The following is a 115343-nucleotide window of genomic DNA, read 5'->3' as shown; positions in this document are numbered from 1 at the left end:
TGCCCTCGCTCACGGCGCCGGAATTTGCGATTCCGCGACGACTCGCACAACTCGTCGAATGGTGCCTGGCCAAGGAACCATCGGAACGACCGGCCTCCGCCGATGTCGTGGCCACGCACCTGGGCAAGCTACTCGAGCAACGACGGGAATTGCCGGTGGTCCTGCGCACGTTTGCACGGCGCACTGGACGCATGGACAGCGGAGGGACGCTGCTCGCGCTCGTGGGAGGACTTGGCGGAAGCCTGGTTGTCACGGCCGTGGCCGGGGCGACGGCGGGCGTCGCCACGTTGGTGAGCACGATGCTGTTGGCGCCCATCGCCTTTGGTGTGAGCGCTGCGCGTCATCTGCTGCGCGAAGGCTTCCAACAGGCAGACGTCGCCCGTGCGTTCGATGCGGAACTGGACGCCGTGCGCGAGGAATCGACCGTCGAATCGCAGGGATTCCGGCGACTGATGCAACGGGCACTCCGTTCGGTCGTCCGCATCGGCGCCACGACGACCGCAGCGTTGGGTGTGGTGTCGATGTCAGGGCTTGTCGCCACCCTGTCGGTATCACCCGCGGTATTACCTGTGGTATCGCTGATGCCACTGCTCGCGGTCGTGGCGGGCGCTACGGCCGCGTCCCTGGTGTTGTGGGGCGTCGCGATACTCGGTCGACGTGAACTCGATGTGCGCTTCTGGCATGCCGTGTGGACGGGACGTTGCGGCATGATGGCATTTCGCCTGGCGCGGCGTTTCGGGCGCGCCGTGCCGCATCGGATCGCGGCCACGCATCGCGCGACGGAGTTGTCCATCGGGCTTGCCGCGGAATCGTTGTTCGAAGGCCTGCCGCGTCAAACACGCCGGATGTTGCGCGATGTGCCGGCGACTCTGGAAGCCCTGCGGCATCGCGCGCGCCTGCTGCGGGAGCGCATCGATCAGATAGGCGACCTGCGTGACGAGGCAGGCGGTGCCCTCCGAGCGGCCACAGTGTCCACGGTCGATGCGTTGCGTGCCGAGCGGGCTGCGCTGCAGGAGCAGTTCAGCGCCACCGTCGCGTCGCTGGAGACGCTGCGTCTGGGCTTGCTGCGGTTGCATGCGGGTGCGACCACGTCGGTGGGATTGCAGACGGATCTGCGTGCGGCTTCCGCTCTGGCAGAGGAACTGTCCCGTCTGGTCGAGGCCCATCATGAAGTGGATGCCCTCCTGGCGCCTGACGAGGCAACACATCACGGGCGTCATCGGCTTGGTGGCGGTCTTCATGACACCGGCCGCGACATCCGCGGTGATATCGCCAACGAAATCCGCAACGACATAGGCCACGGCATCGCCCTTTCTCCCGCCTGATCATGCATTCCCCCTCTGTGGCAACGGCCGAACGGCTCGGTGGTTCATGGCAATCGGCACTGCGCGCGGCCCTGACGCATCGGCGTGCGTCTGCTGACCGACCGGTCGTCGAAGAAACCGCGGGCGTGGGGCCTTCTTCGCAGATCCGTGCGCTGCGAACCGCGATGCGCTTCGTGATGCGAACCGGGCGGGATCTGGCGATCGGCTTTGCGCTCATCGCCGCCATTCCGATCGTGACGATCGTGGTGTCCGGAGACGAGTTGCTCCGGGATCGCACGGGCTATCGGTCCCGCATCGTCGAAATGGAGCGACTGCGCGCGCTCAGAACACCGGTGGATGCCACATTGAGTCCTGAGGCAACTGGAGCGGCCTTCAATCGCGTCCTGCCGTCGGACTATGCGACGGACAACGGGTCGGGAGTGCATGGCGTCGGGATCGAAGCCGGGACCAATGCAGGGCAGGCGGCTTTGCCGGCACTGTTCGCGGAGGCTTCCCACGAGCAATGGATGAATCCCGGTACCTCGAAGATCGTTGCCGCGGCCACCGGGAGGCTTTCCGCCGGGGAGCGGGCCTGGGCAGCGGCCGTGGCGGCGCATCCGATCTGGCGCGACGCCGATCTGGCTGCCCGGGCAGGCCGGGCCGATCTGGTCGGGACACGTTTCCGCGCGGTTCTCGATGGCCAGGTTCCCCTGTCGGGCGTACCGTACCAGTATCCGCGGGCCATGAGCCTGGCCAATGCCGGCGTGGCCCGGGTCGCGCACCATGTGGCGATGGGCGACTACGATCGTGCGGAGTCCGCTGCGCGCACGATTCTCTCCCTGGGCTTCGTGCTGCTCGACAACAGCCTGGGAACCGTTGACGCGGTCATTGCGCAGTCATTCGTCAACATCGGACGCGATGCGCTCCGACAGATCGATGTGGCCCGCGGTCGTCATGAACGCGATGCGCTGACGGCACCGCTTGCTCCCCTCGCGGCGGTGCGCTTCACGCCCGCGTCGCGCGCGACCGCAGCCGCGTTGCAGCGACAGGCCATTGCCGACCTGCTCGACCCTGCCATTCCGAGAGCGGTGCGTGCCGATCGGTACGGAGAGCTGCTGTCTTCGGCCTGCGGCAGTCCCGGCTCGGCGTTGTTCGGAGCACAAGGAGAGGTGGATGCGGCTCTCGCGCAGGCGCGACAGTCACTGGCCCGCACCGACGCAGAGCGTCGGTTGCTGGCGCTCATTGCCGATGAGGCGGCCGAGGGGCCGCGTGTGACGTCCACCGGATTCGTCTTCGAGGTGGTGCAGGGCGCGGCCAGGCTCACCAGCGTGGTGACGGGGCATCCGCGGATCGAAGGATGCACGCGCGCCGCCCTGCGGCGCATCGAGCAGCGCTGACGGCCTCCTGAAGGCGCCCCGCGTTTCCCTGAAAACGACGAAGCCCCGCCGATGAGGCGGGGCTTCGTGCGTTGAGGCATCGGGCAGTCGCGGCGGATACCCGCGGCGATGCTCAGCGGCCGTAGCGCTTCTTGAACTTGTCGACGCGGCCCTGCGTATCGATGAGGCGCTGCGTGCCCGTGTAGAACGGGTGCGAGTCGCTCGTGATTTCGAGCTGGATCATCGGATACTCGTTGCCATCGTCGAGCTTGATCTTGGTCTCGCTCGTCATGGTCGAACGGGTGAGCACCAACGCGCCCGTGGAGGCGTCCTTGAACACCACGGGATGATACGGCGGATGAATGCCTTCTTTGGCCATCGTGACTCCAGCGTGCGCCACCATTGCCGGCGGTGAGCGCGTTCTTGAATGGGGTGACCGGGCGGGCGGCCCATGGGCCACCACCGGCTCGCTCAACAGGCGAGAGCCTTAATAAATGGGGAAAAACGGGGGGAGAGTCAACGGGCTGGGTCCGGGCTCAGATTTTCAGACGGGGTCAGAGGGCAGAGATCAGAGGGTCAGAACTGAGACGGAGATAGGGAGCAGGAAGGAGTGGCCAGAGGTCAGAGGTCCGAGCACTTCGCTTGCGGGTGGGTACTGACGCGAGGGTTCGGCGTTTTTGCGGGGCGCTTCGCGCCCCGGCCAGCGGCGCCCGTGGCGGGCACGATCCCCTCGACCGCCAGTGCTCAGATCTCTGATATCTGACCCCTCCCTCCTGCTTCCTATCTCCGTCTCAGTTCTGACCCTCTGACATCTGACCGCAGAAGCCGCCCCTCTCTCACGGTACAGATCGGCGGATCACGTCTCCGTATCCTCCCAGCGTTCCGCTGGCCGCCGCCTGGACGATCTCGCCGATCGGGCTGGTGAGCTGGGTCATCATGAAGGAAGACCGCGGCACGCCGAAGCCTCCGGTCACGGAGCGGATGAAGCTAGCGGTGGGATCGACCGGCATGGCGCCGACGTTGGCGTAGAAGCGCGCCCATTCGTCGCCCTGCTGGAAGAGGTACTGCTCGACGTTGCTCGTGTAGAACACCTGCACCCGGGCGTCCTGTTCGTGCAGCCAGGCGCCCACCCGACGCAGGGCGTGGGGGCCGGCAAAGTTGCCGACGACGGGGATGATGAGATTGCGCCGCTGCATGTCCCGCACGCGCCGATAGGCGGCTTCGGTGCCGAGGAATCCCAGATTGGTGCCGTGGGGGTCGGTGGCGACGGCCACTTCCGCGAAGCTGGGCATGCGCCGGAATCCGCCACGTCCGAATCCCCCGCCGACTCCGCTGCCGCTGGAGTAGTTGAGATCGGGCCCGCTGTTGGCAAACACCCCGTCGATGTAGTGCAGCGTGGCCCGGTCGGCGGAGTCGAGCGGGATGCCGCGCACCCGCCGGAGATGGGCCTCCACCTCCGTGTAGGTGCGCTGGAAATAGGCCGTGTCCATCGCTGTGCGATCGAGGCGCGCGATGAGCGAGTCGGCGCTCCAGGTGATCGACGGAGCCGCCCCGCTGGCCAGGGGACGGGCAAAGAGCCGCGCCAGGAACTCGGCCCGGGTGGGCGACAGTTCGAAGACCGCCTTGTACCACAGGTGCTGCAGCAGATTCTGTCGACGGATGTCGACGATGAACACGATGCGCGGCTCGAGCGCGGCGATGTACGTGAAGTTCTGTTCGGGGCCGACCCCGAGGTAGACGCTGCCCGGTGGCGCCGACTGCCGGAGGCGCGCCACCACGTGCTGCAGCCCGAGTTCGTTCGACACGAAATTCTCCGACCGGAAGTAGCCTCCCGGCTCGGAGAACTCGCCGATCATGCGCCACCAGGTACTGTCGGCGAGCTGTTCGGGAAGTCGCGCGCCTGTCGCCGAGGCGGGCAGCGGCGTCAGCGGTAGTTCCCCTGGCAGCGATCCCATGAAGGGTGCCTGGGGGACGGCGGCAGCCCCGCCGGACGCGCGGTGGCAGCCCGATGCCAGCAGCAGGCTGGTCGCCAGGCTGGTCACCAGGCGCATCGTCCCCGGCCGGATCGCAGGAATCATCGGGATCATCCTCGTCATGGCGTGTCGAATCGTCGCGCGGCAGGGAATCCGGGGCCTCGCGGTGGAACCCGTTGCCGAAACCGGGGCGAAGGCGGATCGTACGGACACTGCGCCCCCACCGAGTCCGCCTTCCCGACGCTCCGATGCCAGGTTTCCAGCCCGCCCCACCGGTTTTGCCGCAGGTCGCCGAGTTCCCCGTCTCCGTGCAGATGGGGCCCGCGGGCCCGCAGGAGGTCTACGAAGGGATGGTGGCGCAGCGAAAGGAGCTGCGCAATCAGCTCGACCGTCTGGAAGACCAGCGGCGTGACCTGTCGAACAACCTCCGGTCGGACAACATCACCACGGCCGACCGGGCCGGCCTCGAAATCCGGCTCAAGGAGACCGATGCGCGCATCTCGTCGGTCGAGGGGCAGATCGCCCAGGCCGATCTGGCCGTGGCCAAGGCGGCGGCGATTCCGGGCGCCATCGTGGAACGGCCGCCCCTGCAGCGCAATGGGCCGCCGGAAGAGATCATGGCGATCCCCATCGTCTTCATCATCTTCGTGCTGGGGCCGCTGGCCATCGCCTATGCCCGCCGCATCTGGAAGCGCGGGGCGACCGTGGTGACACCGGTACCCCGGGAAGTGCACGACCGGCTCGACCAGATGGCGCAGGCCGTGGAATCGATCGCCATCGAAACCGAGCGCATCGGCGAGGGGCAGCGTTTCCTCACCCGGGTGCTGAGCGACCAGGGGCGCCTCGGCGCCGGCGCCGCCCAACCCGTTCCCGTGCCGGCCGCGGAACCACAACGCGTCGATCGCGCCTGAGCCGGCGTGGGGGCACCGATCCGCCGGAGCCCGCCCCCCCCCCCCCCCGGGACGCGGTGTCGCGAGACCCCCATGCAACCCTTTTGCGGTCGACCCTGTCTTTGAGGCGCACATGCATGCGCACCGATTCGACGACCGCCACTTTCCGCTGACGCGACCGTGACCGACGCCGAGTTGATCGACGGCCTCCGGGCCGGGGATCACGCGGCGGAGCGGACTTTCTACGAACGCCACGTGGACCGGGTATACCGCCTCATCCTCCGGATGAGCGGGCGGCCCGAGCTCGCCCAGGAGTGGACCCAGGACACGTTCCTGCGGGCATTCAGTCGCATCGAGCAGTTCCGGGGAGACTCGGCCCTCTCGAGCTGGCTGCACACGATCGCCGTATCGATCACGCTGAACGGGTTGCGCACCCACAAACGCCGCGAAGCGTTTGCCGCGCCCCTGGAAGAGGCCACGACGGTGCCGCGATGGACCGGCGAGAGTGATCCCGATCTGAAAGCCCGCCTCAAGGCGGCGATCGCAGCACTCCCCGACGGAACACGACGGGTCTTCGTGATGCATGACGTGGAAGGATTCACACACGAGGAGATCAGCGAGGCGCTCGGTGTCGCGGTCGGCACCAGCAAATCCCAGCTCTTCCGTGCCCGCGAAAAACTGCGGGTGGCGCTCGCGGCCTTTGCGCCGACGCCGGCCATGGCACCCCCGCAGCTCGGCAAGGAGTCCGCATGACAGAGACAGGAAACATTCCCGAACCACCCCAGGGCGACGAGGCGACGACGGAGATCGTCGATACGCCGCTCGATCCCTGGATGCTCGATCTCGCGCGGGAGGCCGTCGATGAACTCGACGCCGACGTGGTGGTTCCGCGGGAGATGATGTGGGCGCGCATCGCGAAGGCCCGCCCGGCGGCCACGCTGCCGGCGACACCGGCGCGGATGCCGTCCCGATGGACACGCTGGACGAAGCAGGCCGCTGCGGTGGCCGCGGTGCTGGTGACCGGCGTGGCCATCGGTCGCTACATGGTGCCGGCCACCGAGACCGGAGCGCGCCACGGGGTCGACACCGTGGCGTCCCATGGCATCGGACCGGAGGCGCTGGCCGCGATGCCGCGCAGCACCGATCCGACGTTCGTGGCGATGCAGGAGCATCTGGCGCACACGGTCACGTTGCTGACCACCGTGCGCGACGACGATCCGCCGGTCGTGGCCGAAGCGAACCTCACGCAGCGGGCGCGGGATCTGCTGATCACGACCCGTCTGCTGCTCGATCAACCGCAGTTGCGCGATGAACGGACGCGGCGACTGCTGCAGGATCTCGAACTGGTGTTGTTGCAGGTCATCCAGGCGCGTGGATCCGCGCCGGAAACGCAACTGGCGCCGAAAGAAACGATACGCGAAACCAATCTGCTCACGCGGGTGCGTGCGCTCGTCCCGGCATCGGCGCAGGCCGGTGACGTGATCTACGGAGGAGACTGAACTCATGGTCCAGGATTTGTTCGCCCGCCGCACGACCCGTGCGTGGGGCCTGCGTCTGATGACGCTGATGGTGGTGTATGGCGTGGCCGGCGTGGATGGCGCGGCGGCGCAGGCGGGTGGACGTGCGCCGCGTCCGCCGGTGGCTCAGCCGCCGGTGAGCCCGCCGGTGTCTCCCGCTGCGCCCCGCGCACCGGAAGTACCCAGTGCGCCCTGGGGGGCCTTCATGGACCTCGATATGGCCGTCGAAGCCAGGGCTGCCGCGGCGGCCGGCGTGAGCGCGGCCGTCAGTGCGGCCAGGGAAGCCGCGATGGCGATCGATGTGGAGCGCGCGGTGGCCATGAGTGCCCGCATGGCGGACGTGGGCGCCCGCATCGCTGGAGACGTGGCGCGCAATGCCGTGGCGCCGCTGGCGATGCTGCAGGACTCGTGGGGGTATGCGGGGAGCGCCAGTCGCGGCGGCTATCGTACCGAAGCCCCGGAACCGTGGGCGAAGCAGGATCCGGCCGATTCGCTCTATCGGGAGGGACGCAAGGCGCTCTCCGGCGATGCGTATCGCAAAGCGGCCGATCTCTTCCGCGCCATCCGCGACAAGTACCCGAAGAGCAGCTACGCGCCGGATGCGCCGTATTGGGAAGCGTTCGCGTTGCAGCGGTTGGGCGGCGAGAGCAATCAGCGCGCCGCGCTCGATGCCCTGGCGTTTCAGCAGCGCGAATATCCGCGGGCCGCGACCCGCGGGGATGCCGCCTCGTTGAGTGCGCGCATCGAAGGCATGCTGGGTCGTCGGGACGCCACCCTGGCGAGCACGCTCGTGGGGCGGGCACAGAACGCGGCGGACGGTTGCCCAAACGCCAAGGAAGACGAGCGCGTGGATGCGCTCAACGCGGTGACGCAGATGGATCCCGAACGGGCCATGCCCATTCTGCGCAAGGTGCTGGCCCGTCGTGAGCCGTGCACGCAGCAGTTGCGTCGCAGCGCGGTGTGGCTGGTGGCGTCGCGCAAGCAGCCCGAGTCGGCGAGCATCCTGCTCAACGTGGCCCGCACCGATCCCGATCGCGAAGTCCGGGAACAGGCGGTGTTCTGGATGGCCAACGTGCAGAGCGACGAAGCCACCAACATGCTGGTGGAGCTCTCGAAGGGCGGCGACGATCTCGACCTGCGCAAGCGGGCGGTGTATGCCCTGTCGCGCTCCAAGTCGCCCAAGGCGGCGAGCACACTGCGCGAGATCGTGCTCGATACGAAGGAGCCGGAAGATCTGCGCGCCGATGCCCTCAACTGGTACGTCAGCAGCAGCGCCTTCGGCAGCGGCGACGAGATGGGATTCCTCAAGGACGTCTTCGGTCGTGCCGATGGACAGCGCTTCAGAAGCCGGGTCCTGTCGTCGATCGCCGGTCGTCGCACCGACGAGGCGCGCAACTTCCTGGTGAGCGTGGCGGTGAACGAGCGGGAATCGCTCGACCTGCGTCGCAACGCCGTGGGCATGTTGGGATCGAGCACGAACTGGCGGGTGAGTGTCTCGGGGCAGAACGTGTCGGTGACCACGTCCTCGTCCAACCAGGCTGCGGGCAGTGCGACCGCGCGTGAACAGGGCGCGGCGGCGGCGAGTGCCCTGAGCACCGTCTACGACAAGGCCACCGATCTCGACATCCGTCGCTCGGCGCTCTCTTCGCTGGCCAACGTGCGGGAAGGCGCAGGGGTGGACAAGCTGATCGACGTGGCGCGCAACGAGAAGAATCAGGAATTGCGCCGTGCGGCGGTGAGCATGCTGTCCCGCTCGAAGGATCCGCGCGCCATGGCGCTCCTGCAGGAGATCATCGACCGATGACACACCAGCGATCGCTCACGGTGTCTCGCACGATGTCGTGGGCGCTCGCGGTGAGTTGCCTCGCGAGCGTCGGCGGAAGTGGTACCATGGAGGCGCAGGGCGCGGTGGGATCGCGCATCGATGGGCTGCGTGACGGCACGATCCGTCTGACGTACGCGGCGGCAGCGGGGGTCTGCGGCAATGGCTCGTCGTGGTATCGATCGCGCGATGGCCGGAGCGGGACGTTCTACGGGTCCTGGAACGGATCGTCGGCGAGTCAGCGCGAGATCGAGAACACCTGCGAGCGGGGCCCCGTCCGTGTGGTGATCGTGCGCGAAGACGGCGACACGAAAGCGATCCGCATGTACGTGGGGGGACGCTGGAAGGCGGATACGGGCATCACCGATCTGGGCAACGTGTCCGCGGTGGACGCCGGGGCCTGGTTGCTCAGACAGGCGGAACGCGGTTCGACGAAGATCGCCCGCAGTGCGTTGCAGGCCGCCATTCTCGGGGATTCGATTCCGGCGGGACAGGTGCTCCTGCGCATCGCGCGCGATGAATCGAGACCGCAGGATGTCCGCAACAGCGCGGTGAACTGGCTCGGAGAAATGGTGGGAGAGCGCGTCTCGGCCACACTCGACTCGATCGCGTACGAACCCGGGGATCGTGACATCCGGCGCACGGCCATCTTCTCGCTGTCCCGTCGGCCGAAGGATGAAGCGATTCCGGCGCTGCAGAAGATGGCCGAGACGTTACCCGACCGGGAACTACGTCGTACGGCGATCATGGCGCTGGCGCAGACCCGCGATACGCAGGCGATCGCGTGGTTGGAGAAGCGGTTGGGGCAGGGACGGTAGGAAAGACGTCGCCAATACGACGGGGCAGCGTTCTGCGCGAACGCTGCCCCGTCGTCGTATCGGTCACGTGTCCGTTGCCGGCTCGCTATTCCAGCACCGCATGCGCCGACGCCGATCCGCTGGTCCGTCGCACGAGCAGCAGCAGCGGAATCAGGCTCAGCATGATCACCGCGCTGATCACGTAGATCTTGCTGTACGCGATCACGCTGGCCTGACCCGTCACCTGGCGGTCGAGCAGCGCGAGGGCCTGTTGATGAGCCCGACCCGGATCGGCCCCTTTGGCCATCATGCCATGGGTCAGCATGTCCACACGCGAGAGAGTGGACGGATCCGTGACGTCGAGGTGCTCCACCAGTGTGGCGCGTGTCTGTGCGGTGAAGCGCACCACGAGTGTGGAAATGCCGGCAATGCCGAACGATCCGCCGAGTTGCCGGAAGAAGTTGTAGAGTCCCGTGCCCTGCGGCAGCTCGGTGAGGGACAGTTCGGCCAGCGTGATCGTCGTGAGCGGCACGAACATCATGCCAAGTCCCACACCACGCAGCACCAGCGGCCAGAAGAAGTCGTGCGCGCCGCTCTCGGCGGTGATGAGCGAAAGCTGCCAGGCCGCGCAGGCGAACGTCAGCGCGCCCATCGTGATGAGCAGGCGCGGATCGAATCGTCCGGAGAGACGTCCCACCACCGCCATGGAGACGGCCGTGGCGGCCGCGCCGGGCAACATCACGATACCGGTCTGTTCGGCCGTCATGTGCAGATTGCCCTGCAGAAACACGGGGAGCGCAAACGCCATGGCGTAGAGTCCGACGCCCATGACCACACCGAGCAGGGTGCCCACCCACATCTGGCGGTGTCGGAGCACACGGAAGTCGATGGCCGGATGATCTGTGGTGAGTTCACGCCAGATCAACGCCACACCGCCCAGTCCCCCGATGGTGGCGAGGGCGACCATGAGGCGTGAGGCGAACCAGTCTTCGCGTTCGCCGTGTTCGAGCACGTACTGCAGCGACCCGACACTCACCGCGAGCAGCGCGATGCCGGCATAGTCGATGACGGCGGGCCTCCGTTGGTCTTCGGGGTCATGGACGTAGGTGTAGATCATCCACGCCGCGAGGATGCCCACGGGGATGTTGATGTAGAAGATCCACGGCCAGCCGTACGTGTCGGTGAGCCATCCGCCCAGGGTGGGGCCGATGGTGGGACCGACCATGACCCCGAGTCCGAAGAGGGCCATCGCCACGCCGGCCTCCTCGGGCGGAAACGATTCGAACAGGACGGCCTGGGACACCGTCATGAGGGCGCCACCGCCGATGCCCTGCACGATGCGCCAGAAGACGAGCGCACCGAGTGAGTGGGCGGCGCCGCACATCAGACTGGCGATGGTGAACGTGATGATCGAACCGACGAAGTACTGTTTGCGGCCGAGCAGTTGTCCGAGGAATCCGGTGAGCGGGATGACCACCACGCTGGCCAGGATGTAGCCGGTGGAGACCCACGCGATCTCGTCGAGGGAAGCGCCGAGGTTCCCCATCATGTCGGGGAGCGCGACGTTCACGATGGAACTGTCGATGACCTGCATGAGCGCGGCGAGCACGACGGCAACGGCGATGAGCCATCGGTGCTCCGCGCCACGTCTGGCGGATTGGGGAAGGGCTTGCGTACTCACTGGTATGTAACGGCCCGTGCCAAACGCCCGGCCCGCAGAATGGTGGAAGAATCAGGTGGTGAGCGTGACCGGACGGAGTCCGTGCAGGAGCAGCTCGATGGTGGAATCGACGAGGCGATCCGTATCGATGGCCACGGCGGGGACATCTCCGGTGCGGGCCTGCCAGACGAGCTGGGTGATCAGACCGGAGATCACCAGACGGGCCGCGACCTCGGCGTCGACATCGGGCCGGAATTCCCTGGTCCGGCGTCCCTCGTCGATCAGGCGGGCGAGCAACGTCCACCCCTGAACCGGACCGCCCTGCATCCATTGCCGGTAGGCTTCGGGGACTTCATGCCGCAGGTCCTGCAGCAGCAGGGTGAGCACCCGGCGCCCATCGGCGCGGACCTGGGTGAAGCGGCGCAGCATGGTGCGGATCCGCACGGAGGCCGGCGTGGTCTTCTGCCGGAGCAGGGCACCCATCTCGACGAACGCGGCATCGAGCGAGTGCTCGATGGCGCGACACAGGAGGTCTTCCTTGGTGTCGAAATGGTGGTAGACGGCGCCCTTGGTCACACCGGCCGCTTCGGCGATATCGTCGATGCGGGCGCTGCGATACCCCCGTTCGGCGAACACGGTGAGTGCCGCCTCCAGGATCTCTCCCGGGCGCTCCTCCGGGCGCCGTTCGCGACGATGCGTCCGTCGGCGAAGGGTGCGTGTGGGGCCCGGGGTGGTCGGCATATGTCAGAGATCTATTACATACTTCGTGGTATGTAAAGGGTGCCTCCGTCGTCAGCCCAGCTGCAGCTCCCAACTGATCGGCATGTTCGGGTCCAGCGAATCGCGCACCGAGCAGTACTTGGTGACGGCGAGTTCGATGGCCCGCTCGGCGTGTTCCTTGCCGATGCCCGCGCCGGTGATGTGGTAAACGAGATGAATCTTCGTCACGCGGCCCGGCACGCCCGAGAACCGTTCGCCTTCCACGTCCACGGAGAGCGACTCCACCGGGGTGCGGCGCTTGGCGAGGATGTCCACCACGTCCACGCCCGTGCATCCGGCCAGCGCGCACAGCAGCGCGTCCACGGGGCTGGGGCCGGTCACACCACTGGCGTCCATGCGGATGGCGGGACTTCCCGACTGGCGCGCGCCATCGAACCGATGATCACCGGCCCAGGTGACGGTCACCTTCGAAGGCGGCCTGCCCGGCGCCGGGGTGACGGTGGTGTCTTTCAGCGATTCCGTGCTCATGGTGTCTCTCCCTTGCGAATGGGAGCACGGACGGCATTGCCCCACTCCGTCCATGATCCGTCGTAGTTGCGTACGTTGTCGAAGCCCAGCAGCCAGGTCAGCACGAACCACGTGTGACTCGATCGCTCGCCGATGCGGCAGTAGGTGATCACGGCGTCGTTCGCCGACAGTCCCAGTTCATCCTCGTAGATCGCACGCAGCGCGTCGGCGCTCTTGAACGTGCCGTCGGCGTCGGCCGCTTTGGCCCACGGCATGCTGCGCGCGCCCGGAATGTGTCCACCGCGCAGTGTGCCTTCCTGCGGATAGTCGGGCATGTGCAGCTTCTCGCCGGTGTACTCCTGCGGCGAACGTACATCCACCATCGGCAGCCCGGCGTCCATGTGGGCCCGCGTGTCGGCGAAGTACGCACGGATGCGGGCATCGTCGCGTTCACGGGCCCCGTACTGCGTGGGCGGGAAGACCGGCACCTCGGTGGTGGTCGGCCGTTCCTCGGCGATCCATTTGGCGCGGCCGCCGTCGAGTATCACGGTGTTGTCGAAACCGAACAGCTGGAACACCCAGAAGGCATAGGTGGCCCACCAGTTGTTCTTGTCGCCGTAGAAGACGACCGTGGTGGTGTCGTCGATGCCTTTGCGGCGCAGAAGCTGCTGGAAGGCCTCACGCCCGAGGTAGTCGCGTTCGATCTGATCGTTGAGATCGATGTGCCAGTCGAGTTTCTGCGCGCCGGGAATGTGCTCGACGTCATAGAGCAACACGTCTTCGTTGCATTCGAGCAGACGCAGCGACGGATTGCCGAGGTGGGCAGCGAGCCACGCCGTGCTCACGAGCCGCTCGGGATGGGCGTACCCCTTGGCAACGATGGCCGGATCGGGGAGCCCCGGAAGATTGACGACGGGGGACATATCTGAACGCTAAGGCATGGAAAGCCCGGAACAACCGGCAGAATCCCCGGGAATTCGGGGGAATACCTGAGGGCGGCGGTTTCGGTGAATCGCAGGTGAAGGTAGGTTCAAAGAGGGTTTAGCCTCTCTCCTTTCCGTCGAGTGCACCCAATGGATTTCGATCGCGACACCGTGGCATCGGCTGTTGTCGGCACCGGCGGGGCCTGGCTGCTGGGTTCCGCACTCGTCCATGCGCAGTCGGGGAAGTGGAACAGTGCGCAGATCAAGGGGCTCGCGTACGCGGGGGCGGGCTTCCTCATGACCGCGGCCGCGCAGCGTTGGCTGCAGCATACGGGCAATCGCGGCATCGCGATTTCGCTCATGGGCACCCTGTTCGCGCTGCGTGGCATGTACCTGCTGTTGCGCGAACGGGCCGCGGAGCGGGCGCGGAAGCCGCGCCCGCCCGAGTAAAGCCGGCAAGGCGGCGGGTCTACACCGCCATCGCCTGCAGAGCGGCCACCCGCTCCGCCGTGGGCGGATGGGTCGACATCCACTTGCTGATGCCGCGCATGCTGAATGCGGCAAGCGGGTTCACGATGGCCAGCGTGGCGGCGCTCGGCGAGACCTGCATGGGGATGCGACGCGCACCCGCTTCGAGCTTGAGCAGCGCGTTGGCCAGGGAGAGCGGACGGCCACAGATCTCCGCACCGACGGCGTCGGCTTTGAACTCCCGCTGACGGCTGATCGCGAACTGCATGACCATCGCCACGAGGGGGCCGATGATCAGCATCGCGATGCCGGCGATCGGATGCCCGCCTTCGTCGTCGTGACTGCGTCCGCCGAAAAAGAAGGCGAACTGCGCGAGATTGCCGATCGCACCGGCCATCGTGGCGGCCAGCGTCTGCAGCAGCATGTCGCGGTTCTTGATGTGCGCGAGTTCGTGGGCGAGGACGCCTTCGAGTTCGTCCGTCGAGAGGACACGCAGAATGCCCTGCGTCACGCACACCACCGCATGCTCGGGATTCCGTCCGGTGGCGAACGCATTGGGCTGGTCCTGCGGGGCAATGGCCACCACGGGCATGGGCAGGCCGGCCCGCTGACGCAACCGGTCGACCATTCCGTAGAGCTCAGGGGCCTCCTGCGCGGTCACCACCTGCGCGCCATACGAGCGCAGCACCATGGTGGACGACCCCCAGTACATGAAGAGGTTCATGCCCGCCGACAGCAGCAGGGCGATGATGGCGCCCTGACCCCCGCCGACCGCCTGGCCGATGGCCATGAGCAGGCCGGTGAGGCCGGCCATGAGGACAAACACTTTGACGTTGTTCATGCGGGAATCGGGGCGGAATGGACGGATATGAGGACGCCGCCCGGGGGGCGGCGTGTCTATCGCTCTTCTTCTTCGGTGTCCTGGTCGGACTGCTCCGCCAACAGCTGAGCGATGGCCTCGGAGCTGCGCAGCCTACGGACCCCCTCCACGAGTTCCGATGGGGCATCCACCACGCCCCGGCGCGCGAGCTCCTCGGCCACCGCTCTCAGATGTCGTGGCCATACATACCGCGCCCAGGTGAAGAAGTTCCGCCGCGCGGAAGGCTCCTCGGCCAGGAACGACGCCAGCGAACGCGCCCCTTTTCGCGTGTTGCAGCTCCTGCAGGCGGTCACTACGTTGCCCGGGGAGCCATCGCCGCCGCGCGTCTGCGGTTGCACATGGTCGATGCTCAGATCCTGCGCGTCGTGCACGGTGCCGCAGTACACGCAGCGGTAGCCGTCGCGCGCGAAGATCGCCGAGCGTGTCATCGTGTCCCGTCTCTTTCCGTCATCTGTGAATATCCCCGATCACGGCCGGCGTTACGTGCTGCAGCAGCTGACGAGATTTCTCGACACCGAAGAGAGCGTCGAGACGGCCGATGACGTCCCGCCCCGCCTGACCCTCAAAGCCCTCGAGGCCATTCGTATGTCGCGTTCCCGTGAGCGGATCCTGAACAATCTCGAAGAGATGTACCGCGAAGCCTTCGAGCGCGCCAAGGCATCCGGTGATCCGTCGCAGATGACCGCCCTCGATTTTTCGTATCGGCGGGAACAGTTGTATTTCGAGATTCTGCTGGACGTGCGGGACGCGATGGAGAAGCGCTGAGTCCGGCAGGGACACCGAGGCGTAGTAGCCGTAGTAGGAACGAGGGCGTGGGCTTTGGGGGGCGCCCTGCGGGCGCGATACCGGCAGGATGAACGGCAGGATACCTGCAGGATACCAACAGGACGGCTCCTGATACTCCCGATGCGGTATCCTGCGGTTCATCCTGTGCCGCTGAACGGGGTCGTGATCTCCGGCCGCCTTATTCCTCGCTCCAGGAATCATGGTCCGGAGAGACCAGATCGCTGGCCGACAACAGGGTGCCGGCCAGAAATCCGAAAGCACTCGGCGCCGCACTCTCTCCACGCACCACCCGGGCCGCCGACGCGCCGCGTTTGGTCACGACGATCTCAGGCGACGTGAGGGCGGTCGAAGGCGTGGGTTGTGTGGATTTGCGGGCTGGCGGCACGGCGCTCACTCCGGGGCTTGGATGGCATGGTAAGTATATGGCCGCGCGCGTGAGACCGTGTCCGCGGCCTTCCTCTACTGCAACTGAAACTGGAACGACTGCTGCACCAGTTGCGCCACCCGTCGGCCGCCGATCTCGGCGGGCATGAAGTGCATCCGCGTCAACGCGGCTTTCACGGCGGCAGTGAAGAGCGGATGATCGCTGCGAAGGGCCGAGAACGAGTCGAGGTTGGCGCGTCCGGTGGAGTCGACCACGAACTGCGCCAGCACCGTGCCCTGGGTGCCCGATGAGCGGAGGATCTCCGGGAATACCGGTGCCTTGCTGCCGGGCAGGAGCATGACGGCTTTCTCCACCTGATCCGCCGAGAAGTAGCCGGCCGATGTGGCCGGCCCTTCGCCGGTGCCTCCCGGAATCCCGTTCGGTGAGCCCCGGCGCCCGCCCTGCAGGAAGTCTTCCGCCGTGACGGGAGCGCGGGTGAGGTCGATGGGAGGAATGGTGGTCGGGATGTCGGTGATCGCCGGCAGTTGCGGCACGAGTGGTGCCGCGGCCGATACCGGCGTCATCGCACTGCTCGTGCTGGGCGTCTCCACCACCGCCGGTTTCGGCGGAGTTGGTGTGAACTCGGTCATGCGCAGTCGCTCCGCAGGCGGTTCCTCCACACGGCGTGTGTCCTGCGTGGCCGTGATGACGACGAGCGCACTCACGAGCGCGGCATGCATCCCGATGGAGACCATCGAACTGCCGGCGCGGGTATCGGCGGTGCGTGCAGAGGGCAGGGCCGTGGCGTGCGATTCGGGCAGACGCGTGAACATGTCGTTCTCCTCGGAGTGAGTGGTCTTCCGAGGGTACCCGCGCACGATGAAGGGTCGATGGCGGCATGGTGAACCGCCGATGACCCTTGGATTAACGCTCGCTGAGGTCTGCGTGAGCGGAGGATGAACGCGCGAGGTCGGAATCGGCGTCAGCCTCACGCAGGGCGCGCTGGGTGATGCGGGCGAGCAAGACGCCCAGCAGCACCGTCGCGCCAACGCCGACGGCCAGCACCCACGACGGCAACCCATTGTTGCCCGGCCCCCGCGATCCGGCGCGGCCCAGTGCCGCATACGAGCCGATCACCGGCAGCATGCCGACCATCGCCAGCACGAAATCGCGCAGGCGCACCCGCGTCGCACCCAGCGCATAGTTGGACAGCACGAAGGGAATGGCCGGCGACAATCGCAGCAGGACCATCAGGCGCAGGCCATCCTCTCCCACCACCCGGTCGATGGTCGACAGGGTGGGATGCCGGGCAATGCGCCGGCTCACCCAGTTGCGCAGCACGGTGCGTCCCAGCAGAAACGCCAGCGTGCCCCCGATGGTGGCGCCGAGCAGCACGAGCAGGGAGCCTTCGGCCACGCCGAACACCGCACCACCGGCCATGGTCAGCAGGAAGGCCGGCAGCATGCACACCACCACCGCCACATAGGCCGTCACGAACGCCACCGGCGCCCAGGGCCCCAGCGTATGGACCCAGGCGCTGAATCCCGGCAGGTACGGGGCCGCGAATTTCCCCACGCCGACCCCGAACAGGATCGGTACCGTCATGCCCGCCAGACGGCCGGCGGCGCGAACGAGCGCCATCGGCTCGCGGAAGGGGAGTGCCATGGACACAATATACCATGCCCAATACCACGCCTCTTTCCCTGCCTCGCATCCTGCCCCGCGCGGTCGCCATCGCGATCGCGGCCCTCGGTGTCGCCCTCGCTGGCGCCTGCGCCGACCGCCAACAGGCCCCGGTCACGCTGGCCATCGTGAACGCCCGTGTGTGGACGGGCGACAGCACCGCCCCGTGGGCGGAAGCCGTCGCCGTGTCGGGCGATCGCATCACCGCCGTGGGAACCTCCGACGACATCCGACGCATCGCGAATGACGTGGAAGTCATCGATGCCCAGGGCGGCATGGTCACGCCGGGCTTCATCGATGCACATGTGCACTTTCTCGATGGCGGGCTCGCGCTCGCGTCGGTGTCCCTGCGTGATGCGAAGACCCGCGAGGAGTTCATCGCGCGCATCCGCGACTACGCGAAGTCGATTCCCAAGGGGGAGTGGATCCGCAACGGCGACTGGGATCACACCAACTGGGGCGGCGAACTGCCCACGCACGAATGGATCGATTCGGTCACACCGGACAATCCGGTGTGGATCAACCGGCTCGATGGACACATGCAGTTGGCGAATCGTCTCGCGATGGAAGCGGCGAAGGTCGACCGCAATACCCGCGACATCGCGGGTGGCACCATCGTGCGTGACGCCCGTGGCAATCCCACGGGCATTTTCAAGGACAACGCCATGGGGCTGATCGATGCGGCGCAGCCTCCACGCAGTGCCGCCGAACTCGATCGGGCGCTCGACGCCGCGATGGCCTACGTGGCCGCGCGTGGCGTCACCAGTGTGCACAACATGGGCACGTTCGGGGATCTCGTCGTGTTCGATCGGGCGCGCGGGCAGAATCGCCTGCACACACGCATCGTCTCGCAGGTGCCGCTCGCGCAGTGGCAGGCGTTGCGCGACACGGTGAAGGCGCGCGGGCATGGCGACAGTTGGTTGCGCATTGGCGGACTCAAAGGCTTCGTGGACGGATCACTGGGATCGCATACCGCGGCCATGCTGCAGCCATTCACCGATGTGCCCACCGACACCGGGCTCTTCGTCACGCCGGCCGACAGCCTCTATGCGTGGACACGCGGCGCGGACTCGGCGGGGCTGCAGGTGATGGTGCATGCCATCGGCGATCGGGCCATCCGCACGCAGCTCGATGTGTTCGAACGGGTGGCGCGCGAAAACGGCGCGCGTGACCGGCGTTTCCGCATCGAACATGCCCAGCACATCGCACCGGAGGACATCCCGCGTTTTGGTGCGCTGCCGGTGATCGCCAGCATGCAGCCTTATCACGAAGCGGACGATGGGCGCTGGGCCGAAAAGGTCATCGGCCCCGAGCGGGCGAAGGGCACCTATGCATTCAAGTCATTGCTCGCGTCGCATGCGCGACTGGCGTTCGGTAGCGACTGGTTCGTGGCTCCGCCCACACCGCTCGAAGGCATCAAGGCCGCGGTCACGCGTCAGACCCTCGACGGCGCACATCCCGGCGGCTGGGTTCCGGAAGAGAAGATCACGGTGGAGGATGCGCTGCGGGCGTATACGAGCGGATCCGCGTATGCCGGCTTTCAGGACAAGGACGTTGGTGTGATCGCCAAAGGCCGGCTGGCGGATCTGGTGGTGCTGAGTCGCGATCTCACCACGACACCGCCGGATTCACTGGACAAGGTGCAGGTGAATGCGACGATCGTTGGTGGGGTGGTGCGGTATCGGCGGTGAGGTGAGCATGCAAAACGGGGGAGATGGCCAAGGTGCCATCTCCCCCGTCGTGCATCTCCTGCTGTGAAGCGTATCGACCGCTTACTGCACGGCCTTGTCAGGACGCTTGAAGCCACCGTCCAGCGCGTTCAGGAACAGCTTGTACGTGCCGTGCGGCTGCGAGCGGAAGAGAATCTCCGGTCCGAAGAGCCAGATGGTGCCCTTGCCAAGCTGCGCCTCGGCCATCGCCGTGCCGCCCTTCAGCAGATCCTGACCCCACGCCCAGCCCGACGTGAGTGGCTTGTCGGTGTCGAACGTGGCGATGGCGCGGATGCCACGCGACGCGGCGTCGGCAGGCAGCTTCATCACCGGGCTGTTGTCGAACATCACGCTCGGACGCGGCGCCATGCCGGTCGCGATCGTCATCGACGTGTCGACCTTCACCTCGAGCAGCGAGCCCGGGATGTAGTACTTCTCACCCGGATACGCGCGGCCGTTGGCGTCGACGAGGTAGTTGTCGATGGGCAGGCCCATTGCCTTGCCGAGGCCGATGGAGGACCCGATGGCCACCACGCGGCCGCCGGCTTCGACGAAGGCCTTGATGGACGGCACCGACTGCTCCGTCGACACGCGGCCCAACTGACGGCGATACTCGGCCGGGATGAGCGTGGTGTCGGGCGAACCACCGAAGCCGGCGCCGAAGCCCGGACGATCGGTGAACGAGCCGTCGGTGAAGACGAGCACGTCATACTTGGCCTTGAGGTTGCCCGCATCGAGTTCCTGCGGGAACACCACCGTGTACGGGTATTCGAACTTCTCGAGCACCAGACGCGTCCAGCCGCTCGGCATGCTGCCGCCGTACCGATCGATGAGACCGATGCGCAGCGGCGTCACCGGCTGCGACGCACTGGGCTTGCTGTTGGCTGCCGCGAAGTTCACACCGAGATCCTTCGCCGCCTGCGCGACGACCTTGTCGGCCGCACCACCGGCGGGGATGAACCACGAACCGGCCGGCCACGTCGTGCCACCGTCATTGAACGCGGTGGGGATGCGCTGGGCCTTCACCTTCACCTTGCCCAGACGGTTGGCGACCGTGGCCGCATCGTTCACTTCAGGACGGATGAAGTACCCCGCCTTGCCCTTGGCCACCGTACCGGCCGGCATGGTCGTGATGCCGTTGACCTTCTCGAACGAGCCGCTCGGCGGCGCGTCGAGCACGCGCTCGAACTGCACACCCATCTGGAAGGCGAGCGTCCAGCCGGCGTTGTCGTACGGCGGGACCGGCGGGCCACCCGGATAGCGGAAATCGTTCGGGTGATCCTGCGGTTCGAACATGTCGAGCACATGCGAACGGAAGGCCTGATTGGTCTTGATCACCCACGAACCGGTCGGAAACTGCTTGCCGTTGGCCGAGAAGGGGGCAGTGGCCTTGAGCACGTCGATGCCCGAGTACTGCAGCGCCTGGACGAACTTGGTGGCCGTCGCAAAATCGTTCTGCGCGCTGCTCAGGATGTACGCGCGCGGATCGCGGTTCTCGGGCTTCTTGAGTTCCGCCATGTACCGATCGTTGGCAACCGCGCTGGCGATGTTGGCCGGGCCACCACCACCACGCGGACCACCACCACGGCCCTGTTCCGCGGCGGCACCACCCGCGGAACGGTCGGCGGTGATCTTGGCGATCATCGCATCGACACGCTTGGGCGAGATGGTCCAGTTGTCCTTCGAACCGGCGGTGATCTGGTCGTTGCCCATCACCCAGCGGTTGAACAGGAACGTCTCGCGGTAACGCGACGCCATGTCGAGGAAGGCGTAGTTGGCCGACACCGAGTAGTCGATCGACTGACGGAAGTGCCATTCCTGCGGCGCGATGGGCGCGGGCAGTCCGGCCGACCGGAGCTGGCGTTCCGGCACCAGCGCAATGCGCATGGGCGTCGGGTTGCCGATGGTCTCGGTCAGGATGCCGATCTGGTTGTGGTAGTAGCCGGTGGTGCGCAGACCACCGTTCCACCACGTCGAGTAGTTGGAGCCGGCGCGGAACGTGAGTCCGGGCTTGTGCTCGAGCACGAAGCGGTGGTTGAGCGCCGCGCCCACGAGGTCGAGACCCGTGATGATGGCCGGGTGGAACCAGTAGTTGGCCGGATCCCGGTACGGCGGCGCCGCCATCACCGTGCCGGTCGGACCGGTCTGGTGATGGTTGTACATGATCTGCGGATGCCACTCGATGAACAGCTGCTTCGACATGTTGCGCGTCTCGGCCAGCGCGTTCATGTACGAGTCGCGGTTGTTGTCATGGCCCGCGTACTTCTCGTAGAGACGCGGAATCGTGCCCGTGGTGCGGCGCGCCTTGTCGGGCTCTTTCATGTACCAGTCCGACACGAGCTCCATGCCGTCCGGATTGGCGTGCGTCATCAGGATGACCACGTCGTTCAGGATGCGCATGGTTTCTTCGTCGGTGCGGCTGGAGAGCTGCCAGAGCGTCTCCATGAGCTGCTGAGCACCGAGGACTTCCGTGGCATGGAGTCCACCGTCGATCCAGAAGACGACCTTGCCTTCCTTGGCGAGCGCGGCCGCGGCGGCCGAATCGAGGCCTTCGGCCTTGGCGAGCCTGGTGGAGATTTCCTTGTAGCGCGCCAGGTTGCGGTGGTTGGCCGGGCTGGTGACGATGGCCATGATCTGCGGCCGGCCTTCTTCGGTGAGCCCGATGGTATCGAGCTTCACGCGGTCGCTTTCCTGGGCGACCTTGGCGAAGTACTGGTTCAGCCGGGTGTAGTTGGGGAGCTCGTAGTCGGCTCCGATGTCGTGCCCGAAGAACTGTTTGGGCGACGTGCGCTGCTGAGCCGGGAGCGCGAGCGGAGCCGCGACCGACAACAGAGCCAGCGAAAGCCGGGTGACGCGACGCAGTCGAGTCATGCGTGGGGACGGGTGGAGAGGATGCAGGGACAGGTGGGGCGGGCCACAGGATGCCCCGGAACGACATGGGACATAAGGGTTACGATGGGCGGCCGGGGGGCGTTGGGGCAACCCATCGGCCGCCGGGGATGGCACGGCGCCCCCGAACTGGAGAATTTGCAGTCATGGAGACGCCGACCGCCATATCTGTGTGGCGGTGCGACCCCCTGTCTTTTCCGGAGAATCCCGATGTCGGTTTTGATGATGGCCGGTCGTACTGCAGTCAGGAGCACGGTCGCGACCGCGATGACGATGGCCCTGGTGCTCGCGCCGCTTTTCCTGGTGGGCGCGCAGGAGCAACCGCCGGCCAAGCAGCCCCCGGCGATGGACCACAGCAAGATGGATCACTCGGCCATGCACGGCGCCAAGGCCGAGGCGTGGAAGGAGCTGGATGCCTACCACATGCTGATGATGGCCACCTGGCACCCGGCCAAGCAGAACAACGATATGGCGCCCATCCGGGCCAAGGCCGCCGAGATGGTGGCCGCCGCCAAAGTCGTGGCCGCGTCGAAGGCGCCGGCGAGCTGCCAGAAGCCCGAGCTGGCCAAGGCCCAGGCCGCGCTGCCCGCCGAGACGGAGAAGGTGGCCACCCTGGTGACCAGGAAGGCCTCCGATGTCGACCTCAAGACCGCGCTCGCCACGCTCCACGAGAAGTTCGAGGTGCTCGAAGAGGGGTGTGGCGGCGGCATGAAGCATTAAGGACTCTGGGTTTCATATCAAAAGGGAGCAGGGAGGAGCTGATCAGGGAGGAGATCGATAGGAACCACTATTGATCTCCATCCTGGCCAACTCCCTCCTGCTCCCTTTTGATATAAAACGAAGAATCCTTATTACCGGGCGTAGTACTCCACGATCGCCGCATCATTGACCGCGAAGGGCACGCTTTCCCGGGTCGGCGGCGAGATCATGCGGCCTTCGAGCGGGGTGTCGTCCGTCTTGGCCAGCCAGCCAGGCAGTTTGACCTGCGGGCCGCGCGAAAGCTGCTCGATGATGTGCGGATTCTCGGCCATGCGCGGATCGAGCTTGATCATGTCGCCGGTGCGGAGGCGATAGCCGGGCCGGTCGACGCGGCTGCCGTTCACGTGGATATGGCCGTGCACGACGAGCTGGCGGGCGGCGGGAATGGTGCGCGCGAATCCGAGTCGGAAGACCACGTTGTCGAGCCGCGATTCGAGCATGGCGAGCATCACGTCGCCGGTGCGGCCGGGGCGTGTCTTGGCCATGGAATACGTGCGGCGGAGCTGGTTCTCCGAGATGCCGTAGTGGAAGCGTACCGCCTGTTTGGCCTCGAGACGCTGCCGGTACAGGCTGACCTTGCGGCGGCGGGCCGTGGCCTGCCCGTGCTGTCCCGGCGGGTAGGGGCGGCGTTCCGCGTCCTTGGCCGTAAGGCCAGGGAGTTGGATGCCCAGGCGGCGAATGATCTTCACACGGGGACCAAGACGGCTCATCAGTCTTCCTCCAGGGGGGACCACCGCCGGGCGGCGGTGTCAGTGGGATCGTCGAGAATGGGGGCGTCGTCGGCGGCGATCTCCGCGCCCAGATTGGCGAAGAGACGGGCGCCGGCGAGCAGGCGATGGAGTTCGGCGACCTCTTCGCGACGGAACCGGAAACCGGCGCCATTGTGCCCGAGCCAGATCACGGCATGATCACTGGGGGTGCTACCGGGTCGCATGCGGCCGGTATCGTAGGCGGCGACGGTGTCGGTGAGGGCAGAGAGGTCGGCGGCATTCATGGAGAGGATGGCATTGCCGAACCGCAGCTCGAACGCGCCACATGCGCGACAGCAACGCACGAAACCGCGCCGGGATTCGAACAGCATCTCTTCGTGCACGTGCGGAAACTCTTCCGCCATGCTTGCCTCCGTGTTGGATGAGAACGCCTATCAACTAGTACGTTCGAAGTATTCACGGGGAATAAGGATAAGAACACTCGGAATTATACGTACAGGGGTTTTTAAGGAAGTGGGTTGATATCAAAAGGGAGCAGGGAGGAGCTGGTCAGGGGGGAGATCAATAGCGGTTCCTATCGATCTGCTTCCTGACCAGCTCCTCCCTGCTCCCTTTTGATATCAACCCACTTCCCTATTTCACATGGCTACTTTCTTCGCCTCGAGCTTCTTCTTCTGCTCGCGCAGGTGCTCGTCCATCTTGAGCCGCGGGATGCCATTCTTCAGCCACTCCGGCGCCGGCTGGTTCTTGAGGTACGAGTCCCAGTACTCCATGAGCCGCTGCGAGTAGTCCTTGCGGTTGCGCAGTTGCGCCAGACCGTGATTCTCGCCCACGTACTCCAGCAGGATCACGTCCTTGTTCAGCTGCCGCAGCGTGTTGTAGTACGTGATGCCCTGATTGAAGTCCACCGCGCCATCCTTGTCGTCGTGCAGGATGATGAGCGGCGTCTGCACCTTGTCGGCGAACCGGTTGGGCGAGTTGCGCTCGTAGGCCTCGCGGTTCTCGATGAAGTTGCCCTTGAAACGTCCCTGCGAACTCTGGAAGATCGCCTGGTTCGTTCCGCCGGTGTTCCAGTACACCGAGCTGTACATGCTCACCATGTCGGTGAGCGGCGCGCCGGCCACGGCGCTCTTGAAGATGTTGGTCTGCGTGACCAGGAACGACGTCTGATACCCGCCCCACGAGTGCCCGTGCAGTCCGACGTTGGCCGAGTCGACGATGCCGGTACGGATGGCCGCTTTCACGGCCGGGACCACGCTCCACACGGCACTCATGCCCGGATCGTTGAGCTTGTACACGATGTCGGGCAGGAACACCGCGTAGCCGCGCGACGTGTGCACGCCGATCAGTGCGTTCGGTGAGCTCGAGAACGTGGGCGAGTAGAAGGTGTTGAGATTGTCCGACTGCAATTCGTAGATGAACGTCAGCGTCGGATACTTCTTGCCTTCTTCGTATCCCGCGGGCAGGTACAGCGCGCCCTGCAGCGAATCGCCCTTGTCGGTCACGTAGTTCACCAGGCGCGAACCGGCCGACCACGCCACGCCGTTCATGTTCGGATTGGCATCGGAGAGACGCACCGAGTCGGTGAGCGCGTTGGCGCCGAAGCTCACCCGCCAGTAGTCGGGGAAACGCGTGGAGGTCTGGATGGTGGAAACCCACACCTCCGCATTGCGCGCGCGCATCGGCGCATGCCGGGCATCGCGCCATCCGGTCACGGCCATGACGCCGTTCTTCGCCGGATCGATGCGCACCACGGCTTCCTTCTTCGTGCGCGCCTGCATCGCCACCATGTAGAACGGCTTGGCGAGATCGATCGTGCGATCGGTGGGGTCGGTGTACACGACGCGGCTGTAGCGGATGCGTTCCGCCCGGCCGTTGCCGGTGAGGTTCGCCCAGCTCCTGCCGGCCATGCCCACGCGCCACACATCGTAGTTGTCGCTGATCAGCGCGAAGCGACCGTCGCGGCTCCAGCCGATCACATTGGTGGACGGACGATCGACGTTGTGATCGTCCTCGGTGTCGATAAACGACGTCGGTGCACCGGCCGTGACATTCGTGACGGCCTTCGTCGCGACATCGTACGCGTGGAAGTTGCCGTCGTCCCAGAACAGCACGGTACGACCATCCGGCGACAGCGAGGAGTAACCACGCATCTGCTTCTTCACCGCCACGCGATTGCCGGTGCGCATGTCGGTGAGATACACATCGCGATACTGGATGCCGTCCACGCTGGCCTGACGCTCATACGGCTGGTTCTCGCTGCTCAGCATCCAGCGGTCGTGGGCGGTCACGGTGCCCGTGCGCACCTCGGCGTTGGTGAGCTGCACGACCTGCTGCGTGGCCGGCAGGTACGTGGCCATGAACGAGAAGCCCTTGTCCGCCTGTTCCTGTACCAACTGCATGCTCTGGAGACGCGGATCCTTGTGGTGCCAGAGAATGAGCGTCGGACGCTCGTCGTCTTCGAGCAGCTCGGCGCGCGGCAACGGCGACGTGGCCACACGCAGGCCGATGAGCAGTGCGTCCTGCTGCTCCAACCAGCGCGGCGCACGATCGGGGCTCACTTCCATACCGATAGGCAGTATGGCCTTTCCGCCCAGTCCAACAGTCACCATCTGCTGCGTGGGAGCTCCCACGCGGGACACGCCCATGGCGGCCCATGTCGTGTCGGTGCCGGCGCTATCGGCCGTACCTTTGAGAAATCCGAACGCGGGCAGCGTATCGCTCCAGGTGAGACGGCGATACAGCGCCTTGCCCGCGTCGATGGACTTCACGACACCGGTGGCGAGTTCGCGCAGTTGCACGCCGTTGCCGGCCTGTTCACGCGCATCGATGGTATAGGCGAGCCAGCGGCCTTTGTCGTCGAAGGAGAAGTCGGCAACGTTGCCCACGTTGAAGAGCGTGCCCGCGCCGAGTTCGTACAGCAGCATGTCCGTGCCTTCCACGCGTCCACCGCCACCACCCAGCGGATTGCCGCCCATGCCCGGCGCGCCGGCGGTGGGACCACCACCGCCACCTCCGCCACCCCCGGCCGGGGCGTCAGGTCCGTACGCCTGCATGGCCAGCCACTTCGGGGCGTCCCCGCCAAAGGCGATGCGACGCACCCGATCGAATTCCCGCGTCTCACCGGAGACGAGGTTCACCACCAGCGCCTTGCTCACCACCGGCCGGCGCTGCTGGCGCAGGCGCTTCTGCTCGGCGGCCTTGGGATACACCAGCATGGCCACCCACTTGCCGTCGCCCGAGAGCTGGAGCCCCGGAAGCGAGCCGCCGCCGAACGGACCACCGGCCGCCGCTGGCGCCTCCCCGACGGGGAAGCGCATCTCCTTGCCGCCGGCCGCGGTCTGTCGCACCACCACCTCGGCGTCGCCTTCATTGGGAGCGACGACATAGGCGAACCAGGCACCGTCGTTGGACAACGTGGCACCGCGGAGCGTCTTCCAGGCCGAGATGTCGGCGGCGGTGATGGGATGGGTCGGGCCCTGGGCGGCGATGCGCCCATTGGGGATCACGGGCGCGAGCGTTACCACGGCGGCCAGCGCTGCCGAGCTCGGCAGACGGGTGACCCGAAGCAGAGCGCGCCGGAAAGGCGAGGACATCGGAGCTCCAATCGAAGAAGGGACGTCCGAAGATACGCGCAGGGTCGCTACTCGCGCTGAGAACCGGGATGTGGCTGATGTTGACCAATTTGGTCAATATGAATATTTAGCAGTATGGCAGCGAAAGTCGTTCGTGAATCGGTGGGTCTCTACGAGGCCAAGACGAATCTCTCATCGCTCGTGGATCGCGCGGCGGCGGGAGAGGAAATTCTCATCACCAAGTCTGGCCGTCCGCTGGCCCGTTTGATGCCGCTCGAGGATGAGAAGGCGAAGCGCATACCGGGACAGGGGCGTGGGCAGTGGGGCATCCGTCGCAACTTCGATGCACCACTGCCGCAGGAGTTGCTGGAGGTATTCGAAGGTACGGACGAATGAATCTGCTGCTCGACACCCACGTGCTCATCTGGTGGGATTCGGGTATGCCCCTCTCAAACGAGGCGCAGCGAGCCATTCACGAGGCGGACATGGTATTCGTTTCCGCTGCCACAGCGTGGGAAGTCGAGATCAAACGGGCGCTCGGTCGTGCGGTGGGTTCACGTCGGGTTGACGAAGCGGTGGTTGCGTCGGGCTTTCGGGAGTTGCCCGTGCTCTTCCGACACACGCAGCGACTGCAGGGTCTGCCTCCCGTTCACCGTGACCCTTTCGATCGTCTCCTGATTGCGCAGGCGCAGGACGAGGGGTTGACCATCGTCACGCGTGACGCGCAGTTCCGTGACTACGAAGTCCCGACTATCGCGGCGTGACGGCGGGCCCATGTAGCACAAACACCCCTTTCGTCACACTCCCGGCCCGTTCCTTGCCCCCCGACCCGGGCCGCATAGTTTCAAATGGTTGGTTCGGCGCGTCCACGTTCGTGACCGCTCTTCGACGATGAGGATTCCATGATGACCATGACGTTCCGCGCCACTACCGGGCTGGTGGTGGGTTCGCTGTTGCTGACCGCCGCCAAACCGCTGCCCAGGTCCGCCGTGCCGCCCACGCCCACGCCCGTGGCGTCGGGCGTGACGTTCACCTACCGCATGACCTCCTCCAGCAGCGACAAGCGTACGCGCGAATCGCGCAACATGCTCACCACCGTGCGCATGCAGGATGGCAACATCCGCATGGACTATGTGGAGGGTGTCACGCCGCTCGGGGAGAAGAACGGCTACGTACTCGTGCAGGGCGATGCCGGCAAATTCGTCATCGTGAACCCGAAGGACAAAAAGGCCATGGTCATGAGCGCTGAGGGTTTCGGCAGCGGCTTCGGCGCGCTGATGAACAACCCGATGCTCAAGATGACCATGAGCAACACGTCCTTCCGCTTCAAGGACATGGGCGCGGGCGAAACCATTCTGGGTTACAAGACCCGCAAGGTGCGCACGTGGTACACGAGCACGATGGAGCTCAAGGCCATGATGATGCCCGATCAGAAGATCACCACAGCCGACTCCAGCGATCAGTGGATTGCCCAGGGCATGGATCTGGGCGCCAAGGACATGGAGCGGTGGGCACGGTCGTTCGCGTCGGGTGTGAAAGCCACGAATCCCGAACTCGAAGCGGAGATGAAGAAGTACGCGAACGAGTACGCGAAGTCGGGGATCGCGCTCCGCACCATCACCTGGTCCAAGCAGACCGACAAGAAGGGCAAGGTCACCGCGGACACCATCACTTCCGAAGTGACCGACATCAAGGCCGGCTCCATCGATGCCGCGATGTTCGAAGTCCCCAAGGGATACGAGGTCGTGGACATGAGCAAGATGATGGCGGACATGGCGGCGTCGATGGACAGCGCGAAGGCCGCCGAGGGCAAGGACGGCAAGAAGGCCGAGGAGAAGGGCTCGGCCTCGGACGCGCTCAAGCAGGGGCTCGGCGGTCTGCTCAGAAAGAAGAAGAACTGAACGGCGGATACGAACGACAGAACCCCCGATCCACATCTCGTGGATCGGGGGTTCTTCGCTAGGCGACCACCGTCAATACGCCGCGAGTTCCACGTACGCCTGACGGAACGTCTCCACCTGCGGCAGCGTGGCGTCTTCGAGCTGCGGGGCGTAGCCCACCCACGCGTCCGCACTGGCAATGCGGCGCACGGGGGCGTCGAGCCAGGCGAAACATTCGTCGGCGATCTTCGCGGCGATCTCCGCGCCGTACCCGAACGACAGCGAGTCTTCGGTGGCCACGATGACCCGGCCCGTCTTCTTCACGCTGTTGAACACGGTCTCTTCATCCCACGGCGAGAGCGTGCGCAGGTCGATGACCTCCACGCTCGGGCCCCCTTCGTCGGCGATCTGCTTGGCCGCCACCAGCGCACGCTGCACGGTGGCGCCGTACGTCACGAGCGTGATGTCGGAACCTTCACGCAGGATGGACGCCTTGCCGAACGGGATCATGAAGTTGGGGCCGGGATACTGCCCCTTGTTGTACGTCTGCCGGTACAGGTGCTTGTGCTCGAGGAAGATGACCGGGTCGTCGCCGCGGATGGCGGTGCGCAAGAGACCGTTGGCGTCGAGCGCATTGCTCGGGCACACCACACGCAGGCCGGGGTTGTGCGTGAACAGCGACGCGCCCGTCTGCGAGTGATAGATGGCGCCGCGGATGTAGCCGCCGTACGTGGTGCGCACCACCACCGGTGCGGTGAACGCGTTGTTCGAACGCCAGCGCATGGTGGCGAGTTCACCACGCAACTGCATGAAGGCCGGCCAGATGTAGTCGAAGAACTGGATTTCGACCACCGGCTTGAAGCCGCGGTGCGCGAGTCCGATGGCGCGTCCGATGATGTTGGCTTCGGCGAGCGGCGAGTTGTACACGCGCGCACCGCCGAACTTGCTCTGCAGGCCGTGGGTCACCTTGAACACCCCGCCCTTGCCCTTGACCTTGCCGAGGTACTCTTCGCGCGAGACGTCGGCCACGTCTTCACCGAACACGAGGATGCGTTCGTCGCGGGCCATCTCGTCGCGCATGCAGGCGTTGAGCAGATCCACCATGGTGGTGGGCTCGCCGCTGAACTGCGGATCGTCTTCCGTGTCGAAGCGTTCCGACGTGGGGTCCACATCGGGCGAGTACACGGCATAGGTCACCGTGTCCGGCGCCGGCTGCGGCTGCGCGAGCGCGTCGTCGGTGGCGGCGAGGATCTCTGCGTCGGCCGCATCGCGGATGGCCTGGATCTCGGCTTCGGTGGCATGCCCCTCGGCGATGAGCCAGGCAGGGAACGTCGTGATCGGATCGCGCGCCGCATCGGCTTCCCGCTCCTCGGGCGGACGATAGAACACTTCGTCGTCCGACAGCGAGTGCGAGTACGGGCGGATGACCTTGGCGTGCACGAGCGCCGGTCCCTTGCGCTCGCGGGCGTACTGCACCGCGCGCTGCATGACCTCGTACGACGCCAGCAGATCGCAGCCGTCGACTTCCTGGATGTAGAGGCCCGGGAACGACGCGACGAGCTTGGAGATCGAGCCGCCGGCGGTGTTCACTTCGACCGGCACCGAGATCGCGTAGCCGTTGTCCTCGACGATGTAGACGACCGGCAGCTTGAGGTTGGAGGCCGTGTTGAGCGACTCCCAGAACTCGCCTTCGGAGGTCGTGCCGTCACCGGTGGTGACGATGGTGACTTCGTCGCCATGGAAGCTGTCGTCGGCCAGGTCGGTCTTCGCGGCGCGCAACGTGGCTTCGGCGCTGCCGACGGCCTGCAGGAACTGCGTGCCGGTGGGCGAGGAGACCGAGACGATGTTCAGGTCTTTGTGCCCCCAGTGGCTGGGCATCTGACGGCCGCCCGAATTCGGATCGACGGCCGCGCCGACGGCACTGTAGAGCATCTCGGCCGGCGTCATGCCCAGCTGCAGGCAGAGTGCGCGGTCGCGGTAGTAGAGATAGAACCAGTCGTAGGCCGGCTTGGTGGCCAGGCCCGCGGCGGTCATGATCGCTTCGTGTCCGGCGCCGGAGATCTGGAAGAAGATGCGGTTCTGGCGCTTGAGCTGGATTTCCTTGTCGTCGAGTCGGCGTGAGGTGTACATCACGCGGAACGCATCGAGCAGCTGCTCGCGCGAGAGGGCGGGCGCGCTCGGCGTCGGCTCTGAAGTCGCCGCCTGGCGGGCGCGGCTCGGACGGGTCGAAGTGGCCATCGGTAGGCTCTGGGGGGACGAACGGAAAACGGGCAACAGTTCAACTTAGTGAAACGCGCGGCCCCCTGGAGGGGTTGACGTGGAACGTTCGTCTTGCCTGCGCGCGCACCGGTTGACAGGTTGGCACGAGAGTCCCTCGCCTCATCGCTTCTGCCCCTATCCGCGCCATGCACGCGCCCACCGCCCCACTCAAGCCGTCCACCGGTCATTGCATCTTCTGCGATCTCATCCACGGCGCGGCCGAGGTGTCGATCTGCTACGAGGATGCGACGGCGATGGCCTTCCTCGATATCCAGCCGGTCAACCCGGGGCATGTGCTGGTCGTCCCGCGGGAGCACTACGAAGTGCTGCAGGACATGCCCAAAACGCTGGCCACCCATCTGTTCGAGGTCGCGCTCACGCTCATTCCGGCCATCCAGACGGCCTCCGGGGCGCCGGACATCAATGTGGTGGTGAATTCCGGCGCCGCGGCGGGGCAGGACGTCATGCACTATCACATCCATCTCATCCCGCGCCGGGAAGGGGACGGGTTCGACATCTCGCTGCCGTTCGGTGCCTCGCTCATGCCCAACCGGCAGCAGCTCGACGGCATGGCCGCACGGATCGGGAGCATGTTGCGGGATCCGCTGGCGCGCGGAGGACAGAAAAAGTCGTGACGTGATCGTGAAGTGATCGTGATCGCGCTTCGGCCGTGTCGGGGGCCGGCCGCTCTTGACGGGAGCAGGAACGTGATCCAACATGCGGGCGTCGTCGAACATCGGGCAGTCTCCAGGATCACGTTGTGTGATGTCACCAGGAGGATGATGCGCGCGTCTCGCCGAAATTCTGTGAATCGCCCCGACGTGAGGCTGACCGCCTCCGCCGGGGCGTCGTCGTTTGTGGACCCCCGCCAGTATGGGCGCAAGTGCGGGCGCGGCGGTGGGCACCGCCAATCCCGCTCGGTATGTGCCGGTGTTTCACGGCCGGCACGTCTGGCGTTTCCGCTGTTGTGTCTGAAGCAGGCGCTGCGCAAAGCGGCGCTGCGGGATTGTGGACATCGGTGCGTCTACTGCGCCACTCCGCTCTCGATGGACACGGCCACGCTCGACCATGTCATGCCCCGCGCCCACGGCGGTGCTCACGATCCGGGCAACCTCGTGGCGGCCTGTGGCCCCTGCAACCGGCTCAAGGGCGATCAGTTGCCGTTCGAGTTCTTTGCGCGGCATCCCTGGGCGGGAGAGAACTTCGTGCGTCACGCCCGGGCCGTGCACCGTGCGCTCAAACGCGGGGCCCGTCGCGCCGTCAGCCTGGCCTTTGCCAGGGACGCCGGGTCGATGGCGGCATGAGGCAGGCTGTTGATGGTCGCTGACGGTCGCTGACGGTTATTGGCGGGCGCTGACGGTCTGCCGACGCTCCGCTGACGGCGAACCGGCGGGAGCGGGCCGTCGGCCCTGTCTGCTGACAGCCCACGCGCCGGGGTTATTGTTGGGGATGCAGCTGCTTCAACAGCTCCGGCGCGTCCCGGCGTGCGCGGTGTTCGTGGTATCCATGATGGGGGTGTCCGCGGCATCCATGCGGGCACAGCCGGCGTCGGCATTGCCCGCGGCCCCGTCCGATTCGATCGTGCGACTCGCGTTCGATCCCGCACGGGTGCGTGGCGCACCGTTCGTGGTGTTGCTCGATGAAGGCGTGCTCCGTGTGGAGCGCGATGGCACCTGGCGCAACGAGGTGCGACAGGTGATGCAGGTGCTCGACGCCAACGGCATCCGCGCGCTTGGCGAACGTGCGCTCACGTTCTCGCGCACCCATCAACGGCTGACGATCCGCTGGGTGCGTGTGCTGCGCCCGAACGGTGAGGTGATCAGCGACCGTCCGGCGCAGGAGCAGGATGCCGACGTGCCGGCCGCGATGAATGCGCCGATCTATCAGGATCAGCGGATACGTCGCCTCTCTCTCGCCGGGGTGGGGGTGAACACCATCGTGGACATCGCGTTCACGCTCGAGGAGCAGGCATCGCCGCGGCCCGGTGATTTCCTGCATCGGTGGGCGCTCAATGGCGTGTTCCCGGTGCGTCGCTCGTCTTTCACCCTCGACATGCCGGCGGGAATTCTGCCACACATCGTCGAGCGCAATCTCGTCGCGCGTCGGCAGGAGGATGAACGCGAAGGACGGCACCGCTTTCAATGGACGGCCATCGACCAGATGCCGCTGCGGGCGGAACCCTTCGCCGCCGATTCGAATGGCATCGCCCAGTCGATCACGGTGTCCGCTCCGGGGGACTGGAACGGGATGGCGTCGTGGTACAACACACTGGCACGCGATCGATATGTCGTCTCACCGGCCGTGGGCCGGGTGGCGGATTCGGTGATGGCGGCGAGTCAACCGCGCAGTCGTCTCGATTCCCTGCGCGCATGGCATCGCTGGGTGACGCAGGATGTGCGGTATGTGTCCGTGGCCCTCGGCATCGGCGGTTACCAGCCGCGGACACCCGACGAGGTGCTGCGTACGGGCTTCGGCGACTGCAAGGACAAAGCAACGCTCTTCATCGCGCTGTTGCGTCGCGCGGGTATCGAGGCCGAACCCGTGGTGCTCGCGCTGAACGGTCGTCCCGACGCAGCGGTGCCGAGCATCTTCCAGTTCAATCATGTGATCGCCGCGGTGCGTGAGGGTGAACGCTGGCGTTATACCGATCTCACCGCCGACGTCTTCCCCTACGGGGACATCCCCGAATCGTATCAGGGAGCCTTTGCCGTGCAGGTCTCGACCACCGGCACCGCGCGATCGATCACATTGCCCGCCTCGTCACCCGATTCCAACCGGGCCGTGATACGGTTTCTGTCCGCGGTGGACGGCACTGGCGCTGCCGTGGGCACGGTGACGGAAGAGGCGGACGGCACCCAGGCGCCGCTGCTGCGGGCCATGCTGGTGGCGGCTGGTGATCCCACGCGGCGCGCCACCGCCGTGCGGGGGCTCGCGCAGCGACTCGCCGGTCAGGAAGCGATGACGGCAGTGGTGATCGATTCCCTGCAGGGCAGCTACGGCCGGGATATGGCGACATCTCCCCGCCTGCAGTATCACGCGCGTCTGCCGGAAACCGTCCGGGCGGTGGGTGGCGCGCGCATGCTGCGTCTGCCGTCCGCCGTGCGTGGCCCCGCCCGGCAGACCCGGGCGTTGCTGGCGCAGATCGACACGGTCCGGCCGCGGATGCTTCCCATCGATGCGGCCCGTATCATTCCTCCGGTGTCGACGAGCGTGGAATGGCGCGTCACGTTGCCTGCCGGCTGGACGGTGGATCTGCCGTCCAATGTGAATACGGCGAGCTTCTTCGGACGGTATCGCTCCACGTGGACGCTCGAGGGCCAGGAGTTGCGCCTCGTGCGCGAGCTCGAGGGTGGACGTGGAGTATTCGGACCGGAGCGGATCGCCGAAGTTCGCGTGTGGTTGCGGACGGTCGGCGCGGATGATCCGGAGTTTCTCACCATGAAGGCGGTGCGCGGTCCGTGACGGACCCGTGCACGATGCGGAGGCACGATGCGGTGGAATCCAGGCGGACGCAGTGACAATCTCGAAGATCGGCGTGGTGCGAGTGGCGGCGGTGGCATGCGCGGCCCCGGTGGTGGCATGCGTGTCGGTCTTGGAGGCATGGTGGTGCTGCTCGTGCTCAGCCTCATCTTCAAGCGCGACCTGATCACGCCGCTCACCGGCGGTGGACTGCCCTCGGCTTCGTCGTCCGCGACGGCGCCGGTGCAGGACCCACAGGAAGAGCAGATGGTGCAGTTCGTGTCGTTCGTGCTCGACACGACGCAGTCCACCTGGACGCGCCTGCTGCCGCAGCAGTATCAACCGGCCAAGCTCGTGCTGTTCCGCGATGCGGTGCAGTCGGCGTGCGGTGCGGCCGAGTCGGCGTCGGGGCCGTTCTACTGCCCGGGTGACCAAAAGGTCTACGTCGATCTGTCGTTCTTCGACCAGCTCGACCGTCAGTTCGGCGCACCGGGTGATTTTGCGCAGGCGTATGTGCTCGCGCACGAGATCGGTCATCATGTGCAGAATCTGCTGGGCACCGAGCGGCAGTTGCGTTCCGCACAGCAGCGCAATCCGTCGTCGGCGAACCGTCTCTCGGTGGCGATGGAGTTGCAGGCCGACTGTTATGCGGGCGTCTGGGGACACGAGGCCGCACGGGCGGGTGTGCTGCAGCCGGGTGATCTCGAGGAAGGCTTGCGCGCTGCATCGGCGGTGGGTGATGACCACCTGCAGAAGATGGCCACCGGACGGGTGAGCCCGGAGTCGTTCACGCACGGGTCTTCGGCCGAACGCTCCCGGTGGTTCCGTCGCGGGTTCGACAGTGGCGATCCGCGCCAGTGTGACACGTTCACCGCCATGTCGCGATGAGTGATCGATGAGTGACCACGGAAACGCCGCGCCGCGGCCGGGTGTACTGGCCGAGCAGACCTGGCCGGCCATGCGGGAAGGAGCATGGCCCGTGGCGTTGCTGCCGTTCGGCGCGACGGAGCCGCACAACACCCATCTGCCTTATGGCACCGACACCATGCTTGGTGCCGAGGTCGCGGCGCGTGTGGCGGCACACGCCATCGCGAACGGCACCGGTGTGGTGGCGTTACCACCCATTCCGTTCGGCGTGAACACCACGCAGCTCGATCTGCGTTTCACGATCAACATCATGCCGAGCACCCAGCTGCTGGTGTTGCGTGATGTGATCCGGAGTCTCGAGCCGAATGGCGTGCGGGCGCTCGTACTGCTCAATGCGCATGGCGGCAACGAACTGCGTGCCCTGGTGCGGGAACTGCAGCCGTCTACCTCGATCATTCTGTCCATCGTGAACTGGTGGCAGGCGGCAGATGCCTCGGTGTTCCGTGAGCCGGGTGATCATGCCGGTGAACTGGAAACGGCGGCCATCATGCACATCGCGCCCGGACTCGTGGACGCCGACCGCAGTCGCTGGGGCAACGGCCAGGTGAACCCCAGCATCTTCGATGGCACCCGCGCCGGCTGGGCATGGCTGCCTCGGCGTTGGACGCAACTCACGGCCGATACCGGTGTGGGTGATCCACGCTCGGCCACGCCGGAAGTCGGTGCGCAATTCATGGCGCAGGCCGTGGAGCGTATCAGCGGGTTCTGCGCGCAGTTGGCGGTGGCGGACGCTGACGCGTTGTGGCGGAGCGAGTGAGGACGTTGGTTCAGAACTGATCGTCCTCCCCTTCGCGTGCCCGACGTGCGTGACGGCGCCGGTACTGACGGGCCACACGGAAGCGTTCCACCACGAAGTAGAGCGCCGGCATCACCAGCAACGTCAGCAGCAGGGCCGAGAGCAATCCGCCCACGATCACCGACGCCAGGGGGCGCTGGATGTCGCTGCCGATGCCTTCGGCGCGGGCCGCGGGAATGAGGCCGATCAGTGCCACCGACATCATCATCAGGATCGGACGGAACTGCGTGACCGCCCCCTCCAGGACCGCCTGGTGCAACCGCAGCAACCGTTCCTGTCGCAGCATGTTGATGTAGCTCACCAGCAGGACACCCGACATCACGGCCACGCCGAAGAGGGAAATGAACCCCACGCCGGCGGACACACTGAAGTTGATGTTCCGCAGCAGCAGTGCGGCGACACCACCCACCATGGCGAAGGGGACGTTCATCAGCACCACGCCCGCATCGATCATGCTGTTGTCGAAGAGCACGAACAGCACCACGAAGATCAGCAGAATGGTGATCGGCACGATGAGCAGCAGCCGCTCGCGTGCGCGGGTCAGATTCTCGAATTGTCCACCCCAGCGGATATCGTAACCATCGGGCAGCGACACCGCCTTTGCCACGCGATCCTGCGCTTCGGCCACGAAACTCCCCTGATCCCGGCCGACGATGTTGGTGCGCACGCCGATCTGTCGGACCCCGTTCTCCCGCGCGATGAGCGTCTGTCCCTCCACCAGCTTCACGCGCGCCACCTGCGACAGGGGAATCCGCGCGCCACTGGTGGTGAGGATCTGCAGATTCTCGATGGCGGGAATGCTCGAACGCGCCTCGCGGGTGTACCGGAGCGTGATGGCGAAGCGCCGGTCGCCCTCGTAGACCTCGCTCACGGGACTGCCCGCCACCGCCAGATCGATCACGGTGTTCACATCACTGATGTCGATGCCGTAGCGGGCCAATGCTTCCCGGTCGACATCGACCAGCAACTGGGTCTGCGGTCCTTCCTGTTCGAGACCACTGGCCGATGCGCCGGGAACGCGCCGGACTTCGTCGAGCACCGCCAGCGCCACACGACGCAGGGTGTCCGGATGATTGCCGTTCACCAGTACGGCGAGATCGGCGGCCGACCCGGTGACGGCTTCGCTCACATTGTCGAGAATGGGTTGCGAGAAGCTGAAGCTCGCACCGGGCATCTGCGTTTCCAGCGCCTGCTGCATGGCCCGCTGCAGATCGCTCTTGGTGCGGCCGGTGGTCCAGCTGTCGTAGGGGCGCAACTGCACCAGCGTCTCGATGCGACTCGGTCCATAGGGATCGGTGCCGTCGTCATTGCGCCCGAGTGACGAGATCGCCACGCGCACTTCCGGAAAACGCGCGAGGGCCGCCCGGATCTGCGTGGGATACTGGCGGGCTTCATCGAGCGCGATGCCGGAGGGCAGGATGCAGCGGATGTTGAAACCGCCTTCGTCCAGTTGCGGCAGGAATTCGGTGCCGATGAGCCGGGCGCCGGCCAACGACGATACGATCAGCACGGCGGCGCCGGCCAGCACCGGACCGGGACGGCGCAACACCCACGCCACCGTGCGGCGATATCGTTCGCTCAGCCAGTGCAGCACCGGATTGTGCCGTTCCCGGAAATTCCGGCCAAGCAGCAGCGAACAGGCCACCGGGACGATGGTCAGTGCCAGGACCAGCGACGTGCCGATGGCGAACGAAAGGGTGAACGCCATCGGGCGGAACAACTTGCCTTCCACGCGCTGCAGCGTGAACAGCGGCAGGAACGCCAGGACGATGATCAGCACCGCGAACACGATCTGCCGGCGCACCTCACTGCCCGCTGCGAAGATCGCCCGCCGGTTGCCGAGTCGGCGCTCCTCGTCGCTGGCGTGCGAGAGGGTGCGGGCGATCGCTTCGACCATCACCACCGACGCGTCGACGATGATCCCGAAGTCGATGGCGCCGAGTGACAGGAGATTGGCGGGGATGCCCGTGGCTTTCATCAGCACGAAGGCGCCGCAGAGCGAGAGCGGAATGGTCACCGCCACCGCCGCGGCGAGACGCAGATCGCCCAGAAAGAGCAGCAGCATCAGCGTCACGATGAGGAGCCCTTCGGCGAGAGTGTGTGACACCGTGCGCAGGGTGGCATCGACCAGCTCCGAACGGTCGTAGAGCACCCGGACCCGCGCTCCGTCGGGCAATGCGCCGGCATTCAGTTCGTCGATGCGCGACTTCACGGCCTCCAGCACTTCGGAGGGATTTTCGCCGCGGCGCATGAGCACGATGCCTTCGACGCCATCGTCCACGTCTTCGTTGCGTATGAGATCGGTGAACCCGAGCACACCCGTTGGCGGCAGGGGGCCCATCTCCACACTGGCGATATCACGCAGGAAGAGGGGTACACCGCGCTGGGTCGACACGACCGTGCGTTCGAGATCCTCCCGCCCGATGATGCGGCCCACCACCCGCACGGCGAGCTGCGAGGCACCGCTGCGGATGACATTGCCACCGGTGCTGCCGTTGTTCTCGCGAATGGATTCCGCGAGTTGCTGGATGGTGAGGCCGAACTTCTGCAACCGCTCGGGGTCGATGACCACATTGTACTGCCGGACGAGACCACCGAAGTTCGTGATGTCGGTGACACCCGGCGCCTGCAGCAGGCGCGGGATGACCACCCAGTCCTGCAGCTCCCGCAACTGCATGGAGTTGAAGCGCGCGTCGCCTTCCACCACATACCGCACGATCTCACCCACGGGTGTGGAGAGCGGTGCCAGTTGTGGTTGCGCGCCTGCCGGCAGGTCCACGTCGCGCAGCTTCTCGAGTACCTGCTGGCGCGCGAAGAAATCGTCGGTGCCTTCCTGGAACGTCAGTTTGACGATGGACAGTCCGAAGATCGTCCGTGAGCGCCGGTTGAGCACACGGGGCACACTGTTGACGGCGCGTTCGACGGGGATGGTGATCTGCTGTTCCACCTCCTCGGCGGCGCGTCCGTCGTACTGGGTGATGATCGCGACTTCGGTGTCCGACACATCGGGGTATGCTTCGAGTTTGAGCGCGCGCCAACTCGCCACGCCGGCGATCACGAGCACCACCGAGAGCACGAGGACCAGCAGGCGCTGGCGCAGGGAGAAGCGGGCAATCGCGTCGAGCATGCGTCAATATCCGAACGAGAGGCCTTTGAGCAGCATGACGTTCGACGTCACGACCTGCTCACCCGGCCCGATGCCCCGCAGGACGGCAACCAGAGTGCCATCATCGGGGCCGAGAGTGAGTTCGCGGCGTTCGAAGGTGCCGGCGGCGGTGCGCACGAAGGCGAATGTGCGCGCGTCGGCCTGCACCACCGCCGACCGGGGAATCGCCACGGCCTGCGCCGCCCGCTGCTCCACCAGCACGGATGCGAACATGCCGGGCCGCACCCCACCCGGCTGGCCCACGCTGATCGCCACCCGCGCCGTGCGGGTCTGCGGATCGATGGCATCGCTTACCGACACCACACGGCCGCGCTGCGGTTCATCGGGGAACGACGTGAGGTCGACGAGAGCCACGGCGCCCACCCGTACCAGACCGATGCGGGCTTCGGGCAGATCGGCGCTCACCAGCGCGGCGCCCGGCCCCAGACGCGCGAGAATCGTGGGATCGAGTCCGGCTTCGCGCAGACGGGCTTCACTCTCGCGCACGTGCGACTCGGCCTGCAATGCATCCACTTCGGCATCGTCGACGTCCTTGCCCGCGGCCGCGCCATTGCGCGACAACGCCAGCAGTCGCTCGGCGACACGACGGGTGCGGGCGAGCTCGGTGTGCGCGCGGAGATACTCCGCGTAGGCCTGTGACAGGTCCGGCGTCTCGAAGATCAGCAGTGGCGTGGCCAGATCCCGCACCGCCACGGCGGTGGCAACGACCCGTCCCGGCAGCCGCTGGCTCACCGCGAACGTGTGTCGCCGGGATTCGGCGAGATCGAACCGCTGCGCGCGCGCGGAATCGAGGACGACATGACGCGTGTTCGTGTCGGCCGCGGAACCGGCGGGTGTTTCCTCGGTCGGCGTGACGGCCGGCGGATCGACGAACACACAGGCCGTGTGACTCACCAGGAGCAACGCGAGTGCGCAACGGTAGGAGCGGCGCGCCCACCGCGCCTGAGGAGCAGGGTGCGTGGACGGAAGGCGGATGAACGACATCATGATGGCGGGACGGGAGAGAGGCCGGCGATGAATTGCAGATGGATCAGGCTCTTGTTCAGAGCGGCGATGGCATCGGTGTGCGCGCGGCGGACCTCGTCGTAGCTGCGTTCCGCATCGAGCAGTTCGACGAGTGAGGTTGCGCCGTTGCGGTAGGCGAACTCCGCAGCCGTTCGCGCGGCCAGCGAGCGTTGCAGCATGCCGTCCTCGCCATCGCCGAACCGCGACAGCGCCGCGAGACGGGATTCCACCACGGCGAGTACGCGCCGCAGATCGCCGCGCACTTCGCGTTCGATGCGTTCGAGTTCGTCGCGGGCCTGCGCCAGGCGCACGGCGGCCTTTTCCCGTTCCCCCTGATTGCGGTTGTACCGTGGCAACGGCATGTTCACCGTCGCGCCGTACAAGGGGATGCGCTGCTGCATGCTGTATTCGAAGGCCAGTGACAGATCGGGACGGGCCATCGCCTCCTGCAGACGCTGATCGGCGAGGGCCACCTCGATGTTCTGCCGGGCGGCGCGCACATCGGCGCGCTGCATCAGCGCCAGCGTCACGAGTGAATCGGCGGTGAGCGTCGGTGAGAGCATCGGTGTCAGGGTGTCGACCGGCACCAGCAGACCGCTGATGCCCAGCAGACGGGCGACGAGGGCCCGCGATTCGGTCGTTTCGATCCGCTGATCTTCGAGCGCCACCGCCGCGCGGCCACGTTCCACGGCGATGCGGGCGAATTCGGCAGCGGAGATCTGACGACCTTCGAGACGCACCCGACTCACCTCGACCAGGCGTTGATATCCTTCGAGCGTGGCAGCGGCAATGCGTTCAGCCGCGAGACTGGCCAGCAGGTCCGTCCAGGCCATGTCGACATCGCCGAGCTGCTGCTGGAACACATCGGTGGCGCGCTGCTCGGTGAGCAGGCGCGTGCGCGAGGCCACGTCGGTGCGCAGGGCCCGCTTGTTGCCTCGTTCGATGGGGAAGGCCAGCTGGATGCCGTATTGACGGCTGTTGGGTGAGGTCTCTCCGCCACCGAGCGGCAGCACGTCGGCCATGACTTCGAGCTGCGGATTCTGGCGCAGTCGCGCGGTGGTCACATCACCCGCGGCCAACGCCGTTTCAAAACGCGCGCTGCGCAGGGCCGGGTTGTGGCGCCGCACGAATTCGGGCAGATCACTGCGGCGCAGTCGGATGGTGTCGCCCGTCGGCACGGTCTGTTGTGCGCGCAACGACGAAGGGCCGGCCAACCATACCACGACGGCCAGGCGACCCAGCGGGAGGCCCAGCGCGTTCCGGATACGCCGATGCAGGATCACAGCCGCTGCTCCCGCAGGAACGCGTACGCCTCCACGGCATAGGCGATGATCGCGTGCCGTGGCTGGAGTTCATCGTGCACGACGCGCAGGATGGCTTCGGCATCGGATGGAGACACCAGGGCCTCGATGAGGACCAGCCATTCCCGGAGCGCCGCCTCCGGTGTTTCGGTGTCGGGCGCGCGGGTGACCTGACCGTAGACGCAGGTATGGGCGCCCGTGGCGGCAAGTAGCGCGGCGATCTCGTCGACGACCGTATGGTCGGCGACGATGCGGACGAGACGAAGTGAATGCAGATGCATGGGAAGGGCGCGGAGCCTCGGGAAACGAACCACGTTCGCTTCACATGGTATCCGAATGCCGCGCCACTTCTGTGCGTGTCGCCGCTAATGTTGTGCTATGCCGTGTCGTTCTGCCGCCCCTTTGCGCGGCAGCTGGCCGCGAGACGCCAACCGGAATCCGGAGCGCGCCAAGGTTTTGCTAAGGTCCTGCTAAGGTCGTGTCGTACCACACGCCGCATACGACAGGATGGCGGTCAGGATGTGCGCGGCGTGATGGAATCCTGATCCGCATCCGGCGCGGCATCGGACCAGTCCCGCGCCGGCAGTGACAGCACGAATCGGGTGATGTCGGGATCGTTGTGTTGCAACTCGAGCGTGCCGCCCTGCGCCTCGGTGAGCGCGCGGGCGATCGCCAACCCGAGACCGACGCCCGGAATGCGCGACTGCGTCAGTGCACTGCCCGCGCGGGTGAAGGGCTCGAAGATGCGATCCCGGTCGACGTCGGCAATGGCCGGCCCCTGGTTCTGCACGGTGAATCGCAGCATGTCGGATGCGCGGTCCACGTGCAGTTCGATGGTGGTGTGGGCCGTGCCGTACTTGGCAGCGTTCTCCACCAGATTGACCAGCACGCGTTTGCTCAGCACGAGATCGAACGCGCCCGCCAGCACCGGCCCCGTCATGGGCACGGACGAGTGCAGCGTGTGGGTGCTCAGGCGGTCGGTGCATTCACGCACGACGGCGCCGACCAGATCCTCGGCCGGATAGGTCTCGATGTGAACGGGAAGCGCTCCGCCACGAATGCGGGAATAGTCGAGGAGTTCCCGCACGAGATGCGACAGACGGTCGGTTTCCTGCTGCACCAGCGCCCAGTCGGTGTCGTCCGACACCGAGCGACGACCGGCCAGCGCGCGAATCGTGGTCAGGGGTGTGTGCAGATCGTGGGAGACGGCGGCCAGCAACGCATCCTTCATGCGATTGGCTTCCGCCAGCCCTTCGGCCTGCGCCGCCTGCGTCGCCAGCGCCGTGCGTTCGACGGCCAGGCGTTCGATCTCACGGGCCCGGGTCTCGGCAAGGGTGGCGCGGGCCCGCGCGATGGTGAGCAATCGCGCCGCGACCACGGCCACGATGAGAAACGACGTGAGTTCGATCAGGTCGACACCCTTGGGTACGTCGAGGGTGTCGAGCGGGAATTCGAAGTAGTAACTCAGCAGGGCGAACGCCAGCAGCGCGATGCTCACGCCCGCGGCGAAACCCAGCGTGGCGCTGGCACCGAGCACGATGAGCAGCATCATCAATGCCGCGTGCGTCTGCTCGATCTGCTCGCGTGAGGGAACCAGCAGGGCCACGAGCAGCGCCAGCGCCGCGACCCAGGCCAGCCACAATGCAAAAGCCCGCCCGCGTGATCGCGTCGACCGTTCAGCGCGCATGACCGCCGCTCACGGCGATGTGGTGGACGATGCGGGATCCGGCCATTCGAAGCGATAGCCCACACCGGGATCGGTGACGATGTAGCGGGGTTCGGCCGGATTGGCTTCGATCTTCCGGCGCAGATGGGTGAGATGCACGCGCAGATGGAGACTCGCATCGCCATACTCGCGGTTCCACACCGCCAGGAAGAGCTGGCGGTGAGTCATGGTACGCCCCCGCTGGGTCACGAGAACCCGCAGCAGCGTCCATTCCGTCGGAGTGAGTCGCAGCGGATGCCCGGCGCGCGTGGCCAGGCGTTGCTGCAGATCGAGTTCCACGTCGCCGAGTCGCAATCGTACGGGTGAGGTGCCGTTGCGTCGATCGGTGAAACGACGCACATGGGCCCGGATGCGGGCCACCAGCTCCGGACTGGAGAACGGTTTGGTGATGTAGTCGTCGGCACCCGCATTCAGCAGGGCCACCTTGGTGGGTTCGTCGTGCATCGCGGAGAGCACCAGCACCGGCACCTGGGTGAAAGCCCGCAACGAACGGCACAGATCGAGCCCGGGCATGTCGGGCAATCCGAGATCGAGAATGATGGCATCGAGTGCCTGACGGGAGGCCATGGCGAGGCCTTCCCGCGCCGTGGCCGCCTCACTCACGTCCGCCGCGTACTCCTGCAGCGCTTCGCGCAGAGCCCGACGGACATGCTCGTCGTCCTCGATGATCAGCAGATGCAGCCGGACATCGGTCATGGGACAGGGCGATTGACTAGTAGTCCACCGGTCGCAGATACGACTCGCCGATCCCCGACTGACTGACCAGCGCGGTGGCCGGCGGGCGGCGCTTCCAGTGCGTGCTGTTCAGACGCCGGGACACGATGGCCAACTCCTCGGCGCCGAAACCGCGTGCGTGCATGGCCTCGTCGGAATAGCCGTGCAGCAATCCGTTCAGAATCTCGTCGGCGCGGGGATAGGAAATACCGAGGTCCCCTTCGTCGGTCTGCCCCACGATGAGATCCGCGGTGGGGGCTTTGGTGACCACGATGGACGGCACTCCCAGATGCCGTGCGAGGGCCCACACCTGGGTCTTGTACAGATCGCCGATGGGATTCACCGGTGGGGAATCGTCGGCGTGCCAGGTGAAATACCCGAAGAGCCGCTCGGTCTTGTTGCCCGTGCCCAGGGGAAGGGCGCGATACCGCGCGGACAGATCGAAGAGTGCGATCATGCGCACGCGGGCCATCACGTTGCCGCGGCGTCCACCATCGGCGTCGGGCTCATTGGCGAGATACCCGTCGACAGCCGGCGAGATATCGAGCGTGCGGGATTCGATGCCAAGCGCATCGATCACGAGTTGTGCATGGTCCAGCGATTCGCTGCTCGATGTACGGTAGGGCAATCGCACGCCGATGACATTGGACGCGCCGAGCGCGCGCACGGCGAGTGCGGCCGTCACGGCGGAGTCGACTCCACCGGAGATGCCGACGACGGCTTTGCCGAAACCACGACGCGCCATCTCTTCCCGCAGAAAACCGGTGAGCCACTCCTCGGTGAGTTCGGCATCGATGGTGAGCGGCGGTGGCCCGCCATGATCACGCATGCCATGCCGGATCACCGGAAGCTGCTCCGGCAACGCCCGGATGATGGTGTTGGCCTTCTGCAGGGCTTCGGTGGGGACGGGGAATTCGCCGGTGGTGAATCCGCGTGCCTGCCGCAGGAGATCGGCGGCCTCGGGTTCGGGGCCGTCGTACGCCAGCGTCGCCGGCACGCCTTCGGTCACCCGGCGCACGTTGTCGAGCACATGGGGGAGGGCCACGCGCAGATCGCTGAGCAACGGACTGTCGGCCCGCGCGCGGACGATGTCGTCGAGATCGATCGTGAACGACACAAAACTCTCTTCCCAGACCGGCGCGCGTCCGCGCACATCCCCGCCCGGTCCCACCAGATGCGAGGTCCCGAAGAAGCGCTTGCCACCTTCGGAGCCCACGAGATTCACGAAGCTCGCGTAGACGCCATGCTCCTCGGCGATATCCCGGATGAGGCGTTCCCAGCGGGCGGCGCTGTAGGGACCCGGGACGCCGTCCTCCCGTGGCCATGAACCGCGGGCGGGCGCCGCGGACGACACGAAGACCAGTTGTGCGCCGTCCAGGGCGGCCAGCGTGCCGCTGACGGAATGCCAGGCGTCCTCGCAGACCAGCAGGGCCGCGCGTCCCCATGGGGTCTCGAACGCCCGGATGTCCGTCCCGCGTTCGACAAAACGCTCCTCGTCGAAGAGACCGTAGGTGGGGAGGAAGTTCTTGCGGTGCACGTGACGCAGCACCGGCGGGCCATCGTCGAGTCCGATCGTGATGTAGGCCGCGCTGTTGTGCAGTGTATCGCGCCAGCGCTCGTAGAAGCCGATCACCACGTCCAGGGGGAAGGTGTCGAGTCCGGCGGTCATGCAGGCCGTGCGGTAGGCCTCGTCGAGATCGTACGCCAGCACGCCGGCGGTGACGGCGACCTCGCGCACGCCGCCTTCCACGAAATAGCCGGAGAGCGCGGTTTCGGGAAAATGCACGACCTGCGGTCTGGGCTCGAGCGCGGCGGCCTGCGCACAGAGGCGGCCGATTCTGGCGAGGTTGCCGGCCGTGTCACCCTTGCGGGGCGCGAATTGACACAGGGCGATGGTCAGCGGACGGATCGGGTCACCAAGCATGCTCCAATACTAGCGCGCCTCCGCGGAATCGTCGGCGACCGGGCCGAACCAGGCGAGGGACCGGTGTGTAGAATTGAAGCATGACACGATCTCGCTCCCGCATGCCGGTTGTCGGTGCCATCCTGCCCGGTATGGTGCTGCTCGGCAGTCTCGGGCTGTCGTCGTCACCGGTCGGCGCGCAGGCCGGAGGACAGTCCGGTACGGCTCAGGGGACGACTCCGCCGTCCACCGGTGAGCCCTGGCGCATCATCACGCCGCCACAGGCCACCCTGGTCCTGGCACGTGATGGCGCACTGCTGGGCGAGATGGGACGGGAGCGCCGGGTGAGCGTGGCACTGCGCACGCTGCCGAAGTACGTGGGGCAGGCATTCATCGCCGTGGAAGACAAACGGTTCTATCAGCACGACGGCGTGGATCTGGTGGGCGTGGCCGGCGCACTCAAGGACGCGGTGACCAAGGGGAGCCTGCGCGGTGCCAGCACCATCACGCAGCTCCTGGTGGGCAACATGCACCCCGACGTGATCGACCGGCGCGATCTTTCGCCCACGCGCAAGCTGCGCGAACAGCAGGCCGCGCGCGAAATGGAACGCCACTATTCCAAGGAGCAGATCCTCGAGGCGTTCCTCAATCAGATCTCGTTCGGGCGTGGCGCGTATGGCATCGAGATGGCCGCGCGCCAGTATTTTGGCAAAGGTGCGGCCGATCTGACGCTCGCCGAAGCGGCATCGTTGGCGTCGATGCCCAAGAGTCCGGTGTTGTACGATCCCGTGCGGTACGCCGATCGCAACCGGGAGCGGCGCAATACGGTGCTCGCGCTCATGGCCGATCAGGGATACATCACGGCGGCGCAGGCCGCCGCGGCGCAGAAGGAACCGGTGCGCACCGTCTCCACCAACCGTCAGCCGGCTCCGTGGGTGGTGGACGTGGTGCGGGTGCAGGCGGAACGCGCGGGCGTGCCGGTGATGCAGGGCGGCTATCGCATTCACACCACCATCGATCTCGCGTTGCAGCGCGCGACCCAGGCTGCGCTCACCAGCGGTATCGAGGAGATCGAGAGTCGTCCGGGGTTCCGTGGTCAGCGCTGCCGGGCCGGCGCCGATACCGCGAAGAGCGGAAGCAAGGCGCCCCGGGTGGCTGCCTGTCTCGAAGGCGCGGCCGTGGTGCTCGATCCGGCCACGGGTGACGTACGTGCCCTGGTGGGCGGACGCGACTATGCACGTTCGTCTTTCAATCGGGCGGTCGACGGCAATCGTCAGCCGGGCTCGAGCTTCAAGGCGTTCGTGTATGCGCAGGCGGTGGCCCAGGGTCTCACGGCCAATGCCACCGTGGCCGACACCGCGCTCCGGCTCCGTCTCGAGAATGGACAGATCTATTCGCCCGACAACGCCGACAACACGTTTCTCGGGCCGCTCACCCTTCGCGAAGCCCTGACCAAATCCCGCAATCCGGTCGCGGTGCAGCTGGCGCAGTCCGTGGGCATGGACTCGGTGACCGCGCTGGCGCGGCGTGCCGGGCTGCGCTCTCCCATCGCGCCATATCCATCGAGCGCGCTGGGCGCGAGCGTGGTGCAGCCGCTGGACTTCGTGGCCGCCTATGCGGCCTTCGACAACGGCGGGGTGGGCGTCGAGCCGCGCTTCATGGTACGCGTGGAAGATCGCACGGGGCGCACCATCCTCGCGCCACAGAGCGCGGCCCCCCGTCCCGCCATGGACCCGCGGGTGGCATTCATCGTGCGCGACATGATGCAGGATGTGGTGACACGGGGCACGGCAACCGCACTGCGTCGTATCGTTCCGGCGCGGGTTCCGGTGGCCGGCAAGACCGGCACCACCAATGACAACACCGATGTCTGGTTCGTGGGGATGACCCCCGAACTGGTGACCGGTGTCTGGTTGGGTTTCGACAAGCCCGCCATGATCGCACCGGGTGCCGCGGGTGGAACGCTGGCGGCTCCCATTGCCGGTCACATTCTCGCCTCGGCATACGATTCGCGCGGCAGCAATGTGTGGACTCCGCCGCCGGGTATCGTGGCGGTGGAACTCGATCGCACATCAGGGCAGCTTGCCACCGGCGCCACCCCCGCGGATCGGCGCTACACCGAGTGGTTCCTCGAAGGCACCGAACCCGGCGCATTGGCCTGGCCCTGGAGTCTTTTCCGGCTCGGTCCAATCGGGAATTGATTTGTAGAAATTCCGACGTGTGCGGAATGCGGTGTACGTCGTGAAGCGGCTAGGTAAGACTACGGAGCGGCGCCCGTAGAGAAACGGAATGGAAGGTCGGTGCGCAGCGGTTGATGCTTCGACATGACTTCATCAGACGTATTGTCACGGCGAGCGTCGTCGCCGGTCGATGGACCGATCCCCGTCGCACCGCAGGCGTCGCGTGGGGGCACCGGCATCGTCATGATGAATCTTGGTGGACCCGCCACACTGGATGACGTCGAACCGTTTCTGGTGCGGCTGTTCGCCGATCGGGAGATCATCCAGCTGCCATGGCAGGATGTCCTCGGGAAGTTCATCGCCACACGGCGCGCGCCAAAAGTGCGGAAACTGTACGAGGCCATCGGCGGGGGGTCGCCCATCAAGGCGTGGACGGAAGCGCAGGGCGAGGCGATGTGTCGCCGGCTCGACGAGATGTCTCCTGAAACGGCGCCGCACCGGTTCTACATCGCCTTTCGCTACACCACGCCGTTTGCCGACGACGCACTGCGGGCCATGAAGGCCGATGGCATCACGCGCGCCATCGCGTTCACGCAGTATCCGCAGTGGTCCTGCGCCACCACGGGATCGAGTCTCAACGATCTGTGGCGTGCGCTCGATCGCACCGGGCTGCGCGACGCGTTCGAGTGGAGCATCATCGATCGCTGGGGAGAGCATCCGGGTTTCATCGAAGCGATGGCCGGCGCGGTCGAGGATGGGCTCGAAGACTTTCCCGCGGCGGAACGCGACGATGTCCTGGTGCTCTTCAGTGCGCATTCGCTGCCACTCTCCGTGATCGATCGCGGTGACGCCTATCCCGCCGAGATCGGCGGCTCGGTGAGTCGTGTCGTGGAAGCCATCGGATTGCGGAATCCGCATCTGGTGTCCTACCAGTCCGAGGTAGGGCCGGTCCGATGGCAGGGACCCAGCACGGAGTCGGTGATCACGCAGTTCGCGAAGAGCGGTCGCAAGAATCTGCTGGTGGTGCCGATCGCGTTCACCAGCGATCACATCGAAACACTCTCCGAACTCGACATCGAGTACGCGGAACTGGCCCACTCTCTGGGCATGACGGGATTCCGTCGCGCGCCAGCGCTCAACGTGCGCACCGAGTTTCTCGATGCGCTCGCGGACATCGTGTCGCAGCATCTCGCGGCGCGCACGCCGTGGAGTTCGCAGTACATCACGCGTTGCCCCGGGTGCACCAACAGCGAATGCCGCGGCGCGCCTTCGCGTGTTGTGTCGCCTGGAGAGTCGGGAGCGCCGGCCTGTCGGTCCAGCACGGCCACCGCCGCACGCCTGCCCCAGGCGACCGATGTCGTCGCTCATGTTTCCGCCGCGGCGCACTGACGTGTTTCTGCTCCCCTTCCATGTCATCGGCGTGTCGCACGCGGCCAATCCAGCCGATCGGGTGGGGCGTCTCCGGCTCTCGGCCGAACGGGCCGACGCACTGCTGGCGTCGTTGCGGGCGCAGCAGTCGTCCGCGGTGCTGCTCAGCACCTGCCATCGCACCGAGTTGTACTGGTGGGGCGAGGAAGAACTGGGTGAGTGGTATGTGCGGGAAGTGATTGGTGAGACGCCCGACGGGTCGGCGAATATCCGCATCGATCGCGCCGATGCCGACCTCGCGGTGCGTCATCTCTTTTCGGTGGCCTCCGGCATGCAGTCGGTGCGGTACGGCGAACCGGAAATCCTCGGACAGGTGCGTCGCGCCTGGATGGCATCGCGCGAAGCGGGCACGGCGTGCGGGCCCATCGACGCGCTCTTCCGTCAATCCATCGATGCCGCACGCCACATCCGCTCGGCGATGGGGTCGGACAGCGATCCCACCCTGGGTGACCGCGTGGTCGATCGTATCGTGCAGTACGCGGCCGTGGAGCCGGAGGCGACACGGGCGGAAGCCCTGCGGGTACTCGTCGTGGGTGCGGGTGATGCCGCACGCAGTACCCTCGAGGCGCTGCATCACCGCGCGACGGAAGTCGCCCGACCGATGCAGATCGCGATCACCAGCCGCACCGACGTCCGTGCCGAGACGCTGGCGGAACGATTCACCGTGCACCCGTTTCCCTGGGATTCGCGCGATGTGGCGATGTTCCGCGCAGACATCGTGGTCTTCGCCGTACATGTGACCACGCCGTTGGTGACCCCAGCGTATGCGGTCGTGGCACCGCCGCGCACCCGCAAGGCCTTGTGGATCGATCTCGGGGTGCCCGGGACCGTGGCGACCGATTTTGCCGCGTCATCGATCGACGTGTTGCCGCTCAAGGCCATTCAGAGCGCGGCATCGCCGATGCTGCAGGTGGAGCGCATGCGGCGGGCGTCGGGGGCATTGCAGCGGGAGCTGGATCGGTGTGCGCGGGCCACGCACCGTCTGCAACTGGGCGCCAGGCTCGGAGCGCTGGAAGAACGCGCCGTGGCTGCGGCCATTGCGCACGGTGACGTTTCGGCGGAAGGGGTGGCGCGTCGCGTCACGCGACTGGTCCTTCGCGAACTGACGCGCGCGTAGGCACGCGTCAGCGTCGGATGGCGCCGGAAACGACGAAGGGAGGCACATCGATGTGCCTCCCTTCGTGTGTTTTCCGACACCGGCTGTCCTCAGACGCCGGCCAGCTCCTCGACCGCGTCCACCGGTGCATCCGTCAGCGCGATATCCAGCACTTCACGCAGCGTCTCCACCGGATGGAAGGTGAGCTGCTTGCGCACCTCGTCCGGCACGTCCTCCAGATCCGCTTCGTTGGCCTTGGGGATGATGACTTCCTTGATACCGGCACGATGCGCGCCGAGGACCTTCTCCTTCACACCACCGATGGGAAGCACGCGGCCGCGCAGCGTGATCTCCCCGGTCATCGAGACATCACGACGCACCTTGCGGTTCGTCATCTCACTCACGAGTGCCGTGGCGATCGCGATGCCGGCGCTGGGGCCGTCCTTGGGGATCGCACCCGCGGGCACGTGAATGTGTGCCTCGCTGGCCGCGGCGACCCGTTCGAGCGGAATGCCCAGCAACTCCGCGTTGTTGGTCGCGTAGGTGAGCGCCGCACGGGCGCTCTCCTTCATGACATCACCCAACTGCCCAGTGAGGATGAGCGAGATGGGTCCGACGCGCAGAGATTCCTCGTCTTCCGACGGACGGGTGCGTGAGGGGCCACGACGGATGCTGGCTTCCACGAACATGATGTCGCCGCCCATCGGCGTGTAGTACATGCCGGTGGAGATGCCCACCTCGTCGTGTTCGGCTGCCCGTTCCGGATGCACCTTCGGACGACCCAGCAGTTCCCGCACTTCTTCCGCGCTGATCACCTTGTCGTCGATGGCACCGGTGTCACCCATCGCCACGCGACGCGCCACCTTGCGTGCCACGGCACCGAGTTGCCTTTCGAGCTGACGCACACCCGATTCCCGTGTGTATTCGCTGATGACCTTCATGACCGCGTCGTCGGTGAACGACAGATCCCGACCGGCGAGCCCCGATTCCTCGAGCTGGCGCGGAATGAGATACGTCTTGGCGATCTCCTGCTTCTCCCGCTCGGTGTAGCCGCTGAAATCGACCACTTCCATGCGGTCGAGCAGCGGACCGGGAATGTTCTGGATGAAGTTCGATGTCGCGATGAACAGCACCTCGCTCAGATCGAACGGGACACCGAGATAGTGGTCGGTGAACGAATCGTTCTGCGCGGGATCGAGCACTTCGAGCAGCGCGCTCGACGGGTCGCCCTGATACGACTGGCCGAGCTTGTCGACTTCGTCGAGCAGGAAGACGGGATTCTTGCTACCCGCCTGCTTCATGCCCTGGATGATGCGCCCGGGCATGGCGCCCACATACGTGCGGCGATGCCCACGGATGTCGGCTTCGTCACGGGCGCCACCGAGCGCCACGCGAACGTACTCACGGCCGAGCGCGCGCGCGATCGACTTCGCGATGCTGGTCTTGCCGACACCCGGTGGGCCATTGAAGAGCAGGATCGGGCCACGCGCCATCGCGCGGGCCTTGGCTTCGCGCGTGTCGGTGATCTGTCGTTCTTCACTGGCGCTCGTGTTCAGCGCCGGATTGGCATCGCTGGTGTCGCCCTTGAGCTTCGACACGGGGAACTCGCCCGTCGTGGCGACTTCGGCCGCCACCTGCTGTGCGCGAAGCTGACGCACGGCGAGAAACTCGAGGATGCGATCCTTCACATCCTTGAGACCGTAGTGGTCTTCGTCGAGGATTTCACCGGCGCGGGCCAGTTCGAGATGGTCGTCGGACCGCTCGTTCCACGGCAGCTCGGCGATCCACTCGAGGTACGTGCGGATGACCTGCGCCTCCATCGACTCGCGGCCGGCGCGCTCGAGACGACCCAGTTCGCGCTCCACTTCGGCGCGGGCTTCCTTGGGGAGCTCGAGCTTGCTGATCTTCTCGCGCAGCTCGATGATCTCCTTGCTGGAGTCGTCGTCGCCGAGCTCCTTCTGGATGGCCTTGAGCTGCTCGCGCAGGAACATCTCACGCTGCCGCTCGCCGAGCTCTTCCTGGACCTGGCTCTTGATGTCCTCCTGGGCCTCGAGCAGACCGATCTGACGCTGCACGTGCACGAGCACCCGACGCAGGCGCTCTTCCACGCTGAGCGTTTCGAGCAACCCCTGCTTTTCGGGCACGGTGAGTTCGATGTAACCGGCCACGAGGTCGGCGAAGCGGCCGGCGTCCTCGACCGAGTCGAGCACCTGATGCACGACCTCCTCGGGAAGTCCGCGCTTCTCGCCGAGTTCGGCGGCGCGCTCGCGGGCCTCCTTGTGAAGCGCCTCGAACGCCGGATCCTTGAGATCGAGCGGCATCATCTCCTCGGCGGGGACGATGACGGCCGTCAGATACCCTTCCACCTCGGAGTAGTGCAGGGCCGTGGCGCGCTGCTCACCCTGCAACAGGAGCTGTACCCCGCCCAGGCCACGTTGGACCTGGCCGATGCGGGCGATCACACCCGTGGTGAAGAGAATGTCGGGCGCCGGCTCCTCCGTGTTGTCGCGCTGGGCGACGGCGAAGACCAGACGGTCCCCCTTGAGTGCCGTTTCGATGGCACGCAGGGTACCCGGGCGCCCCGCGGCAATCGGCGCGGTGATCCCGGGGAACATGACAGTCCCGCGGAGAGGCAGGACCGGAAGAGTTTGACGCTGACCCATGAGAAATCCTGAGCAAAAGGAATGGCGCCCAAGGAGTGGCATGTTTCGCACCGTGCCGTTTACGCCATCGCGGCAGGGTTTGCAACTTTTTCCTGACCAGTTGACGTAGGGACTGGCGACGGACTGCCGGGACGGCCGGCTGGCGCGCGACAGATGCCGCTCGTCCCAGCGCCGCCAGCGGCATGCTGTCGCCCCCTACTCCCGGGTGCTACACTAGGGAGTTCGTTCAGGTTTGTCCCCGATCCCAAACGAGTGCACGATCCCGTCGCCCCACATGCCGAAGACGTCGAACTCCGCGCGCACGTGGAGCAGGCGCTCAGCGCCACGTACGAACTCGACCAGGAGATCGGACGGGGCGGCATGGGTATCGTCTACCGGGCGCGCGACAAGCGGCTGAAGCGGCATGTCGCGATCAAGCTGCTGCCGCCCGAGCTGTCGTTCCGGCGGGATGTCCGGTCGCGATTCCTGCGGGAAGCCGAGACTGCCGCCCAGCTGAGCCATCCCAACATCGTCCCCATCTACTCGGTCGACGAAGTCGGGAACCTGGTGTTCTTCGTGATGGCCTGCATCGATGGTGACAATCTGGCCACCAAGCTGCAGAAGCGCGGGCCGCTGCCCATCGAAGACGTGCGGCGCTGGTTGCAGGAAGTGTCGGATGCGCTGGCGTACGCGCACGCGCGCGGCGTCGTGCACCGGGACATCAAGCCGGACAACATCCTACTCGATGGGATCGATGGCCGTGCACTGGTCACCGACTTCGGCATCGCGCGTGCCGCGAGCGACAGCGGTGAAACGTCGCGTCTGACGGCCACCGGCGTGGCGATCGGCACGCCGGCGTACATGTCACCGGAACAGGCGTCGGGCGATCGGGATCTCGACGCCCGCAGCGATCTCTATTCGCTGGGCATCGTCGCGTATCAGATGCTCTGTGGCGAACCCCCGTTTCTGGGGCACACCACACCGGCCCTGCTGGTGAAGCATCTGGCCGAGGCGCCGGTGCCCATCTCGCAGCGCCGTCCCGATGTACCCCCAGATCTGGCCGCGATCGTGATGCGGTTGCTGGAAAAGAACCCCGATCACCGGTTCCAGACCGCCACGTCGCTCACCCAGGCCCTCAAGACCGGGCTCGTCCCGCCGATGCCGCTGGGAGCCACCACCTCACCGGGGAACAATCCGGTGACGTTCAATGGGGCGCCCATTGGCGGCATGCCCATGAGCGCCGGTGGCGCGGGCAATGCCGCGGGGGCGTCCGGGTATGGCGGCGGCTATCAGGCGCCGGCCTATCAGTCCCGTACGCTGACGTCGGCACCGGCGTCGTATGGCGGCCTGTCCGCGCCATCTGAATCGTCGCTGCCGTATCGTCAGGACACCAACGAAGGCGTCTCGGCAGAGGAATGGGCGCGGTTCGAGGATCCACGCGTCCAGCAGTTCCGTCGCCGGTTCGCCGTGTATCTGTTCGTGAATACACCGATGGTGCTGGTCAGTGTGTTCGGCAACAGCGACTTCCTCGGGATCACCACGCTCTGGACCGTCTACATCGCGTGGAAGTATGCCAAGCTCTGGTCAGACGATTTCGACTGGCGCGATGTGTTGCGTCAGCCGCGGCATCGTCTGCTGGGCGAGGTGTTCGAAGACCTCGGCAACTCCATCACGGCCACCTTCAGCAGCAAGAAGCGCGAAGAACTGCGTGCACAGGGCAAGCTGCGCTCGCGTCTGCGTGGTTCGCTGAGTTCGCGTCCCCGCGGCACTCCGACGGACGTGGTCGGGGCACCACGCCCGATCGCGGCGCCGGTGCATGACCAGGAGCTTGGACGGTATCTCGATCTGGTGCGCGGCGCGCGCGCCGACCGGGAAGAGATCAACCGTCTGCTGGCCACGCTGCCCGTCAACGAACGCTCCCGCATCCCGGATGTCGCCAACATGGCGGTCGATCTGGTGAGCAAGGTGGAAATGATCGCCCGGGACCTCGCGCAGCTCGAAGCCACGAGCAGTCCCGAGCAGTTGCAGCGCACGGAATCGGAGATCGCCTCGCTCGAAGCCGAAGCCAATCCGCTCGACACCACGCGCAGCGAAGCGAGGGTGCGGCGGCTGGCGGCGTTGCGGCGGGAACGGCGTGTGCTGCTCGACGGACAGAAGAAGCTCGAGACCCGTCGTGCGCAGGTCGAGAACTGTCGTCTCGCGCTCGAGAACGTGCGCCTCGATCTGGTGCGGCTGCGTACCGGAAACAGTTCGGTGCAGAGTGTCACGCTGGTGGCCGAACAGGCCATGAAGATGGCGCGTGAAGTGGACATCGCCGTGCAGGCCGCGGCGGAAGTGCGCGACCTCACGCCGTCACGTTCGGGTGCCTGACGCGCACGGCGTGGACGCGGCGCAGCTCCGCGACCGCGTCACTGCGGCCATCGGCGACGCCTATCTGATCGGCGAGGAGGTCGGACGCGGCGGCATGGCGGTGGTGTATGCCGCCGAGGATGTCCGTCTGCAGCGACCCGTGGCGCTCAAGGTGTTGCCGCCCGATCTCGCGTTCCGGCCCGATGTCCGTGAACGCTTCGTGCGGGAAGCGCAGACGGCCGCGCGTCTCAATCATCCGCACATCGTGCCCATCTATGCGGTGCACGAAGCCGCAGGCCTGGTGTGTTTCGCGATGGCGCTGGTGCGCGGTGAGAGTCTCGCGACGCGCATTCTGCGTGAACCCCGTCCGGATTTTGCCTTCGTCGCGAAGGTGCTCGAGCAGATGGCCGACGCACTGGCCTACGCCCACGCGAGCGGCGTCGTGCATCGTGACATCAAACCGGACAATGTGCTGCTCGACCGGGAGTCGGGTCGCGCCATGGTCACCGACTTCGGCATCGCGCGCGCGGCTGAAAGCGGGTCGCGTCTGACGCAGACCGGCATCGCGGTCGGCACACCCGCCTTCATGAGCCCCGAGCAGGCCATGGGCGACAAGGAGATCGACGGACGCAGCGATCTCTATTCGGTGGGCGTGGTGGGGTACCTGATGCTCACGGGCAAACTGCCCTTCGAGGCGAGCACCACCCCGGCGATGCTCATGAAACACGTGAGTGAGACACCGCCACCACTGCGATCGATGCGGCCGGATGCCCCGCGCGCGCTCGCCGAGATCATCGAGCGCTGCCTGGAGAAACGCCCCCGCGATCGATGGGACAGCGCACTGCAACTGCGTGATGCCCTGCGCCGCGTGCAGCGCGACGGCTCATTGCACGGGGCTCCGGCGAGCACCATGCCCGAGCCGCGTCCGTATCGGGATCTCGACAAGTTCGGCCATCGATCGGAGGACTGGGCGCCGCGCGGCGTCGCCGAGCCGCTGCCCGCCCGCGTGCCGGCGTCGATGCCGGCGTTCGCACCCGCGGCCGCATCACGGGCACTGCCCGGCGCGCTGCCACCCATTCCGCAGCTGCCTCCGCTGCCGGTGGGGGCCGACCGCCGGACCACCAGGGAATGGCGAAGGGCCAACAAGGAAGCACTCAGGGATTGGCGTTCGGCGGTGCGGGAGCAACGCCGACGCGACACGTCGGTGGCGCGCACCGCGCAACGCGCGGAACTGCGGGATGCCATGCAGGTCGCCGCACGGGCGATGATGACACCGGAGCGGATCGCGGCGCGTGTGAAAGGGTTCCGGAAACATCTGCGCTGGAGCGCGATATCCGTCGGCAGTGCATTCGTGGGCCTGCTCGGCCTCACCGGAAATATCGATCCGATGGCCATTCCGTTCCTGGGCGGCCTCCTCGGCGCGGCGATTGCCGTGCCGTTGTCGCTGGCCGACTTCGTCAAACTGCGCCGGCTTGGCATTTCGCCGTCGGCGGCACTGGGCGAGGAATGGAAGCGGGTGGTGGCGGTGTCCGATGTGCGTCCGCACAGCGCCAAGGTGCAGGAGTTGCTCGATCGGGTGGCCGGTCCGTCGGTGTTGAGTTCACCGTATGGCGAGATGGTGCGCAACGCGGCCGACGACCGGCTCGTGATTGCCGACATCACCAGCAAACTGTCGCCTGCGGATCGTGGCATGATCCCCGATGTGGCGCCCACCGCCGACGCGCTCATGGAGCGTGTCGGGGCGCTGGCGGCCGGACTGGAGCGCCTCGATCGTGATCTGCCGGGCAATGCGCTGAACGATCTGCGCGCGCGGCTGGCCGCCACGCAGGCGGAGCCGGAGCACGCGCCGGATCGGGAACGTCGGTTGTCCCTGCTGACGCGCCAGGTGGCCTCACTCGAGGAACTGGTCGCCCGGCGGGAGACGATGCACCGTCAACTGGACAGCGCGTCGATGGCGCTGCGCACGCTGCGCTTCGACATCGTGAAACTGCGTACCATGGGGGTGGACGCGGCCGCGCAGGATGTCACAAGCGCCACCCAGGAAGCGCGGGCGCTGTCGCGCGACCTGGGATTCGTGATCGACGCCGCCGAGGAAAGCCGGCGGCTCTGAGCGCGTCAGTACTCGCGCTCTTCGAATTCCGCGACGAGTCCCGGGTGACCGTGGCGTTGCGCGGCCTCGATCCCTCTGGCGGTCGCATCACGCGCCTGATCCTGCCGGCCGAGCGCGTGCAGCGCATCGGCATAACGCAGCCAGCCGTTGCCTTCGTCGTCGTAGGTCGCGAGATAGGCATCGAGTTCGACGACGGCTTCCTCGAGGAGGCCGGCCTTCAGCAGTTCATTGGCGAGGCCGAAGCGAACCAGGGCATTGTCCGGTTGCTTCGCGGCCATGGCACGCAGCGATGCGAGTCGATCCATGGAAAGGCGGGGAGAAGGGAACGATCGGTGACGAGTCCGCGCTGGCCTCACGTCGTCGGCGTCATGATCAGGGTTCACGGTCGGTATCGACCGTATTGTGGTCGCTATCGCGTCAGGAGTTCCCCAACGAGCGTTCCCAGACGATCGGGGGCCTCTTCGGGGGCCACGTGCGCCACGCCGGGGAGCGTGTGCAGGACGAGTCGCTCATTGGTGGCCGCCCGCAATGCCTGCTCCAGGCGCGCCGCGCGACCGGAGGGCAGGAAGGGATCGGTGGTGCCCAGCACGAGCGCCGTGGGGCATTGCAGGGCGCCGGGTGCCAACGTGTCCACCGTATCGGCCCGCGAGTCACGCAGGTCGAGCAGTTGCCGGCAGGCGGCATCACGACCGTCCCGCAACCGGTACGGCTTGAGGTAGACATCGAGCGAGCGCGCGCCGACGTCCCGGTGCGCGAAGCAGGGAAGCAGGGCGCTGTGCAGCGCCGAGGCGAGCCATGCCGGCGCGAGCCGCTTCCAGAGGGGCACGAGCCAGGTGAGACGTATCAGACGACGGCTGATGAACGCGTCGGCGGGGCAGGGGGCCAGCATGGTGGGATTGATCAGCATCAGGTGCCCCACACGCGCGGGTTGCTCGTGCGCCACGCGTGCCGCTACGGCGGCCCCCATACCATGACCCACCAGCATGGCCTGCTGGACTCCCATGACATCGAGCAACTGGCCCAGACGTTCCGCGTGGGCGGCCACGGTCAGGCGGTGCGCGCCCGACGTGGCACGGGCCGCAGCGACGTCGGGCGCGGTGGAGGCTGCCGTGGAAGTCGCGGTGGAAGTGGCGGCGGGAATCGCCCTGGAGGCCGCGGGCGGATCGGAGCGGCCATGGCCGAGGAGATCCAGTACCAGGACCCGGTGCCCCTTGGGGAGCCGCGGGAGGACATCCTGCCAGATGTGCGAGGATGTGAAGGATCCGTGCACAAGCACGATGGGATCCCCCGCGCCGCGATGGCCGAAGGCGTAACAATAGAGGCGGACCCCCTGGAGGTCCACGAACTCACCCCGCATCAGGCAGGGAGCGCGAAGTCGGCGAGACGTGCGGCGGCCATGACACCGAACGCTAATCCCTGATGTGCAACGGGGGCACCGTGTGGTGCCCCCGTTGTGACGCTTCACATGCCGTGTGCCTATGCCGGGTCCATGCCCGGGCCATGCCGGTGGGTGTGCCACCGGGCCGTCCCGTCATGAAGCGGCCGGCCGATCAGAGACCGCCGCGGCGACCCTGCGGCATCGCGGCCAGATTCTCCTCGAACTTCTTCTTCTGGTCGGCCGTGAGCACCGCCTTGATGGCGTCGTTCCGGTCGTTGTTCAGCTTCTGCATCTTCTCACGTCCTTCGGGGCTGCGCATGGCTTCCATGCCGCCCTGCATGAGTTCCTGCTGCTTCTTCGTCGATTCCTGGAAGATGGCGTCGATCTTCGTGGTCTGGCCCGCGTCCAGCGTGATGTCCTTGAACAGCATTTCCTTCTGACGGGCGATACGCTGTTCCGGGGACATCTGGCCCATGCCACCACCGCCGCCGCCACTCTGGGCGTAGACGGGAGCGGCGATCGCGAGGACAGCAGCGGCAGCGATCAGGCGAAGCGTGTTCTTCATCGGTGGAGATCCCGAGTAGGGAGGTTCGGCCTCGCTGGCGGCGCGGACGCGCCGGAGCGGGCATGGTGCCGCACGAGCGGCATCAAGGTAGACGGAACTGCTTGCAGCGACGTTAAGTCGTGCTGGGCCGGGTCGAGTTGCCGAACTCTGCCGTGGAATTGCCCATCGCGATATGCCCAAAAGCCTCTGGCGCTTGGCGTGGGGATGCGTACAATAGCGCGATTGTGACAACTCCTCCCGCTCTCCCCGCGCTGCCGGATGCGGCAGATCTGCTGATCGTCCCGGGCGAGCTCATCGTACCTCGCCCCGTTCCGGTGCCGCCGCCCCCACCTCCGCCACCGGTGGTCATTCCGGCAACGTGGCTGCTGCAGGCCGGAGGCCCGGTCATCGCCTTCCGTCTGCTGGGTGAGGTGGTGGGGAGTGCGCGGCCGGTCGGAGGCCAGTGGCTGCTCGTTCCCTATGGCAGCCGCAGAGGGTGGGAGATTCTCGGGCGGCAGGATGCCGACGGGCAATGGCCGGCCGGATGGCTCGCCGTGCCCGGGAAGGACGGCTTCGATGGAGTGGGCACCATTCCCGGTTTTCGGGCCCTGCTGGAGCTGCACTGGGATGGAGAGCTGCCGGGAATGGCGGCGGCCCGGCGCGCCCTGTTCCGACTGCTGGCCACCGACGACGATCCGACGCTGCTGGGTGAACTGCGGCCGGCGCACGACGATGAAGATCTGGTCATCCGGGCCCGTCATCGTCTGCGGGAGGCCGCCGCCGCCGCGCTGGCGCAGGCCGGACAGGAGCCCGATCCCCGGCTCCGTGGTGCCGCGCGCCGTCTGCTCGATCGGGTGGCCGGATTTCTCCGCTCGCCACTGGCGGTGAAGCCGTGGATCCGGGTGGGCAACCAGCACGTGCTGGCGGCGGAGGCGGATCTGCCGTCGTTCCATTTCCTGCAGATGCTCGCGTACATGCCCCAGTTCCGGAGCGAGCACACGGAGTTCATGGAACGTCTGTTCACGTACCTCACCCAGCCATGGCCCCGGCAGGCGCCGGTGCAGCAGGTGGGGGCTCATCTCGTGGAGCAACCGCATCTGGTGCTGGGGGACTTCCTCGCCACACGCGGTGATATCGACGGGGACATGCCCTCCGCGCTGGCCTGGCTGGAAACCATGGCTCGGCTGGGATTTCTCGAGCGTCATGAGGGATGGGTGCGTCTGCTCGACCGCATGCTCGACGACCGGGACCGGCGCGGGGTATGGGTGCCACCCAGATCGGTGGTGATGCCCGCGCGGGTGCCCGACTGGGCGTGGCCCTCCATGACGCTCACCGATCGCGTGCGTTTGCCCGACGCGGCCGCCCCGCTCGCGACAGGGGTGGGGTCGGGAGAGGGAGCGGCGGGCACGGACAGTGCCGGTCACGCCGCCATGGTGCGCGCCTCGGGGGTGTCGCTGGATGTCACCTTCCGCCTGGCGCTGATCGCCCGGCTGACCGGTCGCACCCTGGAATACCGATAGCCTGATCGGCCCAGCGGTCGTCTGGCAGCGGTCCAGATGGCGGGTCCGGCGACTGGGCAGGGGCAATCCACCCATACGGGCTGGTCCGGAAGTGATTAACTTTCCGGACTGAACATGACAGTCATCGATCCTGAAACGCTTGTCGGCGATACGACGTTCGCCGACCTCGGGCTTGCTCGCCCGCTGCTGGACGCCCTGCACGAGGCGGGGTACGAACGTCCGACACCGATTCAGCGGGAAGCCATTCCGCTGGCCCTCGGGGGGCGCGATCTCATCGGACTCGCGCAGACCGGTACGGGAAAAACCGCCAGCTTCACGCTGCCCGTGGTGCAGCGGCTGCTGGGGGGGCCGCGTCGTACCCGCGTGCTCGTCCTCACGCCCACGCGTGAACTCTGCATCCAGGTGGAGGAGAGTGTACGCAAGTACTCCAGTCACGCCCCGGTGGATGTCGTGCCGGTGTACGGAGGCGTGGGGTACGAGCCGCAGGAAAAAGCGCTGCGGCGTGGGGTGGACGTGGTCGTCGCCACACCGGGGCGACTGCTCGATCATCTCGAGAAGCGCAACGTCGATTTCACGTATCTCGAGACGCTCGTGCTGGACGAAGCCGACCGGATGCTCGACATGGGGTTCGCGCCGCAGATCAATCGCATCGTGGAGCAGATCCCACGTTATCGGCAGACGCTGCTCTTCAGCGCGACCATGCCGCCCGAAGTGGAGGCACTGGGACGCAAGTATCTGCGCAAGCCGGTGGTCGTGCAGGTGGGACGCCGGTCGTCGGCCGCCACGACCGTCACGCACGCGGTGTATCCGGTGCCGCGTCACCGCAAGAACGATCTGCTCGTGCACCTGCTGACCACGGGCGATCACGACTCGGTGCTGGTCTTCACACGCACGAAGAGCGGAGCCGACCGGGTGGTTCGCGATCTCGCGCAGGCCGGCGTGCACGCGGGTGCGATGCACGCGGACAAGTCGCAGCGGGAACGGGTGCAGGCGCTCGAGGACTTCAAGTCGGGCAAACTGCGCGTGCTCGTGGCCACCGACATCGCCCAGCGCGGACTCGATATCTCGGGCATCACGCACGTGATCAACTTCGACGTGCCACAGCAGCCCGAGGACTATGTGCACCGCATCGGACGCACGGGCCGCGCGGCCAGTACGGGCGATGCCTACACGTTCATGTCGGCCGAGGAAATCGGCATGGTGCGCACGATCGAGCGGACCATCGGGCAGGAAATCCCGCGCGTGAGCGTGCCGGGGTACGACTTCGGCACCTGACCAGGCGTGTGTCACTGGCGGCTCACGCGTCCGAGGCGGGACACGACCACCGTGTCGGATCGATGCCCACGCGAGAGCACCAGGCGCAGGTTGGCCGCGCCGGTGCCCAGTCCCGAGGCCGCGTAGGTCATGGAGTCACGGGTGCTGGTGAGGCGGATGTGCGATGGGGCGAAGAGCGCGGCGGCCACGGTGTCGGCGCCGGCGTGCACCACGAGTCGGTGACGCGCGCGATCGATGCGTACCGCCGTGGGGGTGCCGGTGGCGAGCGCGTTGTCCCGCGCCAGCGCGAAGAGGGACGCGGCTTCCCGGGCGCCCGTTTCGACGGCCGCGGCGTCGAGCAGCGGACCACTGCCCAGGATCGTGATCGTGGCCAGGATCGCGAGCAGGGTCAGCGTCAGCAGTTGTTCGATGGTGGTGCTTCCGCGGCGGGGGTGGGGCATGAGTGGCGGTCCTCGGGAAATGGGTGCGCCCCACAATCGTCCATTCCGGGCCGGCATGTGTCATCGAAACGACGCGCCCATGTCCAATTCAACGCCGCATCGTCCGCCTCGCGGTTTGTTACATCCTCTGGTGCAGTACCGGACCGATCACCCGTCGCATCGCGGTTCTCCTACCTCCCGTTATTTTCAGTAACATGCGCATTGCCATATCCACCGGCGGCGGCGACGCTCCCGGCCTGAACGCCGTCATCCGTGCCGCGGTTCTCTCGGCACGCACCCGTGGCTGGGACGTCCTCGGCATCAAACGCGGCTATGCCGGCCTGCTGGGTGAAGACGAGGTGGTTCCTCTCACCGCCGACATCGTCCGCGGGATCGCCGGACAGGGCGGTACGATCATCAAGACCACCAATCGGGGCAGCCCCTTCGCCTATCCGGTGCAGTTGCCCGACGGAAGCTGGACCACCGTCGACCGTTCCGACGAGTTGATCGAGAACGCCCGCAATCTGGGGATCGAAGCGATCATCTCCATCGGCGGTGATGGATCGTTGGCCATCGCACAGAAGCTCGTGGCCAAAGGAGTGCGCGTGGTGAGCGTGCCCAAGACCATCGACAACGACGTGCCGGGCACCATCAACACGTTCGGATTCGACACCGCCGTGAACACGGCGATGGAAGCGATCGACAAGCTGCACACGACCGCCGAATCGCACGACCGGGTGATGGTACTGGAGGTCATGGGGCGCGAGGCGGGCTTCATCGCGCTGCACGCCGGTGTGGCCGGCACGGCCGACGTGATCCTGATTCCCGAGATCGAATGGGATCTGGAGAAGGTCTGTCAGAAGATCATGTCCCGAGATGCGGCCGGTCGCCGGTTCAGCATCGTGGTGGTGGCCGAAGGCGCCAAGCCCCGTGGGGGACAGGAGTCGATCATCGGTGCGTCGCTGCCGGGCCAGGACCGTCGTCTGGGCGGCATCGCCGAGCGCCTGGGGTTCGACATCCAGCGCCTGACGGGCAAGGAAACGCGCTCGATGGTGCTGGGGCATTTGCAGCGTGGTGGTCCGCCCACGGGCTACGATCGTCTGCTGGCGACCCGTTTCGGCGCGGCTGCGGTGCAGGCGGTGGCAGACAAGAAATGGGGACACATGGTGGCGCTGCAGTCGCCCCATCTGGTCACGATCCCCATCGAGCAGGTGCTGGCCGAGACGAAGCGCGTGGATCCGCACCACGATGTGGTGCAGGCCGCGCGCATGATGGGGATCTCTTTCGGCGATTAGCTCTCCCTGGAACCTGTCCCCTGCAGGCACTTCGCTGTCCTCCAGCAGGGACAGGCTGACACGATGGGGACCAAGGTACTATTCCGAGGGTACCGTATTGCCGATACTTACAGCGCACGACCCTGCCAGAAGTCACTGGCACGCTCCCTGCGCTAGAGCATGCGGGGAGATCCGGAACGCCCTCCGTGGTGGACGGCGCGCGATGTCCTGTTGGAGGTAGTCATGAAACTCACATCCTGGCGTGTGTTTGCTGCGCTGACCGCACTGAGCCTCTCGGTGCCGGCGAGTCGCGCATGGGCACAGACCAAGACCGATAAGGACAGAAGTGCCGAGAAGGTGGAGGTGCCGAAGGAGTATCTGCCGCCGGCGGGGATGTGCCGGGTCTGGGTGGAAGGTGTGCCTCCGGCGCAACAGCCGGCGCCCACCGACTGCGCGGCGGCGGTGCGCAACAAGCCCGCCAACGGCAAGGTGATCTACGGCGAGGACAAGGCGAAGTCGGGTGGTAAGAAGATGGACGACTTGCCGATCAACCGGCTGAAGGGCGGCGAGAAGAAAGGCCCGCCGCTCGTGCCGCCGCTGGCTGCCGCGCCCGATGGTCGGGCGCGCGAGGCTTGGGAACAGAAAAAGATCACCGACGAGCAGTTGTACGGCGACCGGCCGGCGAGTTTCTCGCCGGCTTCGTCGTATCCGGGGGGCATGGTGTCACCCTCCGGGACACAACCGTCATATGGCGGGTACGTGACGCCGGGTGGAGTCGTCGTGCCCGGCGCCGTGACCGATCCCCGGTATTTCTCGCAGAATCCGAATGTGCGTCCGCCCGGTACCGGGTCGTCGGTGTGTCTCGACCGCGATGGTGACGGCTGGTGTGACGATCTGCGGTTCGGTCCTCCCGTGTGCACCGACACCGATCGGGATGGGCGGTGTGACGACCTGCCGGAGTACGCCTCGCGTGCCTATCCCCAGGTGTTGCCGCAGATGCGGAGCGCGCTCGATGTGATCGAGGGACGTGGCAGTGTGGAAGTCATGCAGTGGATCGGCACGAACGAGTTCATCGTGCGGGTTCCCGAGCAGGGCCGCGGTGGCGTGCCGTGGCGCGCGATCTTTCTGGACGCGAAAGGAGAACTGCTGCAGGTCTGGACCGACATCAATCGTGATGGCCGCGCCGATCGCGTGGAGATCTTCCGCAATGGCCAGCGCACGAAGCTGATTCAGCGATAGTCGTAGGGACAGTGATCATGTCCGGCATGTTCGATCGCGGTGGACGCGATCGGCTTGCCGGTCTCTGGCACGGGGAACAGAATAGAAAGTTCGACAACAGCTCGCCTGTTCCGAGTCCGTTTCCCAGAGACAGAGACCATGCACAATGACCCCACGCCGCGGCTGTCCGATCTCGTCGCCGCGAACGATGGTGCCGCGAGCGATCGCCGCACCTTTCTCACCCGTGCTTCCGCACTGACGCTCGCCATTCCGGGGGTGGCCGCACTCGCTGCCTGTGATCGACCGGAGTCACAGCCACCCGCTTCGTCGGGGCCGGGAAGTCCACCCACGCAGATTCCCGACAACTCGAACAGCCGGCTCGATTCGGCTGTCGTGCGCGACGAGCATCATGCCGCCACCTCCGCCACGGGAGGGGCGGTCGATCCCTCGTCGGTGACGTATCACCGCTTTGCCCCCGAGTTGCCGCCACCACCCGCCGATGGACGGTTGGTCCTGCACTGGCATGCGCGGGAAGTGCCGGTGCGCATCAACGACGAGATGGTGGTGGCCGCGTGGACCTTCGAAGGAGACATCCCCGGTCCGATCGTGCATTGCCGCGTGGGTGACACCGTCGAGTTCACGCTCACCAACGATGTCGCGATCCCGCACTCGATGGACTTTCATGCCGCACAGATCGATCCGAAGGTGGCGTTCCGTTCGGTGCCCAAGGGTGAGTCGGTGACGTTCACCTTCAAGCCGAAGTATGCCGGCGCCTTCATGTATCACTGTGGCACGGCGCCCGTGCTCATGCACATCGGGACCGGCATGTACGGTGCGCTCATCGTGTCACCGCGCGAAGGGCTGCCACCGGCGAAGGAGTTCGTGCTGGTGCAGGGCGAGTATTATCTCGCGCCGCCAAAGAACGGCGTGCGCGCGTTCGACTATGAGAAGATGTTGTCCACGCTGCCCGATCATCTGTGTTTCAATGGCCGGCCGGGCCAGTACATGAAGGAACCGATCCGCGTGAAAGTGGGGGATCGGGTGCGTTTCTGGGTGGTCGCGGCGGGGCCGTCCCATCCCTGTCATTTCCACGTCGTCGGCGAACAGTTCGATTCGGTGTGGCTGGGCGCGCCGCCGGCATCTCCGCTGCGCGGTGTGCAGACGTTCACCGTGCCGGCGGGTGGTGGTCTGGTCTTCGATCTGCTCTGCGACATCCCGGGCGAATTCCCCTTCGTGAATCACGCCTTCGGGCATGGACAGAAGGGCGCGATCGGCATTCTGCAGGTGGAGTGAGCGGACGCAGCGCGGGAGTGCGGGCGCTATCGCCGCGCACTCCCTTCGCTCAGGCGCTCTGCCCCTGGAGATCCGACCAGTCGTCGGGATAGTGGCGGCGTGCACAGTCGTTGCAGACGCCGTGTGACAACTGCGACGAGGTGCGCCGGGCCACGAACCGCTCCAGGGGATGCCACTGCTGATGCTCGTCACGCACGGCTTTGCAGTGCATGCACAGATGCACGAATTCGCCGAGGGCTTCGGTGAGTCGCGATTCCATGGTCAGGCGCCAGGCGACTTCCTTGTCGTGTGAAAGACGGAGGAAGGTGGCCAGCAGCCCCACACCAATGAGCAGTTGTGCGCTCCACCCCAGCATGGTGGCGGTGGCAAATGCCTTCGACCCATCGGCGAGCGCCCAGGAGACTCCCGAGGAGAGGGTGTAGGTCATCAGCGCGATCGCCGTGGCGATGCGCTCCACGGCTGGCAGGGCGCCGGCCGTGGCCAGGCGCCAGGAGGCCACGGACAGCAGCAGTACCGTGCCGACCGTCGTGATGGCCGCCGCGACTCCGAACCGGTCGAGCAGAAAGACCTGGAATCCCACACCCGCGAGAGGAATCATCAGCGACAGTGCGACGATCCATCGCGCCGGGAACCGCTCGCCACGCAGGGCGGACACGCCGCCGAGGATGGAGGCGGCGAAGGCCACCCGCAGCACCAGTCCCACCGTCATCACGGACAGGTTGGGAAATGGTGTCCCCCACATGGCGTTCCAGATGTACCGCACGACGAGCAGGATCCACGCCACGGCCCAGTAACGGGCCAACCGTTCGCCACGAATCGCCGCCAGATACATCGTGGCCAGTACGCAGACGGACGCGATCATCACGGGAATCCCCGAGCGGAAGACGGCGTCGCGCAACATGGCGATGACGGGGCGTGGTTGTAAAGTGAACGGGAGTTTCGGAGTCGGATGATCCCGGGCGAGCCCGGCCGTGGGATCCCATGAAACCTATCGGGACGTCGGGAACGCCGAAACTCGCTTAGCTTGGAGAGTGCGCACTCCCCACGATCGTTACCTGCCGCCCGACCGGGATGCCTTCGTGGCGGCCAAGCCGGCCACCGGCCGTGTCATCGTCATTGCTCCCACCCGGGCCGCCTGCGAGACCATCGAGCTCGCGCTCGGCTTGCATCTGGACACCTTCCTCGAGCGGACCCGCGGTGCCGACCTGCGCGCCCTGGCGGCGAGTGGCAAGGGGTTCGGCATCGTGGCCGGCACCGGTACCGGCAAGACGCTCGGTATCCGCCCGATCGCCGAGACCATTCTGGGCACCACGGACCTGCGCGTGGGCGTGGTCAACCGCGAACGCGAGGCCACGCCCGACACGCCCTCGTGGAACGTGGTGATCGTCACCACCGGCATCGCCCGTCGCTGGTTCCAGGACGGCGATATCCATGCGCAGGACACGCTGGTGGTGGACGAGATTCATCAGACCAGTGCCGAACTCGAACTCTGTCTCGCGCTGGGCAAGCGCGTGGGATGCCGGTTCATCTGGCTGTCGGCCACCGTCGATCCGACGTTCTATGCACGCTATCTGGAGAGCGCGGACGTGCTGGAGGTGTCGGCGTTCGACGCGTCGAAAGCGGCCAAGGTGCAGGTGGAGCGACGGGAGCCCCTGCAGTTCCTCGACGATCGGTTTCTGCAGAAGTTGTCCCGCTCGGAGCGCGGGGTCGCGATTTTTCTGCCGACGCGGGCCGCCGTGGAGGATGCGGCGGAATGGGTGCGGACACGATTCCCGCGGATCAATGCGGCGCACTATCATGGCGGCGAACCCATTCGCGTGATCCGTCCCTTTCTCGAGGGCGACATTCCGAAACCGTTCCTCCTGGCCATGACGGCGGCGGGCCAGAGTGCGCTCAACGTGCCCGGTCTCGACACGGTCATCATCGACGACACCCGCTTCACGAATGTCATCGACCGGGGCCGGAACGTCCTCACCCGTGTGCACCTCGGCGCCAACGAGATCCTGCAGATGGCGGGACGCGTGCATGGCCGGGTCGAACATGGACGGGTGTTCATTCTGAGTGATCGCGACATCCGGTTCGAGGCGCTCCGCCCCACCGAACCGGAGTTCCAACTGGCCGGTGATTCCGAACGCGTGGCGCTCACCTGCGCGGGGCTGGGCGTGCGCGCCGACGATCTCGACCTGCCGGTGCCGCTGGATCGCGCGTCGTACCGACGGGCCATCACGCATCTCGAATCGCGCGGGCTCGTCGAACAGGGACATCTCACCGCGTATGGCCGTGCCGTGGAGGCCCTGCCCGTGGAACGCGCGTGGGGTGAACTCATCGTCAATGGCGACGATGCGATGCTGCCGATGCTGGCGGTCATGAGCGGCATCGAATCGCTGCATCGCATGACGCGTGAAGGGCGCGACCTCGAAGGTCTGGTGGTACGCGGTTCCGATCATCTGACGGCCTACAATCTCTATGCCGAAGGTTTCCGCGTGGCGGGATACATCGGCGAGGTGTACGGACTTTCGCGGCATCTGTTCGACGCCGAGCGCATCGCCCACTGGGCCGAGCAGCGCGGCGTGCTGGTGAAATCGCTCGAAGATGCGGCGCTAGCCATGGCCAGTGTGTATCGCTCGGTCGGTATGCCGCTGCCCACGACGATGCCGCTGGCCGGCGCGGCGATCCATCGGCAGTTCGCCGATCTGGTGGCGCGTTTCATGCCTTTCGATCTGGTGATCGAGGAGCGGACGGCCGACGGTCATGACGCGCGCGTTTCGAAGACCAGCGTGTGCGGATCGTGGGGCGCAGTGGCCGGTTCACTGCGCTACTTCGCCGATCGGTTCGGCATTCCGCGCGCGAGCATCGAGGGCACCCAGCTCTCGATGGATCTGGTGCAGCAGTACGCGCAGCGTCACGCGCCGGAACTGAGCATCGATCCCGAACGCAAACACGGCCCGGTGATGTTGCGGCGTCGTGTCACCTATTTCGGATTCGATCTCACGCGCGAGCAGGAACCGCTGCCCGTGTTCCCGCCGGAGTACGCCGCCGGTGCGCGTGAACTCATCGCCCAGGCGGCGGCCCGGGGAGAACTGCGTCATCCCGCGGTACGTCGCAATCAGCCCGTCGTGGACGAGATCCGCGAAGTGCGTCGGCGACTCGGTACCGTGGTGCCCCGGCTCGGTCAGGCCGAACTGACGGCGTGGTATCTGTCACGCCTGGGAGAGGCGTCGAGCTGGGAGGCCATTCGTGCGCTGCCGTTGCTGATCGATCGACGGGATTTCCTCAGCGAGGCGCAGCTGGCGGAAGCGCGGCGACTGCCGGCAACGGTGCAGGTGCGAGATCGGGACGTTCCGCTCGAATACGATTTCGAGGAGCGGGAAGAAGTCGGTACGGCGCAGTTGGTCGTGCGACTGCGGTTGCCGGAAAAACTCGCGCGCACACTGGTCGAGGAGGAGTTGCCGGTGCTCGATCGCCCGCTGCGATTCGTCGTGACCCGTGGCGCGCGCGGCGCGGTGCGGGCCACCGACTTGCGAACCCTGCAGGAGCGACTCGATCTGCCATTCACCGACGAGGAGCGGCGCGGCGATGATGCCTCGAATCGTGGAAGAGAGGAACGCACGTCTTCGTCTCCGAAACGACGTGGAGCGCATGGTGCGCGCCGGGAGGAGATGACGCGCGGTGGTCATCGTGGAAAGCCGCATAAACGCAGGAGAAGATGATTTTTGTTGATGCATGACAATGTGTGAAATGCGGATAGGTCCTAAGTCCATCGATTCATTGCTAAGGTCTGTGCATGGGAATTCCGATAGTGAAGAGCGAGGACCACGATGTCGTTCGCACGAGGCGAGACGTCCGTCCCCGACCCTGGGAATTTCGACGATGAAATTACACCAACCCCACCGTGCGGCGATGAAAATCCGCACCCGCTTAGGTCTTGCCTTCCTGACGGTGATCACGCTGACCGTCGTGTTGTCGCTCATCAGCATTCAGCGCGTACGATCCATCAGCGCGAATCTCGCGGAGGTCAACGACATCAACAGCGTGAAACAGCGCTACGCGATCAACTTCCGCGGCAGTGTGCACGACCGGGCTATTTCTCTCCGCGATGTCGTGTTGAATCATACGTTGACCGGTGTGCAGGCCGAGGTGGCGGATATCGAGCGGCTGGCCGCCAACTACGCCAACTCGGCCGGGCCCTTGGACGAGATGATGAAGCGTTCGGCGTACGTGACGGATATCGAACGCCGGATTCTCGACAGTATCAAGGTGACCGAGCAGACCACCTTGCCGATGATCGACGAGATTATCCGACTGCGTCGGGCAGGTCAGGATGCGCAGGCCCGGGAGATGCTGATGATGCAGGCCCGTCCGCAGTTCGTGGCCTGGCTGCGTCAGATCAATCTGTTCATCGATCTGCAGGAAGCGAAGAACAAGTCGATCGGTGCGCAGACGACCGCGCTCGCTTCGTCGTTCACCCTGTTCACCGGCGCACTCATGCTCGGCGCGCTCCTGCTGGGAGGGCTTGCCGCGTGGTGGGCCATGAACAGTCTGCGCCCGCTGCAGCAGTTGACCGATCGCATGGGAACGTTGGCTGCCGGCGATCTCTCGGTGGATGTGCCCAGCACCGGACGTGGAGACGAGATCGGCGATATCGCCCGTGCCGTGGCCGTCTTCAAGTCCAACGGGATCGAACGCATCCGCATGGAGGAAGTCGCGCGTGAGCGGCAGGCCGAACTCGACGCGAAGCTCAAGGAGAGTGAGCGGGCGTTCCTGGCCGAGCAGCAACAGGTGATGCGCGCGATGGCCACGGCGCTCTCCCGGTTGGCGGCCGGAGATCTCACCGTGCGTGCCGATACCAACGTGGGCGAAGGGTATCAACCACTCATGCGTGATTTCAACGCCGCCGTGAATCGTCTGGCCACACAACTGGAGCAGGTGCAGGCGGCCGCGGAGCAGGTGGCGGATGCGGGGTCGCAGATCACGGTCGGCAGCGATACACTCGCCCGCAGTGCCAGCGATCAGGCCGCCAGTCTGGAACTGGTGGGCACTCGCGTGCAACACGTGGCCAGCATGGCCGACCAGAGTGCGGAGAACGCCGCCACCGCTCAGCAGCTTTCCGCGGAAGCACGGCGTCACACCGAGGTGGGAAGCGCCCGGATGCAGCGTCTCACGGACGCCGTGAAGGAAATCCGTCAGGCCAGTGTGGATACGGCCAAGATCATCAAGACCATCGAGGAGATCGCGTTCCAGACCAATCTGCTCGCGCTCAATGCCGCGGTGGAAGCGGCGCGTGCCGGTGACGCGGGTCGCGGTTTTGCCGTGGTGGCCGAGGAGGTGCGTTCGCTGGCCATCCGTTCATCGGAAGCATCCAAGACTACAGCGGCATTGATCGAGAAGAGCGTCCAGAGCGCGGAACAGGGCGTGACGCTCAATATCGAAGTGACCGAGAGTCTGGAGCAGATCGCACGGCAGGTCGCGAGAGCGGCGGAGGTGACCGAGCACATCTCACATGCAGCGCGTCAGCAGGCCGAAGGCGTCGCGCAGATCAACGAATCCATCGTGCAGATGGGCAGTATCACACAGCAGGTGGCGACGAATGCCGAGGAGTCGGCGAGTGCGGCAACGGAACTCGAGAGTCAGGCGCATGTACTGCACGAGGCGGTCTCCCAGTTCACGCTGGCGCCGGAACGGTCTCCCATGCGCGTGCCGTCGCACACCGGACACCGGAAGTCCTGGCGCCCGCCGCTGAATCTGGTGCGCAGCGGTGGCGGAACGATGCATCGGGAGGAAGCCGATGCGACCGAGGTGATGGAAACGCTGTTCTAGTGCCCGGTCAGTCCGGCAACGTGGCTTCGTACTGCTCGGTACGGGTGATCACGAAGCCCCGCGCGAGATAGTTGGGCAACGCGGCGGGTGCGTCGAGCGTGCAGGTGTGCAGCCAGACGTGCGACGCACCCCACGCGAAGGCTTCGCGCACGGCGCCGCTGACGAGCCAGGCGCCCAGCCCCTGTCCCATCAGTCGCCGGTCCAGTCCGAGATACACGATCTCCACACTGCCGTCGGCATGCTGCTCGAGTTCGAGCATGCCGCCGGCAGTGGTCCGTGCGATGGCCGGTCCGGTTTCGTGCGCCAATCGCACCACGAACACGCGCACCGATGCCCGATCGAGATGGGTCTGGAGCACGTCGTCGGTCCATGTGTCACGATCATGCCAGTGCCATGGTCCGCCGATCTGCGCGTACAACGCGCGCCAGGTCACGGTGGTGCACGGCGTTTCCCGGTACAGAACGAGCGGCGCCTCCGCGTCGCGCGGCGCGATCAGGTCATCGGGACGCGCGATGGAGAGGTAGGTGCGCGTGACGATCATGTGAGCGCGATCATACGGGCATCGTCATGCGGACACCATCATACGGAGACCTGCGTGCGAACACCTCATGCCGGGTCAGTCGGTCAGTTCGCGGGCACCCTGCAGCAGTTCGGTGAGCGCCCGTTCCACCGTTCCGCTCCAGCGGGTGAGCTGCGTACGCAATGCCGCAAGCTCCTGCCGGGCCGCACCGGTCTGAGCGGCCGCGTCGTCGTGCATCACCGTGAGTTCCACGACGCGCTCGCGCAGCACTTCCACCTCGGCCAGCGTCCGTCGATGCTGACGCTCGGAGGCTTCCAGCATTTCCTGCGTGCCGGCGCGGGTCTGCGTGAGCAGGGTGCACATCGCCCGCCAGGCATCCCGTTCGATGGCCAGCTGTTCGCGGGCACCGGTGTCCTCGGCGAGGCGTTCGCGAAGACGCACGAGACGCTGCACCAGCGAGCCGTTGCCATTGATGGCCGTGCCAGGACCGAGGATGGCGAGCGCGGCCTGTATTTCGCGATCGAGTTCGGCGGCACGACGTGCGTGTTCGTCGCGGGCGAGACGGGCTTCGTCGAGTGTGGCGAGCGCCTCCCGCAGGGCACGCAATTCCACCGCGATGCGCCGCACGCCGCGCGCATCCCCTTCGGAGACGAGCCAGCGCAACGATGCCACGAATCCACGTTCGAGCGTGAGATCCGGATCGGTATGGGGAACCACCGGATCCACGGCTCTTCCCGGTGTGCGCGGCGTGGTCATGTGCGCGTCATGCGATACGTGTCATACGCGTGTGCCCGTCACGCACTCATAGTGTGACGACACATTCCCTGCAACGCCGCACGCCACGTTCCGCCGGTCACATGGCCCCCGCGGCGCGGGCGCGATGACGTGCGGCCTTGGCCCGATTGCCGCACGTTCCCATGTCGCACCAGCGACGCAATCCGTTCTTGGTGGCGTCGAGGAACACCCGATGACAACGCGGGTCGGCGCAGCGCCGCACGCGGCCGAGTTCCTCCTCCACCAGCGATTCGGCGGCGGACTCCACGATCGGAATCATGAGACCCGCGAACGCGTCGCCGGTGGGCACGAAGCTCCGTGTGTAGCCCCCATCGCTCCGCGGATCGATGCGTCGGGTGCCCGCGCTGCGTCCGAGTACACGATTGATCTCCACCACGGCATCGTCACGCACGCGCGCCTGCTGCTCACCCCGTTCCGCCAGCGCCCGCAGTGCCGCCCGCACACGACGGGCGTCCACCAGCGTGGCGGCGGCGGCGGCCGGCTGCAGTACGGCACGACGCAGAATGCCCCCGGCCCGTTCGTCGTCCACGGCCGCATGCTGCTGCAGCCACGTCAACAACGCCTCGAAATCGCGCAACAGATCCCCGCCCGGCGATTGGCCGGCGGCATCGGTGTTGACAAAATCGAGCCAGAGGCGCGTACGCGGCGGCAGCGAACCGGGAGGTCGTTCGCGTGCCGCCACCACCCGCGCGTCCGGAAGAACGACGGCCATGCAGTGGGGTTCCTGCGGAGTTTCTGTGGAATGCCTGCGGAGATAACCGGAAATAACCGGGGAACGCCCATTTCGGTGGACGTCCGTACGTCCGTTAAGCTTATACTCGAGCGTATACTCGTGCACGTGGCTGCGAGCAAGCAGCCACAAAAGTCCCGGCTTTCGCCTACGCTTTCTCCCGTTCGTCGCCGTGTCCGATCTCTTTCGTCGTGTCGTGGTAGGGTCCACCAATCCGGTCAAGATCGCGGCGGTGCGGGCCATCGTCTCGCAACTGACCCCCGATGCCGAGGTGGTGGGAGTTGCCGTGCCGAGTGGGGTGCCTGATCAGCCCTTCGGCGACGAGGAAACGCAGGAAGGGGCGCGGCAACGTGCCCGGCTGGCGCTGGTGGACGGCGCGGGCACGCTGGGTGTCGGCCTGGAAGGGGGCATCGTGGTGATGGCCGACGGCCGCATGCGCACGTGTGCCTGGGCGGTGGTCGTGGATGGAGAAAACCGCGAAGGCCTGGGCGGTTCGATGTCGATGCCACTGCCCGAGGTGGTGGCGATGCGCATCCGCGCCGGTGAGGAACTCGGGCACGCGATGGATGCGGTGGCCCAGGAGGTCGGGACCAAACAAGGCCGCGGTGCCGTGGGCATCCTCACCGCGGGGCTGGTCGACCGTCAGCGCGCCTACGAACCAATGGTGGCGTACGCGCTGGCGCCCTGGTTGACGCCAGCACTGTTCGACGCCGTCCCCTGAGGAACCGCGTCCACCGCTGATTCAGAACGGTTTCAAATGTTGTCTCAGTGCTGCGGGCGGAAGACCAGCACCGGGACCTCGGCGCTACGCAACACTTCGTCGGTGACACTACCCAGGACGAGGCGCTTGAACCCCCCGCGTCCGTGGGTCGCCATGGACACGGCGCCGGCCTGCAGGTCCTTTACGGCGTCCTCGATGGCACGCGCCACACTCATGTCGCTGATCGCCGACCACGTGGTCCCGCTCGGGCAGTCGGCGGCAATCCGCGCGAGATATTCCTTGCGGCCCGATGTCTCGGCTTCGATGGCCTGTCCATCGGCCAGCAGAGCCTCGGCGCCGAACGGCGCCATCGGAATCGCGTGGGGCACGGCCACACCGATCAGGTGCAGTCGCGTGCCGATGGCCTCGGCAAAAGTGCGTGCATGCGGCAGGATCTCCTCGGCGAACGGCGAACCGTCCAGCGGGCAGAGCAGAGGGCCGGTGGGAAGCTCACCCGGTGTGTAGGACTCGGCGCCCGGCACGAGCAGCACCGGCATGGTGGCGCGGGTGAGATAGGCCGTGGCGATGCTGCCCAGCCGCAGACGTTCGAAGCCGCTCCGGCCATGGGTGCCCATGATCGTGAGGTCGACGCCGATCTGCTGCGCATGCTCCTCGAGCGCCTCCACGATGGTGCCCTCGAGCAGCGCACCGGTGACATTCACACCCGCCGCAGCAAACTGGGCGACCGCCGCGTCGAGCAGTTCCTGATCGTGCCGACGGTGCGTGGCCACGAGTTCCTGATCGTACACCGGAATGGCGACTTCCCCTGGCACGAAGGGGATGTAGGTGCTGGGATCGTGCACGATGGCCACGCGCACGGAAGCGCCGGTATGGCGCGCAATGGCCGCGGCAAGCGGCAGGGTCCGCGCGGAAGGCGCGGAACCATCGTAGGGAACGAGGATCGACCGGTACATACCCTGACGGTGCATGGAAGTCGCCGATTCGGCCAGAGGGGAAACCCGTACGGCGGTCACAGCGTGGTCACGGACATCGCTGCCGTGTCACCGGCCATGATGGGTCGGAACCCATCCGGACGCTAGATTTTCAGGATGTCGAATTCCCCGTCAGAAACGTCGGTGCCTCCCGTCGGTGCCGATGCCGCGCGCGGTACGGCGCACGCTGCCGCGCCCGGAGCCGGTGACACGCCCGGTGCCCAGGCCGGCAGCGCCAATCGCTACATCCGCAAAGGGTTCGGACTCAAGGCGGAGGTGCAGGAGACGCTCGCGGCCGATTACACCGGCCATCTCGTGGATCTGCTGCGGGAACGCGACTATGTGCTCACGGCCGGGGAGACCACGATCCGGTTGGCGCGGGAATTCGGGTTCTGTTACGGAGTGGAGCGGGCCGTCGATTATGCGTACCAGACCCGACGGAAATTCCCGGAACGCCGCATCTTCCTCGCTGGCGAGATCATCCACAATCCGCACGTCAACGCCAAGCTGCACGAGATGGGCGTGGTGTTTCTCGCGGCCAAGGGCAAGGGGTTCGACTATGCAGCCGTTCAGCCGCAGGACGTGGTGATCCTGCCGGCGTTCGGGGTCACCATCCAGGACTTCCAGACGTTGCGGGAGCTCGGCTGTGTGGTGGTGGACACCACCTGTGGTTCGGTGCTCAATGTGTGGAAGCGTGTGGAGGCGTATGCCCGCGACGGGTTCACCTCGCTGATCCATGGCAAGTACTACCACGAGGAGACACGGGCCACGGCGTCGCAGGTGGAGAAGTACGCCGGCGGTCAGTACCTGGTGGTGCGGGACATGAGTGAAGCCGAGCTGGTCATGGACTATCTCGAAGCGCGCGCCGGTATCGAACCGCGCCGGCCGGCGTTGTCCCGGGCCGCGTTTCTCGAACGCTTCTCGAAGGCGGCGAGCGACGGATTCGATCCCGATGTGCATCTCGAACGGGTGGGTGTGGCCAACCAGACCACCATGCTGGCGCGCGAATCGCTGGCCATCGGCGCCGCGGTGGGCGAATCGATGGCCCGCGCCTATGGCGAAGCTCATCGCGCGGAGCACTTCCGGACGTTCGATACGATCTGCAGTGCCACGCAGGACCGGCAGGACGCGGTGATGGAACTGTTGCGCGAGCCGATCGATCTCATGGTGGTGGTGGGCGGCTACAACTCGAGCAACACGATCTCGCTGGCGGCGTTGTGCGCCGAGCGGGTGCCGACGTATCACATCGCCGATCCCGATGAGATCGACGTGGAGAGCAACCGCGTGCACTATCGGCGCATCGGGCCGGTGCACCACGAGGATTCGGCTGAACCCTGGTTGCCGACGCACGGCGCGCTGCGTGTGGGGATCACCGCGGGCGCGAGCACGCCGAACAACAAGATCGAACAGGCCGTGGCGCGGGTGTTTGCCATTCGGGGCGTGGACGCCGGGACGATCGTCTAATGCCGTGGTTGCGACACGCCAGGGTCTCGCGATGGGCGCTGCTGGCCGCGTTCCCGGTGACCGTGGCTGTCGCGTGCCGCAGTGGCGGTGCGGGCGGTGGTGGGGCGGGTGGTATGGAGGCCATACCGACGAGGCCCGCGCGAGGTGCGGCGGCGGGCCAGGAAGTCGCTGACGCGGGTGTGGCGAACGGGCCCGCCGTGGTGCGCATGCTGCTCGCCAACGATGTGTACGTCACCGACACGTTGCGCGATGGCACGGGCGGCCTCGCCCGCGTGGCGGCGCTTCGCGATTCCATCGAACAGGCGACCCGATCCCGGGTGCTGTTCGTGCTGGCCGGCGATGTGCTCTCGCCCAGTGTGCTCAGCAAGTGGTACGGTGGCGCCCAGATGGTGGACGGCTTCAATGCCGCGCGTCTCGATCTGGCGGCGCTGGGCAATCACGAGTTCGATGGATCGCGGGCCAATCTGCTGGCACGACTCGGTGAATCGCGATTCCGGTGGGTGTCCGGTAACTGCACCGAGGCGAACGGCACACCGTTTCCCGGCGTGCGCGGTTGGGACACGGTGCGGGTCTCGGGCGTGAAGGTCGGGATCTTCAGCACGAACATCGTGCTCGAGTATCCGAGTTATGTCCGTTGCCGGAATGCCGATTCGGCGACGACGGTGCTGGTGGACACGTTGCAGCAGCAGGGTGCCGATCTCGTGGTGGGACTCACGCACCGCCTGATGTATCAGGATTCGCTTACGCTGCGCAACGAGCCGCGCATTCATGCCATTCTGGGCGGGCACGATCACGATGGCCGGCGTCTGGCGCAGAACGGACGTGTGATCGTGAAGGCGGTGTCGAACGTGCGTACGGTGTATCTGGTGACGTTCACGCGTTCGGCGACCGGCTGGAGCATACAGGACCAGGAGATCCGCATCGGACCCGGCATGCGTGACGATCCGGCCACACAGGCCTCGGTCGTGCGTTGGCGGGACACATTGAATCGCCGGATCGGTCCCGACCGCGTGCTGGGCATCGCACCGGAGCCGATCAATGCGATCGACTCCATCTCGAAGCGGGAGAGCCGTTTCGGCAACATGATCGTGGACGCCATGCGCGCCGGCACCGGGGCCGATGTCGCCATGATCAACTCCGGTGCTCTGCGGTTCGACGACATCATGCCGGCCGGTCCGATCACGCGCCACATGATCGAAGGCGTGTTCCTGTTCGCCGACGAAACGCGGGCCATCACGTTCCCGCTCACCGGTGCGCGGCTCCGCGAACTGATCGAAACGGGGATCCGTCTGGGGGCACTCGGTGGCGGACCCTATCCGCAGGTGAGTGGCGTACGCTTTCGTTTCGACGCACGACAGCCGAGTGGGGCGCGGGTGATCGGGCCGATCACGCGGGACGATGGACGGGTCATCCGGCCCGCCGATACGCTGCGGGTGACGTTCGTGACGTATCCGGCGTGCCGGAGCGGCGATGGCTATCGTATCCCGGAAGCCGCCGCGGCGTGTGCGGCGTACGAGCAGACTCCCGCGAGCATCCCGCGGACGGCCGATCTCGTGATGCAGCATCTCGAGCGCATGAACGGCCGGATCGTGATGCCGCCGATCGAGCGGGTGGTGCGTCTCGATCGGTAGTGTGCGATCGGCACCTGATCGTCATCCGGTGGTCATTCGATCGGGGCCCGAACCACAGTCGATGTTTTCTGCCGATGTCTTCTTCCGCAGGATCACCTCCGATCACGTCCGGATCACACGAGGATCGCATGACGCTGTCGCACGAACCGTTGCCTGCACCTGACGCCGATGTTGCGGCGCGGCTCCGTCTCGATGGCAAGGTGGCCATCGTGACGGGTGGTACCCGCGGTATCGGACTGGCGATTGCCACGTCGCTGGCGCGCGCCGGTGCGCGGGTGATGATCTCCAGTCGCAAGACGGAGCATGTCGAGCACGTGGTGCGCAGTCTGCAGGCCGAGGGACGCGACGTGGCGGGGCTGGCCGCCAACATGGGCAAGGCCGCAGATGCGCATGAACTCGCGGCGCGCACCGTGGAGCGTTTCGACGGCATCGACATCATCGTGAACAACGCGGCCACGAATCCGGTGTTCGGACCGTTGCAGCAGACGAGTGAGGAGGTGTTCGAGAAGATCTTTGCGGTCAACGTGAAAGGCCCGCTCGAACTATGCCGCACCGCGCACACGGTGATGGTGGACCGGGGCGGCGGAGCGGTGCTCAATATCTCGAGCATCGGGGGCATCACGCCCGAGCCGGGCCTCGGGTTGTACAGCATGAGCAAGGCAGCGCTCATCTCCATGACCAAGGTGATGGCGCAGGAGTGGGGAGCCGACGGCATTCGCGCCAACGTGATCTGCCCCGGTCTCATCCGGACGCGTTTCTCGCAGGCGCTCTGGCAGGACGACGAGATGGCCACGCAACTGCTCGGACGTCAGCCCATCCGTCGCATCGGGGAACCCCAGGACGTGGCGGGGCTGGCCCTGTTCCTCGTGTCGGACGCCGCGGCGTATTGCACGGGAGGGGTGTACATGGTGGATGGAGGGTACCTGGCGTGAACTACGGGGGGACTACGGAACGACGGGAGCTGGGACTACGGGAGCTGGGACTACGGGAGCTGGAACGACGGGAGCTGGAACGACGGGTCCCGTTACTCTAGCTCCCGTCGTTCCAGCTCCCGTTCCGCCAGCTCCCGTTCCTCCAGCTCCCGTCGTTCCGTAGTCCCCCCCCGTAGTTCAATAGACCTCGAAGACTCCCGCCGCTCCCATTCCTCCGCCGATGCACATGGTGACCATGCCGTAGCCACCGCCACGGCGGTGCAGTTCGTGCACGAGCTGCGTGGTGAGCTTGGCGCCGGTGGCACCGAGCGGGTGGCCCAGTGCGATCGCGCCGCCGTTCACGTTGATGATGTCGGTGGGCATGTCGAGCTCCTTGATCACGGCCAGCGCCTGCGCGGCGAAGGCTTCGTTGAACTCGATCAGTTTGAGATCGGCCAGCGTGAGCCCCGCGCGGGCGAGCGCCTTGGGCACCGCTTTGATGGGACCCACACCCATGATGTCGGGGTCGACACCGGCCACGGCGAAACTCACGAAGCGGGCCAGTGGAGTCAGACCAAGCGCACGTGCACGATCGGCACTCATCACCAGCACGGCCGCCGCACCATCGGAGTAGGGGCTCGCATTGCCGGCCGTGACGGAACCCGTGGGCACGAACGCCGGTCGCAGTTTGGCCAGCCCTTCGAGCGTGGTGTCGGCCCGCGGACATTCGTCCACGTCGAACACCACGTCCGTCACCGTCTTCTCGGCGCCGTTCCACGTGTAGCGTGGTATGGTGATGGGCACGATCTCCGGCGCGAAGACACCCGAGGCCAGTGCGGCCGCCGCTTTGCGCTGACTGTCGTACGCGAACTGATCCTGTTGTTCGCGGGAGATCTCCCAGCGCTTGGCCACCCGTTCGGCGGTGAAGCCCATGCCGATGTACGACTCGGTGATATCGGGCGAGAGCCGCGCATTGTATCCCGACATCGGCACCTGCGACATCATCTCGATGCCACCCGCCATCACCGCGTCGCCCTGACCCGCGATGATGGCCTGGGCCGCATAGGCCACCGACTGCAGTCCCGATGAACAGAAACGATTGATGGTGGCGGCCGCGGTGCTTACCGGAAACCCGCCCCGCAACCACGCCAGACGCGCGTGATTGAGGCCCTGCGATGCCTCGGGCATCGCACAACCCCACTGCACGTCCTCGATGATGGCGGGATCGATCCCCGCCCGGTCGATGGCGGCTTTCATCACCGTCGACGACAGATCCACCGGATGTACTGCCGCCAGTGCCCCATCGGCCTTGCCCCGGCCCACGGCGCTGCGGGCAGCGCTGACGATCACGACCTCGGTCATTGCTCGTATCTCCTCGCGCTCAGTTGCGCAGCGGTTTGCCGGTCTTGAGGGTGTAGGCGATGCGTTCCTGCGTCTCCCTGGTGCCCAGGAGACTGAGGAACTGTTCGCGCTCGAGGTCGAGCAGATCCTGTTCGGTCACATCACGCGCCGCGCCGTCGCCGCCGCACAACACGTACGCCGCGGCGCGGCCCACCCGCACATCGTGCGCGCTGGCCTGTCCGGCTTCGCGCGCGGCCCAGAGGGCATATTCGAGATTGCCCAGCCCCTCGCGACCCAGTGCGCGCACCGTGCGTTCGATGGGCGGCAGATATCCCGGTGCGAGATCGAGCACCCGGCGTTTTGCGTCGGCGATCTGATGATCGCGATTCATGCTGATGCGGTCGCGCGCGTTGAGGAAACCGAGGGCACGCGCGTCCGGTGCCGACGTGCTGGTGGTGGCGAACGCGATGAGCTTGAACGCCTTCTTCACCGCTGCGAAGAGATCGACTTCCTCGTATTGCTGCAGCTCACCGGTGAAACGCACCAGCAGTTCCTTGGTGCCACCGCCGCCGGGAATGAGACCCACACCCGCTTCCACGAGTCCCATGTACGTCTCCGCATGGGCCTGCACCGCATCGGCGTGCAATGTGAACTCGGTGCCGCCGCCCAGCGTCATACCTGCCGGTGCCACGACCACCGGGAACGGCGCCCGACGGATGGACATCACGGCATCCTGGAACGCCTTGCACGAGACGGCGATGTCGTCCCATGCACCAGCCGAAATCGCGAACGACACGAGCGACAGGTCGGCACCGACGCTGAACGCCCGCGGATCTTCGTTGCCGATGACGAGCCCGTTGAAACCCAGCTTCTCGATCTTGCGCAGCGCCTTCTCGAGTCCTTCCAGCACGCCGCTGCCCAGACTGTTCATCTTCGAGCGGAATTCGAAGCATGCCACGCCGTCGCCCAGATCGATGAGCCGCGACAGGCCATTGTCTTCGAGCACCCGACCGCTCTGCGCGAGCGCCGCCAGCGAGATGCGTCCGGGAATGGGCGGCACGGGCTCGTAGGTGCCCTCGAACGTGAGATACTCGCCGTTCTTGTAGAACGCGCCCTGTGCCTGCTCGAGCAATGCGGGCATGTCGAGCCCGTGCGCGCGGAACTCCTCACGCAGCCAGTCCAGTCCCAGCGCATCCATGATCTGAAAGGGACCGGCCTCCCAGCCATAGCCCCACTCCATCGCGCGATCGATGGCGACGAGGTCGTGCGCCAGTTGTGACGCGAGGGTGAGGGTGTAGTGCGCGGTGTCGACGAGATGATCGCGCAGGAATGCGCCCTGCGCACCGGGCAGGGCCTTCGCGGCCGGCAGGCGTTGTGCGATCGGCATACGGATGGCCTGACCGATATCGCCGCCCTCGAGCCGCTGCTGCGGCACGTACTGCGCGGTCTTCCAGTCGAAGGTGAGCGTGCCGTCCTTCGTTTTCTGATAGAAACCGCCGCCGGTCTTGTCGCCCAGTTTCCCCTTGCCCACGAGTTCGGTGAGCATCCACCCGGGCAAGGCGAAGTCTTCGCCCGTGGCCGACCCGATGCCCGTGGTGACGTGCGCCAGCACATCGAGTCCGGAGAGATCGCCGGTACGGAAGGTGGCCGTGCGGGCCCGTCCGATGAGTGAACCCGTGAGACCGTCCACTTCGTCGATCGTGAGCCCGTGCTCCTGCATGCGGCGCATCGCACTCACCATGCCGTATACGCCCAAGCGGTTGGCGATGAAGCCGGGCACGTCCTTCGCGATGACGATGCCCTTGCCCAGCGTGCGTTCCGCGAACTCCCGCATCGCACCGATCACCGCCGGATCGGTGTCCGGTGTGGGAATGATCTCCAGCAGATGCATGTAGCGTGGCGGATTGAAGAAGTGCGTGCCGAGGAACCGGCGCCTGAACTTCTCCCCACGACCTTCGAGCAGCACGGTCATCGGAATCCCCGAGGTGTTCGAGGAGACGATGGCCGTGGGTTTCATGAGCGGCTCGATGCGCGCGAACAACTGCTGCTTGGGTTCGGGCTGCTCGATGATGGCCTCGCAGATCCAGTCGCAGTCGGCGAGCCACGCGAGATGATCCTCGGTGTTGCCGGTGCGCACACGGGTCGCGGCCGCGGCGTCCATGAACGACGCCGGTTTGCTCTTGATGGCCTTCTGCAGCCCATTGCGCGCCGGGGCACTGCGATTGGGGGACTTCGGATCGGCGTCGCCCGGAATATCCAGCAACACGACACGGCAGCCCGCGGACGCCGCGAGCGCGGCGATGCCGCTGCCCATGGCGCCGGCGCCCACCACGCCGACAGTCGTCACACGCATGCAAATCTCTCCGTGAGGGATACCCCAAAGATCCGTCCGGGGCGTGGCGGAGGGAAGGGGAAGCTGTCACTCAATATGACGTTTCCGTCATGTTTTTGAGGCGACGTCGCTCCTGCACGGGTCCCGCCTCCGGTTCCGATGGCCGGATCAGCGACGCCGGATCAGCGCTGCCGGGTTCAGCGTTTCGGATCAGCGACACCGACCGCTCACGTCTGCATACAATGCGCGGATGTGTGCGATGCCGGCGTCTGCGTCGGCCAAATCCGCGGGCACGGTCGGTCCAAGACGGATGACGCGTCGGCCCCAGTCGAACGCCACGCAGCAGATGGGCACGCCGGCGCCCCTGGCCACATGCCAGAATCCGCTGCGCCACTGGTCCACCTGTTTGCGCGTGCCTTCAGGCGCGAGTGTGAGCACGAAACGTTCGTGCCTGGCGAATTCGGCGATCGTCTGCTCCACCACGTTGTGTTTGTTGTGGCGGTCGATCGGAATGCCGCCGATGGCCCGCATGAACCAGCCCAGCGGGGGATGGAACAGGGACGCCTTGCCCCACCAGCTCGTCCCGAACCCCAGCGCCCACTTGGCCGCGAGGCCGACGATGAAGTCCCAGTTGGACGTGTGCGGTGCGACGATGACGACGAATTTCGGCAGATCGGGCATCTGTCCCTCGAAACGCCAGCCGGTCCGGCGCATCCACCATGTGCCGAGACGCTGCAGCCAGGGATGACGTGAGTGCGGGACATTGGGACCGAGACGCCAGTCGGCGTGCGATCCGCTGGCGAGTGGGCGGGACATGGCGTTCATTTGACGCATGACTCTTCGAATTCGCAAGGCATCGGCCGGTACATCGCCAGGATCGGCGATGACCGGGATCTTCGTGATCCTCACGATATGCATGATGACACTGGGCGCGCCGACGCAGGTCGCCGCGCAATCCATCGTGGAAGGCCCGCTGGTGCTGCGTGTGCCGGCGAGCGCGCGCCTGCTCGGCATGGCCAATGCCGGTCTCGCCGCCAACGATGCCGATGTGCTGTTCTACAACCCGGGCATGCTGGCGTCGGCGCGTGGTCTGTCGCTGTCCATGCAACGGTATGGATCCGCCGCGACCGCGGGCTCGATGGCCACCGTGACCACTGTGGGCTCGATCACGGTGGGCATCGGCGCGCAGGCGTTGCGATGGCAGACGCCTGCTGCGCGATACGACAACGCCGTGCGGTTCGGAACCACACATCTCGCCGATACACCGCGCGCGGGCAGCGAGGCGGCGAGCAGTGCGTTCACGCTGGGACTCGCGCGCACCATCAAGGGCCTGCGTCTTGGTGCCGCGGTGAAGTACGCCGAGGATCGGCTGAGGGAAATGGCCGATGGCACAGTGGCATTCGACGTGGGCTTCAGCCGGCCGCTCGGTCCGGCCACGCTGGCCATCACGGCGCAGAATCTTGGTGCGGGTCCGCGCCTGGGTGGAGTGGAAGCCGCGATGCCGCGTCGCATCGGTGTGGGGTGGGGCGGCTCGATGTCGCAGTGGGAGTACTGGGATCTCGGCATGCAGGCGCAGCTCACGGTGGAAGGCGACGACTGGTTCGTGCGTCCCGCCGGTGGTGTGGAGCTGGGCTACGTACCCATCGAAGGGGTGTCCATCCTGGTGCGCAGCGGACTGCGTCTGCCGCGCGAGCGTGACGAGTCCCTGGTCACGGCCGGCCTGGGCGTGACCGTCGATCGTTTCTCGTTCGACTATGCGATGGAACCGATGCGTGGCGGGCGTCCGGTGTCGCATCGGGTGGGGATACGCCTCAAATAATCCGGTGGGGGGGCGGCATGATGTATCGCATCGTGATGTATCGCATCTGGATGCCTCTGTTCTTCCTGCCGTTGTTTCCGGCAATTGGCGTGGCGCAGAAATCTGCGGACACCAGCATGACCATTTCGTTCAGGAAGCGATTCGCCATCGGGGGAACAAACGGCGATTTCACGCCACCCAGCCTTTTTGCCAAGGACATCGCCGCGGATCGCGCGGGGAACCTGTATGTCCTCGATCGTGCGAGTAACAGTGTCTATCGATACGACGCCAGGGGGGCACGGGTGGCCACCTTCGGGCGGAACGGTCGTGGCCCCGGTGAAATCGTGCGGGCCACGGCCATCGGTACGACGGCCGAGGGCGGGGTGGTCGTAGCCGACAACGGCAAGCGCGCGTTGGTGTTCTTCGGTCCGCAGGCGCAGGTGCTCCCCGAACAACCGACGCGGGGGATGGGAACGGTACAGCAGCTTCTCTCGGCGGGTGCACAACGCGTGCTGCTGCAAGCGACGGTTGGCGATACGGATGTCGTGATCGGCGCGAGTGGGGAGGCTCGGCAGCGCATCGTCGTGGCACCTCCCGCTCCCCGTCGTCCGGTGCGCACGTACGAGCGGTGTGGCCTGGTGGAACAGACGTCGGCGCCGCTACTCAGCCCCATCCTCGTCTCCGGTGGCAACGCGGAGATGGTGGCGGTGGCCAGCGACACCGCGTATGCGATCACGCTGTATCCGCACTCGGGCGGCCGGCGTGTGCTGTCCAGCGGGAGGAGCGCCGTCCGCCTGGATGCGGCGATGGCGATCCGTGTGCTGGGAGACAGTCAGACCATCTACGTGGGGACGCGACCCTGTTCCGTCTCCACCAGCGACCTGATGAGGGAAGCGACACTCGCCCGATTTCTTCGACCGTATGCCCGGCTGATCCTCCATCCGGACGGCACCGTCTGGGCATTGCGGACCGGGCCCATCGGCGGCGAGCGCATCGCCGATGTCTACTCACTCCAGACGGGATACCGGGGATGGGTTCGCATCGGTCGGAGCAATCCGGTCGCATTCATGTCCGATGGTGGCATGATCTCTCTGGAGTACGATGATCTCGACGCCCCGACGGTCGTGGTGTATGACACGGTGATGCCATTGCGGAGCCGAGTGAAGCAGCAGTGATCGATCGCCAATACGTCAGCGATCGGCGCGCGCGAGAAACGGCGAAAGCTTCTCGCGCAATTGCCGCAGCGCGCGACTCATGTTGGCTTCCACCGCCTTGACGGTGATACCGAGTTCCTCGGCGATCTCGCTGTAGCGCAGGTTGCGCTCGCGGCTCATGAGGAAGACTTCGCGCGTGCGCGGGGGCAGCTCGGCGATGGCGTCCCGGATGGCGACATCCAGTTCGGCCGCCTGCGTTTCCGCGTCGGCCTGTTCGGCGGGTTCACTGAGTGCTTCGACGAAGACCTGGGTCTTGCGACGCACCTGCAGATGCCGGAGGTGGTTGAGAGCGCGGTTTCGTGCGGCCTGCAGGAGGTACCCGGGGATGCTGCTGCCATCGGGCAGCGTTTCCCGTCGACGCCACAGCTCGAGGAAGACGTCCTGCGCCAGCTCCTCGGCCACGCCCGGCTCGTGCAGGATGCGGTTGGCCGCCCGCACCACCGGCTGATACCACTCCCGGAAGATCGCGTCGAACGCGGTATGGTCGCCGCCACGCAGGCGGGCCAGCACGTCGGAGTCGGTCACGTGGGGGCAGTGGATTGAGCGCGAAGGGACGTGAGACGTTCGTGGAACGTTCGTGAGACCGGCAACACGCCGTGGCCGGCGTACGCTGACCTACGCTGATATACTTGAAATACTAAACCGGCGCCCGTCAGTTTCGGGGAGCACCCCGATCAGGTCAATGCCCGGGCATTGGCTGGCCGATGGGTGCGAGGCCGACGTAGGGTACCTCCTGACCACAGTGTCTTCCGGGCATGTCCGAGGAAAACCGTCCAGTTCCAGCAGACGACGCGAACGCCGATTGGGATGCGATCGGTCGCTATCTCGCCGGTGAGAGCGATGCCGTCGAAGCGGCCGCCGTGGAGGCGTGGCTTGCCGCGCATCCCGGCGAGGCGGAGCTGGTTTCGCTGGTCAATGCGCGGGCCGAACGGCTGACGCAGCAGGCCGATGTCGCGGTCGACACGGAGGCCGCGCTGGCCGCGGTGCGGGCGCGGATCGCCGCCGATACGCCGGCCCGCCCCGATCTGCGCGTGGAGCGGGGCGGGGCATTCCATGCGGCATCTCGTACGGCGGCGCCCCGACCGGCGGCGTCTGCCGCGCCGACGCGGCGCTGGCGGATGGTGGGTATGGCCGTGGCGGCGGGATTTGCGGCGGTGATCGCCATCTCGCAGTTCCGGGGACGCGGCGAGACGACCCCCCGCGAGTTCCAGACGGCGGTGGGGCAGCGCGATTCGCTCCGGCTGCCCGATGGCAGCACGGTGGTGCTGGCGCCCGGCAGCCGACTCGTGCTGGCGTCCTCGTTCGACAGGGGGGCCCGCGACGTCACACTGGAGGGTGCGGCGTTTTTCGAGGTGGTGCACGACAGCACCCGGCCGTTCACGGTGCATGCAGGTGGAGCGGATATTCGCGATATCGGCACCGCCTTCAGTGTGAAGACCGGACGTGATGGCGCCGTGTCCGTGGCCGTCACCCACGGCATCGTGTCGGTGGGTAGCGCTGCCGGAGGCGTTCCCGGTGGCGCGACGGCCCGGGCTCCCTCCGTTGCGCCGGTGGAACTGCATGCGGGAGACCGGGGCGTGCTGCTGGATGGTCAGGTCGCGGTGGCGCGTGGTGTGGTCACGGATGAGGACGTCGCCTGGACCCATGGGCAGCTGGCCTATCGGGACGCTCCCATCGGTGAAGTGCAGGCGGACCTCCAGCGCTGGTATGGGGTTGATCTGCAGATCACCGACAGTGCGCTGGCGCGTCGCACGCTCACGGCCTCGTTCAAGGGCGACTCGGCCGCGCAGGTGCTTCGCCTGATCGCGCTGGCGTTGGGCGCGGAGGTGGTGCAGCGCGGGGATACGGTGTGGCTCCAGCCACAGAGCGCCACACCGCCGGCGACGCCATGAATGGGGGCGATCGGTATGCAGGGATATGCCCGCGGTGGGCCACTGGATGTGCACCTGGTGGATGACCGCGGTGTCTGAACGAAGGGCCCTTGGTCTGGGGACGATCGGATGACGCGAAGCCGGATGAGGCAGCAGGTGGCCTTGGGGGCGACGACAGCGGCCATGCTGTTGTGCGCCCCGTCGGCGTTGCTGCACGCGGCCGAACCGATCTGCACCTCGCGTCTCGCGCCCGATGATCGCAGTGCACAGTGGGCGCCTCCGCTCGATCGCATCGTGAACGTGCGGCTCACCGATCTGTCGGTGCGCGATGCGCTCGACCGGGTCGCTTCCATCGCGAAGGTCGAACTCTCCTACAGCAGCGATCTCCTGCCGGGCGATCGTCGCGTGTGTCTCACGCTCGACCGGGTGCCCGTGGGCGCGGTGATCGAGTCGCTGCTGTCGGGGTCCATGTTGCGACCCATCGTACTGGGCAGCACGCAGGTGGTGCTTGCGCCGACCCACACACGCCAGGCGGTGGCGGAAACACTGATAGCTTCGCGGCGCGCGAGTGTGCTGGATCGGGTGGTGGTGACCGGGTCGCCCGATGGTGCGCCGCAGCGCGGGTCACCCTTCGCGCTCGATGTGGTGGAGGGCACCACGTTGTCGCAGCACGGTGCGGCCACGCTCGGTGAAGCGCTCGATCTGGCGGTGCCGGGCATCTGGACATGGACGGGAAGCGCCGGCTCCGTATCCGCACGGTATGGCAGCATTCGCGGCGCGAGTTCGTTCGGGGTGACCGCGCCGAAGATCTATCTCGATGGCATCGAGGTCGCGAATCCGCTGCTGGTCACCCAACTCGATCCTTCACGGGTGGCCCGGGTGGAGGTCATTCGTGGTCCGCAGGGCGCGGCGCTGTATGGTGCCGATGCGATCAGCGGCGTGGTGAACATCCTCACCCGGCACGACGGCACCGAGACCGGAGGGCCGCAGCTGCAGCTCTCCACGTCGGCGGGGGTATCGGCCACGCAGTTCGCGCCACGCAATGCGTTCGTGCAGGATCATGCGATCTCGTTCCGCGCCGGCACACCATCGCGCAGTATGGGGCTGGGACTCAATGTGGGCACTATCGGGGCCTACGTGCCGGGTGCCTCCGAGCAACGTCTGCTGGCCGACGCTGACGGACGCCTGGCGCGTTCACGCACCGTGCTGACGGGCACGGCACGATTCTCCCTGCAGCGGGCCAATGCCAGCAGTGGCCCGATCGATCCACCCGGCGGCACGATGGGAGGAGAAATCGGTGCCAACATGCTGTCGAGGAACAATGCGCAGCTCGACGGCGACCGCCACCCCGCCGGCCTGACGCCCGCGTTGTCCATGGCGGCGTCGCCGGACCCCGTGCGTCAGACCCCGATCAACAACCCGGGTGCGGACAGTGCTACCGGACAGCGGTTGTTGCAGTACACGCTGGGCGGCAGCGCTTCGTACATGCCTGATCTGCACTGGACGCACTCCGTCATCGCAGGAGTCGACGGATTCCGTCTGCAGGGATTGTCCGTGAACGCATTGCCGACCACCGCGACCGGACCGTTGTCCGCCGTGGCGGGCGACGGGGAGAGTCTGGGGGATCGTGGTACGCTGCGTCTCAGGTCGGTGGGTCGTTTCGACATGACGCCCCGGACATTGTTGACGCTGACGTTTGCCGCCGAGCAGTCGGTGACGCGCGAAGTGGTCTCCACTGCGGAGACGGCGGCGCCGCAGGCGATCGAGCGCAACAATCTGCTGGGGATCACGAGGACATCAGCGCAGGTCGAACGCCAGCAGACCTGGTATGACAGTCGCGGTGTTTCGGCACAGGGGACGCTGGCCTGGCGTGACCGGTGGTTCGCCTCGGCCGGTGTGCGCGGGGAGCGTACCACCGGGGCCACGCTCAATGCCCAGAACGCACTGCTTCCCATGATGGGGCTCGCCTACGTGCAGGAGGTCGGCGGCACCCTCTTCAAGATGCGTGGCGCCTTCGGCCGGGGCATCCGTCCGGCGCGGTCGTTGCTGCGCACCAGTTCCTGGATGGGAGCCGGACAGTTGCAGGTGATGACCAGTCTGCAGCCCGAATCGCAGCAGGGAACGGAGTTCGGTGGCGACGTGCTGTTCGGTTCACGATATGCGTTGCATGTGACCCGTTTCGATCAGCGCGCCTCGGGACTCATCCAGCCGGTGGCGAGTGTCCGGACCACGGTCGGCGCCAATGGCCGTCTGCAGCGACAGATGTCGTATTCGCTGCAGAACGTCGGGGCGATCACCAACCGGGGATGGGAGTTGGAAGGCACGGCGCGTGTGCAGCATCTGTCGCTGGCCGGCGCGCTGTCATTTGTGGACAGCCGCGTCGCGCGTCTCGCCGATGGGTATCACGGCGAACTGCGTCAGGGAGACCGCATGTTCGACGTGCCGGCCAACACGGTCACGTTGTCGGCGTCGTACCCCATGGGACGCTTCACGCTCGCCACCAGCGCCACGCGAGCCGCCGACTGGGTGGGTTACGATCGCGCGCGCATCGGTTCCGCACTCGATGCCGGTGCGCAGGTCAGTGGGTCGCCATCGACCTTCGAGGGCCCGATGCTGCGGAACTACTGGACGACGTACGATCCGATCACGCGGTGGCGGGCCAGCGTGACGTATCGTCTGCGCGGTGATCTGTCCATCGTGACCGGCGGTGAGAACCTGCTCAATGTGCAACGCGGCGTGGACCTCACCAGCATCACGGCGGGACGGACGCTGACGTTCGGGGTGCGGACGGTTTTCTAGCGGCTCGTAGGGGAGGGACTCTGAATATCGATCATTGACATCCAGGTTATACATGGTACATGTTACACCTATGCTACCGTTTCACGTCCAACTGCGCCCCGGGGACACTCCCCTGCGGCAGGTCGTGTTTGCCGCCACGAAAGCCATCCTGGCCGGCGTCCTGCGCGAAGGCGACGCCTTTCCGTCGGTGCGTGAGATCAGCGAGGCGCTGCGGATTCATCCCAATACCGCGCAGAAGATTGTTGCCGAGCTCGTGCGGGACGGCTTTCTGACCGTGCAGCCTGGTATCGGGACGACCGTCAATCGACCACCGGTTGCGAGCCGCAGCAGTCGCGGGCACGTCCTCGAGGAGCTGCTGGAGGCGTCCGTGGTCGAAGCGCGTCGTCAGGGGTGGGAGATGAGTGAACTGCTTGCCGCCGTGGAGGCGCAGTGGGTGGCCGCGTTCGGAGCGGACGACGCGAACGCGCATGGGAAGGTGCACGCGAGACCAGGGAGAGGGAAATGATCAAGGCGATGGAATCCGCTCCGCCGGCCCTGGAGGCCGCGGCCCTGTCATACCGGTACCGTGGTGGAGGTGAGGCGCTGCGGCGTCTCACATTCTCGATTCCACGTGGCGCTTTCGTGGGGCTTTTCGGTCCCATCGGCGCCGGCAAGACCACGCTGCTCGAGTGCTGCGGCGGTCTGCGACAGATCACGCACGGCACTCTCGAAGTCGACGGCAAGTCGTTGATCGGCACGACGCGTCACCCGCTTCCCCGGGTTGCGCTCGTATCGGCCAGTGTTGATCTCCCGGGCAGTGAATGTCTGCGCGATCTCCTGACGTGGTTCGCATCGACCAGAACCGAATGGGATGGCATGCTCGCGCAAAGCATGGTCGCTGAGTTCGACCTTCCGTTGGAGCGCCCGATTCGTGCGCTGTCACGAGGTCAGCAATCCCTCGTGGCCGTGCTCTGCGCCATCGCCGCGCGTCCGCATGTTCTGCTGCTGGATGAACCGTTTCCCGGTCTCGATGTCGCCATGCGGGAGGCCGTGGTGCGTCGGCTTCTCGTGCGGGTGTACGAGGACAACGCGACCGTGCTCGTCGCATCCCACGACGTGGCGGAACTGGAGGGCGCTGCGGATCACATGCTCGTGCTCGAGCGCGGTGAAATCCGCGCGTGCGGCACACTCGATGCACTGCAGGAGCGATTCCGTCGAGTGGTGGTTAGCGGAGACGGCGATGGGCTCGATCGCGCGTGTGCGACAGCGACGTGGTGGAATGTCGAACGGTCCGGACGGGTGTTGACCGGGCTGACGACGGTCGACTCGGATGCCGGAGCCTATAGTGCCCGGCTCGAGGCGCTGGCCGGTGTCGATCAGGTGCACATCGAGTCGCTCGCGCTGCGCGAACTCTATCTGGCAGTCAAGGGTTCACCGCGGGATCTGGTGATGGAGACTCAGTCATGAATCGCCTTCAGTGGCCGTTGCTTGGTCGCCTCTTTGCACGCGATCTCCGGATTGGACGCGCCGTACTCATTGGCGTGATCCTGCTCGCACTTCTGCCGGTCGTTCGCTTCTTCCAGCCGACACTCCTGCAGTTCGGCAGTGGCCCGAATCTGAGCGTCGTGATCCCGTTCGGCGGCGCCATCATCGGCGCGCTGGCGTGCTTCCGCGACATGCCCGCCACACCGCGAGCATGGTGGGCGTCGCAGCCGATCTCTGGAAGCGCGATGGCGATCAGCAAGCTCGCCGCCATCGTCATCTTCGCGATAGCCATGGCGCTCGCTACGGGAGTGGGCGCGGGACTGTACGGACTCGATACCACGAGCGCACTCTGTGCGGCATTCACGGTCGGCTTCAGTGCGCTATGTGCCGGCGTTGCCGGCATGGCCCTGGCGCTGGCCGTGGCCACGAGAGGCGCAGGCGCGTTTGGGGTGTTGCTCGTGCTGGCACTCGTGAGCAGCAACGTCGCGATTGCGGCCCTCGGACTGCTCTCGAATGAAACGGAGATCGTCTCCACCTGGGGTATGGGGGTAGTGGTACTCGTGGCGGGGATTGCCGCGATACGCTGGCACTACACGCAGCGGGAGGCGTCAGTGCCTGGTCGAGTCGGCATTCTTCTCGTCGGCGTCATGGTGATGGCGTATGCCGAACGCCCGCCTCACGCGTCCACGACACCGCGCGCAGTGTACGCGGATACACCTGTACTCGATCTGGATCCCGCTCAACCCCTCAGTTGTGGCGCCGACGGCTCCGTCACACTCGGCGTGCGTTCGCGTGTTGCCGGGAAACAAGTCGTGCTGGCGGATCCGATGCTGACTGTGATCCTGCTTGATGGATCGACCCGGACGCTTCGCGCGCCACGCTGGTATCAGGTGGTGGGAACGTGGGGGCCATTGGTGGCTTCGGGAGGCTCGAAGACGCTCGGTGATGCCGGCGAAGCGGCCACGCGGACCTCGTGGATCCTCTTCGAGGGACAGGCATCGGCACGCGACTCCGTGTGCGCAAGGACGGCGAAGCTTGCACTCGATCTTGCCGTCTCCGTGCGCGAGGCGCGGGAGATCGCCCGTCTGCCACTGCAGGCCGCCGCGTCCGGGCGCGTGAACGGCTATCGATTCAGCCTGAGCCAGGTCCATGTGGATGGGCCGCAATCCGAACTCATCGTGCAGGCGTCGGCACTCGCGCGTGAGGCCGGCGGTGAATCATCGATGCTCGCCAATCTGCGATTCGCGATCCTGCAACCGCAGCGTGACGAGTTGATCCGCCTGCAGACGGAGACGGGTGGTCATCCCGATATCGTGAACCGTGACTTGCCAGGACTGCGGCACGAGGACGCCCGATTCTCCCTGGCTGCCTACAGTCGTGAAGCCCTGCCGGCGGCGGTGAATCAGGACTGGTTTGCCGGCAGTGTGGTGATTGTCTCGCAGGTCGCCGCAACCGGCGCGCGTCGACAGCACCTGAGCGTAGACCTGCCGCAGGTCACCGCGGCGCGCCGTCAGGGCAGCGAACACTGAAGCCCTGAACCACTGAACCGCACGCTGCTCGATACGCGGACAATGGACATCCCCAAGCGGCCGCCGCCGAAGCATCGTCGTTTCGGCGCATTCGCCATTGCGAGCCTTGGTGCTCTTGCCGTCCTGTGGCGGACGCGCGATGCGCGCGCTCCACAGTTCACGCTCGAACGGAGTGCCGTGCACATCGACACGGTGCGCCGCGGTATGGTTCGGCGAGAGGTGGCTGCGCAGGGCACGCTCGTTCCCGAAAGTGTTGTGGTCGTGGTGGCGACGGCGTCGGCGCGGGTCGAACGTGTGCTGGTCCGCGCGGGGGATTCCGTACACGTGGGTGACCCGTTGGTCGAGCTTGCGAACCCGGACGTGACGATTCGCGCCCTGGAGGCAGAACAGCGTGTGCGGATTGCCCAAACCGACCTGGCGTCGACGGAAGCCTCGTTGCTCTCCGGCGTCCTGGCCCAACGCGCGCAACTGGCAACCGCAGAGACGCAATATCGCACGGCCAGCATCGACGCGGTCCTGTACGATTCGCTCGTGCCGCGGGCACTCGCTTCCGAAGGCGAGAAGGCCGGGCGGGCGGCGACGCTCGCCGAGGCTTTCACCAGGCGCGATTCCGAGCGCGCGCGTCTCGCGTTGTTCGAGCGCACGACAACGGTGCAGTTGGAATCCCGCCAGCGGCAGATTGCGCAACTCACGAAGATTGCCGATGCGGAGTCGCAGCGCGCACGGGCGCTGACCGTGCGCGCGCAACGAAGCGGTGTGGTGCAGGACTTGGCGCTGGATCCGGGGCAATGGGTTCCGGCCGGACAGGCACTCGGTCGGATTATCGATACCAGGCGACTCAAGTCCGCCGTGCGCATACCCGAGACGCTCGCGCTCGACGTGGCGGTCGGCCAGGCCGTCAGCGTGGACACCCGCAATGGCCTCGTTCGCGGTGTGGTCTCGCGAAAGGCGCCTGGTGCGCAGGGTGGGACCATTCTGGTGGAGATCCAACTCCTCGGCGAACTCCCGCGTGGTGCCGTTCCCGACCTCGGTGTGTCCGCCACCATCACCGTCGATGCCTGGAACGACGTGCTCTACGTCCGACGCCCCGTCAGCCTCATTCGCACGGGAGACGTCACGGTCTTTGCGATCGACGCAGACGGAAGGCAGGCCCGCGCGATACGCGCACAGCTCGCGGACGCGTCCGACGTGTATGTCCGGGTGATGAGTGGGCTGCCGGCAGGTGCCCGGATTATCACATCGGAAACGGCTTCCTTCGCGACACAGTCGCACGTGCGGATCCGCTGATCTGCATGGCGGCCATTCGATCACGCTTTTCACCGACCTGCCATGACACGCGATGCGTCGCCTCTCATCCGATTGCGCAATATCGCCAGGACGTACGACACGCCGTTCATGGAGACGCACGCCTTGCACGACGTCTCGCTGGATATCGGTCATGGCGAGTGCGTCGCGATCACCGGTCCTTCCGGGTCGGGCAAGTCGACGCTGCTCGCGATACTTGGCCTCCTGGATGAGGCGTCCGAAGGCGACTACTGGCTCGAAGGGCACCACGTCGCCTCACTCGATGCCGCACAATGTGCCCAGTTGCGCAATCGGGAGATCGGTTTCGTGTATCAGGCGTTCAATCTGCTCGGGGATCTCAGCGTGGAGGAGAATGTGGCGCTTCCGCTGCGCTATCGGCGTGAGTTGTCTGCGGGGGAGCGGCGCGTTCGAGTCGAAGAAGCACTGGAACGGGTTGGGCTGCTCGACCGGCGCCATCACCGGCCCGCTCAACTTTCCGGTGGACAGCAACAACGGGTGGCGGTCGCCCGTGCCGTTGCCGGGAAGCCCTCACTGCTGCTTGCCGACGAGCCAACGGGGAACCTCGACTCACGCAATGGTGCGGCCGTGATGGAGCTCCTTGGCTCGCTGAATGAAGAAGGGACGACGGTCGTCCTGGTCACGCACGATGACCGCTACCTGCGTTTTGCCGCGAGGACCATCGCATTGCTCGATGGGGCGCTGGTCGATCTCGCGGTGCACACGCCGTAACCGAGCCACTTTCGAGATCGTGGGGGAGACGTGACGAGCACACGCGGGAGCTGGTCGGGACGGGACTGGGTGAAAGTCTGGGGGCCGGCGGCATTGCTGGTGGGTCTGGCATGCGGCCTGGGCTTCGCGATCCTCGCCATCATGCAAAGCCGGGAACAGGCGTTGCTGCCGTATCCCTCGGTCGGTGCATTGCGGCAGGTGCAGCAGGGGGTGCGCGGCTCGAGTGAAGGAGGGCAGCTCTCCAGCGGCGTCTATACGATTCTCGCGAGCTCACTCTCGGCATGGGAGTTGGGGGCCTATCGCACGCAGTCGGTCACGTTGTCCGTGAACGGCGCGGCCCAGGTCGTGAGTATTGCGGCCGTGACACCGAGTCTGCCGGTTGTGCTGGGCGTGATGCCCCATGTGGGGCGTTTCTTCACGGACGCTGACGCGCCGCCTGCCGAACCGGACATGCTACTCGCCGATGCACCGGTAGCCATCATCAGTCATGAGTTGTGGGTACGTCGATTCGGTGGTGATCCTCGCGTGGTGAACAGCGACATTCTGCTCGACACGCGGCCCTTCCGGGTGATCGGCGTTGCGCCGGCGCACGCGATGTATCCCGCTGGCACGGACGTGTGGGTGCCCATGACCTTCGGCGGTTTGGCGGCCACCGATCATGGCGGGTACTATTTGAGGGCCGTTGCCCGGGCGCGTCAGGGCGCAGCGGACCAGGCGGATGCGGAGTGGGATCGTCTTCAGCCCGCACTCGCGGCCGCATCGCCGATGAACCGGGATATTCACATCATCAGGCCGGCATTTCGCGACCACGTGCTGGGCGACGCCGCGAGAGCGCTGCGCTTGTTGGGTCTCCTGGCGCTCGCCGTCGTCGTGCTCGTGGGGATAAACATTGCGGGCCTGATGCTCGGCTGGGAGACGTTGCGGGAGCGTGAGCACGCGGTGCTGTTTGCTCTTGGTGCAACGATGCGCGCACTGCGCTGGCGCGTTGGTGCCATGCTTCTTCCTGTCTGGGGCGCCGCCGCCCTGATCGCGGCCGGCGTCGCCTGGGCGACGGCATTGGCTGCGCGCGGATATGTCCTGAAGCATGGCGTCGCGGACGATGTGCCATTGTTGGGACCTGGCGTGCTCGCACCCGCCGTGGTCGCGCCGGGGATCGTGCTCGCCGCCGCGTCGATTCCGACCTTCGTACGACTCTCGCAACGCCAGTTCGGGAAAGAACTCCTTGGCGCGGGGGCAGGCGTCACGACAAGCTCGCGTGCGCGTACCGCGCTTCGGTGGTTGCTGCGTTGGCAATACGCGTTCGCGCTGGTCACGCTCGCAGTGTGGATGGTCGTCGCGAGGGACTTCCTGACCACGGTGCGCACGCCGGCGGGATTCGATGCGACCGACGTCGAGGCGGCAGACGTTTCCCTGAGTGCGAATCTCTACGCCAGTGAAGAGGGAGCGACGGCCGTCATGCAACAGGCCATTGCGGCATTGGAGCAAGGTGGGTCCAGGGCCGCGGTCGTGCTTCGGTTGCCCGTGATCGATGCCGGCGGCGGAATATGGTTTCGCCACGCCGGGGCAGTCGGTACGGCAGATACTGCCAGCCATGATGTCACGTTCAATGTCGTATCGAGTGCGTACTTCGATGTGATGCGGATTCCGACCGTCGCTGGTCGGGTCTTCTCCGAATCGGACCGTCCCGGCGGGGTTCCGGTCGCCGTCGTCAATCGCGCCTTCGCCCGAAAATTCTTCCCGGACGGGTCCACGGTCGGACGCGAAGTGACGCTGACGCCGTTGCCAACGGTCGTGCGGCGCATCGTCGGCGTGGTTGATGACGTCGCGCAGGGCGGTGTCGGTGTGGCGCCAACGCCGGCCGTGATCGTGCCGTTCGCGCAACTGCCCGTCCGCCGCCTGCACGTCGTTCAGCGCCGCGCCGACAATACGGGATATGTCCCGCGAATCGCGGACGTGATCGCACGGCTGGATCCACGCATCGGCGTGGCGAATGCACTGCCCTTCACGGCGCGTCTTCGTCAGGCCATGAGTGGGATGCTGTTGCGCCTGTGGCTGGTCTCGGTGCTGGCGGGGCTTGGGTGCGTTGTCGCCGGCACCGGCGCGCTGGTGCAAGTGTCCCTTGCCACGGCGGAGCGTGAGAAGGAGTTCGCCATTCGCATTGCGTCGGGCGCGACGACCGGACGCATCGTTCGCCTGCTCGCGTACGAGATGGCGGTGGATGTGGCGTGGGCGAGCGGCGCGGCCGCGGTGATCCTTGTTCTGGGGAGTGGGCTCGTTCCAGAGCTCGCGGCCTGGCCTGTTCCGCGGCTGATCGTGGCCGTGTTCGCCGGCGCGCTCGCGCTACTCGTCAGCGCGGGGTTGGGTAGCGCCCGCCCCCTTTGGCGTGTGCTACACATCAAGCCGAGCCTGCTGTTGCGAGGGGTGTAGTACTGACGCTTGAGGCTTGCCGTCTCGGTGTTGTCGCGGCATTGTTGGACGAGAGGTCTAGTGTGGGTGGAGGCGTTCTCGGCGAGGTCGTTAGGTCCAACCCTCTTGCAACTCATTCATGGTTGTCGTGGGTGTTGCATACATTTTATCGCTCACCGCAGTTGAACCGATAGCGGCTGGCATTCGATCGCCGGGACACGCGCAGGATATGCGACCCGACACGATCACGGTGCTGGCCGTGGACAGTGCGACCGCATCGCCGATCCCAACATTCGAAGTGCTGGTCACAGGACTCTCGACTCGCGAAACAGGCATCGGGGTGCGCTTTGCGGGTGGTGTCCGTGCCGTGATGCGTCTTGACACGCTCGGCTATATCGTTCGGGTTTCGGCAACGGGATACGCCACCACCAATCGACGCGTCGACCAGGCCGTGTTGCAGCGCTCAGCGGGCACAGTGCGCATCCTGTTGCGGCGCCCCGATACGCAACGCGATACCAATGGTGTGGCGCTGAGTGCTGTGCAAGTCCAGGCGACTCGTCCGAAACCGTCGCGCAACGACAACAGTACGGCCGGCGCGCTCGACGCGCGCCGGAGCGCGGCGGGTGGCAGCGTGGATCCGACGGAAGCAAACTCGGTGGCGGCCATTGCTGCGGGGTTCAGCAATGTGCAGAGCACGGCTGAGGGGCTCTCCGTCTTCGGCCTGGCCGGCAATCAGAGTTCGGTCACTCTGAACGGGCTACAGTTTTCCGACGCTTCGCTTCCGCGGAACCTGTCAACGTCCGCTCGGTTGATGTCGAATGTGTTCGATCCGGCGAAAGGCTGGTATAGCGGCGCCGAAACACAGATCGTCATCGATCCGGGCGAGAGCTATGCGACACGCCGGGCAACGATCTCGCGGGCGGAGGCCAGTGCGCCAGCACTCGCAGCGGGCCAACGCGGCGTGCGGGCCGACCGGACCGTCATTGGTGTGGGCGCTTCGGGTATCACGTGGCGTGATCGGCTGTCGTACAATGCCGCGGTTGACCTGGACCTGTCGACCAGCCCGATTGTCACGCTCGAAAATGCATCGGCGTCCGAGTGGTTACTGTCGGGGATCTCCGAAACGGTCGCACGGAATGCCCTTGACGCAGGGCATCAGTTGGGGCTGGCGCCAAATTCGGTGGGCGACCGGGACCGTCGCGACTTGAACGCACTCTCGTTCGCCGCCCGCTTGAACACGCCGCTCGAGGACCCGAATATGCTCACGGAAGCCCGACGGTCCTTCGGGTTCACCGTATTCGGTTCGAAGACGACGGAGCGGCCCATCGACTACTCCTCCTATGCCTCGGTATCGACACTGCGGGAACGTGCGCGCTCATCACTCGGCGCACAGCTCGAGTACTCGTATTTCCCGAATCCGGCGACGTTGGTCGAAGTCTCAACGGGTCTGTCCGACACCAGATCGCGCACTGATGCGCCCTCCGCAGTTCCGCGATACACCGTCTCCATGCTCGAGGACACCGAGCTGGGGGTGCTGCCGCAATCATTCGCGCTCGGCGGAAGCGGTCTTGGGAACTCCGAGTTGCGCACCGTCATGTGGGAGTCGCGCGCGTCGGCGCGATTCTATCTTCGGCAGGCACCGAAGCATCGCTGGCAAGTGACCGCGGGTGCGCGAACCGAGCTCGCCGACTCGCGCCTCGATGGATCTGCCGCGACGCTCACCTTTCGTTCTGTCGACGATCTTCTGCGCGGCGCGCCAGTGGCCACGGAGCGATTGGTGCAGTATCCATCCGCTACCGCTCGAGGTACGAACGCGTTCGTTGCGCTGGGCGACTATTGGCGCCCGGCCCCGGGGTGGCAACTGATGCTGGGGGCGCGCCTCGAACGAACGGACGCACCGTCGATCGCGTATGCGTCGCATTCGCTGCGCGATGCGTTTCCGGGCGCGATCGTGGACGACGTGTCCAGTTGGCACGTGAGTCCTCGATTCGGATTGTCGTGGCAGTATCGCAGTGGCGCGAGTGGCATGGTGACGATGAGCCCGGTCGGCACCGTGTTTTCTCCCACACCGGGCATCCTCAAGATCGGTATCGGGGAGTTCCGTGGAGTCGTCGCACCCCATCGCCTGCTGCAATTGGCGTCGATCGGACGCGTGGCCGTTTCGGAGACGTGCTGGTATGGCGATGGTGGCGGCACGATCGCGTCCGGCAATCCTGATGCGCCATGTGCAGGGGCAACCACCGCGCAGCGCGACACCATCGCGCAGTACCGTGTGATCGGACGTGGCTTCGCGCCGCCACGCTCGTGGCGTTCGCACGTCGCCACAGCGTTTGCGAACCGCTTCGCGGAGCTGCAGGTCGAACTGGCGGCCTCGCTCGGTCTCGATCAGCCGGTGAGCGATCCGCTCAACATGCACGCACGGCCCCAGTTCCACGAAGGACTCGAAGGTCGCGCGATGTACGTCGCTCCCGATGCCATCGCGCACGATGGCGGGTTTCTGCGCACGGCGGTCGCGCTGGAGCGCCCGGCGCTGGGCAACGTACTGCGCACGAGCAGCGATGGGAGAATCGCTGCGACCCAGGCCACGATCATCCTGCAGCCGAACATTCAACCATTCTTTGTCGGCATAGGCTACACGCTGTCGTCGGCGAGGGAGTACACGTCCGCATTCAGCGCGACAGCATTCGGGAGTGTGACTGATCGCGGCTGGCGTCGATCATCACTGGACGCGCGCCACAGCGTCGTGTTGCAGTTGGGGAAGTTCTGGAAGGCCATAGCCGTCAGCGGCTTCGGTATTGCGCGATCGGGCACTCCGTTCAATCCGGTGTGGGCGACCGACATCAATGGCGATGGTCGCGCGAACGATCGCGTCTCACAGGCACTCTTTGCGTCGTACTTCGCCGACGGCGGTGGTCGCGGCTGCGTAGCGCGTCGGATTGAGGGTCGCGAGTTCCCGGAGTGCGAAGCGCCGTGGGCCGTGACGGCGAACGCACAAGTGGTCCTGACGGGCCGTCAGATTTCCCCGGCGTTTTCGCGTGTGACCGGTCGCCTCTTCGTGTCGAATCTGGCCGGTCTTGTCGATCGCGCCGTCAATGGCAGCGATCTCAAGGGCTGGGGGCGTACCGCCGCGTACGACGGTGCGGCATTTCGCGTGGGTACTTTCGACCGCGCCACGCAATCGTATGTGCCGATTCCCAATACGCAGTTCGGTCGCAATCGGGCCGGTAGCGGCCAGTTGGCGCCGTTCCGCATCGTGCTCGATGCATCGATCAACTTCAGCGTCGACGCCGACAAACAGCAACTCGATCGCTACGTGCGCTCCGGTCGTGCGGGTCGCTCGGGGAAGCGCTACACGGTCGACGAGCTCGTCACGCGCTACGCGCGCACGGTGCCGGATGCCTACGAGCGTCTGCTGAGCTTTCGTGATTCCGTGCGACTCTCCAACGATCAGATCCGCAGCCTCATGGCGCGTCGGGCTTCGCATGTGCCCAAAGTGAACGATGCGTGGCGCGACATGGCGGCGTGGTTGCACGATCTCCCCGACACGTTCGACAGCGACGTGGTCGTGCGTCGACAGAAGGCGACGACAAACGCGATCTGGGAAATGAACAGACTCGAGGTGCAGGCATTCCTGCCGACGCTGCTCAGCCCCGAACAGATCGCGCGTCTGCCGTATCCCGCCAACGCGCTGATGCGCGAGCAGAAGCCGTATACCGCGCAGCGCTAGTGTTCCGAAGCGGGATGACGGCAACCGCTCCCGTCACGGCAACCGCGTCAACCCCACATCATCCAGCAGGATCGCGCCCACGCGCTTGTGATCGAACACCAGACGGATGGTGCGCAGCGTGGCCGGATCGAAGGCGCTGTTTGCCGCCGTGAACGCACTCATCGGCGCGACGTAGGTCTGCATCACCTGTTCCGACAGCGTCGAGAACTGCGCCTTGTCGCGCCCCTTGCGGCGATACACGTAGCTCTCGATGGGCATGCGCACGGCGCCGAGTGCGCTCAGGGGGACGCGGGCCACGTGGCCCGCGGCGTCTTCCACTTCCACCGAAAAGTCGGGCGGGATGGTGTCCTTTTCCGGCTTCTTGGCCGGCGGCTTGGCTTTGGGCTTGGGCGCGGGCTTCTTCGTGCCGGCACTGTCAGGTGCCGCAGAGTCGGTGCGGGCCGGACGCGGCACCTTCCGGGCGCCGGGTTTCTGATCGGTGACGCCGATGGTGAACAGCAGCGCGCTGCGCGCGCCAACGTTCCAGGCCCGGCTGAGGGAATCGGGCACCGTGATGTTCACGCGGGCCGGCCAGCGCGGCACCGTGGAGTCGGCGCCGGCCGCCGGTGTGTTGTTCCAGCCGATGGTGGCCGCATTGCTGCGGAACGTGGCCGAACGATTGCGCGTGGTGACGTCGTTTTCCTTCCACGTGCTCACCGAATCCGCGGTGATGCGCACGCCCGGCGCCGTTCCCGACGAGACGTCGACATCCTCGTCGAACGTGGCGAGCCACTGTGTTTGTGCGTCGGCGTATCGCGAGAGATACATGGTGGGCGGCAGCCAGTCGCCCGCGCTGCGATAGTCGCGGAAGATCTCACGATACGCGTCCATGCCCTTGAGCGTCGCATCGAGAAAACCACCGATCACGACACGGCCGAACCGTCGCTGTTCCTCGCCGTCGATGAGGGCCTTGAGCTGCAGCGCACGGACGGAATAACTGCCGTTGTCCTTGTTGTTCCAGACCGTGTTCCACTGTCCGTGATTGGCCCGGTACATCCAGATGGCGCTCTTGAACTCCGGTCCCGGGCGTGTGAAGCGGAACCGGTTGTACTGTGTCAGCCCCATGAAATTGGAGACATCACCGTCATGTGAGCCGTGAATCACGAGGTAGTTGTAATCGCTCACCGGCGTGGGCTGTTCGGCGGGACGGTACTGTCCGTCCACCGGCGCGATGGCCACGAGCGCCTTGATGTCGAAGTTGAAATCGAACTTCTGCGTGGCGTCGTCCGGATAGGCTGGCAGCCGGTTGAACGCCCCGGCGATGGCCACGGCCTCGCCGCCGCGGGAATGCCCCATGAGCGCGATGCGCGTCATGTCGATCTTGTGATGCAGCGGTTTTCCCGCCGAGTCGTTGAGCGCGCGGAAGACTTCCAGATGCTTGAGCAACACCCAGCCGCGTGCGTCGTTCTCGCCGCGGATACCGCCATTGAGGAAATTCTCGTCGATGGACGCGAGAATGTATCCCTTCGAGGCGAGCAGTTCGCCCAGCCAGGCGTATCCCGGATCGGAGAACTCCTTCATGTTGTGATTGCCGTGCACGACGAGCACGAGCGGAAACGGTCCCGCGCCTTCGGGATACCACACCCGCGCATTGAGCGGGAACTTCGTGTTGTCGTAACCCCAATACTTCTTGCGGCTCTTTGCCACCGGCGGATCCATGCGCGCATACGGCGATGCGTCGATGGTTCCCGTGCGATAGGTGATGGAGTCGCGGAACTCCGGCCGGCGGATGTCCTTGCCGCTGCCGTAGTACAGCCGGTGCACCGCCAGCGTCCCCGGTTGCCCGGGGTTGGGCGCGGTGATGGTGCGCCGGGCCAGCACGGTGCTGGCGTCACTGGGGGCAATGGTCAGCGGCTGTACACAGCCCTGCAGAACGAGACCGGCTGCCACGCAGGGGGCAGCCGCCAGAAGCCAACGACGGGGAGACGACATGCCGGACGTTATCCGGAGGTCCGTCCTCCCGCCACCACATTCGTCCCCCCGTCCCCAGGATGTCCCGACGACTGGTTCGGGCGGCGCTCCGGTGCCGCCTCTCGCGGGAGCGCCTTCGGGAGCGCATGTTCCCGCCATGGACCGACGCCTCTTCCTCTCCGCGCTCGCCGGCAGCAGTGCCTTGCCGGCGCTTTCGATGCCGCAGTTCTCCGCTGGGGCCATCCGTCGCCTGTTCGATGCCGCCGATGTGGCGCGCAGTCGTGGCGTGGATCTGTTCGATGCCCAGGCCCCCACGTGGACCGGATCGGCCGAGGAGGCGCGGCGGTTTGCCGCGGACGAGGATTTCTGGGAGCCCGTGCAGCGGGCCTTCGATCTCGATCGCACCTGGATCAATCTGAACAACGGCGGCTGCTCACCCGCGCCCTCGCACGTCATGGCGCAACTCGAACGGGATCTGCGGTTTTCCAACGAGTTGCCCGTGATCCACATGTGGCAGACGCTCGAGCCGCGCATCGAGATCGTGCGCCGCGAGCTCGCACGCGAGTTTGGATGCGATACCGAGGAAATGGCGATCACGCGCAATGCCTCCGAGGCGCTGGAGACGCTGATCTTCGGCATCGATCTCAAGGCCGGGGACGAAGTGATCGTCAGCAACCAGAACTACGGGCGCATGATCAACGCCTGGAAACAACGGGTGAAGCGCGACGGCATCGTGCTGAAGGAGATTTCCTTCGCCGTGCCGAATACCACGCCGCAGTCGATCGTCGACCGGTTCGCCGAAGCGATCACCCCGCGCACGAAGGTCATGGAGATCACGCACATCACCAACCTCACGGGGCAGATCCTTCCCGTGAAGGAACTGGTGGCGATGGCCAGAGCGAAGGGCGTGAAAACCTTCGTGGACGGGGCGCATGCGTTCGCGCAGTTCCCCTTCACGCGCGACGAACTGGGGTGCGACTACTACGGCACGAGTCTCCACAAGTGGTTGCTGGCGCCCATCGGCACGGGCTTTCTCTATGTGCGAAAGGACCAGATCCCGTCCATGTGGCCGCTGATGGCGGGCAATCCGGGGCAGGAAGCGGACATCCGCAAGTACGAGGAGATCGGCACGCATCCTGCCGCCAATCACAATGCGGTGTCGGTGGCGCTCACGTTTCACCGGGCGCTGGGGGCCGCACGCAAGTCGGCGCGTCTGGTGTATCTGCGTGACCGCTGGGCGAAGCGTCTTCTGGCCGAAGGCGACGGTCGTGTGAAGGTGCTCACACCCCTCGATTCGAAGTGGGGCGGTGGTATCGGGTTCTTTGCCGTGGACGGACTCGATCCGGTCAAACTGGGCGGCTGGCTCGTGGGACAGCACCGTGTCGTGCAGACGCCCATCACCCATCCCGAATTCAACGGGATCCGCGTCACGCCCAATGTGTATAGCACACTGGACGAGGTCGACCGATTCTCGGAGCTCGTCCTTTCGGCCATTCGCAAGGGGATCGCCTGATCAAACGGTTCGTCCGGCCGGCGTTCGTTTCGATCGCCAGGTCGAGCGGGATGGGGTGCGTGGTGCCCATGCTGCTCGCGACATCGATCGGAATGCCGGCATCGTCGGTGATGGCACAGGGCGCACCGGTCGCGCCGGCATTCGAAGGCGCGATCACCATCCGTCTGTCGGCACGGACGCCGCAGGGGATGCGCACGGAGCAGGCGGAGTATCTCGTTCGCGACGGCAGTGTGCGGGTGAACGTGGGAGGAGCGCGGGGCATGGCCGTGCTGGCCGCGGCCGGCGAGCAGAAGCTGCATCTGCTGATGCCGGCGCAGCGCAGCTATACCGAGTTGCCGATGACGGCGTCGGCGCTGCTGGAAGCGGCGGGTGCGCCGCCCGCCGATGCGCAGATCACCCGCACGGGCCGCACGGAAACCGTGGCCGGACTTTCCTGTGAGCATGTGATGGTGTCACGCGGCACATCGTCCACCGACGTCTGTCTCACCAGAGAGCTGGGACGGTACGTCAATCCGCTCGATGCCATGAGCGGCGGCAATCTTCCCGTGTGGCAGCAGGCGCTGGCCGCGGAAGGATTTCCGCTCAAGGTCACGATGTCGGACGGAGGGGTGCCATTTCAGGTGCTGACCGTGGAGCGCCGGGTACTGCCGCGGGATCTTTTTGCCGTACCGCTCGATTACACCCGTACCCAGCCGCCGCGTCGCCGCTGACTCCGGCGGGCCGGCTCCCCTCGCCTGAAACCTTCGGCGACCGCCCTCGTTAGGACATCAGGAACCGGCCCAGGCATCGTCGCCATGTCGTCCGGCGCAACTGAGTCTTCGGAGGAACCATGTTCTCCTTTTTGCTGTCGTTCGCGATCGCCACGGTGCTGGCCATCGTGTTGCACGGGTCGGCGCGCCGGTTCGTGCGCAACCGTCTTCGTTACGTCGATGCCGTGCAGAAGGCTGTGGCGCCCTGGCTGGCCGGTGGCGCGGTGTTCTGCGTGGGAGCGGTACTCGCCGGTCTCCCGTTCATCGGCATCGGCACGGCGCTGACAGCCGGTCTGGCCGTCGGCACGGGTGTGGCCGCGGGTGCGCGCGACATCCGTCAGGGCACGTCGCCGGTGGTGTACGGCACCTCGCGGTCCTGAGTAACCTCATCGGATGAGGGGCGGGAGCGGCGCGCTCCCGGGTGCGCCGTTCCGGTCGCACCGTCCGCGTCGCAGGCTCGGCATCGCGCCGCGATCGGACATGCCGCGATCGGACATGCCGCGCTGTACAATTGGGGATGACCACCCCGCCCCTCATCTCCCGCTACCCGGCCCTGCCGTGGGTTGGACCCTTTGCGCTGTTCATGCTCTGGCTGGCGCTCGCGCCATCGCTGGGGATCCCACAGCCCTGGGAATCGGTGTTTCGTGTCGGCGTATTGACCGCGGTGCTGCTCACGCTGTCCCGCGACATTGTGTTTTCGCTGCGGGTGCGCCATGCCGCCGCCAGCATCGGGCTCGGCCTCGCCGTGTGTGCGCTGTGGGTCCTGCCCGATCAACTGATGCCGGGCTGGCGTGACCACTGGCTCTTCCAGAACCAGATCACCGGCAAGGTCACCAACTCCATTCCCGTCGCCGAGCTTTCCGATCCGCTCGTGATGACGCTGCGCGTCCTGCGTGCGGCGATTCTCGTGCCCATCATCGAAGAACTGTTCTGGCGCGGGTGGTTGCCCCGCTGGCTCGTCAACAACAACTGGCAGCAAGTGCCCCTCGGCACTTTCAACGTCGTGGCTTTTGTCGCCACGGCCGTGCTGTTTGCCAGCGAGCATGGCCCGTTCTGGGAAGTGGGGCTGGCCTGCGGCCTGATCTACAACTGGTGGATGTGGAAGACCCGCTCGCTGGGCGATCTGGTGCTCGTGCACGCGGTGACGAATGCCGCGCTGTCGGGCTTCGTGCTGCTGACCGGGCAGTACGCGTACTGGATGTAGACGGAAACGCGGAACGGCGCGGACACGGCGCTGCGGCGGCGTGCTTCAGAACTCGCGCAGCAGCAGCGCCTGTGGTCCTCCGAAGTCGAGCAGCAGCGTGTCTCCCGGCCCATGGGTGAGACGCACGGACATCGAATGCGGGGTCGCCGGATTGTCCGTGTGCAACAAATCGCCGTCGATGCGGTACAGCAGTTGGATCACCTGATCCCGTCCGCCCACGTCGACGTGATAGTACAACTCGCCGTCCATCCGGAACTCCATGCGGACACCGGGCGCGAAGTCGAGCGAGGGGTCGGCGCGCAGCAGGCGCCAGGTTCCCAACAGCCAGTCATGGGTCATGCGGGAAGCACAATCGCGTGGAAATGCCCTGCGAGGCGTGGGACCGGGCGCCGCCGCAACGGCCCACTGCCGGGTGACCATCGGTCGTGACCAAGACCACGGTCACGGCGTCCTGAAGGGAGTCCCTTTCCCGGAGCACCCATGCCGACCCCCAATCGCCAGAATGTCCGCGCTCACGCCCTGCGACTCGATCGGAGTTCGATCGTGCAGGGCGCCATCGCGTTGCTGCTCGCCTTCCTCGTGGCCTGGTTGTTCAACCTGCGCTGATCCGCGAACGGAGGACTGCGGACTCTGAACCGCAGTCCTCGAACCGCATCACCGCCACGCCGCCGTCTGCATGCCGTTGGCATCGCGCACATACGGTACCCACAGCAGGGCAACGAACTGGACCCGCACGTCGGTGCTCCTCGCCGCGACGACCACGGACTCCAGCGGTTCCGACTGCGCATCATAGCTGGCGCCCAGGGCGTCGATCTCGCTCTGCAGGGTGGCATTGAGCGCGTTTTCCTGCTCCCGCAGCGCCTGCACCGTCTCGTTGGCACGATCCACGTCACCGGCCTGCTGCGATGCGCGTCCCATGCCCCGGGCAGCCGTGCCGAGCTTGCCGATGGAGCCGGCTCCGATCTTGCCCCGGCCAAAGATCGCGCCAAGGATGGCGCCGCCCACCGAGATGGCGGTGTTCATCTTGGCCTGTGACGCCTGCTGCTGCTCCCGCTGCACGGCCTGCTCCGCACGGCGGATGCGCTCCTGCAATGCCGTGAACTTGCTGTCGTACTTGCGGCGCAGCGCCTCGATCTTTTCGTCGCGCGACTCCCGTGCCAGCTGCTGCAGCCGGATGCGGAAATCGCGTTCGCTCTCGCCTGCCTGTGAGGTGACCTTGAACGCCGGACTCCGGTAGAGCGTGACCTGCTCGTTGGTCACCACCCATTTCTGCAGGTCCTTGCTCCAGGCCGCATAACTGCGGGCATTGCTGGCGGCGGGAGGCACCGCGCCGAAGCCCGCGCCATTGCGTGCGGATCGTTCGAGCGCCGAGGGTTCGATATCCAGGCGTTCGGCCTGATCCCAGTCGAGTGCAATCGGACCGTCGTCCACCGAGGCGAGCAGCGTGACGCGCCGTTGCTGCGTGATCCCCAGCTTGGCGTTCGAGAAGCTGACATCGGAGAGCCCCAGCACGGCCGGATGATATTCGAGCGCGTCGGACGCGCCGGCACGACCCACGGGGGGCAGCCAGTACTGTGTGATGTCGGGGGGCAGGACGGGTGCGGCTGCACTGCGGGCGGCTCCGTTGCCGGCCAATGGAGTGGCGGTCGTTGCCGCTGATGTCGCGTTTCGGGCGGCCGTGCCGGTCGATGATGCACCGGCGGACGCACTGTCGGTCGTCGCTGCACGCGACTGCGCGGTCACCGCGCGGATCTGTTCGCGCGTCATGGGGCCGGCCAGATACGACAGCGTCCAGCGGGTTTCGAACGTGAACGGCGCCGGTTCATGCACGCTGTGCAGCAGGAACACGCGCTTGCCCAGGCCCGCGATGGTCTGTTCCAGCGCGGCCCGGTCGAAATGCTGACTGCCCGCCGCGCCTTCGAGCCCTTCCATCACGCGCATCTTGTCGCGTTCGGTCTGCAGACGGCCGATGAACCACGTGCCGGTGTTGGAGAGGCCGCGGTAGTCGAGGTCGACGGGGTTCTGCGTGGACAGCACCACGCCCAGTCCGAAGGCGCGCGCCTGCTTGAGCAGTGTGAGCAGCAGCATCTTCGACGGCGGGTTCGCCACCGGCGGCATGTAGCCGAACAGTTCGTCGATGTAGAGGATGGCGCGCAACGAGCCCGTGCCGGGCTGCGCACGCACCCAGGCCAGGATGTCGGCCAGCAGCAACGTCACGAAGAACATCCGTTCGGCGTCGCTCAGATGCGCGATGGACACCACCGAACCACGCGGCTTGCCGCTCGGGTCGTACAGCAGCGACGCCGTGTCGAGTGCCTCACCCTGCAACCACGACTGGAAGCCCGGCGCGGCGAGCAGGTTGTTGAGCTGCATGGCCAGCGCCATGCGGTCTTTGGGTGGGAAGACCGTATCGAGCGGCATCACACCCACCGTGGTGAACGGCGGCGTCTGGATCCCGCCGATCAGCGAGGCGAGATCGAGGCTCCGGCCTTCGCGCCAGGCGTGACTGAGCAGATTCGCGATGAGAATGTGCTCACGACTGGTGATCGGATCGGCGTCGATGCCCAGCAGGGCGAGCAGGCTGGTGGTCGTCGCATTGACCCGCTCCTGCAGCAGCTCCGCATCGTCGAGAATGGCTGCCGGCGGCGCATCGAAGGCGCGCAGTACCGACAGCGGTTTGCCGGCGCTGCTGCCCGGCGTGTAGATGGTGACGTCCGCGGCATCCATGAGCCGCTGGATACGATCCGGCGACTGCCCCCATCCGGCGATGCCTTTTTTCCACAGCTCCGCCTGCTGTTCGGCGAAGACTTCCGGCGTGACTCCCGCGGTCGCGGCCTGCTGCGGATCGATCCACGGCCGGAAATCCTCGGCGGCGAGACGCGGGAAACGCAACGCCAGATTGCCGAGATCGCCCTTGGGATCGATGGCGATGACCGGAATGCGATCGATCAGGGCCTCCTCGATGAGATCGATCCCCAACCCCGTCTTGCCGCTGCCGGTCATGCCGATGATGACGGCATGGGTGGTGAGATCTTTCGCGTCATAGAGCACGAGATCGTCGGTGCGTGTGCGTGTGCCGAGATCGTAGTGCTTGCCGAGATAGAAGGCGCCGAGTGTTTCGAAGTCAGTCACGGTGCGAAGTGTGGCGGTAGGACGATGTGAAACGATGTCTGCGGATCCTGTCGGGACTTGGCGTGGCCTGCATCAGGTCCCGTACTCCGGTCTTGTACTCAGGGCGTGCGCCGTGCCACGGTGAGCATCTGCTCGGCGTGACGTCGTGCATAGTCGATTTCGAAGCTGCGCAGGGCGACGGGCTTTCCGTCGACCAGCTTGTCGCTGCGCACGACCGCATCGCCGGCCATCTCGAGCGTCACCCGCACCTCCATCGGAGACGGGGTGCGGTCGGGCGATTGCATCGTCTGCGTGCGTATTTCGCTGAAGCTCGACAGGGTGCCTTCGCGGGTGTACCGGAGATCGCGCGAGAGGTGGCCATCGGCGCCAAAAGTGGCGGTCTCGATGATGCGGGTGATCGCGCCATCCGTGCGTTCCGCGCGCCAACGGATCTGCTCGTCGCCCTCCTGCCACTGGCCCGAGAGATCACCGGGAGGTGTGGCGGCAGATGCGGAGACCGGCCCGCTCGCGGAGGGCGTGGACTGGCTGCTGTCGGCGGCGACGTCGGGATTGTCGGTGCAGGCAACGAAGCCGAGGCCAAGGACGAGAGCCCCGCGCGCCAGTCGGCCCATGCGCCCCGTTCGGCGACCGCATCGGGTATCCCATCGGGTATCCCTTCTGGGATCTCCTCGGAGATCCCACCACCGGGCCGCTGCACTACGTCCATTCATGTCGGGGGAGCTCCCGGGACGCGGCATGTCAGAATTCCCGACGCTTCATCTCCTTGAAAATCTCCTCGGCTTCCGTCCCCTGGACGGGTTCGGTCTTGCCGCGGGTGGCTTCGAGTGTGGGGTCGAAGGCCTGCTTGGCGGGCTTTTTCACCTGGTTGGCCTTGGCCTGGGTTTTCTTGAGGAGGGCCTTCAGCTGCGCGTCCTTCATCGGGAGTACTCCGGCGGGAGAAAGAGAAACCACTCAATGACGTTGGAGCCCGCTCGATCCACTGTAAAGGTGCGGGTGAAAGGTGCGGGCGTCCGTGGATCACGCCGGCCCCGGGAAGGGGCACACAGGCCAGGAGGGCCATCCCGGCGCGTTCAGGCGCCGTCCTCGCGGGAAGGGGGCGGCCCGGAGCCGGCGGGACGGCCAGTGAAACCGCCCGGTGCGGCATCGCCGGCGGCCCATCGGGGCCGGGAAAGGCCCGTTCGTGACAGAACGGGTGCCAGCCCGGCAGCATATTCCTGTTGACACTATGGCCAGTCCGCGCTAGCCTCTAGGAGCACTCATTTCAGGTTGGCCGCATTACGATGCGGGACACACGAGAGCAGGCGACTTCGGGGACCTGCCTCTGGCGGGTCCTTTTTCGTGGGTGATCAGTGGAAACGACGTGCCGCTGTGGTCGTGTGATCACAGCAAACCCGCGCGGGGGTCTGGTCCGCGAACCAACACGAGTGCTCGGTGCGTACGGCAGGGCCGGACTCCGAACACAACAGCAACAGGAGTAGTGCCATGCGTACGACCGGCAAGGTGAAGTGGTTCAACGATGCCAAGGGCTTCGGTTTCATCACGCCTGATGACGGCTCGAAGGATTGCTTCGTCCACCACTCGGCCATTCAGGGCGGCGGTTTCCGCACCCTGGCCGAGGGCGAGCGTGTCGAGTTCGACATCGTTCAGGGTCAGAAGGGCCCCGCGGCCGAGCAGGTCACGAAGATCCGCGGCTGATCGCGATCTCCGGATCTGAAAAAAAGGCCACCGGTCATCCGACCGGTGGCCTTTTTTTCGTCAGTCACGCGGCGTCGCGATCACTCCGTGCGGACCGATGCGCAATGAATTGATCGCCAGCTGGACTTCACGCAGGAATGTCAGCAGCCCGATGATCAGGCACAGCATGGTGAGAAAGAAACACGTCACCACGAATCGGGAAATGTCCCAATCGCTCACCGCGCTCATGAACAGCGTCATGATGATCACGCACACGAGCAGCGCGGCGGTGCAGAACAATCCGATCGCCCGATTGATGTGCTGCGCGCGCCGGGCCAGCATATGCAGGTCGCCGCCCACGACGATCTTGTGCTCCCCGGTCAGATCCAGGAGATGGTCCTCGAGCATGCGGGCGCGGTCGACCACCCGCGCCAACCGGTTCGTGAGCACCACCAGCATCGACGCGATACCCGTGAGCAGGAAGACGGGGGCGATCGCCATCTGGATGACATGAGCGATCGTTTCGACGCGGGCATCGGGTTGCATGGCGAGCAGCTGTACGGCGGGAAGAAATGACACGGGAGTGGAGAATGTCCGGGGTTATCGGATCTCGGCGTTGCCGCGGTAATAGTCACCGAGCAGATGTTCGGCGAAATATTCCATCAGCATGCGCTGGTTGTACGTGCTGTAGATGCCCCGGTAGCCGTGCGGTTCGCCGGGATAGACGAAATAATCGAAACGCTTGTTGGCCCGCATCAGGGCGTTGGCGAGCTTGATGGTGCCGCCCGGATGCACGTTGTTGTCCAGATCTCCGGTGATGAGCGCGAGGTTCCCTTTGAGGTTGCCGGCGAGTTCATCGTTGGTGGGAACCCGGATGTCGAAGCGGATCCTGTCGTAGTTGGTGGAATCCTGCGCCACCTCCCGGGCCGCACCGGCCGTGTTGCCGGGCCCACCGCGGCGCTGGCCATTGCCGGCTCCGCCCGACCCGTTCGCTCCACCCGTGCGTGACGAGTCGGCCCTGGCGATCACCCGGACGCCGTGGTTCCACTCGCTCCAGTTCTGGTTGTAGATGTTGTTGTCGTGATTCCCCGATTCCGACCAGCCCACCTTGAAGAAATCGTTGTACGGCGGCAACAGCATCGCCGCGGCCGTCAGGAATCCGCCGCCCGAATGTCCGAAGATGCCCACCCGGTCGAGGTCGATGTACGGGTGACGCGCGGCCAGCTGTTCGATGGCGGCTTTCTTGTCGGCAAGCGCGTAGTCGCGCAGGTTGCCGTATCCGTAGCGATGGTAGGCGAGTGAGCGCTGCGGGGCACCGCCACGATGGCCCACTTCGATCACGATGAACCCGAGTTGCGCGAGTTGCAGCAACGGCTGCCGCACGCTGAACCCGGTGGTCACCCCCTCCGTCTGCGGACCGGGATACACGTAGGCGATGATGGGATAGCGCTTCGTGCTGTCGAAGTCGATGGGCTTCCACATGTTGCCGAAGAGCTCCGTCACCCCGTCGGCGGCTTTCACCGAAAACGGTGCGGCCACCGTGAACCCCAGTTCGGTGATCTTCGACAGATCCATCTCCTCGAGCTTCGTGATCACGCGTCCCGTGATTCCGTCGCGCACCACCGATGCGGGAGGTTGATCCATGCGCGAGTACGTGTCGTAGACGTACCGCTTCGTGGGGGAGACGGTGCTCGTGTGCGTGGCATTGCCGGGGTCGAGGAGCGTCAGTCCCGTCCCGTTGCCATTCACACGATAGAGGTGGGTCTGATAGAGCTGTTCGCCGGGCTCGCGCCCCTGTCCGGTGAGCCAGACCTGCTGCGTGGTGGAATCGATCTTCGTGATGCCGTCGGCGTTCCACTGTCCCGTGGTGAG

96 protein-coding genes (2 of these 96 running past the window's edge) are annotated in these 115343 nt (G+C 66.1%); 52 read left to right on the top strand and 44 right to left on the bottom strand.

Annotated elements, in window-relative coordinates:
* Together WG208_RS02845 and WG208_RS02840 are read left to right on the top strand one after the other, a co-directional pair.
* A protein-coding gene (locus tag WG208_RS02845) for a serine/threonine-protein kinase (RefSeq protein WP_337169804.1) crosses the window boundary here: on the top strand, window positions 1–1325 show its 3' portion. The gene continues 706 nt to the left of window position 1, outside the view; 1325 of the gene's 2031 nt are visible here — the last part of the coding sequence; its start codon lies off the left edge, out of view; the stop codon is at window positions 1323–1325.
* A 2-nt stretch (window positions 1326–1327) separates the two neighbouring features.
* Entirely contained in the window at window positions 1328–2701 is a 1374-nt protein-coding gene (locus WG208_RS02840; RefSeq protein WP_337169803.1) for a hypothetical protein, read from the top strand.
* A 112-nt stretch (window positions 2702–2813) separates the two neighbouring features.
* Here the strand turns inward: WG208_RS02840 and WG208_RS02835 are convergent, their stop codons facing one another.
* Window positions 2814–3059 carry a type B 50S ribosomal protein L31 gene (locus WG208_RS02835; protein ID WP_337169802.1) on the bottom strand — a complete coding sequence of 82 codons (246 nt, stop codon included), beginning with the start codon at window positions 3057–3059 and terminating at the stop codon, window positions 2814–2816.
* 457 nt (window positions 3060–3516) lie between these two features.
* The gene (locus WG208_RS02830) at window positions 3517–4758 is read right to left on the bottom strand and encodes a hypothetical protein (RefSeq protein ID WP_337169801.1); all 1242 of its coding nucleotides are present in this window, start codon (window positions 4756–4758) and stop codon (window positions 3517–3519) included.
* 143 nt (window positions 4759–4901) lie between these two features.
* Here WG208_RS02830 and WG208_RS02825 point away from each other — a divergent pair, with 143 nt between their 5' ends.
* The 5 genes from WG208_RS02825 (at window position 4902) to WG208_RS02805 (ending at window position 9700) form a co-directional block, all read left to right on the top strand.
* Window positions 4902–5564: a hypothetical protein gene (locus WG208_RS02825; protein ID WP_337169800.1), complete on the top strand. Its 663-nt coding sequence runs from the start codon at window positions 4902–4904 to the stop codon at window positions 5562–5564.
* Between the two features lie 159 nt (window positions 5565–5723).
* Window positions 5724–6296, top strand: a complete 573-nt coding sequence (locus tag WG208_RS02820; protein WP_337169799.1) for a sigma-70 family RNA polymerase sigma factor — start codon at window positions 5724–5726, stop codon at window positions 6294–6296.
* Entirely contained in the window at window positions 6293–7042 is a 750-nt protein-coding gene (locus WG208_RS02815) for a hypothetical protein (RefSeq protein WP_337169798.1), read from the top strand. The genes WG208_RS02820 and WG208_RS02815 overlap by 4 nt, the downstream gene beginning before the upstream one ends.
* A 4-nt stretch (window positions 7043–7046) precedes the next feature.
* Entirely contained in the window at window positions 7047–8864 is a 1818-nt protein-coding gene (locus WG208_RS02810) for a HEAT repeat domain-containing protein (RefSeq protein ID WP_337169797.1), read from the top strand.
* Between the two features lie 20 nt (window positions 8865–8884).
* Window positions 8885–9700 carry a HEAT repeat domain-containing protein gene (locus tag WG208_RS02805; protein WP_337169796.1) on the top strand — a complete coding sequence of 272 codons (816 nt, stop codon included), beginning with the start codon at window positions 8885–8887 and terminating at the stop codon, window positions 9698–9700.
* 85 nt (window positions 9701–9785) lie between these two features.
* Here WG208_RS02805 and WG208_RS02800 read toward each other — a convergent pair whose 3' ends face one another.
* The 4 genes from WG208_RS02800 to WG208_RS02785 are packed head-to-tail and all read right to left on the bottom strand — an operon-like array spanning window position 9786 to window position 13489.
* Window positions 9786–11360 (bottom strand): DHA2 family efflux MFS transporter permease subunit, encoded by a 1575-nt coding sequence (locus WG208_RS02800; RefSeq protein WP_337169795.1) that lies wholly within the window; start codon window positions 11358–11360, stop codon window positions 9786–9788.
* Between the two features lie 51 nt (window positions 11361–11411).
* Window positions 11412–12080, bottom strand: a complete 669-nt coding sequence (locus WG208_RS02795; protein WP_337169794.1) for a TetR/AcrR family transcriptional regulator — start codon at window positions 12078–12080, stop codon at window positions 11412–11414.
* Window positions 12081–12131: 51 nt separating this feature from the next.
* Window positions 12132–12587, bottom strand: a complete 456-nt coding sequence (locus WG208_RS02790) for an OsmC family protein (protein ID WP_337169793.1) — start codon at window positions 12585–12587, stop codon at window positions 12132–12134.
* A complete protein-coding gene (locus WG208_RS02785; protein ID WP_337169792.1) occupies window positions 12584–13489 on the bottom strand; it encodes a sulfurtransferase in 906 nt (301 codons plus the stop codon). Before WG208_RS02785 ends, WG208_RS02790 begins: the two co-directional genes overlap by 4 nt.
* A 150-nt stretch (window positions 13490–13639) precedes the next feature.
* Between WG208_RS02785 and WG208_RS02780 the strand changes: the two genes are divergently transcribed.
* A complete protein-coding gene (locus tag WG208_RS02780; protein WP_337169791.1) occupies window positions 13640–13939 on the top strand; it encodes a hypothetical protein in 300 nt (99 codons plus the stop codon).
* Between the two features lie 19 nt (window positions 13940–13958).
* On the opposite strand, the gene WG208_RS02775 is transcribed toward WG208_RS02780, so the two are convergent.
* A complete protein-coding gene (locus tag WG208_RS02775; protein WP_337169790.1) occupies window positions 13959–14798 on the bottom strand; it encodes a zinc metalloprotease HtpX in 840 nt (279 codons plus the stop codon).
* Between the two features lie 56 nt (window positions 14799–14854).
* Window positions 14855–15265, bottom strand: coding sequence for an HNH endonuclease (locus WG208_RS02770; RefSeq protein WP_337169789.1), 411 nt, complete (start codon window positions 15263–15265; stop codon window positions 14855–14857).
* Window position 15266: 1 nt separating this feature from the next.
* On the opposite strand from WG208_RS02770, the gene WG208_RS02765 reads away from it, so the two are divergent.
* A complete protein-coding gene (locus WG208_RS02765) occupies window positions 15267–15602 on the top strand; it encodes a hypothetical protein (protein WP_337169788.1) in 336 nt (111 codons plus the stop codon).
* A gap of 199 nt (window positions 15603–15801) precedes the next feature.
* On the opposite strand, the gene WG208_RS02760 is transcribed toward WG208_RS02765, so the two are convergent.
* The 3 genes from WG208_RS02760 to WG208_RS02750 form a co-directional block, all read right to left on the bottom strand.
* Entirely contained in the window at window positions 15802–15942 is a 141-nt protein-coding gene (locus WG208_RS02760) for a hypothetical protein (protein ID WP_337169787.1), read from the bottom strand.
* Window positions 15943–16082: 140 nt separating this feature from the next.
* Entirely contained in the window at window positions 16083–16820 is a 738-nt protein-coding gene (locus WG208_RS02755; protein ID WP_337169786.1) for an energy transducer TonB, read from the bottom strand.
* Between the two features lie 91 nt (window positions 16821–16911).
* Window positions 16912–17652, bottom strand: a complete 741-nt coding sequence (locus WG208_RS02750; RefSeq protein ID WP_337169785.1) for a TVP38/TMEM64 family protein — start codon at window positions 17650–17652, stop codon at window positions 16912–16914.
* Between the two features lie 14 nt (window positions 17653–17666).
* Between WG208_RS02750 and WG208_RS02745 the strand changes: the two genes are divergently transcribed.
* A complete protein-coding gene (locus WG208_RS02745; protein WP_337169784.1) occupies window positions 17667–19361 on the top strand; it encodes an amidohydrolase in 1695 nt (564 codons plus the stop codon).
* 81 nt (window positions 19362–19442) lie between these two features.
* Here WG208_RS02745 and WG208_RS02740 read toward each other — a convergent pair whose 3' ends face one another.
* Window positions 19443–22250, bottom strand: coding sequence for a M14 metallopeptidase family protein (locus WG208_RS02740; RefSeq protein ID WP_337169783.1), 2808 nt, complete (start codon window positions 22248–22250; stop codon window positions 19443–19445).
* A gap of 228 nt (window positions 22251–22478) precedes the next feature.
* On the opposite strand from WG208_RS02740, the gene WG208_RS02735 reads away from it, so the two are divergent.
* Entirely contained in the window at window positions 22479–22988 is a 510-nt protein-coding gene (locus tag WG208_RS02735) for a hypothetical protein (protein ID WP_337169782.1), read from the top strand.
* 131 nt (window positions 22989–23119) lie between these two features.
* Here the strand turns inward: WG208_RS02735 and rpsD are convergent, their stop codons facing one another.
* From rpsD to WG208_RS02720, 3 genes are all read right to left on the bottom strand, one after another.
* Window positions 23120–23737 carry a 30S ribosomal protein S4 gene (rpsD, locus tag WG208_RS02730; RefSeq protein ID WP_337169781.1) on the bottom strand — a complete coding sequence of 206 codons (618 nt, stop codon included), beginning with the start codon at window positions 23735–23737 and terminating at the stop codon, window positions 23120–23122.
* Window positions 23737–24141: a hypothetical protein gene (locus tag WG208_RS02725; protein ID WP_337169780.1), complete on the bottom strand. Its 405-nt coding sequence runs from the start codon at window positions 24139–24141 to the stop codon at window positions 23737–23739. The genes rpsD and WG208_RS02725 overlap by 1 nt, the downstream gene beginning before the upstream one ends.
* A gap of 234 nt (window positions 24142–24375) precedes the next feature.
* Window positions 24376–27333: a prolyl oligopeptidase family serine peptidase gene (locus WG208_RS02720; protein WP_337169779.1), complete on the bottom strand. Its 2958-nt coding sequence runs from the start codon at window positions 27331–27333 to the stop codon at window positions 24376–24378.
* Window positions 27334–27447: 114 nt separating this feature from the next.
* Between WG208_RS02720 and WG208_RS02715 the strand changes: the two genes are divergently transcribed.
* The 3 genes from WG208_RS02715 to WG208_RS02705 all read left to right on the top strand — a co-directional run bounded on the left by WG208_RS02715 (window position 27448) and on the right by WG208_RS02705 (window position 29213).
* The gene (locus WG208_RS02715) at window positions 27448–27708 is read left to right on the top strand and encodes a type II toxin-antitoxin system Phd/YefM family antitoxin (RefSeq protein WP_337169778.1); all 261 of its coding nucleotides are present in this window, start codon (window positions 27448–27450) and stop codon (window positions 27706–27708) included.
* On the top strand, window positions 27705–28076 hold the full coding sequence (locus WG208_RS02710) for a type II toxin-antitoxin system VapC family toxin (RefSeq protein WP_337169777.1): 372 nt from the start codon (window positions 27705–27707) through the stop codon (window positions 28074–28076). The genes WG208_RS02715 and WG208_RS02710 overlap by 4 nt, the downstream gene beginning before the upstream one ends.
* Window positions 28077–28217: 141 nt before the next feature.
* Entirely contained in the window at window positions 28218–29213 is a 996-nt protein-coding gene (locus WG208_RS02705) for a DUF4412 domain-containing protein (protein WP_337169776.1), read from the top strand.
* Window positions 29214–29285: 72 nt separating this feature from the next.
* Here WG208_RS02705 and WG208_RS02700 read toward each other — a convergent pair whose 3' ends face one another.
* Window positions 29286–31430, bottom strand: coding sequence for a dehydrogenase E1 component subunit alpha/beta (locus WG208_RS02700; RefSeq protein WP_337169775.1), 2145 nt, complete (start codon window positions 31428–31430; stop codon window positions 29286–29288).
* A 167-nt stretch (window positions 31431–31597) separates the two neighbouring features.
* On the opposite strand from WG208_RS02700, the gene WG208_RS02695 reads away from it, so the two are divergent.
* The 5 genes from WG208_RS02695 (at window position 31598) to WG208_RS02675 (ending at window position 36594) form a co-directional block, all read left to right on the top strand.
* A complete protein-coding gene (locus WG208_RS02695) occupies window positions 31598–32086 on the top strand; it encodes an HIT family protein (RefSeq protein WP_337169774.1) in 489 nt (162 codons plus the stop codon).
* Window positions 32087–32416: 330 nt separating this feature from the next.
* On the top strand, window positions 32417–32755 hold the full coding sequence (locus WG208_RS02690) for an HNH endonuclease signature motif containing protein (RefSeq protein WP_337169773.1): 339 nt from the start codon (window positions 32417–32419) through the stop codon (window positions 32753–32755).
* Window positions 32756–32900: 145 nt separating this feature from the next.
* Entirely contained in the window at window positions 32901–34913 is a 2013-nt protein-coding gene (locus tag WG208_RS02685; protein ID WP_337169772.1) for a DUF3857 domain-containing transglutaminase family protein, read from the top strand.
* A 27-nt stretch (window positions 34914–34940) separates the two neighbouring features.
* Window positions 34941–35798 (top strand): neutral zinc metallopeptidase, encoded by an 858-nt coding sequence (locus WG208_RS02680; protein ID WP_337169771.1) that lies wholly within the window; start codon window positions 34941–34943, stop codon window positions 35796–35798.
* Window positions 35799–35805: 7 nt separating this feature from the next.
* A complete protein-coding gene (locus tag WG208_RS02675) occupies window positions 35806–36594 on the top strand; it encodes a creatininase family protein (protein ID WP_337169770.1) in 789 nt (262 codons plus the stop codon).
* Window positions 36595–36604: 10 nt separating this feature from the next.
* Here WG208_RS02675 and WG208_RS02670 read toward each other — a convergent pair whose 3' ends face one another.
* From WG208_RS02670 to WG208_RS02640, 7 genes are all read right to left on the bottom strand, one after another.
* Window positions 36605–39760, bottom strand: coding sequence for a CusA/CzcA family heavy metal efflux RND transporter (locus WG208_RS02670; RefSeq protein WP_337169769.1), 3156 nt, complete (start codon window positions 39758–39760; stop codon window positions 36605–36607).
* Window positions 39761–39763: 3 nt separating this feature from the next.
* Window positions 39764–40786 carry an efflux RND transporter periplasmic adaptor subunit gene (locus WG208_RS02665; RefSeq protein ID WP_337169768.1) on the bottom strand — a complete coding sequence of 341 codons (1023 nt, stop codon included), beginning with the start codon at window positions 40784–40786 and terminating at the stop codon, window positions 39764–39766.
* The gene (locus tag WG208_RS02660; protein WP_337169767.1) at window positions 40783–42087 is read right to left on the bottom strand and encodes a TolC family protein; all 1305 of its coding nucleotides are present in this window, start codon (window positions 42085–42087) and stop codon (window positions 40783–40785) included. The genes WG208_RS02665 and WG208_RS02660 overlap by 4 nt, the downstream gene beginning before the upstream one ends.
* The gene (locus WG208_RS02655; protein WP_337169766.1) at window positions 42084–42386 is read right to left on the bottom strand and encodes a hypothetical protein; all 303 of its coding nucleotides are present in this window, start codon (window positions 42384–42386) and stop codon (window positions 42084–42086) included. Before WG208_RS02655 ends, WG208_RS02660 begins: the two co-directional genes overlap by 4 nt.
* 233 nt (window positions 42387–42619) lie before the next feature.
* Window positions 42620–43792: an ATP-binding protein gene (locus WG208_RS02650; protein ID WP_337169765.1), complete on the bottom strand. Its 1173-nt coding sequence runs from the start codon at window positions 43790–43792 to the stop codon at window positions 42620–42622.
* Between the two features lie 9 nt (window positions 43793–43801).
* Window positions 43802–44527, bottom strand: a complete 726-nt coding sequence (locus WG208_RS02645) for a response regulator transcription factor (protein ID WP_337169764.1) — start codon at window positions 44525–44527, stop codon at window positions 43802–43804.
* A gap of 16 nt (window positions 44528–44543) precedes the next feature.
* Window positions 44544–46469, bottom strand: coding sequence for an NAD+ synthase (locus WG208_RS02640; RefSeq protein WP_337169763.1), 1926 nt, complete (start codon window positions 46467–46469; stop codon window positions 44544–44546).
* Window positions 46470–46549: 80 nt separating this feature from the next.
* Between WG208_RS02640 and WG208_RS02635 the strand changes: the two genes are divergently transcribed.
* The 3 genes from WG208_RS02635 (at window position 46550) to WG208_RS02625 (ending at window position 51173) form a co-directional block, all read left to right on the top strand.
* Window positions 46550–48649 (top strand): PBP1A family penicillin-binding protein, encoded by a 2100-nt coding sequence (locus WG208_RS02635; protein ID WP_337169762.1) that lies wholly within the window; start codon window positions 46550–46552, stop codon window positions 48647–48649.
* 123 nt (window positions 48650–48772) lie between these two features.
* Window positions 48773–50017 carry a ferrochelatase gene (gene hemH / locus WG208_RS02630; RefSeq protein ID WP_337169761.1) on the top strand — a complete coding sequence of 415 codons (1245 nt, stop codon included), beginning with the start codon at window positions 48773–48775 and terminating at the stop codon, window positions 50015–50017.
* Complete coding sequence (locus WG208_RS02625; RefSeq protein WP_337169760.1) at window positions 49983–51173, top strand: NAD(P)-binding domain-containing protein; 1191 nt, start codon at window positions 49983–49985, stop codon at window positions 51171–51173. Before hemH ends, WG208_RS02625 begins: the two co-directional genes overlap by 35 nt.
* Before the next feature lie 89 nt (window positions 51174–51262).
* On the opposite strand, the gene lon is transcribed toward WG208_RS02625, so the two are convergent.
* Entirely contained in the window at window positions 51263–53815 is a 2553-nt protein-coding gene (gene lon / locus WG208_RS02620; protein WP_337169759.1) for an endopeptidase La, read from the bottom strand.
* 252 nt (window positions 53816–54067) lie between these two features.
* On the opposite strand from lon, the gene WG208_RS02615 reads away from it, so the two are divergent.
* The gene (locus WG208_RS02615) at window positions 54068–56164 is read left to right on the top strand and encodes a serine/threonine-protein kinase (protein WP_337169758.1); all 2097 of its coding nucleotides are present in this window, start codon (window positions 54068–54070) and stop codon (window positions 56162–56164) included.
* Window positions 56157–58253: a serine/threonine-protein kinase gene (locus WG208_RS02610; RefSeq protein ID WP_337169757.1), complete on the top strand. Its 2097-nt coding sequence runs from the start codon at window positions 56157–56159 to the stop codon at window positions 58251–58253. Before WG208_RS02615 ends, WG208_RS02610 begins: the two co-directional genes overlap by 8 nt.
* Window positions 58254–58258: 5 nt before the next feature.
* Here the strand turns inward: WG208_RS02610 and WG208_RS02605 are convergent, their stop codons facing one another.
* The 3 genes from WG208_RS02605 to WG208_RS02595 form a co-directional block, all read right to left on the bottom strand.
* Window positions 58259–58558: a hypothetical protein gene (locus WG208_RS02605; RefSeq protein WP_337169756.1), complete on the bottom strand. Its 300-nt coding sequence runs from the start codon at window positions 58556–58558 to the stop codon at window positions 58259–58261.
* Window positions 58559–58662: 104 nt separating this feature from the next.
* Window positions 58663–59610: an alpha/beta hydrolase gene (locus tag WG208_RS02600; protein WP_337169755.1), complete on the bottom strand. Its 948-nt coding sequence runs from the start codon at window positions 59608–59610 to the stop codon at window positions 58663–58665.
* A 193-nt stretch (window positions 59611–59803) separates the two neighbouring features.
* Window positions 59804–60196, bottom strand: a complete 393-nt coding sequence (locus tag WG208_RS02595) for a hypothetical protein (RefSeq protein ID WP_337169754.1) — start codon at window positions 60194–60196, stop codon at window positions 59804–59806.
* Between the two features lie 224 nt (window positions 60197–60420).
* Between WG208_RS02595 and WG208_RS02590 the strand changes: the two genes are divergently transcribed.
* Together WG208_RS02590 and WG208_RS02585 are read left to right on the top strand one after the other, a co-directional pair.
* Window positions 60421–61695, top strand: coding sequence for a hypothetical protein (locus WG208_RS02590; RefSeq protein ID WP_337169753.1), 1275 nt, complete (start codon window positions 60421–60423; stop codon window positions 61693–61695).
* 114 nt (window positions 61696–61809) lie between these two features.
* A complete protein-coding gene (locus WG208_RS02585) occupies window positions 61810–62970 on the top strand; it encodes a DEAD/DEAH box helicase (protein ID WP_337169752.1) in 1161 nt (386 codons plus the stop codon).
* Between the two features lie 11 nt (window positions 62971–62981).
* Here WG208_RS02585 and WG208_RS02580 read toward each other — a convergent pair whose 3' ends face one another.
* On the bottom strand, window positions 62982–63410 hold the full coding sequence (locus tag WG208_RS02580) for a GspH/FimT family protein (protein ID WP_337169751.1): 429 nt from the start codon (window positions 63408–63410) through the stop codon (window positions 62982–62984).
* Between the two features lie 194 nt (window positions 63411–63604).
* Between WG208_RS02580 and WG208_RS02575 the strand changes: the two genes are divergently transcribed.
* From WG208_RS02575 to WG208_RS02565, 3 genes are all read left to right on the top strand, one after another.
* Window positions 63605–64684: an ATP-dependent 6-phosphofructokinase gene (locus WG208_RS02575; RefSeq protein ID WP_337169750.1), complete on the top strand. Its 1080-nt coding sequence runs from the start codon at window positions 63605–63607 to the stop codon at window positions 64682–64684.
* Between the two features lie 222 nt (window positions 64685–64906).
* Entirely contained in the window at window positions 64907–65902 is a 996-nt protein-coding gene (locus tag WG208_RS02570; RefSeq protein ID WP_337169749.1) for a hypothetical protein, read from the top strand.
* Between the two features lie 138 nt (window positions 65903–66040).
* Entirely contained in the window at window positions 66041–67174 is a 1134-nt protein-coding gene (locus WG208_RS02565; RefSeq protein ID WP_337169748.1) for a multicopper oxidase domain-containing protein, read from the top strand.
* Window positions 67175–67223: 49 nt separating this feature from the next.
* Here the strand turns inward: WG208_RS02565 and WG208_RS02560 are convergent, their stop codons facing one another.
* Window positions 67224–68075, bottom strand: coding sequence for a hypothetical protein (locus WG208_RS02560; protein WP_337169747.1), 852 nt, complete (start codon window positions 68073–68075; stop codon window positions 67224–67226).
* A 130-nt stretch (window positions 68076–68205) separates the two neighbouring features.
* Here WG208_RS02560 and WG208_RS02555 point away from each other — a divergent pair, with 130 nt between their 5' ends.
* Both WG208_RS02555 and WG208_RS02550 read left to right on the top strand, forming a co-directional pair.
* Window positions 68206–70884, top strand: a complete 2679-nt coding sequence (locus WG208_RS02555) for a DEAD/DEAH box helicase (protein ID WP_337169746.1) — start codon at window positions 68206–68208, stop codon at window positions 70882–70884.
* A gap of 190 nt (window positions 70885–71074) precedes the next feature.
* Entirely contained in the window at window positions 71075–72991 is a 1917-nt protein-coding gene (locus WG208_RS02550; protein ID WP_337169745.1) for a methyl-accepting chemotaxis protein, read from the top strand.
* Window positions 72992–72998: 7 nt separating this feature from the next.
* Here WG208_RS02550 and WG208_RS02545 read toward each other — a convergent pair whose 3' ends face one another.
* The 3 genes from WG208_RS02545 to WG208_RS02535 all read right to left on the bottom strand — a co-directional run bounded on the left by WG208_RS02545 (window position 72999) and on the right by WG208_RS02535 (window position 75018).
* The gene (locus tag WG208_RS02545) at window positions 72999–73532 is read right to left on the bottom strand and encodes a GNAT family N-acetyltransferase (protein WP_337169744.1); all 534 of its coding nucleotides are present in this window, start codon (window positions 73530–73532) and stop codon (window positions 72999–73001) included.
* Between the two features lie 75 nt (window positions 73533–73607).
* Window positions 73608–74267 carry a hypothetical protein gene (locus WG208_RS02540; protein WP_337169743.1) on the bottom strand — a complete coding sequence of 220 codons (660 nt, stop codon included), beginning with the start codon at window positions 74265–74267 and terminating at the stop codon, window positions 73608–73610.
* A 97-nt stretch (window positions 74268–74364) separates the two neighbouring features.
* On the bottom strand, window positions 74365–75018 hold the full coding sequence (locus WG208_RS02535; RefSeq protein WP_337169742.1) for a CGNR zinc finger domain-containing protein: 654 nt from the start codon (window positions 75016–75018) through the stop codon (window positions 74365–74367).
* A gap of 190 nt (window positions 75019–75208) precedes the next feature.
* Between WG208_RS02535 and yjjX the strand changes: the two genes are divergently transcribed.
* Window positions 75209–75757, top strand: coding sequence for an inosine/xanthosine triphosphatase (gene yjjX / locus WG208_RS02530; RefSeq protein WP_337169741.1), 549 nt, complete (start codon window positions 75209–75211; stop codon window positions 75755–75757).
* A gap of 44 nt (window positions 75758–75801) precedes the next feature.
* On the opposite strand, the gene WG208_RS02525 is transcribed toward yjjX, so the two are convergent.
* Window positions 75802–76710 (bottom strand): universal stress protein, encoded by a 909-nt coding sequence (locus WG208_RS02525; RefSeq protein WP_337169740.1) that lies wholly within the window; start codon window positions 76708–76710, stop codon window positions 75802–75804.
* A 135-nt stretch (window positions 76711–76845) separates the two neighbouring features.
* On the opposite strand from WG208_RS02525, the gene WG208_RS02520 reads away from it, so the two are divergent.
* The 3 genes from WG208_RS02520 (at window position 76846) to WG208_RS02510 (ending at window position 80755) form a co-directional block, all read left to right on the top strand.
* Window positions 76846–78192: a 4-hydroxy-3-methylbut-2-enyl diphosphate reductase gene (locus WG208_RS02520; RefSeq protein ID WP_337169739.1), complete on the top strand. Its 1347-nt coding sequence runs from the start codon at window positions 76846–76848 to the stop codon at window positions 78190–78192.
* A complete protein-coding gene (locus WG208_RS02515) occupies window positions 78192–79823 on the top strand; it encodes a 5'-nucleotidase C-terminal domain-containing protein (protein ID WP_337169738.1) in 1632 nt (543 codons plus the stop codon). Before WG208_RS02520 ends, WG208_RS02515 begins: the two co-directional genes overlap by 1 nt.
* A 128-nt stretch (window positions 79824–79951) precedes the next feature.
* Window positions 79952–80755, top strand: coding sequence for an SDR family oxidoreductase (locus WG208_RS02510; RefSeq protein WP_337169737.1), 804 nt, complete (start codon window positions 79952–79954; stop codon window positions 80753–80755).
* A gap of 177 nt (window positions 80756–80932) precedes the next feature.
* On the opposite strand, the gene WG208_RS02505 is transcribed toward WG208_RS02510, so the two are convergent.
* From WG208_RS02505 to WG208_RS02495, 3 genes are all read right to left on the bottom strand, one after another.
* Entirely contained in the window at window positions 80933–82096 is a 1164-nt protein-coding gene (locus WG208_RS02505; RefSeq protein WP_337169736.1) for a thiolase family protein, read from the bottom strand.
* Between the two features lie 19 nt (window positions 82097–82115).
* On the bottom strand, window positions 82116–84428 hold the full coding sequence (locus tag WG208_RS02500; protein ID WP_337169735.1) for a 3-hydroxyacyl-CoA dehydrogenase NAD-binding domain-containing protein: 2313 nt from the start codon (window positions 84426–84428) through the stop codon (window positions 82116–82118).
* A gap of 189 nt (window positions 84429–84617) precedes the next feature.
* Window positions 84618–85223: a lysophospholipid acyltransferase family protein gene (locus WG208_RS02495; RefSeq protein ID WP_337169734.1), complete on the bottom strand. Its 606-nt coding sequence runs from the start codon at window positions 85221–85223 to the stop codon at window positions 84618–84620.
* A 67-nt stretch (window positions 85224–85290) separates the two neighbouring features.
* On the opposite strand from WG208_RS02495, the gene WG208_RS02490 reads away from it, so the two are divergent.
* Together WG208_RS02490 and WG208_RS02485 are read left to right on the top strand one after the other, a co-directional pair.
* A complete protein-coding gene (locus WG208_RS02490; protein WP_337169733.1) occupies window positions 85291–86226 on the top strand; it encodes a hypothetical protein in 936 nt (311 codons plus the stop codon).
* Between the two features lie 17 nt (window positions 86227–86243).
* Window positions 86244–87380: a hypothetical protein gene (locus WG208_RS02485; protein WP_337169732.1), complete on the top strand. Its 1137-nt coding sequence runs from the start codon at window positions 86244–86246 to the stop codon at window positions 87378–87380.
* 15 nt (window positions 87381–87395) lie between these two features.
* Here the strand turns inward: WG208_RS02485 and WG208_RS02480 are convergent, their stop codons facing one another.
* Window positions 87396–87944: an RNA polymerase sigma-70 factor gene (locus WG208_RS02480; RefSeq protein ID WP_337169731.1), complete on the bottom strand. Its 549-nt coding sequence runs from the start codon at window positions 87942–87944 to the stop codon at window positions 87396–87398.
* 230 nt (window positions 87945–88174) lie between these two features.
* Between WG208_RS02480 and WG208_RS02475 the strand changes: the two genes are divergently transcribed.
* The 9 genes from WG208_RS02475 (at window position 88175) to WG208_RS02435 (ending at window position 103249) form a co-directional block, all read left to right on the top strand.
* The gene (locus WG208_RS02475; RefSeq protein WP_337169730.1) at window positions 88175–89311 is read left to right on the top strand and encodes a FecR domain-containing protein; all 1137 of its coding nucleotides are present in this window, start codon (window positions 88175–88177) and stop codon (window positions 89309–89311) included.
* A 108-nt stretch (window positions 89312–89419) separates the two neighbouring features.
* Window positions 89420–92089, top strand: a complete 2670-nt coding sequence (locus WG208_RS02470; protein ID WP_337169729.1) for a TonB-dependent receptor — start codon at window positions 89420–89422, stop codon at window positions 92087–92089.
* 70 nt (window positions 92090–92159) lie between these two features.
* Window positions 92160–92594, top strand: coding sequence for a GntR family transcriptional regulator (locus WG208_RS02465; protein WP_337169728.1), 435 nt, complete (start codon window positions 92160–92162; stop codon window positions 92592–92594).
* Entirely contained in the window at window positions 92591–93535 is a 945-nt protein-coding gene (locus tag WG208_RS02460; protein WP_337169727.1) for an ABC transporter ATP-binding protein, read from the top strand. Before WG208_RS02465 ends, WG208_RS02460 begins: the two co-directional genes overlap by 4 nt.
* On the top strand, window positions 93532–95082 hold the full coding sequence (locus tag WG208_RS02455; protein WP_337169726.1) for a hypothetical protein: 1551 nt from the start codon (window positions 93532–93534) through the stop codon (window positions 95080–95082). Before WG208_RS02460 ends, WG208_RS02455 begins: the two co-directional genes overlap by 4 nt.
* Before the next feature lie 42 nt (window positions 95083–95124).
* Entirely contained in the window at window positions 95125–96369 is a 1245-nt protein-coding gene (locus WG208_RS02450) for an HlyD family efflux transporter periplasmic adaptor subunit (RefSeq protein WP_337169725.1), read from the top strand.
* A 42-nt stretch (window positions 96370–96411) separates the two neighbouring features.
* Window positions 96412–97116 carry an ABC transporter ATP-binding protein gene (locus WG208_RS02445; RefSeq protein WP_337169724.1) on the top strand — a complete coding sequence of 235 codons (705 nt, stop codon included), beginning with the start codon at window positions 96412–96414 and terminating at the stop codon, window positions 97114–97116.
* Between the two features lie 30 nt (window positions 97117–97146).
* Window positions 97147–99543, top strand: a complete 2397-nt coding sequence (locus tag WG208_RS02440; RefSeq protein WP_337169723.1) for an ABC transporter permease — start codon at window positions 97147–97149, stop codon at window positions 99541–99543.
* A gap of 208 nt (window positions 99544–99751) precedes the next feature.
* Window positions 99752–103249, top strand: a complete 3498-nt coding sequence (locus WG208_RS02435; protein WP_337169722.1) for a hypothetical protein — start codon at window positions 99752–99754, stop codon at window positions 103247–103249.
* Window positions 103250–103282: 33 nt separating this feature from the next.
* Here the strand turns inward: WG208_RS02435 and WG208_RS02430 are convergent, their stop codons facing one another.
* A complete protein-coding gene (locus tag WG208_RS02430) occupies window positions 103283–105220 on the bottom strand; it encodes a hypothetical protein (RefSeq protein WP_337169721.1) in 1938 nt (645 codons plus the stop codon).
* 136 nt (window positions 105221–105356) lie between these two features.
* Here WG208_RS02430 and WG208_RS02425 point away from each other — a divergent pair, with 136 nt between their 5' ends.
* From WG208_RS02425 to WG208_RS02410, 4 genes are all read left to right on the top strand, one after another.
* Window positions 105357–106712, top strand: coding sequence for an aminotransferase class V-fold PLP-dependent enzyme (locus WG208_RS02425; RefSeq protein WP_337169720.1), 1356 nt, complete (start codon window positions 105357–105359; stop codon window positions 106710–106712).
* A gap of 68 nt (window positions 106713–106780) precedes the next feature.
* On the top strand, window positions 106781–107422 hold the full coding sequence (locus tag WG208_RS02420) for a DUF4412 domain-containing protein (protein ID WP_337170015.1): 642 nt from the start codon (window positions 106781–106783) through the stop codon (window positions 107420–107422).
* A 119-nt stretch (window positions 107423–107541) separates the two neighbouring features.
* Window positions 107542–107841, top strand: a complete 300-nt coding sequence (locus WG208_RS02415; RefSeq protein WP_337169719.1) for a hypothetical protein — start codon at window positions 107542–107544, stop codon at window positions 107839–107841.
* A gap of 137 nt (window positions 107842–107978) precedes the next feature.
* Window positions 107979–108665, top strand: coding sequence for a CAAX prenyl protease-related protein (locus WG208_RS02410; RefSeq protein WP_337169718.1), 687 nt, complete (start codon window positions 107979–107981; stop codon window positions 108663–108665).
* Between the two features lie 45 nt (window positions 108666–108710).
* On the opposite strand, the gene WG208_RS02405 is transcribed toward WG208_RS02410, so the two are convergent.
* Window positions 108711–109004 (bottom strand): hypothetical protein, encoded by a 294-nt coding sequence (locus WG208_RS02405; protein ID WP_337169717.1) that lies wholly within the window; start codon window positions 109002–109004, stop codon window positions 108711–108713.
* A gap of 141 nt (window positions 109005–109145) precedes the next feature.
* On the opposite strand from WG208_RS02405, the gene WG208_RS02400 reads away from it, so the two are divergent.
* Window positions 109146–109271 (top strand): hypothetical protein, encoded by a 126-nt coding sequence (locus WG208_RS02400; RefSeq protein ID WP_337169716.1) that lies wholly within the window; start codon window positions 109146–109148, stop codon window positions 109269–109271.
* Window positions 109272–109319: 48 nt separating this feature from the next.
* Here WG208_RS02400 and WG208_RS02395 read toward each other — a convergent pair whose 3' ends face one another.
* The 3 genes from WG208_RS02395 to WG208_RS02385 form a co-directional block, all read right to left on the bottom strand.
* Entirely contained in the window at window positions 109320–111797 is a 2478-nt protein-coding gene (locus tag WG208_RS02395) for a DUF87 domain-containing protein (RefSeq protein ID WP_337169715.1), read from the bottom strand.
* Window positions 111798–111895: 98 nt separating this feature from the next.
* Window positions 111896–112408 carry a hypothetical protein gene (locus WG208_RS02390; protein ID WP_337169714.1) on the bottom strand — a complete coding sequence of 171 codons (513 nt, stop codon included), beginning with the start codon at window positions 112406–112408 and terminating at the stop codon, window positions 111896–111898.
* Window positions 112409–112535: 127 nt separating this feature from the next.
* Entirely contained in the window at window positions 112536–112715 is a 180-nt protein-coding gene (locus tag WG208_RS02385; protein ID WP_337169713.1) for a hypothetical protein, read from the bottom strand.
* A gap of 564 nt (window positions 112716–113279) precedes the next feature.
* On the opposite strand from WG208_RS02385, the gene WG208_RS02380 reads away from it, so the two are divergent.
* Window positions 113280–113492: a cold-shock protein gene (locus WG208_RS02380; protein ID WP_337169712.1), complete on the top strand. Its 213-nt coding sequence runs from the start codon at window positions 113280–113282 to the stop codon at window positions 113490–113492.
* A gap of 60 nt (window positions 113493–113552) precedes the next feature.
* Here the strand turns inward: WG208_RS02380 and WG208_RS02375 are convergent, their stop codons facing one another.
* Together WG208_RS02375 and WG208_RS02370 are read right to left on the bottom strand one after the other, a co-directional pair.
* Complete coding sequence (locus WG208_RS02375; RefSeq protein WP_337169711.1) at window positions 113553–114050, bottom strand: DUF2721 domain-containing protein; 498 nt, start codon at window positions 114048–114050, stop codon at window positions 113553–113555.
* Window positions 114051–114071: 21 nt separating this feature from the next.
* A protein-coding gene (locus WG208_RS02370) for a DPP IV N-terminal domain-containing protein (protein ID WP_337169710.1) crosses the window boundary here: on the bottom strand, window positions 114072–115343 show its end. The gene runs 1380 nt beyond the window's last position; only the last 1272 of its 2652 coding nucleotides appear in the window; its start codon lies off the right edge, out of view — the gene reads right to left on this strand; the stop codon is at window positions 114072–114074.

The organism is Gemmatimonas aurantiaca, assembly GCF_037190085.1.
In the GTDB taxonomy this organism is placed as follows: Bacteria; Gemmatimonadota; Gemmatimonadetes; order Gemmatimonadales; family Gemmatimonadaceae; genus Gemmatimonas; species Gemmatimonas aurantiaca_A.
This window is presented reverse-complemented; position numbering and strand designations above follow the sequence as displayed.

Bases quoted from the DNA above. Each gene is read 5' to 3' on its own strand.
- WG208_RS02560 (WP_337169747.1), bottom strand. From the start codon at position 68,075: ATGTTGCGCGACGCCGTCTTCCGCTCGGGGATTCCCGTGATGATCGCG.
- WG208_RS02790 (WP_337169793.1), bottom strand. From the start codon at position 12,587: ATGAGCACGGAATCGCTGAAAGACACCACCGTCACCCCGGCGCCGGGC.
- WG208_RS02705 (WP_337169776.1), top strand. From the start codon at position 28,218: ATGACCATGACGTTCCGCGCCACTACCGGGCTGGTGGTGGGTTCGCTG.
- WG208_RS02670 (WP_337169769.1), bottom strand. From the start codon at position 39,760: ATGCTCGACGCGATTGCCCGCTTCTCCCTGCGCCAGCGCCTGCTGGTC.
- WG208_RS02795 (WP_337169794.1), bottom strand. From the start codon at position 12,080: ATGCCGACCACCCCGGGCCCCACACGCACCCTTCGCCGACGGACGCAT.
- WG208_RS02455 (WP_337169726.1), top strand. From the start codon at position 93,532: ATGAATCGCCTTCAGTGGCCGTTGCTTGGTCGCCTCTTTGCACGCGAT.
- WG208_RS02780 (WP_337169791.1), top strand. From the start codon at position 13,640: ATGGATTTCGATCGCGACACCGTGGCATCGGCTGTTGTCGGCACCGGC.
- WG208_RS02490 (WP_337169733.1), top strand. From the start codon at position 85,291: ATGACCGGGATCTTCGTGATCCTCACGATATGCATGATGACACTGGGC.
- WG208_RS02540 (WP_337169743.1), bottom strand. From the start codon at position 74,267: ATGACCACGCCGCGCACACCGGGAAGAGCCGTGGATCCGGTGGTTCCC.
- WG208_RS02475 (WP_337169730.1), top strand. From the start codon at position 88,175: ATGTCCGAGGAAAACCGTCCAGTTCCAGCAGACGACGCGAACGCCGAT.
- WG208_RS02585 (WP_337169752.1), top strand. From the start codon at position 61,810: ATGACAGTCATCGATCCTGAAACGCTTGTCGGCGATACGACGTTCGCC.
- WG208_RS02840 (WP_337169803.1), top strand. From the start codon at position 1,328: ATGCATTCCCCCTCTGTGGCAACGGCCGAACGGCTCGGTGGTTCATGG.
- WG208_RS02810 (WP_337169797.1), top strand. From the start codon at position 7,047: ATGGTCCAGGATTTGTTCGCCCGCCGCACGACCCGTGCGTGGGGCCTG.
- WG208_RS02735 (WP_337169782.1), top strand. From the start codon at position 22,479: ATGTCGGTTTTGATGATGGCCGGTCGTACTGCAGTCAGGAGCACGGTC.
- WG208_RS02550 (WP_337169745.1), top strand. From the start codon at position 71,075: ATGAAAATCCGCACCCGCTTAGGTCTTGCCTTCCTGACGGTGATCACG.
- WG208_RS02640 (WP_337169763.1), bottom strand. From the start codon at position 46,469: ATGCTTGGTGACCCGATCCGTCCGCTGACCATCGCCCTGTGTCAATTC.
- WG208_RS02460 (WP_337169727.1), top strand. From the start codon at position 92,591: ATGATCAAGGCGATGGAATCCGCTCCGCCGGCCCTGGAGGCCGCGGCC.
- WG208_RS02770 (WP_337169789.1), bottom strand. From the start codon at position 15,265: ATGACACGCTCGGCGATCTTCGCGCGCGACGGCTACCGCTGCGTGTAC.
- WG208_RS02450 (WP_337169725.1), top strand. From the start codon at position 95,125: ATGGACATCCCCAAGCGGCCGCCGCCGAAGCATCGTCGTTTCGGCGCA.
- WG208_RS02625 (WP_337169760.1), top strand. From the start codon at position 49,983: ATGTCGTCGCTCATGTTTCCGCCGCGGCGCACTGACGTGTTTCTGCTC.
- WG208_RS02755 (WP_337169786.1), bottom strand. From the start codon at position 16,820: ATGTTCACGCGTCTGCCCGAATCGCACGCCACGGCCCTGCCCTCTGCA.
- WG208_RS02380 (WP_337169712.1), top strand. From the start codon at position 113,280: ATGCGTACGACCGGCAAGGTGAAGTGGTTCAACGATGCCAAGGGCTTC.
- WG208_RS02390 (WP_337169714.1), bottom strand. From the start codon at position 112,408: ATGGGCCGACTGGCGCGCGGGGCTCTCGTCCTTGGCCTCGGCTTCGTT.
- WG208_RS02405 (WP_337169717.1), bottom strand. From the start codon at position 109,004: ATGACCCATGACTGGCTGTTGGGAACCTGGCGCCTGCTGCGCGCCGAC.
- WG208_RS02815 (WP_337169798.1), top strand. From the start codon at position 6,293: ATGACAGAGACAGGAAACATTCCCGAACCACCCCAGGGCGACGAGGCG.
- WG208_RS02510 (WP_337169737.1), top strand. From the start codon at position 79,952: ATGACGCTGTCGCACGAACCGTTGCCTGCACCTGACGCCGATGTTGCG.
- WG208_RS02675 (WP_337169770.1), top strand. From the start codon at position 35,806: ATGAGTGACCACGGAAACGCCGCGCCGCGGCCGGGTGTACTGGCCGAG.
- WG208_RS02485 (WP_337169732.1), top strand. From the start codon at position 86,244: ATGATGTATCGCATCGTGATGTATCGCATCTGGATGCCTCTGTTCTTC.
- WG208_RS02385 (WP_337169713.1), bottom strand. From the start codon at position 112,715: ATGAAGGACGCGCAGCTGAAGGCCCTCCTCAAGAAAACCCAGGCCAAG.
- WG208_RS02410 (WP_337169718.1), top strand. From the start codon at position 107,979: ATGACCACCCCGCCCCTCATCTCCCGCTACCCGGCCCTGCCGTGGGTT.
- WG208_RS02745 (WP_337169784.1), top strand. From the start codon at position 17,667: ATGCCCAATACCACGCCTCTTTCCCTGCCTCGCATCCTGCCCCGCGCG.
- WG208_RS02535 (WP_337169742.1), bottom strand. From the start codon at position 75,018: ATGGCCGTCGTTCTTCCGGACGCGCGGGTGGTGGCGGCACGCGAACGA.
- WG208_RS02445 (WP_337169724.1), top strand. From the start codon at position 96,412: ATGACACGCGATGCGTCGCCTCTCATCCGATTGCGCAATATCGCCAGG.
- WG208_RS02495 (WP_337169734.1), bottom strand. From the start codon at position 85,223: ATGTCCCGCCCACTCGCCAGCGGATCGCACGCCGACTGGCGTCTCGGT.
- WG208_RS02775 (WP_337169790.1), bottom strand. From the start codon at position 14,798: ATGAACAACGTCAAAGTGTTTGTCCTCATGGCCGGCCTCACCGGCCTG.
- WG208_RS02720 (WP_337169779.1), bottom strand. From the start codon at position 27,333: ATGTCCTCGCCTTTCCGGCGCGCTCTGCTTCGGGTCACCCGTCTGCCG.
- hemH (WP_337169761.1), top strand. From the start codon at position 48,773: ATGACTTCATCAGACGTATTGTCACGGCGAGCGTCGTCGCCGGTCGAT.
- WG208_RS02725 (WP_337169780.1), bottom strand. From the start codon at position 24,141: ATGGCGGAAGAGTTTCCGCACGTGCACGAAGAGATGCTGTTCGAATCC.
- WG208_RS02665 (WP_337169768.1), bottom strand. From the start codon at position 40,786: ATGATGTCGTTCATCCGCCTTCCGTCCACGCACCCTGCTCCTCAGGCG.
- WG208_RS02685 (WP_337169772.1), top strand. From the start codon at position 32,901: ATGCAGCTGCTTCAACAGCTCCGGCGCGTCCCGGCGTGCGCGGTGTTC.
- WG208_RS02635 (WP_337169762.1), top strand. From the start codon at position 46,550: ATGACACGATCTCGCTCCCGCATGCCGGTTGTCGGTGCCATCCTGCCC.
- WG208_RS02695 (WP_337169774.1), top strand. From the start codon at position 31,598: ATGCACGCGCCCACCGCCCCACTCAAGCCGTCCACCGGTCATTGCATC.
- WG208_RS02545 (WP_337169744.1), bottom strand. From the start codon at position 73,532: ATGATCGTCACGCGCACCTACCTCTCCATCGCGCGTCCCGATGACCTG.
- WG208_RS02655 (WP_337169766.1), bottom strand. From the start codon at position 42,386: ATGCATCTGCATTCACTTCGTCTCGTCCGCATCGTCGCCGACCATACG.
- WG208_RS02415 (WP_337169719.1), top strand. From the start codon at position 107,542: ATGTTCTCCTTTTTGCTGTCGTTCGCGATCGCCACGGTGCTGGCCATC.
- WG208_RS02500 (WP_337169735.1), bottom strand. From the start codon at position 84,428: ATGCGTGTGACGACTGTCGGCGTGGTGGGCGCCGGCGCCATGGGCAGC.
- WG208_RS02470 (WP_337169729.1), top strand. From the start codon at position 89,420: ATGACGCGAAGCCGGATGAGGCAGCAGGTGGCCTTGGGGGCGACGACA.
- WG208_RS02580 (WP_337169751.1), bottom strand. From the start codon at position 63,410: ATGCCCCACCCCCGCCGCGGAAGCACCACCATCGAACAACTGCTGACG.
- WG208_RS02650 (WP_337169765.1), bottom strand. From the start codon at position 43,792: ATGCGCGCTGAACGGTCGACGCGATCACGCGGGCGGGCTTTTGCATTG.
- WG208_RS02680 (WP_337169771.1), top strand. From the start codon at position 34,941: ATGCGGTGGAATCCAGGCGGACGCAGTGACAATCTCGAAGATCGGCGT.
- WG208_RS02425 (WP_337169720.1), top strand. From the start codon at position 105,357: ATGGACCGACGCCTCTTCCTCTCCGCGCTCGCCGGCAGCAGTGCCTTG.
- WG208_RS02600 (WP_337169755.1), bottom strand. From the start codon at position 59,610: ATGCGGGGTGAGTTCGTGGACCTCCAGGGGGTCCGCCTCTATTGTTAC.
- WG208_RS02830 (WP_337169801.1), bottom strand. From the start codon at position 4,758: ATGATTCCTGCGATCCGGCCGGGGACGATGCGCCTGGTGACCAGCCTG.
- WG208_RS02505 (WP_337169736.1), bottom strand. From the start codon at position 82,096: ATGACCGAGGTCGTGATCGTCAGCGCTGCCCGCAGCGCCGTGGGCCGG.
- rpsD (WP_337169781.1), bottom strand. From the start codon at position 23,737: ATGAGCCGTCTTGGTCCCCGTGTGAAGATCATTCGCCGCCTGGGCATC.
- WG208_RS02750 (WP_337169785.1), bottom strand. From the start codon at position 17,652: ATGGCACTCCCCTTCCGCGAGCCGATGGCGCTCGTTCGCGCCGCCGGC.
- WG208_RS02515 (WP_337169738.1), top strand. From the start codon at position 78,192: ATGCCGTGGTTGCGACACGCCAGGGTCTCGCGATGGGCGCTGCTGGCC.
- WG208_RS02465 (WP_337169728.1), top strand. From the start codon at position 92,160: ATGCTACCGTTTCACGTCCAACTGCGCCCCGGGGACACTCCCCTGCGG.
- WG208_RS02435 (WP_337169722.1), top strand. From the start codon at position 99,752: ATGCGACCCGACACGATCACGGTGCTGGCCGTGGACAGTGCGACCGCA.
- WG208_RS02715 (WP_337169778.1), top strand. From the start codon at position 27,448: ATGGCAGCGAAAGTCGTTCGTGAATCGGTGGGTCTCTACGAGGCCAAG.
- WG208_RS02570 (WP_337169749.1), top strand. From the start codon at position 64,907: ATGAAACTCACATCCTGGCGTGTGTTTGCTGCGCTGACCGCACTGAGC.
- WG208_RS02430 (WP_337169721.1), bottom strand. From the start codon at position 105,220: ATGTCGTCTCCCCGTCGTTGGCTTCTGGCGGCTGCCCCCTGCGTGGCA.
- WG208_RS02645 (WP_337169764.1), bottom strand. From the start codon at position 44,527: ATGACCGATGTCCGGCTGCATCTGCTGATCATCGAGGACGACGAGCAT.
- WG208_RS02525 (WP_337169740.1), bottom strand. From the start codon at position 76,710: ATGTACCGGTCGATCCTCGTTCCCTACGATGGTTCCGCGCCTTCCGCG.
- WG208_RS02400 (WP_337169716.1), top strand. From the start codon at position 109,146: ATGCCGACCCCCAATCGCCAGAATGTCCGCGCTCACGCCCTGCGACTC.
- WG208_RS02420 (WP_337170015.1), top strand. From the start codon at position 106,781: ATGCTGCTCGCGACATCGATCGGAATGCCGGCATCGTCGGTGATGGCA.
- WG208_RS02520 (WP_337169739.1), top strand. From the start codon at position 76,846: ATGTCGAATTCCCCGTCAGAAACGTCGGTGCCTCCCGTCGGTGCCGAT.
- WG208_RS02565 (WP_337169748.1), top strand. From the start codon at position 66,041: ATGCACAATGACCCCACGCCGCGGCTGTCCGATCTCGTCGCCGCGAAC.
- WG208_RS02575 (WP_337169750.1), top strand. From the start codon at position 63,605: ATGCGCATTGCCATATCCACCGGCGGCGGCGACGCTCCCGGCCTGAAC.
- WG208_RS02605 (WP_337169756.1), bottom strand. From the start codon at position 58,558: ATGGATCGACTCGCATCGCTGCGTGCCATGGCCGCGAAGCAACCGGAC.
- WG208_RS02595 (WP_337169754.1), bottom strand. From the start codon at position 60,196: ATGAAGAACACGCTTCGCCTGATCGCTGCCGCTGCTGTCCTCGCGATC.
- WG208_RS02835 (WP_337169802.1), bottom strand. From the start codon at position 3,059: ATGGCCAAAGAAGGCATTCATCCGCCGTATCATCCCGTGGTGTTCAAG.
- WG208_RS02825 (WP_337169800.1), top strand. From the start codon at position 4,902: ATGCCAGGTTTCCAGCCCGCCCCACCGGTTTTGCCGCAGGTCGCCGAG.
- WG208_RS02710 (WP_337169777.1), top strand. From the start codon at position 27,705: ATGAATCTGCTGCTCGACACCCACGTGCTCATCTGGTGGGATTCGGGT.
- WG208_RS02785 (WP_337169792.1), bottom strand. From the start codon at position 13,489: ATGTCCCCCGTCGTCAATCTTCCGGGGCTCCCCGATCCGGCCATCGTT.
- WG208_RS02700 (WP_337169775.1), bottom strand. From the start codon at position 31,430: ATGGCCACTTCGACCCGTCCGAGCCGCGCCCGCCAGGCGGCGACTTCA.
- lon (WP_337169759.1), bottom strand. From the start codon at position 53,815: ATGGGTCAGCGTCAAACTCTTCCGGTCCTGCCTCTCCGCGGGACTGTC.
- WG208_RS02740 (WP_337169783.1), bottom strand. From the start codon at position 22,250: ATGACTCGACTGCGTCGCGTCACCCGGCTTTCGCTGGCTCTGTTGTCG.